Source organism: Arthrobacter gandavensis (assembly GCF_039528575.1).
GTDB classification, from domain to species: Bacteria; Actinomycetota; Actinomycetes; order Actinomycetales; family Micrococcaceae; genus Arthrobacter_B; species Arthrobacter_B citreus_B.
Window position 1 is genome coordinate 13,400 of the sequence record NZ_BAAALV010000003.1, and the last position, 91,706, is coordinate 105,105.

At 65.8% G+C, this 91,706-nt stretch carries 79 protein-coding genes and 1 tRNA gene; 57 read left to right on the forward strand and 23 right to left on the reverse strand.

Going from position 1 to position 91,706, the window contains the following annotated elements:
• The 4 genes from ABFX29_RS10360 to ABFX29_RS10375 form a co-directional block, all read right to left on the reverse strand.
• Nucleotides 1-321 (reverse strand): citrate/2-methylcitrate synthase (locus tag ABFX29_RS10360; protein WP_346038489.1); only part of this gene is annotated, 321 nt, incomplete at its 3' end.
• A gap of 85 nt (nt 322-406) precedes the next feature.
• On the reverse strand, nt 407-1,321 hold the full coding sequence (gene prpB / locus ABFX29_RS10365; RefSeq protein WP_152229219.1) for a methylisocitrate lyase: 915 nt from the start codon (nt 1,319-1,321) through the stop codon (nt 407-409).
• Nucleotides 1,322-2,839 carry an MmgE/PrpD family protein gene (locus tag ABFX29_RS10370; protein WP_152229218.1) on the reverse strand — a complete coding sequence of 506 codons (1,518 nt, stop codon included), beginning with the start codon at nt 2,837-2,839 and terminating at the stop codon, nt 1,322-1,324.
• 26 nt (nt 2,840-2,865) lie between these two features.
• On the reverse strand, nt 2,866-3,513 hold the full coding sequence (locus ABFX29_RS10375) for a GntR family transcriptional regulator (protein ID WP_152229251.1): 648 nt from the start codon (nt 3,511-3,513) through the stop codon (nt 2,866-2,868).
• A 208-nt stretch (nt 3,514-3,721) separates the two neighbouring features.
• Here ABFX29_RS10375 and ABFX29_RS10380 point away from each other — a divergent pair, with 208 nt between their 5' ends.
• Nucleotides 3,722-5,638 (forward strand): AMP-binding protein, encoded by a 1,917-nt coding sequence (locus tag ABFX29_RS10380; protein ID WP_152229217.1) that lies wholly within the window; start codon nt 3,722-3,724, stop codon nt 5,636-5,638.
• Between the two features lie 81 nt (nt 5,639-5,719).
• Here the strand turns inward: ABFX29_RS10380 and ABFX29_RS10385 are convergent, their stop codons facing one another.
• A complete protein-coding gene (locus ABFX29_RS10385; protein WP_246167697.1) occupies nt 5,720-6,415 on the reverse strand; it encodes a response regulator in 696 nt (231 codons plus the stop codon).
• Nucleotides 6,412-8,067, reverse strand: a complete 1,656-nt coding sequence (locus ABFX29_RS10390) for a sensor histidine kinase (protein WP_152229216.1) — start codon at nt 8,065-8,067, stop codon at nt 6,412-6,414. The genes ABFX29_RS10385 and ABFX29_RS10390 overlap by 4 nt, the downstream gene beginning before the upstream one ends.
• Before the next feature lie 197 nt (nt 8,068-8,264).
• On the opposite strand from ABFX29_RS10390, the gene ABFX29_RS10395 reads away from it, so the two are divergent.
• Nucleotides 8,265-9,665 carry a cation:dicarboxylate symporter family transporter gene (locus ABFX29_RS10395; protein ID WP_152229215.1) on the forward strand — a complete coding sequence of 467 codons (1,401 nt, stop codon included), beginning with the start codon at nt 8,265-8,267 and terminating at the stop codon, nt 9,663-9,665.
• Nucleotides 9,666-9,738: 73 nt separating this feature from the next.
• Here the strand turns inward: ABFX29_RS10395 and ABFX29_RS10400 are convergent, their stop codons facing one another.
• Nucleotides 9,739-11,226, reverse strand: coding sequence for a sodium:solute symporter family protein (locus ABFX29_RS10400; RefSeq protein ID WP_152229249.1), 1,488 nt, complete (start codon nt 11,224-11,226; stop codon nt 9,739-9,741).
• A gap of 348 nt (nt 11,227-11,574) precedes the next feature.
• Here ABFX29_RS10400 and ABFX29_RS10405 point away from each other — a divergent pair, with 348 nt between their 5' ends.
• The 9 genes from ABFX29_RS10405 (at nt 11,575) to ABFX29_RS10445 (ending at nt 19,880) form a co-directional block, all read left to right on the forward strand.
• Nucleotides 11,575-12,474: a ParA family protein gene (locus ABFX29_RS10405; RefSeq protein ID WP_387013755.1), complete on the forward strand. Its 900-nt coding sequence runs from the start codon at nt 11,575-11,577 to the stop codon at nt 12,472-12,474.
• Nucleotides 12,452-13,342 carry a segregation and condensation protein A gene (locus ABFX29_RS10410; protein ID WP_152229214.1) on the forward strand — a complete coding sequence of 297 codons (891 nt, stop codon included), beginning with the start codon at nt 12,452-12,454 and terminating at the stop codon, nt 13,340-13,342. The genes ABFX29_RS10405 and ABFX29_RS10410 overlap by 23 nt, the downstream gene beginning before the upstream one ends.
• Entirely contained in the window at nt 13,311-13,967 is a 657-nt protein-coding gene (gene scpB, locus ABFX29_RS10415) for an SMC-Scp complex subunit ScpB (RefSeq protein ID WP_152229213.1), read from the forward strand. Before ABFX29_RS10410 ends, scpB begins: the two co-directional genes overlap by 32 nt.
• A gap of 24 nt (nt 13,968-13,991) precedes the next feature.
• Complete coding sequence (locus ABFX29_RS10420; RefSeq protein ID WP_152229212.1) at nt 13,992-15,098, forward strand: pseudouridine synthase; 1,107 nt, start codon at nt 13,992-13,994, stop codon at nt 15,096-15,098.
• A 10-nt stretch (nt 15,099-15,108) separates the two neighbouring features.
• Nucleotides 15,109-16,212: a prephenate dehydrogenase gene (locus tag ABFX29_RS10425; RefSeq protein WP_420831152.1), complete on the forward strand. Its 1,104-nt coding sequence runs from the start codon at nt 15,109-15,111 to the stop codon at nt 16,210-16,212.
• Nucleotides 16,212-16,910, forward strand: a complete 699-nt coding sequence (gene cmk / locus ABFX29_RS10430; RefSeq protein WP_152229210.1) for a (d)CMP kinase — start codon at nt 16,212-16,214, stop codon at nt 16,908-16,910. Before ABFX29_RS10425 ends, cmk begins: the two co-directional genes overlap by 1 nt.
• A 184-nt stretch (nt 16,911-17,094) precedes the next feature.
• Nucleotides 17,095-18,639, forward strand: coding sequence for a ribosome biogenesis GTPase Der (der, locus tag ABFX29_RS10435; RefSeq protein ID WP_152229209.1), 1,545 nt, complete (start codon nt 17,095-17,097; stop codon nt 18,637-18,639).
• Nucleotides 18,640-18,765: 126 nt separating this feature from the next.
• Nucleotides 18,766-18,839 (forward strand) — tRNA-Pro (locus ABFX29_RS10440).
• A 291-nt stretch (nt 18,840-19,130) separates the two neighbouring features.
• Complete coding sequence (locus ABFX29_RS10445; RefSeq protein ID WP_152229208.1) at nt 19,131-19,880, forward strand: SDR family oxidoreductase; 750 nt, start codon at nt 19,131-19,133, stop codon at nt 19,878-19,880.
• 8 nt (nt 19,881-19,888) lie between these two features.
• On the opposite strand, the gene ABFX29_RS10450 is transcribed toward ABFX29_RS10445, so the two are convergent.
• Nucleotides 19,889-21,037 carry an NAD(P)-binding domain-containing protein gene (locus ABFX29_RS10450; protein WP_152229207.1) on the reverse strand — a complete coding sequence of 383 codons (1,149 nt, stop codon included), beginning with the start codon at nt 21,035-21,037 and terminating at the stop codon, nt 19,889-19,891.
• 118 nt (nt 21,038-21,155) lie between these two features.
• Between ABFX29_RS10450 and ABFX29_RS10455 the strand changes: the two genes are divergently transcribed.
• Complete coding sequence (locus tag ABFX29_RS10455; protein ID WP_152229206.1) at nt 21,156-21,923, forward strand: MerR family transcriptional regulator; 768 nt, start codon at nt 21,156-21,158, stop codon at nt 21,921-21,923.
• A gap of 29 nt (nt 21,924-21,952) precedes the next feature.
• On the opposite strand, the gene ABFX29_RS10460 is transcribed toward ABFX29_RS10455, so the two are convergent.
• Nucleotides 21,953-22,582 (reverse strand): hypothetical protein, encoded by a 630-nt coding sequence (locus tag ABFX29_RS10460; protein WP_152229205.1) that lies wholly within the window; start codon nt 22,580-22,582, stop codon nt 21,953-21,955.
• A 126-nt stretch (nt 22,583-22,708) separates the two neighbouring features.
• The gene (gene bsh / locus ABFX29_RS10465) at nt 22,709-23,656 is read right to left on the reverse strand and encodes a choloylglycine hydrolase (protein ID WP_152229204.1); all 948 of its coding nucleotides are present in this window, start codon (nt 23,654-23,656) and stop codon (nt 22,709-22,711) included.
• A gap of 251 nt (nt 23,657-23,907) precedes the next feature.
• On the opposite strand from bsh, the gene ABFX29_RS10470 reads away from it, so the two are divergent.
• Entirely contained in the window at nt 23,908-24,468 is a 561-nt protein-coding gene (locus ABFX29_RS10470; protein ID WP_152229203.1) for a small multidrug efflux protein, read from the forward strand.
• On the opposite strand, the gene ABFX29_RS10475 is transcribed toward ABFX29_RS10470, so the two are convergent.
• Nucleotides 24,465-24,986: an alpha/beta fold hydrolase gene (locus ABFX29_RS10475; protein ID WP_152229202.1), complete on the reverse strand. Its 522-nt coding sequence runs from the start codon at nt 24,984-24,986 to the stop codon at nt 24,465-24,467. The two genes, ABFX29_RS10470 and ABFX29_RS10475, sit on opposite strands and share 4 nt — an antisense overlap.
• 203 nt (nt 24,987-25,189) lie before the next feature.
• On the opposite strand from ABFX29_RS10475, the gene ABFX29_RS10480 reads away from it, so the two are divergent.
• The 8 genes from ABFX29_RS10480 to ABFX29_RS10515 all read left to right on the forward strand — a co-directional run bounded on the left by ABFX29_RS10480 (nt 25,190) and on the right by ABFX29_RS10515 (nt 32,911).
• Nucleotides 25,190-25,954, forward strand: a complete 765-nt coding sequence (locus tag ABFX29_RS10480; protein ID WP_152229201.1) for an SDR family NAD(P)-dependent oxidoreductase — start codon at nt 25,190-25,192, stop codon at nt 25,952-25,954.
• 80 nt (nt 25,955-26,034) lie between these two features.
• A complete protein-coding gene (locus ABFX29_RS10485; RefSeq protein WP_152229200.1) occupies nt 26,035-27,369 on the forward strand; it encodes a ferredoxin reductase domain-containing protein in 1,335 nt (444 codons plus the stop codon).
• A 71-nt stretch (nt 27,370-27,440) separates the two neighbouring features.
• A complete protein-coding gene (locus ABFX29_RS10490) occupies nt 27,441-28,520 on the forward strand; it encodes a PQQ-dependent sugar dehydrogenase (RefSeq protein ID WP_152229199.1) in 1,080 nt (359 codons plus the stop codon).
• A gap of 80 nt (nt 28,521-28,600) precedes the next feature.
• The gene (locus ABFX29_RS10495; protein ID WP_152229198.1) at nt 28,601-30,088 is read left to right on the forward strand and encodes an FAD-dependent monooxygenase; all 1,488 of its coding nucleotides are present in this window, start codon (nt 28,601-28,603) and stop codon (nt 30,086-30,088) included.
• Between the two features lie 258 nt (nt 30,089-30,346).
• Nucleotides 30,347-30,817, forward strand: a complete 471-nt coding sequence (locus ABFX29_RS10500; protein ID WP_152229197.1) for an FHA domain-containing protein — start codon at nt 30,347-30,349, stop codon at nt 30,815-30,817.
• 12 nt (nt 30,818-30,829) lie between these two features.
• Nucleotides 30,830-31,585: a transcriptional regulator FtsR gene (gene ftsR, locus ABFX29_RS10505; protein ID WP_152229196.1), complete on the forward strand. Its 756-nt coding sequence runs from the start codon at nt 30,830-30,832 to the stop codon at nt 31,583-31,585.
• Between the two features lie 5 nt (nt 31,586-31,590).
• On the forward strand, nt 31,591-32,088 hold the full coding sequence (locus ABFX29_RS10510; RefSeq protein WP_152229195.1) for a bifunctional nuclease family protein: 498 nt from the start codon (nt 31,591-31,593) through the stop codon (nt 32,086-32,088).
• A gap of 232 nt (nt 32,089-32,320) precedes the next feature.
• Entirely contained in the window at nt 32,321-32,911 is a 591-nt protein-coding gene (locus ABFX29_RS10515) for a MerR family transcriptional regulator (RefSeq protein WP_055241833.1), read from the forward strand.
• A 78-nt stretch (nt 32,912-32,989) separates the two neighbouring features.
• Here ABFX29_RS10515 and ABFX29_RS10520 read toward each other — a convergent pair whose 3' ends face one another.
• Nucleotides 32,990-33,832: a ParA family protein gene (locus ABFX29_RS10520; protein WP_152229194.1), complete on the reverse strand. Its 843-nt coding sequence runs from the start codon at nt 33,830-33,832 to the stop codon at nt 32,990-32,992.
• A gap of 243 nt (nt 33,833-34,075) precedes the next feature.
• Here ABFX29_RS10520 and ABFX29_RS10525 point away from each other — a divergent pair, with 243 nt between their 5' ends.
• Both ABFX29_RS10525 and ABFX29_RS10530 read left to right on the forward strand, forming a co-directional pair.
• Complete coding sequence (locus ABFX29_RS10525) at nt 34,076-37,474, forward strand: pyruvate carboxylase (protein ID WP_152229193.1); 3,399 nt, start codon at nt 34,076-34,078, stop codon at nt 37,472-37,474.
• A 52-nt stretch (nt 37,475-37,526) separates the two neighbouring features.
• Nucleotides 37,527-38,954: a mycothione reductase gene (locus ABFX29_RS10530; protein WP_152229192.1), complete on the forward strand. Its 1,428-nt coding sequence runs from the start codon at nt 37,527-37,529 to the stop codon at nt 38,952-38,954.
• 85 nt (nt 38,955-39,039) lie between these two features.
• Here ABFX29_RS10530 and ABFX29_RS10535 read toward each other — a convergent pair whose 3' ends face one another.
• The gene (locus ABFX29_RS10535) at nt 39,040-40,848 is read right to left on the reverse strand and encodes an AMP-dependent synthetase/ligase (RefSeq protein ID WP_152229191.1); all 1,809 of its coding nucleotides are present in this window, start codon (nt 40,846-40,848) and stop codon (nt 39,040-39,042) included.
• Nucleotides 40,849-41,096: 248 nt separating this feature from the next.
• Between ABFX29_RS10535 and ABFX29_RS10540 the strand changes: the two genes are divergently transcribed.
• Nucleotides 41,097-42,059: an ROK family glucokinase gene (locus tag ABFX29_RS10540; RefSeq protein WP_246167696.1), complete on the forward strand. Its 963-nt coding sequence runs from the start codon at nt 41,097-41,099 to the stop codon at nt 42,057-42,059.
• A gap of 13 nt (nt 42,060-42,072) precedes the next feature.
• Here ABFX29_RS10540 and ABFX29_RS10545 read toward each other — a convergent pair whose 3' ends face one another.
• Together ABFX29_RS10545 and ABFX29_RS10550 are read right to left on the reverse strand one after the other, a co-directional pair.
• Nucleotides 42,073-42,597, reverse strand: coding sequence for a hypothetical protein (locus tag ABFX29_RS10545; RefSeq protein ID WP_152229189.1), 525 nt, complete (start codon nt 42,595-42,597; stop codon nt 42,073-42,075).
• A complete protein-coding gene (locus ABFX29_RS10550; protein ID WP_152229188.1) occupies nt 42,594-43,358 on the reverse strand; it encodes an alpha/beta hydrolase in 765 nt (254 codons plus the stop codon). The genes ABFX29_RS10545 and ABFX29_RS10550 overlap by 4 nt, the downstream gene beginning before the upstream one ends.
• Nucleotides 43,359-43,537: 179 nt before the next feature.
• On the opposite strand from ABFX29_RS10550, the gene ABFX29_RS10555 reads away from it, so the two are divergent.
• Nucleotides 43,538-44,476 (forward strand): lysophospholipid acyltransferase family protein, encoded by a 939-nt coding sequence (locus ABFX29_RS10555; RefSeq protein ID WP_152229187.1) that lies wholly within the window; start codon nt 43,538-43,540, stop codon nt 44,474-44,476.
• Between the two features lie 80 nt (nt 44,477-44,556).
• Nucleotides 44,557-45,945, forward strand: a complete 1,389-nt coding sequence (locus tag ABFX29_RS10560) for a class II 3-deoxy-7-phosphoheptulonate synthase (RefSeq protein ID WP_152229186.1) — start codon at nt 44,557-44,559, stop codon at nt 45,943-45,945.
• A 54-nt stretch (nt 45,946-45,999) separates the two neighbouring features.
• Here the strand turns inward: ABFX29_RS10560 and pknB are convergent, their stop codons facing one another.
• Together pknB and ABFX29_RS10570 are read right to left on the reverse strand one after the other, a co-directional pair.
• Nucleotides 46,000-48,060, reverse strand: a complete 2,061-nt coding sequence (pknB, locus tag ABFX29_RS10565; RefSeq protein WP_246167695.1) for a Stk1 family PASTA domain-containing Ser/Thr kinase — start codon at nt 48,058-48,060, stop codon at nt 46,000-46,002.
• Between the two features lie 93 nt (nt 48,061-48,153).
• Complete coding sequence (locus ABFX29_RS10570) at nt 48,154-49,509, reverse strand: lytic transglycosylase domain-containing protein (RefSeq protein ID WP_152229184.1); 1,356 nt, start codon at nt 49,507-49,509, stop codon at nt 48,154-48,156.
• 227 nt (nt 49,510-49,736) lie between these two features.
• Here ABFX29_RS10570 and ABFX29_RS10575 point away from each other — a divergent pair, with 227 nt between their 5' ends.
• Nucleotides 49,737-50,090, forward strand: coding sequence for an Rv2175c family DNA-binding protein (locus tag ABFX29_RS10575; protein ID WP_152229183.1), 354 nt, complete (start codon nt 49,737-49,739; stop codon nt 50,088-50,090).
• A gap of 8 nt (nt 50,091-50,098) precedes the next feature.
• Here ABFX29_RS10575 and ABFX29_RS10580 read toward each other — a convergent pair whose 3' ends face one another.
• Together ABFX29_RS10580 and ABFX29_RS10585 are read right to left on the reverse strand one after the other, a co-directional pair.
• The gene (locus ABFX29_RS10580; protein WP_152229248.1) at nt 50,099-51,202 is read right to left on the reverse strand and encodes a polyprenyl synthetase family protein; all 1,104 of its coding nucleotides are present in this window, start codon (nt 51,200-51,202) and stop codon (nt 50,099-50,101) included.
• Between the two features lie 41 nt (nt 51,203-51,243).
• Entirely contained in the window at nt 51,244-51,759 is a 516-nt protein-coding gene (locus ABFX29_RS10585) for a hypothetical protein (protein WP_152229182.1), read from the reverse strand.
• Between the two features lie 85 nt (nt 51,760-51,844).
• Here ABFX29_RS10585 and dinB point away from each other — a divergent pair, with 85 nt between their 5' ends.
• The 25 genes from dinB to nrdR all read left to right on the forward strand — a co-directional run bounded on the left by dinB (nt 51,845) and on the right by nrdR (nt 80,570).
• On the forward strand, nt 51,845-53,068 hold the full coding sequence (gene dinB / locus ABFX29_RS10590) for a DNA polymerase IV (protein ID WP_275124672.1): 1,224 nt from the start codon (nt 51,845-51,847) through the stop codon (nt 53,066-53,068).
• Nucleotides 53,069-53,238: 170 nt separating this feature from the next.
• Complete coding sequence (locus ABFX29_RS10595) at nt 53,239-53,619, forward strand: DUF3040 domain-containing protein (RefSeq protein ID WP_152229181.1); 381 nt, start codon at nt 53,239-53,241, stop codon at nt 53,617-53,619.
• Nucleotides 53,620-53,911: 292 nt separating this feature from the next.
• Complete coding sequence (mraZ, locus tag ABFX29_RS10600) at nt 53,912-54,343, forward strand: division/cell wall cluster transcriptional repressor MraZ (RefSeq protein WP_152229180.1); 432 nt, start codon at nt 53,912-53,914, stop codon at nt 54,341-54,343.
• 194 nt (nt 54,344-54,537) lie between these two features.
• Complete coding sequence (rsmH, locus tag ABFX29_RS10605; protein WP_152229179.1) at nt 54,538-55,536, forward strand: 16S rRNA (cytosine(1402)-N(4))-methyltransferase RsmH; 999 nt, start codon at nt 54,538-54,540, stop codon at nt 55,534-55,536.
• A complete protein-coding gene (gene ftsL, locus ABFX29_RS10610) occupies nt 55,533-56,216 on the forward strand; it encodes a cell division protein FtsL (RefSeq protein ID WP_152229178.1) in 684 nt (227 codons plus the stop codon). Before rsmH ends, ftsL begins: the two co-directional genes overlap by 4 nt.
• A 28-nt stretch (nt 56,217-56,244) precedes the next feature.
• The gene (locus tag ABFX29_RS10615) at nt 56,245-58,038 is read left to right on the forward strand and encodes a peptidoglycan D,D-transpeptidase FtsI family protein (RefSeq protein WP_246167694.1); all 1,794 of its coding nucleotides are present in this window, start codon (nt 56,245-56,247) and stop codon (nt 58,036-58,038) included.
• A 51-nt stretch (nt 58,039-58,089) separates the two neighbouring features.
• Nucleotides 58,090-59,679 carry a UDP-N-acetylmuramoyl-L-alanyl-D-glutamate--2,6-diaminopimelate ligase gene (locus ABFX29_RS10620; protein WP_152229245.1) on the forward strand — a complete coding sequence of 530 codons (1,590 nt, stop codon included), beginning with the start codon at nt 58,090-58,092 and terminating at the stop codon, nt 59,677-59,679.
• Nucleotides 59,680-59,685: 6 nt separating this feature from the next.
• A complete protein-coding gene (locus ABFX29_RS10625; protein WP_152229177.1) occupies nt 59,686-61,170 on the forward strand; it encodes a UDP-N-acetylmuramoyl-tripeptide--D-alanyl-D-alanine ligase in 1,485 nt (494 codons plus the stop codon).
• A complete protein-coding gene (mraY, locus tag ABFX29_RS10630) occupies nt 61,167-62,273 on the forward strand; it encodes a phospho-N-acetylmuramoyl-pentapeptide-transferase (RefSeq protein WP_152229176.1) in 1,107 nt (368 codons plus the stop codon). The genes ABFX29_RS10625 and mraY overlap by 4 nt, the downstream gene beginning before the upstream one ends.
• Nucleotides 62,270-63,820, forward strand: a complete 1,551-nt coding sequence (gene murD, locus ABFX29_RS10635) for a UDP-N-acetylmuramoyl-L-alanine--D-glutamate ligase (protein ID WP_246167692.1) — start codon at nt 62,270-62,272, stop codon at nt 63,818-63,820. The genes mraY and murD overlap by 4 nt, the downstream gene beginning before the upstream one ends.
• Entirely contained in the window at nt 63,821-65,146 is a 1,326-nt protein-coding gene (locus tag ABFX29_RS10640) for an FtsW/RodA/SpoVE family cell cycle protein (protein ID WP_246167689.1), read from the forward strand.
• Nucleotides 65,143-66,252, forward strand: coding sequence for an undecaprenyldiphospho-muramoylpentapeptide beta-N-acetylglucosaminyltransferase (murG, locus tag ABFX29_RS10645; protein WP_152229174.1), 1,110 nt, complete (start codon nt 65,143-65,145; stop codon nt 66,250-66,252). Before ABFX29_RS10640 ends, murG begins: the two co-directional genes overlap by 4 nt.
• Complete coding sequence (gene murC, locus ABFX29_RS10650; RefSeq protein WP_152229173.1) at nt 66,249-67,667, forward strand: UDP-N-acetylmuramate--L-alanine ligase; 1,419 nt, start codon at nt 66,249-66,251, stop codon at nt 67,665-67,667. The genes murG and murC overlap by 4 nt, the downstream gene beginning before the upstream one ends.
• Nucleotides 67,657-68,682, forward strand: coding sequence for a cell division protein FtsQ/DivIB (locus ABFX29_RS10655; RefSeq protein WP_152229172.1), 1,026 nt, complete (start codon nt 67,657-67,659; stop codon nt 68,680-68,682). The genes murC and ABFX29_RS10655 overlap by 11 nt, the downstream gene beginning before the upstream one ends.
• A gap of 216 nt (nt 68,683-68,898) precedes the next feature.
• A complete protein-coding gene (gene ftsZ / locus ABFX29_RS10660) occupies nt 68,899-70,065 on the forward strand; it encodes a cell division protein FtsZ (protein WP_152229171.1) in 1,167 nt (388 codons plus the stop codon).
• A 31-nt stretch (nt 70,066-70,096) separates the two neighbouring features.
• Nucleotides 70,097-70,798: a purine nucleoside phosphorylase YfiH/LACC1 family protein gene (locus ABFX29_RS10665; protein ID WP_152229170.1), complete on the forward strand. Its 702-nt coding sequence runs from the start codon at nt 70,097-70,099 to the stop codon at nt 70,796-70,798.
• Nucleotides 70,799-70,840: 42 nt separating this feature from the next.
• The gene (locus tag ABFX29_RS10670) at nt 70,841-71,584 is read left to right on the forward strand and encodes a YggS family pyridoxal phosphate-dependent enzyme (RefSeq protein ID WP_152229243.1); all 744 of its coding nucleotides are present in this window, start codon (nt 70,841-70,843) and stop codon (nt 71,582-71,584) included.
• An 83-nt stretch (nt 71,585-71,667) separates the two neighbouring features.
• On the forward strand, nt 71,668-72,201 hold the full coding sequence (locus ABFX29_RS10675) for a cell division protein SepF (RefSeq protein ID WP_152229169.1): 534 nt from the start codon (nt 71,668-71,670) through the stop codon (nt 72,199-72,201).
• 60 nt (nt 72,202-72,261) lie between these two features.
• Complete coding sequence (locus ABFX29_RS10680; RefSeq protein WP_152229168.1) at nt 72,262-72,555, forward strand: YggT family protein; 294 nt, start codon at nt 72,262-72,264, stop codon at nt 72,553-72,555.
• A 148-nt stretch (nt 72,556-72,703) separates the two neighbouring features.
• Nucleotides 72,704-73,363 carry a DivIVA domain-containing protein gene (locus ABFX29_RS10685; protein ID WP_152229167.1) on the forward strand — a complete coding sequence of 220 codons (660 nt, stop codon included), beginning with the start codon at nt 72,704-72,706 and terminating at the stop codon, nt 73,361-73,363.
• Nucleotides 73,364-73,539: 176 nt separating this feature from the next.
• A complete protein-coding gene (gene lspA, locus ABFX29_RS10690; protein WP_152229166.1) occupies nt 73,540-74,109 on the forward strand; it encodes a signal peptidase II in 570 nt (189 codons plus the stop codon).
• Nucleotides 74,102-75,037, forward strand: a complete 936-nt coding sequence (locus ABFX29_RS10695) for an RluA family pseudouridine synthase (RefSeq protein WP_152229165.1) — start codon at nt 74,102-74,104, stop codon at nt 75,035-75,037. Before lspA ends, ABFX29_RS10695 begins: the two co-directional genes overlap by 8 nt.
• A gap of 29 nt (nt 75,038-75,066) precedes the next feature.
• Complete coding sequence (gene dnaE, locus ABFX29_RS10700; RefSeq protein ID WP_152229164.1) at nt 75,067-78,606, forward strand: DNA polymerase III subunit alpha; 3,540 nt, start codon at nt 75,067-75,069, stop codon at nt 78,604-78,606.
• 13 nt (nt 78,607-78,619) lie between these two features.
• Nucleotides 78,620-79,981 carry a histidinol dehydrogenase gene (gene hisD / locus ABFX29_RS10705; RefSeq protein WP_246167685.1) on the forward strand — a complete coding sequence of 454 codons (1,362 nt, stop codon included), beginning with the start codon at nt 78,620-78,622 and terminating at the stop codon, nt 79,979-79,981.
• 91 nt (nt 79,982-80,072) lie between these two features.
• On the forward strand, nt 80,073-80,570 hold the full coding sequence (gene nrdR / locus ABFX29_RS10710) for a transcriptional regulator NrdR (RefSeq protein WP_091605618.1): 498 nt from the start codon (nt 80,073-80,075) through the stop codon (nt 80,568-80,570).
• Between the two features lie 83 nt (nt 80,571-80,653).
• On the opposite strand, the gene ppgK is transcribed toward nrdR, so the two are convergent.
• Both ppgK and map read right to left on the reverse strand, forming a co-directional pair.
• Complete coding sequence (gene ppgK / locus ABFX29_RS10715; protein ID WP_152229163.1) at nt 80,654-81,451, reverse strand: polyphosphate--glucose phosphotransferase; 798 nt, start codon at nt 81,449-81,451, stop codon at nt 80,654-80,656.
• A 24-nt stretch (nt 81,452-81,475) separates the two neighbouring features.
• On the reverse strand, nt 81,476-82,354 hold the full coding sequence (map, locus tag ABFX29_RS10720; protein ID WP_152229162.1) for a type I methionyl aminopeptidase: 879 nt from the start codon (nt 82,352-82,354) through the stop codon (nt 81,476-81,478).
• 100 nt (nt 82,355-82,454) lie between these two features.
• Between map and ABFX29_RS10725 the strand changes: the two genes are divergently transcribed.
• The gene (locus ABFX29_RS10725) at nt 82,455-82,619 is read left to right on the forward strand and encodes an SPOR domain-containing protein (RefSeq protein ID WP_141653674.1); all 165 of its coding nucleotides are present in this window, start codon (nt 82,455-82,457) and stop codon (nt 82,617-82,619) included.
• Nucleotides 82,620-82,665: 46 nt separating this feature from the next.
• Here ABFX29_RS10725 and panB read toward each other — a convergent pair whose 3' ends face one another.
• Nucleotides 82,666-83,520: a 3-methyl-2-oxobutanoate hydroxymethyltransferase gene (gene panB / locus ABFX29_RS10730; RefSeq protein ID WP_152229161.1), complete on the reverse strand. Its 855-nt coding sequence runs from the start codon at nt 83,518-83,520 to the stop codon at nt 82,666-82,668.
• Between the two features lie 238 nt (nt 83,521-83,758).
• Here panB and ABFX29_RS10735 point away from each other — a divergent pair, with 238 nt between their 5' ends.
• The 4 genes from ABFX29_RS10735 (at nt 83,759) to ABFX29_RS10750 (ending at nt 90,444) form a co-directional block, all read left to right on the forward strand.
• Complete coding sequence (locus ABFX29_RS10735) at nt 83,759-85,099, forward strand: glutamine synthetase family protein (protein WP_152229160.1); 1,341 nt, start codon at nt 83,759-83,761, stop codon at nt 85,097-85,099.
• 16 nt (nt 85,100-85,115) lie between these two features.
• On the forward strand, nt 85,116-88,136 hold the full coding sequence (locus ABFX29_RS10740) for a bifunctional [glutamine synthetase] adenylyltransferase/[glutamine synthetase]-adenylyl-L-tyrosine phosphorylase (protein ID WP_152229159.1): 3,021 nt from the start codon (nt 85,116-85,118) through the stop codon (nt 88,134-88,136).
• Nucleotides 88,137-88,261: 125 nt separating this feature from the next.
• Nucleotides 88,262-89,719 (forward strand): amino acid ABC transporter substrate-binding protein/permease, encoded by a 1,458-nt coding sequence (locus ABFX29_RS10745; RefSeq protein WP_420831153.1) that lies wholly within the window; start codon nt 88,262-88,264, stop codon nt 89,717-89,719.
• Nucleotides 89,716-90,444 (forward strand): amino acid ABC transporter ATP-binding protein, encoded by a 729-nt coding sequence (locus tag ABFX29_RS10750; RefSeq protein WP_152229157.1) that lies wholly within the window; start codon nt 89,716-89,718, stop codon nt 90,442-90,444. The genes ABFX29_RS10745 and ABFX29_RS10750 overlap by 4 nt, the downstream gene beginning before the upstream one ends.
• Before the next feature lie 68 nt (nt 90,445-90,512).
• Here the strand turns inward: ABFX29_RS10750 and ABFX29_RS10755 are convergent.
• The coding region (locus tag ABFX29_RS10755; protein ID WP_346038490.1) for a serine hydrolase domain-containing protein at nt 90,513-91,706 on the reverse strand (1,194 nt) is incomplete at its 5' end.

Here is a 91,706-nt window from a genome sequence, read left to right on the forward strand (position 1 = left end):
GGCGCCCAGCACGGAGGCCGCCGTACGGCAGACGTCCATCGGATGGCAGGTGACCGGCAGCGCGTCAATCACTGCCTTCAGCTCCGGGGTGAGGGCCCGCTGGGATCGCTCGGCGTCCATAAACGCTGCGAGTTCATCCGCGGAGGGCAGCTCTCCGTTCCAGAGCAGGTAGGCAACTTCCTCGAACGAGCACTTGGCGGCCAGCTCCTGGACAGGGTAGCCGCGGTAGAGCAGTGAGTTGGTTTCCGGGTTGACCTTGGAGATGCGGGTGGTGTCCACCAGCACTCCGGCCAGGCCCTTGTGAATCGTGGTGTCGGTCATGTCTGGGACTCCTTCGTCGTGGTGCGCAGATCAGTGGTGGGGCGGTGCCTTCTTTTGTACGTGTGCCGGAATGGAGCGGACCAGGTCAGGCCGACGCCGGGGTGCCGGGGACCTGGAAATTAAATACCGAGGTATCGAAGCGGTTGTACGCCTCATAATCCACCAGATCGTACAGGCGTGCACGTGTGAGCATGCTGGGAACGCTGGCGGCCTGGGTGCCGTCGGCCTTGATGGTCTCCAGCGTGCGCTCGGCAGCACCCATGGCGCTGCGCAGCAGCGTTACCGGGTAGATGACCATGTTCACGCCCGCCGAGGCGAGCTGGTCGTAGGTGAAGAGTTCGCTTTTGCCGAACTCGGTCATGTTGGCCAGGATCGGCACGTCGACGGCGGCGCGGATGGCCGCGAATTCCTCCACCGTCTTCATGGCCTCGGGGAAGATCGCGTCAGCGCCGGCCTCGACCAGGGCGCGTGCCCGGTCCTGAGCTGCTTCCAGGCCCTCCACGGCGCGGATATCCGTCCGCGCCATGATGAGGAAGTTCGGGTCCCGGCGGGCATCGGCGGCAGCGCGGATCCGCTTGGTGGCGGTGTCCAGGTCAACCACGTTCTTGCCGTCCAGATGGCCGCAGCGTTTGGGGTTGAACTGGTCCTCGATGTGGCAGCCGGCCAGCCCGGCGTTCTCCAGCTCCTGGATGGTCCGGGCCACGTTCATCGGCTCGCCGAACCCGGTGTCGGCGTCAACGATGGCCGGCAAATCGGTCATTCGGGCGATCTGGCCGGCCCGGGCGGCCACCTCGGTGAGGGTGGTCAGGCCGATGTCCGGCAGGCCAAGGTCGTTGGCCAGGACCGCGCCGGAGATGTAGACGCCGGAGAAGCCCTTTTCCTCGATCAGGCGGGCGGAGAGCGGATTGAAAGCCCCCGGGTACTGCTGCAGGGTGCTCGATGCCAGGCCCTCCCGCATCGCGATGCGCTTCTGCTCGGGGGTGGTGGAGGAGTACAGCATTTAGAACAGTCCCTTCGGTGCGGCGGCCGGGTCGATGACGCCGGCTGCAGCGGTGATGTTGAGCTGGCCGAGTTCCCCGGCCGCGAGTTCGGGCAGCCGCTCGGCAGCGGAGATGAAACGGTCCATTTCCTCTTCCGTGACCAGTCCGGCTGCAAGCGTGCGGAACTTGTTGATGTAGTCGGCGCGGACGAACGGCCGGGCACCAAGCGGGTGGGCGTCGGCCACGGCGATCGCGTCCGTGATTACGGTGCCGTCGGCCAGGGTGATGTCCACCCGCCCGCCGAACGCCTTCTCCGCAATGTCCACCGAGTGGTAGCGGCGGGTCCATTCCGGATCCTCCACCGTGGTCACCTTGTGCCAGAGCGCCACCGTGTCCGGGCGGCCGGCCCGCTCGGGGGAGTACGAATCCACGTGGTGCCAGGCGCCGTCCTGCAGGGCGACCGTGAAGATGTACGGGATCGAGTGGTCCAGCGTCTCGCGCGAAGCGGTGGGATCGTACTTCTGCGGATCGTTCGCTCCGGAGCCAATGACGTAGTGCGTGTGGTGCGAGGTGGAGATCAGCACGGAGGCGACGTTGGCCGGGTCGGCTGTTTCGGGGTGCTCGCGGTGGATCTTCCGGGCCAGGTCGATCCAGGCCTGGGCCTGGTACTCGGCGGAGTGCTCCTTGGTGTAGGTGTCCAGGATGGCGCGCTTCGCCTCACCGGGAGCGGGCAGCGGCACTTCGTAGGCGGCGTCGGGTCCGTCCAGCAGCCAGGCGATCACGCCGTCTTCGCCTTCGTAGATGGGAGTGGGTGAGGTCTGCCCGCGCATGGCACGGTCCACCGCCTCCACCGCCATCTTCCCGGCGAACGCGGGTGCGTGAGCCTTCCACGTGGAGATTTCGCCCTTGCGTGACTGCCGGGTGGCGGTGGTGGTGTGCAGCGCCTGGCCCACGGCCTGGAAGATGGTCTCGATATCCAGGCCCAGGAGGGTTCCGATGCCGGCCGCTGCGGAGGGGCCGAGGTGGGCGACGTGGTCGATCTTGTGCTTGTGCAGGCAGATGGCCTTGGCCAGATCAACCTGGATTTCGTATCCGGTGGCGATGCCGCGCAGCAGGTCCGCCCCGGACGCTCCGGTGTGCTGGGCAGCGGCAAGGATCGGGGGAATGTTGTCGCCGGGGTGGGAATACTCGGCGGCGAGGAACGTGTCGTGGTAGTCCAGTTCACGCACGGCCACGCCGTTGGCCCAGGCTGCCCACTCGGGGGAGGTCTTCTCCTGGACGCCGAATACGGAGGCGCCGGTCCCGCCGGAGGACGGGGCGAAGGAGAGTGCCTGTGCCCGGGCGGCAACGATGGGGCCGCGGTTCAGGGAAGCCACGGCCACGGAAGCGTTGTCGATGATGCGGTTGATGACCATGTCCGCGACGTCGGCAGTGACGTCCACGGGGTCCGCGGCAACAGCGGCGATCTTCCAGGCCAGCTGCTCCTCGCGGGGAAGGGTTTCCTCACTGCGGTAAACACGTACGTTATGCGTTTTCAAGGCGCGGTCCTCTCGGGTGGTTCAGCTCAGGGATGGTGGACGGTGGTGAAGTGTTCAAGGCTTTTGTACAGGTGGACTTTGGTGGCGGCCGCTGCCAGGGCGGGATCCCCGGCCGCAATGGCTGCAGCGATCGTGGCGTGTTCGGCCGCTGTTTCGCGCAGTCTTGCCGGGTTGTCCTTCGCCAGCCGGCGTACCCGCGCGAGGTGCAGCCGCACGTTGACCAGGGCCTGTGCCAGATAGGGGTTGGCCGCGGCTTCGTCGATCCCGGCATCGAGGCGTGCAACAAGGGCGTAGTAGCCCCGCCGTGCCGGGTCCTCGCCGGGATCGGCTTCCAGCTGCCCCGCCGCGTCCTCAAAGTCGCTCCGGAGCGCCTGGAAGACTTCGGGCCGGCCCCTTGCTGCTGCCAGGGAGGCCGCCTGGCACTCCAGCGCCTGCCGCAGCTCGAAGAGCGCGCCGACAGTTTCGGGGGAGATGGGGGTGACGACGACGCCGCGTCCGTTGTGCGGCGCGGTAAGCCCGTCGGCGGTGAGCCGGGCGAGGGCCTCGCGCAGCGGCGTGCGGGAAACCCCCAGCCGCCGGGACTGTTCGACTTCGCCAAGCACGGTTCCCGGGGGCAGGCGCCACTCGACGATGTCCTCCCGCAGCATGGCGTAGGCCTTGTCGCTGGCCCGCATGGTAGCCCTCTCCACGATGTCTCTAACTGGCCTCAGTGTATACACAGAACACCTAATCGTGAAGCAGCTCTCCTATTTCTCCAGGGATTCAGTAGGTTCTGTATACAGCACTGGGGTTCTCAGCGGCCCTTCAGTCGCCTACGATGGCCGGTACGCATGGTTGCGTGCCCTGCGTCCACCCCAAGGGGCCGCGAATCAAGGAGGATTCATGGGAACTGCCGGTTACGCCGAAACCTATGCCGCAAGCGTCAACGACCCGGAAGCGTTTTGGCTGAAGGCAGCGGACCTCGTGGACTGGGATGTCCGTCCACGGAAGGCGCTGGATGATTCCGGGGCGCCACTGTTCCGCTGGTTTCCGGACGGGGCGCTGAACACCAGTTACAACGCCCTGGACCGGCATGTACTTGCCGGGCGCGGGAGCGAGACGGCGCTGGTGTACGACTCCGCGATGCTCGGCAGCCAGCGCACCTACACCTTTGCCGAGCTGCTGTCGGAGGTGGAGAACTTCGCCGGAGTCCTGCACGGGCAGGGCATCGGTGCCGGGGACCGGGTGGTGATCTACCTGCCGATGATCCCCGAAGCGGTGATCGCCATGCTGGCCTGCGCACGGCTGGGAGCCGTGCACTCAGTGGTGTTTGGAGGCTTCGCCGCCACGGAACTTGCGGCACGGATCGACGACGCACGTCCCGACGTCGTAGTGACCGCCAGCGGGGGACTGGAACCCAAGCGCCGGGTCGAGTACCTGCCCACCGTCAGCCAGGCATTGGAGGCAGCCTCCCATCCGGTGCGCGCCGTTGTTGTGGCGGCCAGGGAGGGGTTTGGCCACACAGCTGCCCAGTTTGACGGTGCGGGCGGAGCTGCGTGGCTGGACTGGGCAAAGCTTGCCGCTGCTGCCCAGCCGCAGGGCCCGGTGAGCGTTGCCGCCACGGACCCGCTCTACATTCTCTACACCTCCGGAACCACGGGTTCGCCCAAGGGCGTGGTGCGGGACAACGGCGGCCACGCAGTTGCCCTGGCCTGGTCCATGGCCAACATCTACGACGTCGTTCCCGGCCAGACCATGTGGACGGCGTCCGACGTCGGCTGGGTTGTTGGCCATTCCTACATCGTTTACGGGCCGCTGATCGCCGGCGCCGCCACAGTCCTGTACGAAGGCAAACCCGTGGGGACTCCCGACGCCGGCGCCTTCTGGCGCGTGGCTGCCGAACACGGCGTTGATGTGCTCTTCACCGCTCCTACTGCGCTGCGGGCTATTCGCCGGGCCGATCCCGACGCCGCGCTTACCGCAGGATACGACCTCACCAGGCTCCGGACCCTTTTTGCGGCGGGGGAGCGGCTGGACCCCGAGACCTACCGGTGGGCCACGGAGTCGCTGGGTATCCCGGTGGTTGATCACTGGTGGCAGACCGAAACCGGATGGGCCATCTGCGCCAACCCCATGGGACTGGACGCGCAGCCGCTGAAGGCCGGCTCGCCGACGTTCCCCGTCCCGGGTTTCCGGGTTCGGATCGTGGACGGCGCCGGAGCCGAGGTTCCGCCCGGGGCAGAAGGGAACATCGTTCTGGACCTGCCTCTCCCGCCGGGAACCCTCGCGACGCTGTGGGGCAGTGACGACCGCTACCGCGCCTCCTACCTTGAAGCGTTCGAGGGCAGCTATGCCACGGGTGACTCGGGGTATGTGGATGAAGACGGCTACGTGTTCGTCATGGGGAGGACGGATGACGTTATCAACGTGGCGGGCCACCGGCTCTCCACCGGAGCGATCGAACAGGTCGTAGCTTCACATCCCGCGGTTGCCGAATGCGCCGTGATCGGGGTGAAGGACAGCCTCAAGGGACAGCGGCCCTGCGGGTACGTGGTGCTCAAGGCGGGGTCGGAAGCTGCCGAGGAAGAGATTCAGGCTGCGCTCGCGGACCTGGTGCGCACCCGGATTGGCCCGGTGGCCGACTTCCGCGAAGTCCGGGTGGTGGAGGCACTGCCGAAGACACGTTCCGGAAAGATCCTGCGCAAGACCATGCGTCAAATTGCGGACGGGGATGACTTCACCGTGCCCTCCACGATCGAAGACCGTTCAGTGCTCGATGACCTGATCCCGCTGCTGCGTCCCGATCCCGCCGCATCCTGACCCCATCGCCGAGAGGCCACTTACGGCTGCTTAGAGCGCTCAAAAGAGCCGTAACTGCCCTCTCGCCGGACGGAACGCGAATCAGCGGCGCCAGGCGTACTCGAGCTCGGGCCGTCCGGGAGAACCGTACCGCGGGGTCCGCAGGACCACTCGCTGGGCCGCGAGGTGCTCGAGGTACCGGCGCACGGTAATCCGTGACATTGACAGGGCGGCAGAGACTTCCGAGGCGGACATCGGCACCCCGGCCTGCCTGAGGGCCCCGGATACGGCGTCGAGTGTTTCCGGGGAAAGTCCCTTGGGCAGGACTGCCGGAACGGCCGGACGGAGGGCGGCCAGCGCTCGGTCCACCTCGGACTGGGTCGCTGAGGAACCCTGTGCAGCCAGGTTCGCGTGGAACTCGCGGTAAGCCCCGAGCTTGGTGCTGAACGCCGCGAAGGTGAACGGTTTGATCAGGTACTGGGCGATCCCCGCAGACATTGCCTGGCGAACAACCGGCAATTCACGCACGGCGGTAACGGCGATGACGTCCGCCGGGATCCCTGCTCCGCGGATGCGGCGAAGGAGGTCCAGACCGTGGAGGTCCGGCAGGTTCATGTCCAGCAGCACCAGATCCACGTCTGCGTCCGGTGCCTGCAGGAACCTCAGTGCCTCAGCTGCGGTGTGGGCAATGCCCGCCGGCGTGTACCCGTCGGTGCGGCGCACATATTCTGCGTGGACTTGCGCTACGACCGGTTCGTCCTCCACTACCAGGACCCGGATCAGGCTTGCCGGGGTCACTGGCGTGCTCCTTCGGGCAGCGGCAGCAGCACGGTGAACCGGGCTCCGCCAGTCGCTGTTTTGGAGTCCAGATGAAGTGTCCCGCCGAGCCGGAGCACGGCCTGGTTCACGAGCGCGAGCCCAAATCCACGCCCGGTTCCGGGCAGGGAGGCCTTTGTGCTGAAGCCCTGTTCGAAAATCTGTTCCTGCGACCCTGCCGGTATGCCCGGCCCGCTGTCCTGGACACAGAGCCGGAAACCCGGCTGCCCGCCGTCGTCCACCACGGCCAGATGCACGGTCACCATCGGATTCGGCAGGCCCTGGACGGCGTCCAGGGCGTTGTCCACCAGGTTCCCGACGATGGTCACCAGCTCGCCGGAATCGAGCAGGGCCGGTCCGGTCCCGTCGTCGGGCACCGGCTGGAGCGCCAGCTCCACTTCGATTCCACGTTCACGGGCCTGGGCCTTCTTGCCCGCCAGCAGGGCGGCCAGCGCAGGCTCCCCAACGGCGCTGACGACGTCGTCCGCCAGCTGCTGGGACTGCACCAGGTCCCGGGTGGCGAACTCCAGCGCCTCTGCGGGACGGTCCAGTTCGATCAGTGACACGACGGTGTGCAGGCGGTTGGCATGTTCATGCGCCTGGGCCTGCAGGGCATCGGTGAGGGTGCGCATGGACTGCAGCTGACCGGTCAGGGCTTCAACCTCCGTATGGTCGCGCAGCGTGGTTACTGTTCCCAGCCGCTTTGGTTCACTGGATTTCCTGCCGCGGGCGGCGCCGGCCGTGCCGGCGGACATGGCGGGGGACTGGTTGACGACCAGGATGCGCTGTTTGGTGAAGTGGAATTCGTCGACGGCGGTGTGCCCGGTGCGCAGCAGCTCGGCAAGGGGGCCGGGAAGGCCGAGTCCGCGGACATCGGCGGGGCTGGACATCCCGGCCGGAAGTCCCAGCAGCTCCGCAGCCTGGTCGTTGTAGAGCACCAGCTCGCCGTCGTTGTTGATCAGCAACAGGCCCTCCCGCAGCGAATGCAGTGCTGCATCGTGGAAGGCGAAGACGCTGGCCAGTTCATCCGGACGCCGGTCCTGAGTGGTCCGCCGCAGATAACGGCTGAGCAGGAAGGACGCCAGGGTTCCCCAGGCCAGGGCCGCGGTCGCGATGATGAACAGTCCCGGGAGCTCCGCATCGCGGGCGATCGCTACCCGGTCCACCGTCAGTCCAGCCGCCACCAGTGCTTGTACCTCCCCGCCGTTGTCCAGTACGGGAACGATGGCCCGGACCGAGGGGCCCAGGGTTCCCGTGTACACCTCGGTGAAGGAGGTCCCGGCCAGCGCCTGGTCCACGGAACCGATGTACTGCTGGCCGATCTCGGACTCAGTGCGGTGCGTGTAGCGGGTCCGGTCCGGAGCCATGATGGTGAGGAAATCCACGTGGGCGGAGCCCATGACTTCGGCTGCATAGGGCTGGAGGGAGCCGCTGGGGTCGGCGCCGGTGACTGATTCAAGCACGAACGGGTCCGCTGCGATCGTCTCCGCCACGGAGAGCATCCGGTCGGCGGTTTCGTCGTAGCTGTGCTGCTCCGCCTGGACATAAAGCGCCCAGGACAGCCCGGCGGACAGGCAGAGGATAAACGCCAGCTGGCCAACGAGCAGCCGGCTGGCCAGGCTCCACTTGCGCAAGTAACTCCTTCGGCGCGCCCGGCGCGCATTCTCATTTCCCCGGCAACCGGCGGCCGGATCCCGGGGAGGTCCGTGAACAGTATGAACACAATAGTGACCGGCATCACATGGGGCGGAGAGGATGTAGCCGGATTACTTCCGGTTCCTGCCGCGCTTCGCCGCCGGGGCCCTGCTATCAACGAAGCTAGGAGCATGCGATGGCCTCTGCCACCATACCCGGCGGCGATCAGCCGCCGGTCAAAGCCAAAAAGAAGGACCGGACCCACGTCCTCTACATCGCCGTGATCGCTGCCGTGGTCCTCGGCGCCGTCATTGGCCTGGTGGCGCCGGAGCTGGGCAAGTCCATGAAGCCACTGGGAACGGCCTTTATCGGGCTGATCAAGATGATGATCGCACCCGTCATTTTCTGCACCATCGTGCTGGGCATCGGCTCGATCGCGAAGGCCGCAACGGTCGGCAAGGTGGGCGGTCTCGCGCTGGGCTACTTCATCATCATGTCCACCTTTGCCCTGGCCATTGGCCTGGTAGTGGGCAACTTCATCCACCCAGGCGAGGGGCTGGATCTGCAGTCATCGGGCGCCGCGGCACCGGCCGCACCGGAAGAGGACGGCGGAACCGTCGGGTTCCTGCTGGGGATCATTCCCACCACGCTGCTGGCCTCGCTGACCGGCGAGTCGATCCTGCAGACCCTCTTTGTGGCGCTGCTCGTTGGTTTTGCGCTGCAGAAGATGGGCAAGGGCGGCGCCCCGATCCTCAAGGGCATCGGCTACATCCAGGTGCTGGTCTTCCGGATCCTGATGATGATCATGTGGCTGGCCCCGATCGGTGCCTTCGGTGCCATTGCCGCCGTCGTAGGCGAGACCGGCGTGCAGGCCATCGTCAGCATGGCTACCCTGATGATCGCGTTCTACCTGACCTGCGTGCTGTTCATCGCCGTTATCCTGGGCGGCCTCATGAAGATCGTGACGGGCTTCAACATCTTCAAGCTGATGCGGTACCTCGGCCGGGAATACCTGCTGATCTTCTCCACCTCATCCTCCGAGGTCGCACTGCCGCGGCTTATCGCCAAGATGGAGCACCTGGGCGTGTCCAAGCCGGTGGTCGGCGTCACCGTGCCCACGGGCTACTCCTTCAACCTTGACGGCACCGCCATCTACCTGACCATGGCCGCGCTGTTCGTCGCCTCCGCAATGGGCAAGCCGCTGGAACTCGGTGAGCAGATCTCCCTGCTGGTGTTCATGATCATCGCTTCCAAGGGCGCTGCCGGCGTTACCGGTGCCGGCCTCGCGACGCTGGCCGGCGGCCTGCAGTCCCACCGCCCGGACCTGATCGAGGGTGTTGGCCTGATCGTGGGCATCGACCGCTTTATGTCCGAAGCCCGCGCCCTGACCAACTTCACCGGCAACGCCGTTGCCACCGTGCTGATCGGCACCTGGACCAGGGAAATCGACAAGGAGCAGGTCCGCCGGGTCCTGGACAAGGAACTGCCCTTCGACGAAGCCAGCATGAACGTCGACGCCGGGTCCGGGGAGCCGGAGCCGACGGAGGAGTCCCGGGAAGTGGAAAGCGCCGTTCCTGCTGCCGGTGGCCGGGCCTAATAGGGGCCCGCTTCCACAGGCAAAAGGAACGCTCCCGCGAACTTCGCGGGAGCGTTCCTTTTTGTATTCGGGACTAGGCCCGGGAAGCGTCTGCTGACATCTCAGTATCCGCCGCGTCCTGCTGTGCCCGGCCCGCTACGCGGTCTTCCCAGGCGGACATCACCGCAGGGTCGGTCCGCGGGGTCAGCAGCGAAACCACCAGGTACACCGCGGCGGAGGCGATGAGGCCAAAGTAGATGGGCTCGTTGGCGTACACACCGTCATAGGGCGCGTCTCCGGTGATTTCCAGGTAGATCATGGTGGAGAGCGTGGCCACCGTTCCGGCGACCATTGAGGCCGCGGCGCCGAAGCCTGTGCCGCGCTTCCAGAACAGTCCGCCCAGGATCGCGACCAGCAGTCCGCCCACCAGGATGTCGTAGGCAATGGTCAGCGCCGCCACAACGTCCTGGACCACGATGGCCAGCAGGATGGTCACGACGCCCAGGCCCAGGACCCAGGCCTGGCTGCGGGCGACGTCGTGCTCCGGATTGCCGCCGGAAGCAGCGGGGGAGTCCGGAGTCTTCGATGAGCCGAACCAGCTGCGGACGTAGGGTACGACGTCGGTGCGTGCCACCGTGGCAGCGGCAATGAGGGAACCGGAGGCGGTGGACATCATGGCCGCCACTGCGGCAGCCAGGACCAGCCCGCCCAGTCCGACCGGCAGGATGTTCATGGCGACGTCTGCGTAGACATCGTCCTTGGATTCGATATTCGGCAGGACCACGGAGGCTGCCATGCCAATCAGGGCTCCGGCCACGCCGTACAGGATGCAGTAGATGCCTGCCGCGGTGCCGCCCCAGCGTGCAATCAGCGGGGTGCGGGCAGTGAAGACACGCTGCCAGATGTCCTGCCCGATCAGCAGGCCAAGCGTGTAGACCACAAAGTAGGTGATGATGCTCTGCGCGCCGATGCCCGTGATGCTGAAGAACTCAGCGTCAACCCGTTCGCGGATTCCGTCGATGCCCCCGGCATTGGCGAAGGTGAAGGGGAGCATCAGGGCGAAGACGCCAATGGTCTTGATGATGAACTGCGCCATGTCGGCAAGGGTGATGGACCACATGCCGCCGATGGTCGAGTAGATGAGCACGACGGCGCCGCCCACGGCGATTGCCAGCCAGCGGTCCCAGCCGAAGAGCACCACGAAGATGGTGGCGTACGCGCCCGTGGAAGTGGCGCACAGCATCAGGGTGTACGCCAGCATGACCACGGAGGACATCCTGGTTGAACCCGGGCCGTACCGCAGCGAGAGCATCTGGGAGACCGTGTAGATCTTCAGTTTCTGCAGCTTCGAGGCGAACAGCAGGCTCAGCAGCAGGACACCGGCGCCGATCGCCACCACGAGCCACATTCCGGAGACGCCGTACTGGTAGCCCAGCCCCACGCCGCCCACGGTTGACGCGCCGCCCAGGACAACGGCAGCCATGGTCCCCGTGTAGAAGAGCGGACCGAGCCGCCTGCCGGCAACCAGGTAGTCGCTTTCGTTCTTGGTGCGGGACTTTCCCCACCAGCCAAAAGCGAGCATCCCCACGAGGTAAGCCACAACGATCGCGGCATTTAGGTATTCCACATTCGGTCCTGTCGGTTCGGCGGACTGAGGATTGACGTGGACCTATGCCCAGTATTGCCTCACAGTCAACATCTGTTTACCTAGACGCTAACCGCCGGTCCGAAAATGCGTCAATGGTTTTGGTCAAATTCTTCGCAGCATTCAGTGCCGCCTCACGGCCCGGCGCAGGAAGGTTCGAGTTCAGGTTGAGCGTCAAGGCTCGCAGGCGTTACGCGCCGGGATTCGCAGTATCCGTGTTGCACAGTTGTAACCTTGGAAAGGACAGCCAGCAGCACAGCTAGAGACGGAAGCGTGGATTTATACGTGAGCAGCGAACAGAGTTCCACAACTCTGCAGGACGGGGCGCCGGGCGCGGCCGATGAAGCCATGGGCCCCACCGGCCGGCCGCTGACTGAGTTTCCCGAGCCTCCGGTCCTGACTTCCCATGGTCCGGCCCGCATCATCGCGATGGTGAACCAGAAGGGCGGTGTCGGCAAGACGACGTCCACTATCAACCTCGGAGCCGCGCTGGCTGAGGCTGGCCGCAAGGTGCTCCTGGTGGACTTCGACCCGCAGGGTGCACTCTCCGCCGGCCTGGGTACCAACCCCCATGAGCTGGACGTCACCGTCTACAACGTGCTGATGGACCGCAAGGTGGACATCCGCGACGCCATCCAGGAAACGCACGTAGAGAACATCGACCTGCTGCCGGCAAACATCGACCTCTCCGCCGCCGAAGTCCAGCTGGTTAACGAAGTTGCCCGCGAACAGGTCCTGGAACGTGCACTGCGCCGCGTCTCGGACGACTACGACGTGATCCTCATTGACTGCCAGCCCTCCCTGGGCCTGCTGACGGTCAACGCACTCACCGCTGCGCACGGCGTGATCATTCCGCTGATCTGCGAGTTCTTCGCCCTTCGTGCCGTCGCGCTGCTGGTGGAGACCATCGAGAAGGTGCAGGACCGGCTGAATCCCGGACTGCAGGTGGACGGCGTGCTTGCCACGATGTACGACGCCCGGACCCTGCACAGCCGCGAAGTCATCGGCCGCCTGGTGGAGGCCTTTGGGGACAAGGTCTTCGAAACCGTCATCAAGCGCACCATCAAGTTCGCCGACGCCACCGTCGCTGCCGAGCCGATCACCTCCTACGCCGGAAACCATGCCGGTGCTGAGTCCTACCGCCGCCTAGCCAAGGAACTGATTGCCCGCGGCGGCGCGCCCTAGCGTCGCTGGGGAGACGTTCGAAACCGGCGGTGCCGGGTTCCAGGTCCGGCTGGAGAACTTCCGCGGGCCCTTTGACGTGCTGCTTGGCCTCATCACCAAGCATGAGCTGGACATCACGGAAATCGCCCTGGCCACGGTCACCGACGAGTTCATTGGGTACATCCGCGCCCTGACTGCCTCCGGCCAGGGCTGGGCACTGGATGAGGCGAGCGAATTCCTGGTGATCGCCGCCACGCTCCTGGATCTGAAAGCCGCCCGGCTGCTTCCTGCCGGGGACGTCGAGGACGACGACGACATCGCCCTCCTGGAGGCACGGGACCTGCTCTTTGCCCGGCTGCTGCAGTACCGGGCCTTCAAACAGGTGGCCTCCCTCATGGACAGCCGCCTGGCGGAGGAAGGCCTGCGGTTCCCCCGGGATACCGCACTCGAGCCGCACCTGGCGGCCATGCTGCCCGAACTGATCTGGAAAACCAGTGCCGAGGAGTTTGGCCGGCTGGCAAAAAAGGCGCTCGAACCCAAACCGGGGCCCCCAACGGAAGTTGGCCTTGCCCACCTGCACACACCGCGGGTCAGCGTACGGGAGCAGGCCCAGATCATCGGAGACCGGCTCCGGCAGGCCAGTCCGCTCACGTTCCTTGAACTGGCGCAGGGTGCTACGCCGCTGGAAATCGTTGGCCGGTTCCTGGCACTGCTGGAAATGTTCCGGGACGGCGTCCTGGCCTTCGACCAGCCTGAGCCGCTGGGTGAGCTGAAAATTACCTGGACCGGAACCGGGGACCAGGGCTGGTCCGCCCTAGCCCTCACCGAAGAATATGACGACGCCGACGAGGAGACCGATGCAGCCGCAGCTCTCGAACCAGGACACTGAGAACGCCTCCCTCCAGAACGGTGCCCCAGCGTCCGGCCGGCCGGGCGGACTCCGTGCTGCCGCGGAGGCCGTGCTGATGGTGGCCAGCGAGCCGGTCAGCGCTGCGAGCCTCGCCGGAGCGCTGGGCATTGGCACCTCAGCTGCCGAAGAACTCCTTGACGATCTGCGCAAAGAGTATGACGGCTATACTGGGGATGGACCTGACGGGCTGCGCGCCGTTGAACCGCGCGGTTTCGAGCTCCGGGAAGTTGCCGGCGGCTGGCGAATCTACTCCCGCCCCGCCTTCGCCGACGTCGTTGGACAGTTCGTTCTCGAAGGGCAGAGTGCACGGCTTTCCCAGGCCGCGCTGGAAACCCTGGCAGTGGTTGCTTACCGGCAGCCGGTCACCCGCGGGCGAATCTCGGCGATCCGTGGAGTCAACGTTGATTCCGTGGTCCGCACGCTGATCCAGCGGGGTCTGGTAACGGAATCCGGGACCGAACCCGAAACCGGTTCACTGCTCTACGTGACGACTCCGCTTTTCCTGGAAAAGCTGGGTCTGGGCAGCGTGGAAGAACTGCCGCAGATTGCACCGCACTTGCCCGGGCTGGAAAACCTCCCGGAATTTGAAGAAACTACTTACTAACCGCTACACCCGAAGGACTTCTCAATGACACAGGCACCCCGTTCCGGCTCAGGCCGCAGTAATCCGCGCAGCGGCGGGGGAGCAGGCTCCAGCCGCGGCTTCGGCAAGGGCTCCAAGCCTGCCACCGGACGCACCGGCGGTCCGAAGTCTTCCGGCGCAGCAGGCGCCCCCAAGTCGGGCGGCTTTAAGCCCGGCGCACCCAAGGAAGGCGGCTTCAAGTCCGGGGCTCCCAAGTCCGGCGGCTTCAAGCCCGGAGGTCCCCGCACCGGCGCACCCAAGGGTAAGGGCGGCTCCGAGCGCGCTTTCCGCAACGAGCGCTTCGGGAAGAACCTCGGCCCGGTGACCAAGCGGCCGCACACCCGCCGCCCGGGCAAGCCCGTCATCTCCGAACACCACGATCCCGAGGGCATCCGCCTGCAGAAGGTGATGGCCAGCGCCGGTGTGGCCTCGCGCCGCGTCTGCGAGGAAATGATCACCGAGGGCCGTGTTGAGGTGGACGGCGAGGTCGTCACCGAGCTCGGCGTGCGCGTGGACCCCAAGACCGTGGCCATCCACGTTGACGGCATGCGCCTGCAGCTTGACGAAACCCAGAAGTACTACGTTTTCAACAAGCCGCGCGGCGTCGTGTCCACCATGGAGGATCCTGAGGGCCGTCCGTGCATCAGCGACTACCTCAAGAGCACCAACAAGCATGAGCGCCTGTTCCATGTTGGCCGCCTGGACACCAACACCGAAGGCCTGCTGCTGCTGACCAACGACGGCGAGCTGGCCAACCGCCTGACCCACCCGTCCTACGAAGTTCCCAAGACCTACCTGGTGCAGGTGCGCGGTCCCATGGCGCACGGCATCGGCGCCCAGATGCGTGAAGGCATTGAACTGGAGGACGGCTTCGCCAAGGTTGACTCCTTCCGCCTGGTGGATTCCACCCCCGGACACATCCTGGTTGAGGTTGTGCTGCACTCGGGCCGGAACCGGATTGTGCGCCGTATGTTCGACGCCGTCGGCCACCCTGTGGAGCGGCTGGTCCGTACCCAGATGGGCCCGATCCGCCTGAATGACCAGCGCCAGGGCAGTATCCGTGTCCTGGGCCGCCACGAAGTCGGCCACCTGATGGCCGTCGTGGGCCTCTAGTCCCGTGACCGTGCTGGCCAACGGGGGCACCCATCTGTCCGGACCGGTGCTGGTCATCGGCACCGGCCTGCTTGGTGCGAGCATCGGCCTGGGCCTGCGTGCCCGCGGCATCGACGTCGTGCTCTCCGATATTTCCCCCTCCACCGCTGCGGTGGCAAAGGATATTGGGGCCGGACGCCTGCTCCAGGACGCGGAGCCCGGCTTCGCGCCGCAGCTGGTTGTTGTTGCCGCGCCGCCGGACGTGACTGCCTCGCTCGCGGCGCAGGCCCTGAAGGACTGGCCCACTGCCGTGGTCGTCGATATTGCCAGCGTTAAGTCAGCCGTGCTGGCGGACCTGCGCGCCACCGGGGCGGATCTCTCCCGGTACGTGGGTACGCACCCGATGGCCGGACGGGAAAAGTCCGGGCCGGTGGCGGCGCTGGGCAATTTGTTCACCTCCATGCCCTGGGTTATCTGCGCCGCAGAGGAAAGTTCGCCGGAGGCCGTGAAGACCGCCGAAGCGCTGGCGATCGACCTCGGAGCCGTGGTCTCGCGCATGAATGCCGAAGACCATGACGGTTCCGTGGCACTGATCAGCCACCTGCCGCAGGTGATGTCCTCGCTGGTGGCCAGCCGGCTGCAGGACACCCCGTCCGCTGCCTTGGCGCTTGCCGGCAACGGCCTGCGGGACGTCACCCGGATCGCGGCCAGCGACCCGAAGCTGTGGGTGCAGATCCTCAGCGGCAACGCGCCCCGGCTGGCAGACATCCTGCACGGGGTGCGCGAAGACCTGAACCGGCTGATCAACACGCTGGAAAACCCAACTGCTGATGGTGCGCGCCTGGACATGGCCCAGCTGATCGCTGAAGGGAACACCGGCCAGGCACGGATTCCCGGCAAGCACGGCGCTCCGCCCCAGTCCTTCGTCAGTTTCACCGTGCTGGTGGATGACACCCCGGGACAGATCGCCCGGCTGCTCACGGAAATCGGTGAAATTGGCGTCAACCTGGAAGACCTGCGGCTGGAGCACGCCTCCGGACGTCAGGTTGGGCGGGTGGAAATCTCGGTGCTGCCGAGCAAAGTGCATGGGCTGGTCAGCGAACTGACCGCGCGCGGCTGGAAGGTAGTTCAGTGATGACAGAGCAGGATCCGGCACAGTTCAGGCTGGGCAAACCCCTGGTGGTGGCAATCGACGGACCGTCAGGTTCCGGCAAATCCAGCATCAGCCGGGAAGTGGCCCGCCGGCTGCGGGCTAATTACCTGGACACCGGTGCAATGTACCGCGCTGTCACCATCGCGTGCATGCGTGCCGGCATTGACCTGACGGATGCAGTGGCCGTTGAAGCCGCCACCCGGAGCGCGGACATTGAACTGAGCACTTCCCCGGACGCCGAATGGGTCCTGGTGGGGGGAGAGGACGTCACGCAGGCGATCCGCGAACCCGAGGTTTCCTCCAACGTTTCCGCGGTGGCCACCACCCTGGGCGCCCGCGCCGAGCTGGTGCGCCGCCAGCAGCAGCTCATTAAGGATTCCGGCCTGCGGATTGTGGCCGAAGGCAGGGACATCACCACGGTGGTGGCGCCCACGGCCGAGGTGCGGATCCTGCTGACTGCCTCTGAGGAAGCGCGGCTGCGCCGCCGCGGTGTCCAGCTTGGCGGTTCCCAAACCGCCGCTGCCCTGCGCGAGCAGGTTCTTACGCGGGATGTGAAGGACTCCACGGTCGTCAACTTCCAGCAGGCAGCCGACGGCGTGATCACGGTCGATTCCTCCGACCTGGACTTCGAAGAAACGGTCCAGGCAGTGCTGGATGTGGTTTTCTCCAGCACGCACTAAGCACGAACGGCAGGCACGCAGCCGGGGCTCCAATGGGGTCCCGGCGCCTTGCCGTGTTTCAATGGACTGGTGGCCGCATTGGATTTTCCCGTGCCGGACCCCCAAACACTTACCCGGGCTGAACGTCCGGAGACGGCCGTGCGCAGCTGCGCCGACGGCCTCAACGGAAAGAAAGCAATAGTTTATGAACGCCAACCCGACCTTTGACGGCGACTCCGAAGAGTACATTCCGGCAGGCGAGGACCAGATTGACGAGCGGCTTGCCGCCCTCGACGACGACGAAGCCAACCTGCGCGCCGAAACCCTGCGCGCCGGGCTCTCCGACTACGAACTCGACGACGAAGACGCCGCCCTGCTGGCCGGCGGCTATGACGAGTACGACGCGGATGCGCCGCTGCGCCTAGACCCGGTGGTTGCCATCGTGGGCCGGCCGAACGTGGGCAAGTCCACCCTGGTGAACCGTATCCTCGGGCGCCGTGAGGCCGTTGTTGAAGATACCCCGGGCGTTACCCGCGACCGCGTGTCCTACCCGGCCACCTGGAACGGCGTGAACTTTACGCTTGTGGACACCGGCGGCTGGGAGCACGACGCACGCGGCATCCACGCCCGCGTAGCCGACCAGGCCGAAATCGCCGTCGACGTGGCTGACGCCGTCATGCTGGTGGTCGACGCGACTGTCGGCATCACCGCCACCGACGAAGCCGTGGTGCGCATGCTGCGCAGCAAAGGCAAGCCGGTCATCGTCGTCGCCAACAAGGTGGATGACATCCAGAATGAAGCCGACGCGTCGGTGCTCTGGGGCCTGGGCTTCGGCGAACCGTACCCGGTATCGGCACTGCATGGCCGCGGCACCGCTGACATGCTGGACGCCGTCCTGGACGTCCTGCCGGAGTACTCGGCCTACGGCGGCCTCGAATCCAGCGGCGGTCCGCGCCGCATCGCACTGATCGGGCGCCCGAACGTCGGCAAGTCTTCCCTGCTGAACAAGTTGGCCGGCACCGACCGCGTGGTTGTCGACGACCTCGCCGGGACCACGCGTGACCCGGTAGACGAACTGATCGAACTGGGTGGACGCACCTGGCGCTTCGTGGATACCGCAGGCATCCGCCGCCGCCAGCACATGGCACAGGGTGCCGATTTCTACGCCTCGCTGCGTACGCAGGCCGCGCTGGAAAAGGCGGAGGTCGCCGTCGTGCTCCTGGCAGTCGACGAAGTCCTCTCCGAGCAGGATGTGCGCATCCTCCAGCTCGCCATCGATTCCGGCCGCGCGCTGGTCCTGGCGTTCAACAAGTGGGACCTGCTCGACGACGAACGCCGCCGCTACCTGCAGATCGAGATCGAGCGCGACCTGGCCCACGTCGAGTGGGCACCCAGCGTCAACATCTCCGCCAAGACCGGCTGGCACAAGGACAAGCTTGTCCCCGCCCTGGATCTGGCCCTGGAGAACTGGGACAAGCGCATCCCCACGGGCAAGCTGAACGCGTTCCTGGGCGAACTCGTCGCGGCGCACCCGCACCCGGTGCGCGGCGGCAAGCAGCCCCGCATCCTCTTCGGCACGCAGGCCTCCTCGCGGCCCCCGAAGTTCGTGCTGTTCACCACCGGGTTCCTGGATCCCGGTTACCGCCGCTTTATCACCCGCCGTCTGCGGGAGACCTTCGGTTTCGAAGGTACCCCGATCGAGGTTTCGATGCGCGTGCGCGAGAAGCGCGGCAAGACCAGCAAGCGCTAGCATGGCCCGGCCCCGGAGCCAAGATGACCTCCGGGGCCGCGCCGATGCGGGGAAATCGCAAACCATGATGTAGAGTATTTGAGTTGGTTCGGCCGGAAATAAACCGGAAGATACGGACCAGCGGAACGGGTTGTGGCGCAGCTTGGTAGCGCACTTGACTGGGGGTCAAGGGGTCGCAGGTTCAAATCCTGTCAACCCGACAGAAAACGGAAAACGCCTCGGCGGACAGTATGTCCGGCCGGGGCTTTTTTGTGCTCCAGGACGGCTGGCCTGCCCGCGGACCGTCGCCGGTGTGGCACGTGTGGCCACGCAAGATGACGGGAATCACAAGGCCTGGGAAACGCGGTCCAGCCCGCCCGGAATATACCCCCGGCGTGGCAGGCCCTGAGGCCAGAACGCCGTTCACCGCGCAGATCTTCAGGAAATCGGTGGCCCCGGCGTCCATTTAGTGGCTGTATGTAGCTATGGCCCCTCCTCGATCGGAGCACACAATGTCTGAGTCCAGCACCTCCCGTGTACCCCGCGTTGCCGTTGTCACCGGCGGATCAGGAGGAATGGGGCGGGCGATCGCAAAGCGTCTCTCAAATGACGGTTTCGCCCTGGCAGTGCATTATGCGGGGAACATCAACAAGGCCACGGAGGTCGTCAAGGAACTGAACGCCGCGGGCGGCCGGGCCATGGCCGTGGGCGGGGATGTGGCCGACGAGGTTGCCATGACCCGGCTCTTTGATGAGGTTGAGGCCGCGTTCGGCGGAATCGACGTCGTGATCAACACCGCCGGAGTCATGGTCCTTTCCACGGTGGTGGACCTGGACCTCGATGAGCTGGACCGGATGCACCGGACAAACATCCGGGGCAGCTTTGTGGTCTCCCAGCTCGCTGCGCAGCGGCTTCGGAGAGGCGGAGCGCTGGTGAACGTCTCGTCCAGCCAGACCCGCCTGCAGGATCCGACCTACGCGCCGTATGCTGCCAGCAAGGCTGCCGTGGAGGCCCTGACTCCGGTCCTGGCGCGGGAACTGCGGGGAAGGGACATCACGGTCAATGCGATTGCGCCCGGTCCCACGGCCACCCCGCTGTTCCTGGACGGCAAGGACCAGGAGGCCATCGACCGCATGGCGCAGCTTGCCCCGATGGAACGCCTGGGCACCCCCGAAGACATTGCCGAGGTGGCTGCCTTCCTGGCCGGACCTTCGCGCTGGATCAACGGACAGGTCATTTATCCCAACGGCGGACTCGCCTAGCAGCCACCTCAGGCCCGGGCTGGCGCAGCGTCAAACTGCTCCAGCAGGGTCCGGACAGCATCCCGCCCGGCACGGTTTGCGCCGACTGTCGACTGGGAGGGTCCGAATCCGATCAGGTGCACCCGCGGATCCGCAGCGGCCACGGTGCCGTGCACCTCGATCCCGCCGCGCTCGTTGCGCAGCCGGAGGGCGTCAAGATGGCCCAGCGAAGCCCTGAACCCGGTGGCCCACAGGATGGCATCCACACGGGTCAGCGACCCGTCAGCCTCCCGCACCCCATCGGGCTCGATGCCGGTGAACATCGGACGCCGCTGCAGCGCACCGCGTTCCTTCGCCGCCAGCGCATAGGGCGTCCACAGCAGGTCCGTATACGAGACCACGCTTCCGGTGGGATTTCCGGCCTCCACGTCGGCAGCCACCCGGGACACTACATCCTTCCCGGCCTCTGCACTGAACGGCCCGTTGCGGAAAACCGGTTCCCGCCGCGTGTACCAGAACACCTCCGCGACCCGGGAGATCTCTTCAAGCTGCTGGATGGCGGAAATTCCGCCGCCCACCACCGCTACCCGCTGGCCGGCGAACTCGTCCAGCGACGCGTAGTCCCGGGTGTGGAGCTGGCGCCCGGCGAAGCCCTCCCGTCCCGGATAGGCCGGCAGAGTCGGGTTGTCCCAGGTTCCGGTGGCGTTGATGAGCGCACGCGCGGCCCAGGTTCCGGCGTCGGTTTCGACAACGAGTTCGCCGTCGGGGTCGCCGTCCGCGGGATGCACCGAGGTGACCTTGACCGGGCGGAGGATCGGAAGCTGCATGCGGTCCTCGAATGCCGCGAAGTATTCAGGCACTGCTATCCGGGCAGGAGTCCCGGGCGCAGGAGGGTTCTGGCGGAAACCCGGGAGGTCGAAGATGCCGTTGACGGTCGCCATGGTCAGCGATTCCCAGCGGTGCAGCCAGGAGCCTCCGGGCGCCGTCCCGGCGTCGAGCACCACGAAGCTCCGCTCGGTGTACCCTCCGGCCAGGGCGCTTGTGAAACCGCGCCTGCTCAGGTGGTATCCGGCGGAAAGCCCGGCCTGGCCGGCACCGATGACGACGACGCCGGCCCGGCGGATGCGGCCGGGTCCGGCTTCGGACTGTCCCCGCGCAGGGAAGGGAACGGTGGGCATACGGGGTACTCCTTGGGTGCTGGGCTCACTGGGTAAATGCCTGACGGCAGGCAAACATTCCCCTGCAGGGCGGAGGGAGTGCTGTACACCGCGTTCCCGGGCGGGAAGGATTAGGCACATGTCCTGGAGTACACGTGAACTGGCCGACCTGGCGGGCACAACGGTGAACACCGTCCGCCACTATCACCGGCTGGGTATTCTCGAGGAGCCGGACCGCCGCTACAACGGCTACAAGCAGTACGAGGTGCGGCACCTGGTGAGCCTGTTGCGCATCCGCAGGCTCGCAGTCCTTGGCATTCCGCTGTCCCAGCTGCGCAGCGCCACGGACACGGCTCGGGGAACTCCCGAGGTGCTGCGGGAGGTAGACGCGGAGCTCCAGCAGCGTATTGAGGCCCTGAATCAGGCCCGGGCCCACATCGCAGCGATCATCGAACACCAGGCGCCGGCGGATGTGCCTGCGGGCTTTGAATCGGTTGCCTCCCGTCTGTCGGAGAGCGACCGTTCAATCGTCCACATCATGACCCGGTTCTACGATGATGAAGCTCTGGAAGACATCCGGGAGATGTCTGCGGATGAGAGCGACGACACGGGGCCGGACATCGAGAACCTGCCTGCCGACGCCGATGATCAGACCCGGCAGGCACTGGCCGAGAGGGTTGCCGAAATTATCGTGAAGCACCTCGTCAACTACCCCTGGCTAAGGAATCCTGCCGAGCACATGCCCAGGGGAAGCCAGATCGGCGTTGAGACTTTCGGGAATGCACTCACGGAGCTGTACAACGACGCACAGCTGGACGTGCTGTTCCGGGCCAACACGATCGCGGAGGAGACGATGAGCGCCATGGCGCTGGAGGGCAAGGAACGGATCACCCGCAGCCCTGATTGAACTCCCGGCGCCTGGGGCCCCGGACGCTGTCAGTCTCCGCCGCTGAACAGGCCGCCGTCGAGCAGCCAGTTATAGCGCAGCCGCAGCGCCCGCTCCGTGCTGGCGGCCGCACCCGCCAGCAAAAGCGATGTGTTCGCCCACGCGGGGAGGATGAACGGGCTGACGAAGGTGCCGAAATTCTCGGCGACCGGCGGGATTTCCGTGAGCGACTGCAGAAGCTGCGGCATACCGAGTGCAAGGCTTCCAAGGAGGACCAGTGCGGAGGCCACGCCGATGAGCCGGCTAAGCCCCGGCCGGGTCCGGTCCAGATGTGCACGCAGTCCTTCGGCGGAGGAAGCGTCGGGCACCAGCTGCTGCACGGCGCCGTCGTGGGTCACATAGTCAGCCTGCCGCAGCCCGTAGGTGCTCACTGCAATACGGATGGTCCCTTCCGAAAGGGGAAATGCGGCGGGAGGCTTCAGCCGTGCCAGGTGCTGGCCGTCACGGTAGAGATGCGCATACACCTCTCCGTCGGCGTCGCCGCCGTGCCGGACGTCCACTGACCATGTCTGGGGTACGCCGTCCGGGCCGTGAAGGCGCAGATGGAGGAGGGAGCGGGAAAACGCCTGCCACCACCGGAACGGCTGCAGTGCGGGGGTGCTGGCTGGTTTCAGTTCCATGTCCGGCCCTTTCAAACCGTGTCCGCCCCGGATGGGCGGCCCTGGTTCGAATCATGGAACACTGTGTTCCCGGAACAGGGTCAACCCCCTGTTCGGCCTGCGCTGCGGCTGCGTTCGCGCCGGATGCTAGACGACTACCAGGTCCTGTCCCGAGGGTTTGTGGTCGGCGAGCGCCGCACTCTGGACTGCCGGATCCTCGTAGGTGTTCCAGTAGTAGGTCATGGTCTTGGAAGAGAACAGCCCGGTGTAGATGGTCTTTTCAAAGTCTCCGTCGCCCATGGCCGCGCTGCCCTCCACCATGGCCACCTGCTGCAGCGTGTGGAATGCGCGGCTGACGTTGTCCGCTTCGTTCGTCTTCTGCGGATAGTGGGCATGCACGTAGGCTGCCCGCACAAAACGCGACGGCGAGTAGTAGTCCCCGGGAATCCCTCGCATCAGTGAGCCTGAGCCGAACGGCGTCAGATGTGCCTGGTTCAGCACTACTTCCTGAGGGAAGTCGGAAGACAGGTTGAGGTAGTTGCGCAGGTTCTCATGGTGCCAGGTGAATCCGGGCTGGTTGGCCAGGACATCTACGTCGTCGTGGAAGACCTGCATACCGTCACTTGTGTACTCGACGACGATGGACCGGCTGGCGTCTCCGATGATCCAGTGCAGCAGCGAACTTGGGTACTTGTCATTGATGGGCCGGTCCACGATGGCGACGTTGCCCAGTGCTGCCTCGACCTCGTCCACAGTGGCGAACTGGGCCGCCACCCAGAGCGGGAACTCAAACGCGGCCACATTGACCGCACCGGTCACCTGGTCCGGAGCATAGTTCGCGTATCCGGGGAAGTTCAGTCCGGCAACTGCCAGGCCGGCGTCGTTGCCGCAGTCGAAGTAGAGCGGGGTGTCCTCCTCCACAATCCCCATGCCGATAACGGCGTGCTTGATTTCCTGCACTGCGCCAAACGGTGACTTTGGCGTGTACCCGGTGGGGGTGACCACCACCCGTTCGCCGTAGCCAAATGTCCAATCCAGGTTTCGCGCGAGATATACGTTGCCGCTGCCGTCCGTGTACCTGATGCCTGTGCACATGCTGAAGCTCCCTGTTCCTGGTCAGTCCTGAGCTGCCCCGCGGTCTTCAGGTTAGGCCTGGTATGCCGGTCCGCGGCAGGGCCCACGGCCAAACGGTAAGCCGCATCCAGGGATCAGCTGGCGCCGCTGTGGGCGGACGGCCGGCCGCAGGCCGATTTCAGGGGGGGGTTGACCCTGTTCCGGGAACACAGTTTCTACTGCTTCCACTACCGAGGGACAGGCCCTCGTTGAGGAGACTAGGAATCAGTTCGATGAACCCCACCCAGGAACTCGTCCACAACTTTCAGGAACTTCTAGGCCAGGTGCCTGAGTTCCTCCAGCCGTTCATCCTGATGCTCGCCGCCGCTGTTCCTTTTCTGGAAGGCGAAGCCGGTGCACTGATCGGCGTCGTCGGCGGATTAAACCCTGTCCTTGCGGCTGTTGCGGCCGCCCTCGGCAACTTCGCCAGCGTGGCACTGGTAGTTCTCATTACCTCCCGTGCCCGGACCGCCGTCACCACCCGGGTGGATGCCCGGGCGGAGGCCGCAGCGGCCGCAGCGGGCGGCACCGCGATGCTGGTCGCTGCCCGTGCTGCCAAGCCGGAGTCAAAGGGGCGCCTCCGCTTCAAGCGCTGGCTGCTCCGCTTCGGTGTTCCGGGGGCAAGCATCCTCGGCCCGCTGGCCATCCCCACCCAGTTCACGGCGTCGATCCTCGTGGCTGGCGGTACCTCCCGCCGGTGGGTGCTCCTGTGGCAGGGCGTGGCGATCATTATCTGGACCACAATCTCGACGGTTCTCATCTGGAGCGCCCTCACGTTCGTCGTTGGGGTCTAGGAGCCCAGGGCGGCCACATCCCCGGCCACTGCGTCCATTCGGTCCGCGAACTGGTGTCCGCCGGTGTCATGGCGGCGGATCACCGCGCCGGGAAGCAGCGCCTCGAAGCGGTCAAGGTGTTCAAAGGGCACCGTGCCGTCGTCGCGGCAGTGGTGCAGGAAAACCGGCAGGTCCGGAGGGAGGGCGAAGCCCGGCGGCAGGGCATACTCGCCCTGCCAGCCCTCCGAGCCCCAGAACGGCGTGGCCAGCAGCACCATCCCCCGGGGCAGCGGTTCCGGGGGAGAGGCTGCGAGGCGCAGCAGGGCCATGGAAGCTCCGAAGGAGTGCCCCACGATGACAGTCTCCGTCCCCAGCGGCTCCAGGGCAGTATCAATGCCGCCAAGCCAGGCCGCCGCAGTCATCTCATCGTTCGAAAAGCGGGGCATCGCCACCGGTACCCTCAGCCGGGAACGCAGTTCCCCGGCGATCGGCTGATCATCGGTCCATCCGCCCGCTCCGTGCAGAAACAGAACCTCCACGGCATTCCACCTGCTTCCTGTTGGTCTCCTTCCACTGTCCCGCAGCCGCCGGCCCGCCAACAGGTGCCAGCCAAAGTGCCCGTGTTTGGCTGCGTGCCGTCGAACCCGTGCGGCTCCTGCTGACGGGAGGAACCGGCGCTGCTAGCGTTCAGTAACCGGCCGGAGAACTCCGGCGATTCGCCCTGCACGGACAGGAGTCCGGAATGCCGGCAGACCAGCTGAACGTCATTATCCACGGGGCCGGGGGAGCGATCGGCGGTGCCGTGGCAGAGGAGTTCGCCCGCCTCGGAGCGCGGCTGTTCCTCGCCGGCCATGGTGAGGCCTCCGTAAACGCCACGGCGGAGAAGGTCCGGGCACTGGGCGGCGGAGCGCATTCCAGCCGGGTGGACGCGTACAGCCGGGCCGAAGTGGACGCCCACACCAACGCGGTGGCAGACCTCTCGGGACGGATCGACGTTATGTTCAACGCGGTGGAGGTTCCCCGGGTGCAGGGCGTTCCACTGCTGGAGATGGACGCGGACGACGTCGTTGCCCCCGCCGCCGCGTGGCTGCGCACCCAGTTCCTCACCGCGCGGGCTGCCGCCGGCTATATGGTGCCGCAGGGCAGCGGGACCATCCTGATGCTCTCGGCCTCGCCGGCCCGGCTGGCCCTTGCCGGCGTCGGCGGTTTTGCCGCAGCCTGCGCCGCAGTCGAAGCACTGACCCGCACCTTCGCTGCGGAGACCGGAGCAGCAGGCGTCCGGACGGTATGCCTGCGCCCGCACCGGATCCGGGAGACAATCGGCATCACCCCGGACCTGCCGATGGAGCTGGGGGAGTTCACCCGTTTCCTGGAATCCCTGACTACCAGCGGCACCCTGCCCACACTCGGAGAAGTTGCCCGGGCAGCTGTCTTCGCGGCTACCGGCGGGGCTGCCAGCATGAACGGGACGGTGCTGAACCTTACCGGTGGCATGAGTCCGGACTAACGGCACCACCAGAACTGCCGGCTGTGCCGAGACCGGCGTCACAATTCTCCAATGTGGACGGTATCCAGCATTGTGGAGAGGTGACGAATACAAACCTGATTTCCGCGGGCGGCACGGATGCCGTGGAACCCGCTCCCCGGCGCCGTGCGCGCGTCCGAACCTACGTGGCGCTTTTCGCCGGCGTGCTCATTGCCAATGCGGCGCTCTTCGGCTGGGGACTCGCGGAGGGGTGGTGGCATCCACACGCCTCCAGCCTGCAGGTCATCGCCGCTATCTCGCAGATCAACATCCTGTTCTCCATCCTGCCGCGCCAGCACTGGATGGTGAACCTGCTGTCCTTCCTGGCCACTAGGGCGCCCACCTCCTGGCCGCTCCGGCTGCGCTGGCGGCTGGCCCAGTACTACCACGTGGGTGGCCTGCACGTGGGCGGTGCGATTGCGGGAACGCTCTGGTATGTGGTCTACGCCGCCGAGCTGGCGCCCGCCTGGGCGGACGGGGAAGCAGGGTACGACGACGCTTCCCTGGCCATCGCGATAACGGTCGCCCTGGTTCTCCTCACCATCTGTGCGCTCGCCGCGCCCGGGTTCCGCACCCGCCACCACGATGTTTTTGAAGCGTCCCACCGGTTCGGTACTTGGACGGTTTTGATCCTGGGCTGGGCAAACACGCTGATCCTGGCCCAGCTGCAGACCCCCGAACGCAGCTTTGGGGAGGCGCTGCTCGTGTCCCCGATTTTCTGGATGCTGGTGGTTTCCACGGGACTGGCGGTCTGGCCCTGGCTGCTGCTGCGAAAGGTCCCGATCACCACGGAACGCCCGTCGAACCACACCATCATCGTCCGGCTGAACCACGGGTATGTTCCGCCCGTAGGCACCACCCGGGCGATCAGCCGCCATCCCCTGCTGGGCTGGCATCCCTTCGCCTGCATCCCTGCCGCGCCGGGGGAAGGCGGATACCGGATGGTCATTTCACGGGCCGGCGGCTGGACCAGCGAGTTCATTGAGAATCCGCCGGCCCACGTCTGGGTCCGCGGCATACCGACAGTCGGCGTCGCAAACGCCAAACGGCTCTTCAACCGGGTGCTTTACATCGCCACCGGAAGCGGCATTGGTCCGGCCCTTGGCCACCTGCTTACCGATACCCAGGGCGCCCGGCTGGTCTGGGTCACCAAGACTCCGCGTGCCACGTACGGTGACAGCCTGGTCAGCGAGGTCGAGACAGCACAGCCGGAAGCAGTCATCTGGAACACCAGCGAACAGGGCAAGCCGGACGTCTTTGAACTCTCCTACGAAACCTTCGTAGCCTCAGGGGCCGACGCCGTCATCATCGTTTCAAACAAAGCCGTCACGGGGCGGGTGGTCAGCGAATTCGAACGCCGCGGCATTCCTGCCTTTGGACCCATCTGGGATTCCTGACCCAAACAGGCGTGGAGGCCCCCGGAACGAGCTGGTAGTTTCGGCTCACACAATCCGAGGAGCGCAGAATCATGGGCACAGCGCAGCACACGTTCCGAAGCAGAGCTCTTTCGGCCGCCGCGGCGGCGCTGGCCCTCACCGCCTGCAGTACCGGAAACGTCCAGGAACCGCAGGTGCCCGGCCCGGGTGTGTCCACAGCCCAGCTCTCCGAACCGGAGACCATCAGCACCGGCCTCCAGGCCCCTTGGTCCATCGCGTTCCTGGGCAGCACCCCGCTGGTCAGTGAGCGGGACTCGGGCCGGATCCTGGAATTGGACCGTGCCGGGAACCAGCGGGTGGTGGGCGTGGTCAACGCGCAGGGACGCGGCGAAGGCGGACTGCTGGGGATAGCCGTGCAGGACGGCTATCTCTACAGCTACTCCACCGCGGGGGACGAGAACCGGATCGAACGCCGCGAACTGCGCGGATTGCCCGGGGACCTTGCCATGGGTGAGGCGCAGCCGGTGCTCTCCGGCATTCCGGCCGGCCCGGTGCACAACGGCGGCCGCCTCGCTTTCGGACCAGACGGGATGCTGTACGCCACAGCCGGCGACGCCGGTAACCGGGACAGCGCCCAGGACACCGGATCGCTCGCCGGCAAGATCCTGCGGCTGATGCCCGACGGCGGTGTTCCCCCGGACAATCCGTTTCCCGGGTCCGCGGTGTACAGCTACGGCCACCGCAACCCGCAGGGCATTGCGTGGAACGGAGCGGGAACGCTGTATGCCACCGAATTCGGCCAGGACACCTGGGACGAGCTCAACGTGATCGAACCGGGCGGCAACTACGGGTGGCCCGACGCCGAAGGCACCGCCGGCCGGGAGGGCTTCATCGATCCCGTGCAGCAGTGGGAACCGGGTGAGGCAAGCCCCAGCGGTATTGCGGTGCTGGGCAACTCCCTGTTCATCGCCAACCTGCGCGGGGAACGCGTGCGGGAGGTTCCGCTGGACGAGCCGGGCAGCGCCGTCGAACACTCAGCAGGCCAGGGCCGGCTCCGGGACGCGTTCGCGGCCCCGGACGGCAGCCTCTGGGTCCTGACAAGCAATACGGACGGGAGGGGTACCCCGGGAGCGTATGACGACCGCATCCTGCGCCTGCAGCTGCTGCCCTGAACTGATGCCCTCAACATTTCCCCGGCGCCGACGTACGCTTCCTTGAGAACACACCCGCAGAGCATTCGAGGGGGATATCCGTGCCCGAAGTAATCGTTGCCGGCGCCGGACCTACGGGAATTTTCCTGGCCAGTGAACTGCGCCTGCACGGCGTGGACGTGGTGGTTCTGGACAAGGAACCCGAGCCAAACACCGTCATCCGCGCACTGGGCCTGCACTCCCGCAGCATCGAGATCATGGACCAGCGCGGACTCGGGGAGCATTTCGCTGCTGCCGGCACCCGGTATCCCCTGGACGGGTTCTTCGCGGGAATCCTCCGGCCCGCACCGGAACTGGACACAACCCATCCCTACGTACTTGGGATTCCGCAGACGGAGACCGAGACGCTGCTGACCCGGCGCGCACTCGAACTTGGCGTGGATATCCGCCGCGGCAGCGAGCTCACCGGCCTGGTTCAGGACGGCGCCGGTGTTTCGGCAGTGCTCGCGGACGGCAGCGAACTCCGGGCCCGCTACCTGGTAGGTTGCGACGGCGGCCGCAGCACAGTCCGGTCCCTGGCCGGCATTGGGTTTCCGGGCGAGCCGAGCCGGCGGGAATTCCTGCTGGGCGAAGTTGAGCTGTCCGCCGCCCCGGAAGAAGTGGCTGCAGTGTCAGCCCGCGTCCGCGAAACCCACCGAGACTTCGGGGTGGGGCCGGTGGGCGGGGGAGCATACCGGGTGGTGGTTCCGGCGCACGGGGTCGCCGAGGACCGTGCCGTTCCCCCGGACTTGCAGGATCTGAAGCAGCAGCTGCGCGCCTATGCCGGCACGGACTTCGGAGCCCGCTCACCACGCTGGATTTCCCGTTTTGGAGACGCCACCCGGCTGGCCGAAGCGTACCGGGCCGGCAGGGTGTTCCTGGCCGGGGACGCGGCACACGTACATCCGCCCTTCGGAGGCCAGGGACTCAACCTTGGCCTGCAGGATGCCCTGAACCTGGGTTGGAAGCTTGCCGCGGCGGTGAACGGATGGGCACCGGATGCACTGCTGGACACCTACTTCACGGAACGGCATCCCGTGGCAGCCGACGTCCTCAACATCACCCGCGCCCAGTCCGAGCTGGTTTCAACCGAGCCCGGGCCGCAGGCGGTGCGAAAGCTGCTTACTGAACTCATGGAGTTCGACGACGTGAACCGGCACGTGATTGGCAAGATCACGGCCCTTGACGTCCGGTACGACTTTGGGCCTGCTCCGGACCTGGTCGGCCGCCGGCAGCGGGATATCAGGCTGGGCAGGGGCACGCTGTATGAACGAATGCGCACCGGGCGCGGAGTGCTGCTGGACCGGACGGGGGAGCTGTTCCTCGAAGGCTGGGAAGACCGGGTAGACGCGATCGTTGAACCTGAATCCGATCCGCAGACACCCTCGCTGCTGCTGCGGCCGGACGGTCACATCGTATGGCTGGAGGGCGAACCGGACGACGACGGCGGAATCTCCGCGGCAAGCCAGGCGGACCTGGTCGATGCGCTGGAAACCTGGTTTGGCCCTGCAAGCCTGCCGAGCATGGTGCAGCTGGCCGGTTTGGGTTGAATGGCCGGACGCACTGGGCTTCCCACGTTCAAGCCTCGCAGGGAGTGCCCGCTGCGGGGAATCGAAAGTCTGCCCATGTCAGTGCAGTAATATCGGCCCCGCAGACGCTCAGTACCGCTTCGGGAGAATGCCCTGTGCCGCAGATGCGCCATAACAGGTAGGCTAAGACAGCCGGTAAGGCACGAACGGTAAGTGAGTGTAAATATGGCCAGTCGCCGCATTGGCGGGTTGGCCGGTTCTTTTTGGGGAGGAAACACCATGGCGGGCGAGGAATACAACGCCGCACGAGCGGATGATCAGCGTGGCTTCAGTGCGGAGGACACGACGTCGATCAGCCTTCCGCCTATCTCCGACGCCGCGTCGATCGAACCGAAGCTCAGCGCGGACGAGCGCGCTGCGGTAGCGGCGCTGCCGGCCGGCTCCGCACTGCTCATTGCACACTCAGGACCCAATGCCGGTGCACGGTTCCTGCTGGACCAGGACGTCACGACGGCAGGGCGCCACCCCAACGCGGACGTGTTCCTGGACGACGTGACGGTTTCCCGCAAGCATGTTGAGTTCCGCCGGACCCCGGAGGGCTTCCGGGTAGTGGACTCGATGAGCCTGAACGGCACGTACGTCAACAACGACCGCGTTGACAACCTGCTGCTGCGCACCGGAAATGAAGTGCAGATTGGCAAGTTCCGGCTCACCTTCTACGCTGCCCGCCCGGCTGCCGGCACGGCCTAAAGGCGGACGCGGATGCCAGGACCGGAGGCGGCGCGGCGGGCTATCGGCTCTGCCGCGGAGCGCGCGCGCCCGCGTGTACTCAACATCGGCCAGGTCCTCGCGGACCTGAGCGCCGAGTTCCCCGGCATCAGCGCCTCGAAAATCCGGTTCCTGGAAGAAAAAGGGCTGGTCGCACCGCAGCGCACAGCGGCCGGCTACCGGAAGTACAGCTCCCAGGACGTAGAGCGGCTCCGCTTTGTCCTCGCTTTGCAGCGGGACCAGTACCTGCCGCTGAAGGTCATCAAGGACTACCTTGACGCCGTGGACAGGGGCGAACGCCCCGAATCCCTTCCCGGGGGCATCACCCTGGCTCCGCGTGCCGTCTCGGACCAGCTGGCCGGCGAGCTGGCAGCCCGCACCCGGGCGCGGCTGCTCTCCTTCAACGAACTGGTAGCGGAGTCCGGCGCCTCCGCCGAACTGGTCCGCAGCCTCATCAGCTTCGGTCTTATCAGCGGAGAAGCCCAGCAGTATGATGAACACGCCCTGAAGGTCGCCAAGGCGTGCCGCCAGCTCGAAGCCCACGGCATTGAACCACGGCACCTGCGGCCGTTCCGGGCGGCAGCGGACCGCGAAGTCGGATTGGTGGAACGGGCCATTGCACCCGTTGCCTCACGGCGGGATGTTGCCTCGCAGGCGCGGGCCGCCGAGACGGCCCGGGAAATCAGCGACCTCTGCCTGAGCCTGCACAGTGCCCTGGTCCACGGACAAATAGCCCGGATGGAGAGCTGAAGCTGATGCAGGAAGTCGAAGTGGTGGGCGTTCGGATCGAACTCCCGTCCAACCAGCCCCTGGTCCTGCTCAAGGAAACGGAGGGGGAGCGGCACCTGCCCATTTGGATCGGTGCCCCCGAGGCCAGCGCCATCGCCTTCGTGCAGCAGGGGATTGTTCCTCCGCGTCCCATGACCCATGACCTGCTGGCTGCCGTGATCAAGGCGCTGGGCCGCCGTGTCACCGAAGTCCGCCTGGTCTCCGTGGAGGACACGGTGTTCCACGCTGAGCTGGTGTTCGATGACGGCACCCGGGTGGGGTCCCGCGCCTCCGACGCGATCGCCGTCGCACTGCGCGTTCCGTGCCCCATCATGTGTGCCGAAACCGTCCTTGAAGAGGCGGGCGTGCGCATTACCGAGTCCGATGCAGAGGACGACGAGGATGAAGCAGAGAACGCCGAGCAGGAGCTGCGGCAGTTCCGCGAGTTCCTCGCCGACGTCGAACCCGAGGACTTTGAGCGCTGACGGATTCGACACGCTCCAAAAAATACCCGCCGCATCTTTGACCTTGCCCGCGCACGGATCTAACGTCGAAGCATAGAGTTCCCATTGCGCCAATGGGTTACCGGAGACACACTAGTGAGACCGTCGGCATCAGTGCCGGCAGGAACCAGGTCCAGCAGGACACTCACGGACCGTCTCCGCTTCAGTAACCGAGCGGCTACAGACTTTGCGGGGACCATTACTAGGAGGAACAGTGAGTCCGAAAGGCGATGCCGGCGAACACCGCGCCGTAGCACCCGGAAAGGTTCTGCCGGCAAGTGCCCAGGGACTGCTGTTCACCGAAGACCTGCCGGTTCTCGATGAAGACGCCGGCTACCGCGGTCCCACCGCCTGCAAGGCAGCGGGAATCACCTACCGCCAGCTCGACTACTGGGCACGCACCGGACTGGTGGAGCCCGCAGTGCGCGGAGCCTCCGGATCCGGGACACAGCGCCTCTACAGCTTCCGCGACATCCTCGTCCTGAAGGTCGTCAAGCGGCTGCTCGACACCGGGGTGTCCCTGCAGCAGATCCGTACCGCCGTCGAACATCTGCGCGAACGCGGCGTTGAGGATCTCGCCCAGATCACGTTGATGAGTGACGGCGCCAGCGTCTATGAGTGCACTTCCGCCGACGAGGTCATTGACCTGGTTCAGGGCGGACAGGGCGTCTTCGGCATCGCAGTCGGGCGGGTTTGGCGCGAAGTCGAAGGCAGCCTGGCGCAGCTTCCCAGTGAACATGCCGACGATCATTCCTACCCGGAAGACGAACTCAGCCGCCGCCGGGCAGCACGCAAAATCAGCTAGTTACCAGTCTTTACGCGAAAGGCCGCTACCCAGAGGGGGAGCGGCCTTTCGCGCTGTCCTGCGCTGTCCGGGAAGGGACTAGCCTGCAGGGCGGCGCATTACGCGGTTGCGCATGCTCCCGGTCTGCACCAGGTTCTTGAGCAGCGCGTCGAAGGAAGCTGCAGCCTGCTTGGCGGAATCGCCGGGCCAGTGGTGGACCGAGTGGGCGGCGCCCTGGATCTGCTGCCAGTTGGCGTGCTCGGCGATGTTCGGTTCCATCAGCAGGTCACCGAACATCTGCTTCATCTCCGCGAGCCGGAACGTGTGTTCGTTGGACGTGGGGCGCACGCGGTTGGCCACGATCCCCGCGGGGGCGAGGTTCGGCGCGAATTCCTGGCGGAACAGGTCCAGGGCACGCATGGTCCGCTCGGTGCCGGCGACGGAGAAGAGTCCGGGCTCGGCGACCAGCAGGACGCGGTTGCTGGCGCTCCACGCCATGCGGGTCAGGCCGTTCAGGGACGGCGGGCAGTCGATCAACACCAAGCCGTAGCCGCTGACCTTGCCCAGGAGGGTAGAGAGCCGGCGCAGGTCCCGTTTGCCGAGATCCGGCCGGTCGTAGATACCGGAGTAGGCCGAGCCCATGGCCACGTCGAGCACGGGGCGGCGTTTGGGATCGCTGCCGGGCTGTTTGCGTGCGGTCTCCACCCAGCCGCTGGGCACCACGTTGGCGGCGAGGTCCGCGCGGCGGGCGCTTCGGAGCATGTCCCCGATGCCCAGGTTGTCCCCGGGGGATACCGCCAGACCCGTGGTGGCGTCGGCATGCGGGTCAAGGTCCACTACGAGGGTAGGGATGCCGGCGGCCAGGGCTGCTGAGGCCAAACCCAGCGTTACGGAAGTCTTGCCGACGCCGCCCTTCAGGCTGCTGATGCTCACTACTTGCACTTGTTGAACCAAAACCTAACGTGTCGAGGGATCACGGGCGCCGGGTCCGTGCCAGGGAACCGTAATCATTCTATGTGACGCAACCCGACAGGCCGGGCAGGCGCGGGTTTGCACATCTGAGCCGTGCACTGAACTATGTTCGGTGTGATGTGAATTACCCGCTTGCCGTATGTTCGGGCCGTGCAGAGACTGAAGACGTAGCCAAACGGTCCGTTCCACCCGACGCAACGACGCAGGAGTGCAATGTTCTCGAAGATCCTGGTAGCCAACCGCGGCGAAATTGCCATCCGTGCGTTCCGTGCGGCCTATGAACTTGGGGCCAAGACCGTCGCCGTTTTTCCGCATGAGGACCGCAATTCAATCCACCGCCAGAAGGCTGACGAGGCCTATCTGATCGGCAGCGAGGGGCATCCCGTCCGGGCCTACCTCGACGTGGACGAGATCATCAGGGTCGCCAGGGAATCGGGCTGCGACGCGATTTACCCGGGCTACGGCTTCCTGTCCGAAAACCCGCAGCTGGCTCGTGCCGCCAAGGCCGCCGGCATCACCTTCATCGGCCCGGATGCGGACGTCCTGGAACTGGCCGGACACAAAGTCCACGCCATCAACGCTGCCCGCGAGGCCGGAATTCCGGTGCTGCGCTCAACCGCTCCCAGCGCTGACGCCGAAGAGCTCCTGGCAGAGGCGGAAGAGATCGGGTTCCCCATCTTCGTCAAGGCCGTTGCCGGCGGCGGCGGGCGCGGCATGCGGCGGGTGGACACCGCCCATGACCTGCCCGAAGCGCTGAAAGCCGCCATGCGGGAAGCTGACACGGCATTCGGAGACCCCACGGTCTTCCTGGAGCAGGCCGTGCTGCGTCCCCGCCACATCGAAGTACAGATCCTGGCGGACAACGACGGCAACGTGATCCACCTCTTCGAGCGTGACTGTTCCCTCCAGCGCCGTCACCAGAAGGTCATCGAGATTGCACCCGCGCCGAACCTGGACGAAGAGATCCGCCAGGCGCTGTACCGGGACGCCGTCGCCTTCGCGAAATCCCTGAAGTACGTCAACGCCGGAACCGTTGAATTCCTGGTGGACACCATTGGCGAGCGGGCAGGACAGCACGTCTTCATCGAGATGAACCCGCGCATCCAGGTGGAGCACACGGTGACCGAAGAAATCACCGACGTTGACCTGGTGCAGTCCCAGATGCGCATTGCTGCCGGCGAGAACCTCGCTGACCTGGGACTGGTGCAGGAGGACCTGCAGATCCGCGGAGCGGCACTGCAATGCCGAATCACCACCGAGGACCCGGCCAACGGCTTCCGCCCGGACGTAGGCAAGATCAGTGCCTACCGGTCCGCCGGCGGAGCAGGCGTTCGGCTGGACGGCGGCACGGTGTATGCCGGCGCGGACATCAGTCCGCACTTCGACTCAATGCTGGTGAAGCTCACCTGCCGCGGACGCAACTACCCTGCGGCCGTCAACCGGGCCCGGCGCGCGCTGGCAGAATTCCGTATCCGCGGTGTCTCCAGCAACATCTCATTCCTGCAGGCGGTGCTGGAGGATCCGGATTTCGTGGCCGGCGATGTTGCCACCTCCTTCATCGAAGAACGGCCGGAACTGCTCAATGCGCGCGGTCCCGCTGACCGTGGCACCAAGCTGCTGAGCTGGCTCGCCGACGTCACCGTCCACAAACCCAACGGCGAACTGCCCGCACAGATCGATCCGCGCGAAAAACTGCCCACGGACCTTCCCGAACCCAAACCGGGATCCCGCCAGCGGCTGCTGGAACTTGGCCCGGAGAAGTTTGCCGCGGCGCTGCGCGCCCAGCAGGCGCTGGCTGTCACCGACACCACCTTCCGCGACGCACACCAGTCCCTGCTTGCCACACGGGTCCGCACCCGCGACCTGGCAGGTGCTGCCCCCGCGGTGGCAGCACTGACACCCGAGCTGCTGTCCGTCGAGGCCTGGGGCGGTGCCACCTACGACGTCTCCCTCCGCTTCCTGGGCGAGGACCCGTGGGAGCGCCTGGACACGCTCCGCCAGGCCCTGCCCAACATCTGCATTCAGATGCTGCTGCGCGGCCGGAACACTGTTGGATACACGCCGTACCCCACCGAGGTCACCGATGCCTTCGTGGAAGAGGCCGCAGCCGCCGGCGTCGACATCTTCCGAATCTTCGACGCCCTGAACGACGTCTCCCAGATGGCGCCGGCCATCGAAGCCGTCCGCCGGACCGGAACTGCCGTCGCCGAGGTGGCGCTCTGCTACACCGCGGACATGCTTGATCCCCAGGAAAAGCTCTACACCCTGGACTACTACCTGGATCTGGCCCAGCAGATGGTCGACGCCGGTGCCCACATCCTGGCTATCAAGGACATGGCAGGCCTGCTGCGTCCCGCGGCTGCCGCGAAGCTGGTCGCGGCCCTGCGGGAACGGTTCGACCTGCCGGTGCACCTGCACACCCATGACACAGCCGGCGGCCAGCTCGCCACACTGCTGGCCGCAGCCGAAGCCGGAGTCGACGCCGTGGACGTTGCCAGTGCGTCACTGGCCGGCACCACCAGTCAGCCCTCAGCATCCTCGCTGGTGGCTGCCCTGGCGCACACCGAGCGGGATACGGGCCTGGACCTGGCCGCCGTGAGCTCGCTGGAACCCTACTGGGAAGCCGTGCGCCGGGTCTATGCGCCGTTCGAATCCGGCCTGGCCGGTCCCACCGGGCGCGTCTACCGCCACGAGATTCCGGGAGGGCAGCTCTCCAACCTCCGCCAGCAGGCCATTGCCCTGGGCCTGGGGGAGCGCTTCGAGGCAATCGAGGACATGTACACGGCGGCTGACCGTATCCTGGGGCGGCTGGTCAAGGTCACTCCGTCCTCCAAGGTGGTCGGTGACCTCGCCCTGCAGCTGGTGGGAAGCAACGTCTCCCCGGAGGACTTCGAAGAGAACCCGCAGAATTACGACATCCCGGATTCCGTGATCGGCTTCCTCAGCGGTGAGCTTGGAGATCCGCCCGGAGGCTGGCCGGAGCCCTTCCGCACCAAGGCACTGCAGGGCCGTAAGCCCAAGCCCCGGCACGTGGACCTGACCGAGGTGGACCAGCAGGGACTGAACGGGAACTCCGCCACTCGGCGCGAGACGCTTAACCGGCTGCTCTTTGCCGGTCCGGCACGCGAGTTCGCCACCGTCCGGGAAACCTACGGCGACGTCTCCGTCCTGGACACCCGCGACTACCTGTTCGGGCTGCGTCCCGGAGTTGAGCACGTGGTGGAGCTTGAGAAAGGCGTGCGCCTCATCGCCACCCTGGAAGCGGTGTCCGAACCCGACGAAAAGGGCATGCGCACCGTCATGACCACCCTGAACGGCCAGATGCGCCCGGTAATGGTCCGCGACCGCAGCGTCACCACGGACGCGAAGGCAGCCGAGCGGGCCGACCCCGCCCAGCCAGGCCACGTAGCCGCACCGTTTGCCGGGGCAGTGACCGTGACAGTGGAGGAGGGCGCACAGGTTGGTGCCGGCGAGACGGTTGCAACGATCGAGGCCATGAAGATGGAGGCATCCATCACGGCGCCCGTGGCCGGTACAGTCAAGCGCCTCGCCGTCAGTGGTGTGCAGCAGGTGGACGGCGGCGACCTGCTGGTGGTCATAGAGCAGGGTTAAGGCAGCAGAGAACACGCCGGGAAGCCGGAGCCGGCGCCGATAGACTGGAAAGGTGACCCATTACGATCTCGCCATCATCGGCTCCGGCTCCGGCAATTCCCTCATCACCCCCGACTGGGACAACCGCAAGGTAGCCGTTATTGACGGCGGCACCTTCGGGGGGACCTGCCTGAACGTTGGCTGCATTCCCACGAAAATGTTCGTCTACCCCGCGCAGCTCGCCGCTTCGGCAGCAGAAGCCGCCAGGCTTGGAGTGGACCAGCGGGTGGAAAAAGTCCGCTGGCGGGAAATCCGGGACCGCATCTTTGGCCGGATCGATGCCATCTCCGAGGGCGGCCGCCGCTACCGGGCGGAAGAGCTGGAAAACGTCACGCTCTACAACGAGTACGTACGCTTCACCGCCCCGCACCGGCTGGAGACCGCTTCCGGGCAGGAAATCACCGCAGACCAGATCGTTGTGGCAGCCGGTTCCCGCCCCATCCTGCCGGACATTCCAGGCATCGGGCTGCCCCAGGTGCACACCTCGGACACCGTGATGCGCGTCGATGACCTGCCGGGCCGCGTACTGATCGTGGGAGGCGGTTACATTGCCGCCGAGTTTGGCTTTGTCTTCTCCGCCTTCGGATCCGAGGTGACCATGGCCGTGCGGTCGGGTGCCCTGCTCCGCGCACAGGACGAGACTGTTTCCGAGCGCTTTACCGCGGCAGCTTCAGAACAGTGGGACGTCCGGCTGAACACGCAGCTTGCATCCCTGGCAGAAAACACGGACGGGTCGGTGCGCGCCGTCCTGGACGGTCCGTCCGGGACCGCGGAGCTCGACGTCGATCTTGTCCTGGTGGCCACCGGCCGGGTCCCGAACACGGACCGGCTGGATCCCGCGGCCGCCGGCCTGGACGTGGAAGCCGACGGCCGCCTGGCGGTGGACGAGTACCAGCGGGTGCTCAGCGGCGGCAAGCCGGTTCCCGGGCTCTGGGCACTGGGCGACGTGAGCGGCGCGGACCAGCTCAAGCACGTCGCGAATCTTGAAGCACGCACGGTGGCCCACAACCTGGTCCACCCCGGCGACCTGCAGGCATCCTCGCACCGCTTTGTTCCCGCCGCAGTGTTCAGCCACCCCCAGATCGCATCCGTAGGGCTGACCGAAGCAGAGGCACGGGACTACGCGCTGGCCAACGGCATGGACCTGGTGATGGCGGTGCAGGAATACGGTTCGACGGCGTACGGCTGGGCCATGGAGGACACCACCGGCTTCGTGAAGCTGCTCGCGGACCGGACCACCGGCCAGCTGCTGGGTGCGCACATCATGGGCCATGAGGCGTCCATGCTGATCCAGCCGCTCATCCAGGCCATGGCTTTCGGGCTCGACGCGGCCACCATGGCACGCGGCCAGTACTGGATCCATCCGGCACTCACCGAGGTAGTGGAGAACGCACTGCTCTCCCTGGGCACCAGCCCCCAGGACACCGAGCTTCGGCCCTGAGCCCTGAGCTGAAAATGAGGCAGGAGCCGGCGGATAGTCCGCCGGCTCCTGCCTCTTCTGGTGCGCCGGTTGCCTGCGGGGCCGGCTAGACCTTCTGGCCGGAATAGATTTCCTCGACCACGTCGGAGAAGTCCTTGAGCACCTGGGCGCGCTTGATCTTCAGGGACGGCGTGAGGTGGCCGCTGGATTCGGTGAAGTCAGTGGTGACTACGCGGAACACCTTGATGGCCTCAGCCTGGGAAACAGCCTTGTTGGCGCGGTCCACCAGGGCCTGCAGCTCATCCTGGAGCTGCTTGGACTGCGCTGCTTCGGACACGGTGGTGGATGCCGGCATGCCGTGGCGTTCCAGCCAGCCCGGCAGTGCCTCTTCATCGACGGTGATCAGCGCGGAGATGAACGGCCGCTGATCGCCGACAACGACGCACTGGGAGACGATCGCATCCGCGCGGATCGAGTCTTCCAGCATGGCGGGGATGACGTTCTTGCCGCTGGCGGTGACGATGATTTCCTTCTTGCGGCCGGTGATCTTCAGGAAGCCGTCGGAATCGAGCTGGCCGATATCCCCGGTGCGGAACCAGCCGTCCGCGAAGTTTTCCTCGGTGAGGTCCGGGCGCTTGAAGTAGCCCTTCATAACGCTGATGCCCTTGGTGAGGATCTCGCCGTCGTCGGCAATCTTGACTGCGTTGCCCGGCAGGGGAGCGCCAACCGTGCCGATCTTGATCAGCTGGGGCGTGTTCACGCTGATCGGGGCAGTAGTCTCGGTGAGGCCGTAGCCCTCCAGGACCATGACGCCGATGCCGTGGAAGAAGTGGCCGAGCCGGTCTCCCAGCGGCGCGCCGCCGGAGATGGCGTACTGCACCCGCCCGCCCATGGCGGTACGGATCTTGGAGTACAGGAGCTTGTCGAACAGCGCGTGGCGGAGCTTCAGGCCCAGGGGCACCTTGCCCGCCTCATTGGCCTTGGACCATTCGATGGCGGTCTTGGCGCCGGCGTGGAAGATCTTGCCCTTGCCCCCGTCCTCGGCCTTTAGCATTGAGGAGTTGTAGACCTTCTCAAAGACGCGGGGGACCACCAGCAGGAAGGTTGGCTTGTAGCTCTGCAGGTCCGGAAGCAGGTTCTTCACATCCGGGGTGTGGGCCACGGTGGAACCGGCCGCGACTGCGAGGACGGAAATGAACCGTGCGAAAACGTGTGCCAGGGGCAGGAACATGATGGTCTGGGCGCCCTCCTTGGCAACTTCGGGCAGCGCCGCCGTTGAGTTGCGGGAGAGGTTTACGAAGTTGCCGTGGGTCAGCTCGCAGCCCTTGGGCTTTCCGGTGGTGCCCGAGGTGTAAATGATCGTTGCGGTGTCTGCCAGGCTGGCCGCGGACCGGCGGGATTCAAGTTCCTCGTCGGTGACGTCCGCTCCGGCCTCACGGAGCGCGTCCAGTCCGCCGCCGTCGATCTGCCAGACGTTCTTCACTGCGGAGAGATCCGCATCCGCACCGGCCTGACGGACAACGTTCTCGTGGCGGGCCGCCTCGACCACCACGCCAACCGCTTCCGAGTCGCCGAGGATCCATGCGACCTGGGCGGGGGAGGACGTCTCATAGACCGGAACTGAAACTGCGCCGGCAAACCAGATCGCAAAGTCGACCAGCGTCCATTCGTACCGGGTGCGTGCCATGATGCCCACGCGGTCGCCCTGGCCAATGCCGCTGGCAATGAGCCCCTTGGCAATACGGGAGACATCAGCCAGGAACTCTGTGGCGGTGATGTTCTGCCAGTCATCACCGGTTGAACGCACGGCGAAGAGGGCCGGATTGGAAGGCTTGGCTGCCTGTTCCAGAAGCAGGTCCGTAGTGTTCGTCTCCGGTGCGGATTCCACCAGGACTGGAACGCTGTATTCGCGCACGATAGCTCCTTTGATATCTGTTTGGACGGCGGGTTGCCCCTTAGCCTATAACCTAGATCACATTTTATACTCGCGGGTAACTTTCGAATGCATAACGCTTGCGTGTCCGGGGGTTGCCGTTTGCCTACAATGGGTCTTTGATGCATTCCTCAAACCCAGCTCCGGTTCCCCTTACTCCTGCCGCGCGGTGGTCCCGCCGACCCTCAGACCCCCTGCGTCCGCGGCGGAGCACGAGGCTTTCGTCCCCCATGCGCCGGCGCGGCCTGGCCATTGGGATCGACATTGGCGGAACCAAGGTGGCCGCCGGACTGGTGGATGCCAGCGGCAGGGTGCTGGAGGTCCTCCGCCGGTCCACGCCGGGGCAGGACCCGCGCGAAGTCGAAAACGTCATCGTGGAGCTGGTCCGCGAACTCTCCGCGCACAAGCACGTGTGGTCGGTTGGAATCGGCGCTGCCGGATGGATGGACCTGGCCGGCAGCACAGTTCTTTTCAGCCCGCACCTGGCCTGGCGCAATGAGCCCCTGCAGGAGAACCTGGAGCGGCTGCTGCGCCGCCGGGTCTACCTCGCCAACGACGCCGACGGTGCCGCCTGGGCAGAGTGGCGCTTCGGTGCAGGCAGGGGAGAGAGCAGGCTTGTCTGCATCACCCTCGGCACCGGAATCGGCGGTGCAATGATCATGGATGGACGCCTGGAACGCGGACGCTTTGGGGTTGCCGGGGAATTCGGCCACCAGATCATCATGCCGCAGGGCCAGCGCTGTGAGTGCGGCAACCGCGGCTGCTGGGAACAGTATGCGTCGGGCAATGCACTGGGACGCGAAGCCCGTGAGCTCGCTGCCGCCAATTCCCCGGTCGCCCAGGAAATACTGCGCAGTGTCGAGGGCCGGATCCCGGACATCACCGGGGCGGTTGTCACCAAGCTGGCGCTCGAGGGGGACCGCACCGCGATCGAGCTGGTTGGCGAGGTTGGCGAGTGGCTCGGGCTGGGCCTGTCGAACCTCGCTGCGGCGCTGGATCCGGGCATGTTCGTGATTGGCGGCGGACTGAGTGACGCCGGGGAGCTGCTGCTGGAACCGGCCCGGAGGGCCTATGCCCGGAACCTCACCGGGCGCGGTTTCCGCCCGGAAGCCCGCATTGAAAAGGCGGCGCTCGGCCCTGAAGCAGGGCTGATCGGTGCAGCGGACCTTTCCCGGGTCGCTGCCCGGCGGTGAAGGGACGCTGCGGCTAGACCGCCGCGCCGTCGTCGCCCTCATCCCGGGACTGGGGGAGGCGGAACAGCAGGTAGCCGGCACAGGTGACGAAAATGGCGACGATGCCCAGGACTACGGCCATCGGCGCACCGCGCCAGAACATGGCGAACAGCAGCAGCAGCAGCGGCCCTCCCGCAGCACCCAGCCAGGCCAGGATCACCAGCGGCTCGCCGCTGCCCAGCGGCGGCGGTTCCTCCGGGACGAACGAGCCGTCTGATTCATCTTCTTCCGGGCTGTAATCCCGGGGGCCGCCGGGAGGCTGCGGTGAGCGGTGCAGCGGCTGGTTCTCGAAAATGGCGCGGGTGCGGTCCGCTGCGGAACGCGGCCCTGCAGCCGGCGGCACGCCGGGACCGGGGGCCGGGGATGATTCCTCCGGCGTCTGCCGCTCCGGGGCCTGCTGCCGGGGGTCCGTCTCCGGTGTTTCCTGCAGGCGGGCAACCAGGTCCAGCCAGGTGGCCTCGTCCGTGGACTCGTTACGGTCCGGTTCGCGTTCGTTCATGCTGCGGCACCTGCACTCACCCGTTGGATGAACTCGTGGGAACGGTCAAAGATCAGCTGTGCGTCATGGTCCATGGTGGCCACATGGTAGCTGTTCGTGAGAGGGACTACCTCCAGCTCGGCGCTGCCGAGCAGCCTGCGTATGAGGTCCATGCTGGATTCCGGCACCACAGGGTCCACCGTTGACCGGAACGCGATCACGGGCACCTTGACGTCGGGCAGGTGCCCGGCGGTGTCCTTGAAGAGCCGAAGCAGCTGGGCCACGGCTCCTACCGGAGTGCGCGGATAGGCTCCCTCGTCCTGCCCCGGCATGCGGATACTGTTACCGATCGCGGGAACGGAGGGCATCACGTACTTGAGCAGGTGGGCGTAGCGCGCGCGGGCATCCGCGACGGTAAGGCCGGGATTGACGACGGCGACCCCGGCTACCGGCTGCCGCGCGGCCAGTCGCAGCGCCAGGGCTCCGCCCATCGACAGGCCGGCGGCGAACACCCGGTCGGTCCTTCCAGCCAATTCCGTGTACGCATCCTCGTAGGCCTGGTACCAGTGCTGCCACGGTGTGCGTGCCAGTTCCTGCCACGTGGTTCCATGCCCGGGCAGCAGGGGGAGGCTGACGGCGTACCCTGCGTCCGCGAGGTAACGGGCCCAGCCCAGCATGCTCACGGTGGAACCGGTGAACCCGTGGCTGAGCAGCACGCCGGTGGATGCGTTCGGGCCCTCGCCGGCACTTGAAAACGGTGCCGGGCCCACAGGGGAAGTCATGTCTCTATGGTTGCATTAGGCGGGCGATTTTCCACCCCGCGGGAAACAAAGTCGACCGTGTCAGAAGAGGCAGAAATTCTACGCTGCCGCCGCGGCGCTTACAGTAGTACTAAGGGGAGCCAATCGGGTTCCTTGATTGTGTTCCTTAATTGTGTTGTCCGGACGGGAGAGCTGGCCGCGTGTTCTATTGGGTGATGAAGACGATTTTCATCGGACCGGTGGTGAATCTCCTGTTCAGGCCTTGGGTCAAGGGCATGGACAATGTTCCCGCCACAGGGCCGGCGATCCTCGTCAGCAACCATCTCTCCTTCTCGGACTCCATCTTCCTGCCGCTGGCCGTGCCGCGTCCGGTCAGTTTCCTGGCCAAGTCGGAGTACTTCACGGGGCGGGGCATCAAGGGCAAGCTCACGGCGGCGTTCTTCCGCCTTACCAACCAGCTGCCCATCGACCGTTCCGGCGGTGCTGCCTCCGAGGCCGCGCTGCGTGCCGGAGTGAAGGTGCTTGAGGGGGGTAACCTCCTGGGCATCTATCCGGAAGGAACCCGCAGCCCCGACGGCCGCCTCTACCGCGGCAAGACGGGTGTGGCGAAGATGGCACTGCAGACCGGCGTGCCCGTGATCCCCGTGGCCATGATCGGAACCGACAAGGTCCAGCCGATCGGACGCCGCATCCCGAATATCCGCAGGATCGGCATTGTTGTTGGCGAGCCGCTGGATTTCTCCCGCTATGCCGGAATGGAAAACGACCGCTTCGTCCAGCGTTCCGTCACTGACGAGATTATGTACGAACTCATGCGCCTTTCCGGCCAGGAGTACGTGGATGTGTACGCCAGCACCGTCAAGGACAAGATGGCGGCGGCACGCAAGGCGTCCAAGACAGCCGAGTCCCGCAGCGCCGCCGTCCGCCTGCCGCATGCCGAAACCCCGGAGCCCGGGGTGGGCCCCGGGACCGGGCGCCGGAACGGCCACAAGGAACCCGGCGAGGTTACCGTCATCGGTGCGGCGGACGCGTCGGTGCAGCCGCAAGCGTCCGTGCAGCCGGAAGCGTCCGTGCAGGAGCCCCGCGAAACCGGGGACAAGGGCCCCGGAGGGGCGCAGGAGACCCCTCGCGGCGCCTAGGGAACCCGCCCGCCGCCCCGTACTGCGTAACAGGACACATTGGATCGCTGAGGGCGGACGCCGCGACGTAGGCTTAAGGGGTGACCCATAAACCTGCTGAACTTGATCCCAGTTTCCCGCCGTCCTCCGGTGCCGCCGTGTATCCCGGACTCGATGATTGGCGGTCGCTGCCTATCTCCCAGCAGCCCACCTGGCACGAAGACCCCGGGTATGACGCCGCGGTAGCGGAACTCTCCATGGTTCCGCCGCTGGTCTTCGCCGGTGAAGTGGACATTCTGCGTGAACGCCTTGCCCAGGCTGCACAGGGAAAGGCCTTCCTCCTGCAGGGAGGCGACTGCGCGGAGACGTTCGAGGCGGCGACGGCAGACAAGATCAGTGCCCGCGTCCGCACCATCCTGCAGATGTCGGTGGTGCTGACCTACGGAGCCTCCCTGCCCGTCATCAAGATGGGGCGCATGGCCGGCCAGTTCGCCAAGCCGCGTTCCTCGAACGACGAGACGCGGGGCGGCGTGACCCTGCCGGCCTACCGTGGAGACATGGTCAACGGCTTTGAATTCACCCCCGAATCCCGCCGCCATGACCCGGCCCGCATGGTGCGGGCTTACCACACCTCGGCTTCCACGCTGAACCTGATCCGTGCCTTCACGCAGGGCGGCTTTGCCGACCTCCGGCTGGTCCATCACTGGAACCGCGGCTTCACGGCCAACCCGGCACACTCCCGCTACGAGTCCCTCGCCCGCGACATCGACCGTGCCGTGCGCTTCATGGACGTCTGCGGCGCCGACTTCGAGGCACTGAAACGCGTGGAGTTCTTCGCCAGCCACGAGGCCCTGCTGCTGGACTATGAGAGGGCACTGACCCGGATCGATTCACGGACCGGCCAGCCTTATGACACCTCCGCCCATTTCCTGTGGATCGGTGAGCGTACCCGTGACCTGGATTCGGCCCACGTGGACTTCCTCTCCCGTGTCCGTAACCCCATCGGCGTGAAGCTTGGCCCCAACAGCACGGCCGAGGACGCGCTGGCGCTGATCGACAGGCTGGACCCGGAACGCGAACCGGGCCGCCTGACCTTCATCACGCGCATGGGTGCCAAGAACATCCGCGAGAAGCTCCCTGCCCTCGTGGAGAAGGTCACTGCAACAGGTGCGCAGGTGCTCTGGGTGACGGATCCAATGCACGGGAACACGGTTACCTCCCCGAACGGATACAAGACCCGGAACTTTGACGACGTCATGGACGAGGTCCGGGGCTTCTTCGAAGTCCACAACGAACTGGGAACCTTCCCCGGCGGACTCCACGTGGAAATGACCGGCGACGACGTTTCGGAGTGCCTGGGCGGTGCTGACCCGGTGGACCAGGAGGCCTTCGTGGAAGGCTACGAATCGGTCTGCGACCCCCGCCTGAACCACATGCAGTCCCTGGAGATGGCTTTCCTGGTGGCAGGTGCCCTGGCGGAAAAGAGCTGATCGTACTGCGGCGGGGGCTGCACACGCAGTCCCCGCCGCAGTATCTTCGGGGCCCTAAACCACGGTCAGGGTGATGACCGAACCTTCCGCCGCGGTGCCTCCGGCGGGATCCTGGGCCCGGACTGTTCCGAAGAAGCCGCCGAGGATTTCGTTCACCTCGACGCGGAACCCCAGCCGCTCAAGTTCCTGGCGGGCGGTGTCTGCCTGCTTGCCCACATAGCTGGGCACCTGGACCATGCGGGGTCCGTCGGAGATGGTCAGGGTGACGGTTCCGCCCCGCTCAAGGAGCCCGGACGAGGGGTTCTGCACTGCCACTGATCCCTTGGGAACATCGGTGCTGTTGATGCGTTCGGGCGAAACGGAGGCCGCCAATCCTGCTTCCTGGATCAGCCGTACGGCTTCCTGTTCGGTCTTACCGGCCACCACAGGTACCTCGACCGGTGCCGGACCCTTGGAAACAGTAAGGTCCACGGGGGTGCCGCGGCGCAGGTCAGCGTCGGCTGCCGGTACCTGGGCAAGGACCTGCCCCGCCGGAACATCTTCGCTGAACTCTTCGGTGACGGTACCGGTGGCCAGTCCTGCCTCGGAGATTTTCTCCTCGGCATCCGCCAGGGAACGCTGGATGACGTTGGGAACGCTGAACAGTTCCGGCCCCCGGGAAACCAGCAGCGTCACCGGCTGGAACCGCCGGACCTGCTGTGCCGCAGCCGGGTCGGTTCCCACGGCCATTCCAGCAGCGATCACTTCGTCGTACACCTCGCTGGTGGTGTAGCGGAGCCCTTCCTCGCCAAGCCTGCTTTCGGCTGCCTCAACCGAGGTGTTCGCGACCTCCGGGATGGAAACCAGTGCTCCGGGGCCGGCGCCGAAGAACCAGCCGGCGAAGGCCGCCGCAGCTACGAGCAGGGTGAGCAGGAGCGCCACCACTACGCCCCGCCTGCGCGGACGGCCAGAGCGCAGGGACACTTCAGGGCGCTGTGCGGCCCTGCTGGCCTCCTTCTGGCTGGCCTTGAAGTCCTTCCGTGCCTGTCGCCGTCCTGCGCGTGCGGACAGCTCCGGGTAGTCGTCGTCGGATTCTCCCGGCAGGTCATCCTGGATGCCCTCGTCGGTTACGGAGTGGCCCAGGACGGTTGTGGGGTTGTCTGCGCGCTGGAGGACTTCGGTGGCGCCCGGCTGCGCCCGGCTGATTACTTCCGTGGCGCCGGAAGGCGGCTGCGTGATCACAGTGGTCCGGTCGGCGGGACGCTGTGCCGGCGGACTGCCGGGCGCGTGGAAGTCCAGCTGTTCGTCGGTCAGCGACGTGCGGATGTGGCGCAGTTCCCCCAGCAGGGCCCGGCCGTCCACGGGCCGGTCTTCGGGGTCCTGCGAAGTGCACCACAGAACCAGCTCATCCAGGTCCTCAGCCAGGCCCGGGCAGGCAGCGGAAGGCGCGGGGACCGAGGAATGCACATGGGCGAATGCCACCTGGATCGGCACTTCGCCGGTAAAGGGCTGGGAGCCGGTGAGCATTTCGTAGAGCATGATGCCGGCTGAATAGATGTCGCTGCGTGCGTCTGCGCCGGCGCCGGTGACCAGTTCGGGGGCAAGGTAGGCAACGGTTCCGACGAGCGTGCCTGTGTTGGTGCTGGTGGTTACGGCACGTGCCAGGCCAAAGTCGGCAATCTTGATGGCGCCGCTGCTGGCCAGCAGGACGTTCTCCGGTTTTACGTCGCGGTGCACCAGCCCGGCTTCGTGTGCGGCGGCGAGTCCATCCACCACGGCGTCCATCATGGCCAATGCCAGGCGGGGAGAGAGCCTGTGCCGCTCGTTGAGGACGTCGCGCAGCGTGCGGCCGGGAACATATTCCATGACCAGGTAGGACAGCGATTCGGTTACGCCCTGGTCAAGGACGCCGACGACGTGCGGATGGGACAGCCGGGCTGCGGACTTCGCTTCACGTTCGAAACGGTCGAGGAATCCGCGGTCGGCAGCCAGATGGGGGTAAAGCACTTTCAGTGCGACGTCGCGGTCCAGCCGGGTGTCGGTGGCCAGGTAGACGGTGGACATTCCGCCGCGCGCGATGCGCGAACGCACCAGGTAGCGGTTGTCTACCAGGGTTTCCAGAAGTGGGTCACTCACGGGCTCATGCACCCTTTGATCCTATAAGCGGAAAGAGCCGGGAGGCGGATCGACACCCGATCCGCCTCCCGGCTTCAGTTCCCTGCGTGCGTGCTAGAAGCCGGACCGGTGCGCCAGGACCGAGGCCACGTATGCCTGGGTGTCCGGGTACATGCCCTGCGTGGTCACCGAGTACTGGCCCTGGTAGTAGGACGCGATGGCGACTTCCAGGCTGGGGCTGGTGCGGATGAGCGAACGGATGATTGCCACGCCCGCGGTGACGTTGTCCTGCGGGTCAAGCAGGTTCAGCTGGCGGCCCACCAGATCTGAGGCCCATTCACCGGAAGAGGGAATAACCTGCATGGTGCCGATGGCGTTTGCCGGGGAAACGGCACGCTGGTCAAAGCCTGACTCCTGCAGGGCGAAGGCCTGTGCCAGCGCCGGATCAACACCCATGGAGACGGCGGTGTCAGCGACCATCTGCTGCATCTGTGCGCGCGAAGGCACAGCCACGGAGTTCAGGGCCTGCTTGTTCAGGTTGGCGTTGGCAACAACGTGCTGCGGGTAGGTGTAATGCAGGAAGGTGCTCGGCACCAGGTCCGTGGGCGCGGCTGCGGGAGCGGCCGGGGCGGAGGAAGCCGTGGTGACGGTTGAAGCGCCGGAGAGGGAAATCGTCTGGCCCGGGCGGATCACGGAGTTCATGCTGAGGTTATTGGCATCCAGCACGGACTTCAGGCTGACTCCGTGGCGCGCTGCGATGGCGCCCAGGGTGTCGCCCGGGACCACGGTGTAGGTGCCGGCAGCCGGTGCAGCGGGCGCGGGTGCCGCCGGGGCAGGAGTGCTGGAGGCTGTCGTAACGGAGGTGGGAGCGCCTGCGCCAATGGTGATCTTGTCCCCGGGGTAGATCACGCTGGTCATGCTCAGGTTGTTCGCCTGGAGGATGGAGGCCAGGCTCACGCCGTGCTTGGCAGCAATGGCGCTCAGGGTATCCCCGGCGGCCACGGTGTACGTTCCGGCAGCAGGGGCCTGGGCCGAGGGAGCAGCCGCCGCCGGAGCGGAGCCGGTGAGCTTGAGTTCCTTGCCTGCATAAATGATCGAGGACGGCTGCAGGTTGTTGATCCGCAGCAGTTCGTTCATGTCCAGGCCGTACCGGGCGGCGATGGAACTTACCGTGTCACCCGGGACGATCCGGTGCGTCGCGGGAACCGAGGATTCAGCGGCGACCGTGGCCGGGACCTGCGCGGCCAGCTGAGCGGCAGGAATGACGGCGGACGGAAGGATCTTCTTGGCCTGCAGCGGAAGCTGCGGGAACAGTGCCTTGGCCGGGGACTGCGGAACCGCGGCCTGGGCGGGTTCGGCAAGAGCCAACGAGGACATCATGACAGCCGGAATCGCTGCCGTGGTTACAGCAACGCTCAGTTTGCGGGGCAAGGCAGCGGTACGCGGCCTGGCATTGGGCTGCACGGTCATAACGGGTCGTTTCCTCATCTGTTGGCGGGACGGCTTCTACCGCAATCCGCGGGACAAAAAATAAGTAGTGATACGGGTGTTACTGATGTGATTACTGTGACTAATGCGAATTTACACGAGAATTGCCGGATTGCGATACCCGCCGGGAAAAGTTATCGGCCTGTGCCGGAAGGGTGAAAGGTGCCCCGACTGGCCTGCATTGCCGCTGTCATGGCAATCTTGGGAACGTGAATGAACTCGAGGAACTGGTTTCCGACTGGCTAACCCTGCCCGATGTGGCCGAACAACTAGACGTAACAATCAGCAAGGTGCACAGCCTGCTGGAAGAACGGGCACTGCTGGCGGTGCGGCTCGGAGAACGCAAAATCCGCAGCGTGCCTGCCGCTTTTATTAATGACGGCGCGGTTTTGGACAGCCTGAAGGGGACTATTTCGGTCCTCACGGACGCGGGCTTCTCCGACGAAGAGATGCTTCGCTGGCTCTTCACCGCGGACGACACCCTTCCCGGGCGCCCTGTGGACGCCCTGAAGGAAGGCCGCAAGACGGAAATCCGCCGGCGGGCACAGGCCCTGGCCTGGTAAGACTGCCCCTAGGCAGTGCGGGTCACGGCCGCATGTGCCAGTGACTCAAGCGCCGAGCGGGTCTGCTCATCCACTGCCAGTGCGGCGAGGGTGGTGAAGGCCTGCTCGGTGTGCTCGGCGATAAGCGACTCAGTCGTTGCCAGTGCGCCGCTCTCCTCGATGGCAGCCCTCAGGGAGGCGACGGCGTCGTCATCCAGGTCCGGACGGCCCAGCTTGGCCGTGATTTCCTTCCGGACTGATTCAGAGCCAGTGCTGAGGGCATAGGCGATCAGCACGGTCCTCTTCCCCTCGCGCAGGTCGTCACCGGCAGGCTTGCCCGTTAGCTCCGGATCGCCGAAGACTCCCAGCACGTCGTCCCGGAGCTGGAAGGCTTCGCCCAGCGGCAGTGAGAACTCGGAGTACGCGGACAGCAGCTCGTCGCCGGCACCTGCCAGCGCCCCTCCGATGGCCAGCGGATGCTCGATGCTGTATTTGGCGGACTTGTAGCGCAGGATGTTCCGTGCCCGGACAACCGCGTGTTCGGGTTCGTGCCCCGGCCCAACCACTTCTTCAAGGATGTCCAGGTACTGTCCGGCCATCACTTCAGTGCGCATGCGGTTGAACAGCGCCCGCGCCCGGGTGTTATAGGCAGCTCGTTCGCCCACCGAGGTGAACGCCTCTTCACTCAGTGCCAGGCAGAGGTCGCCGGCAAGGATTGCGGCGGAGGAACCGAAGTGCTGTCCGTCCAGGAACCATTCGGCCTCGGCATGCCGGTTGCTGAAATGCCGGTGTACGCTGGGCGCCCCGCGGCGGGTGTCGGAACGGTCAATGATGTCGTCGTGGATCAGGGCGGCGCTCTGGAACAGCTCCAGGGCAACCCCAGCCCGGATGGCCGGAGCCCCCAGCACGTCCCCGCCGGCGCCGCGCCAGCCCCAGTAGTTCAGCAGGGCACGCAGCCGCTTGCCGCCCCGGGCCAGTGAATGGACGGCGCCAAGCAGCGGAACTGACTCAGCGGAAACGTCTTCCAGGACCTCGCGCTGGACGCCGAGGAAATGCTCCAGATCGGCGGAAAGGGACTGGCGGTATGCAGCCTGTTCCTGCACCACGTCCCCGGGCGCCTGTCCGGGTTCCATGTTTGCTTCCGATGCGGCGGGTGCCTGGCTCACGAAGCGTCCTATCCTGCGGTCTCGGCGGTAGCGGGAAGCACGTTCGCACCCACTGTGTAGATGGAGGTTCCGTCACGGGTGACGACCGAAACATTCACCGTTTCCGTATCCGGGCCCGTTGTGCGGGCGAAGTCCTTGGCTGGGGTGGAGTCCACTGCGTCGCCTTCGAGGGCCATGAACCCAAGACCCTCGAAGTGGGCCGTGTAGAAAGCGAGGATCTCCTCGGGCGTGGCGGGGGAGGAGGCGGTCATGGATGCCGTAACCAGTCCGCCGTCGGACTCGTAGCTGGAGGCGGTGGGTTCGGATCCCGCGAAGACGGGGATGAGTGCTTCCGGGAACCCTGCGGCAATTGCCGACGAAGGCGAGGGAGACGGCGTCGGTCTGGCCTGGGTTGCAGAGGGCGAAGCGGATGCCGCAGAGGTGGCGGGGGAAGCGGTGGCGTCGGGGGAGCTGGTTTCGGAACTGCAGCCGGCAACTGCGGCCAGGATGGCCGCGCTGCAGGCAATGGCGAGGATTTTCTTCATGGGGATCCGCATCGACGAAGGGTCAGGGCCTGCAACCCAGTCTAGGCGAGCGTGCGAGGGTCTGCTGGCTGCTTAGTATGAGGACGTGGGAACAGAAACGCGGGCACCGGCCGAAAACCGGGACTGCACCATCATGCACGTGGACATGGATGCCTTCTTCGTCGCCGTCGAGCTGCTCCGCCGCCCGGAGCTGGTGGGCGCCCCGGTCATCGTGGGGGGCCTGGGCGGCAGGTCGGTTGTCCTCTCGGCATCCTACGAGGCCCGCCGTTTCGGGGTGCGCTCTGCCATGCCCATGGCCGCCGCCCGCAGGCTCTGTCCGCAGGCGGAGATCCTGGAACCGCACCAGGGTGTGTACCGGGAGGTTTCTGCCCGGCTCATGGCAATCTTCGAGTCGATAACGCCGCTGGTGGAACCCCTGAGCGTAGACGAAGCCTTCCTGGACATTGCCGGTTCCATGCGTCGTCTCGGCCCGCCCCGGAAGATCGGGGAACTGGTGCGCAGCCGGGTGTCGCAGGAACTCGGGATCACGGCAAGCGTGGGCATCGCGTCCACCAAGTTCGTCGCGAAAATTGCCTCGACCCGGTCCAAGCCCAACGGGCTGCTGCTGGTCCCAAAGGACGAAACCATCCCTTTCCTGCATGCGCTGGACGTTTCCGCTCTCTGGGGCGTGGGCGCAAAAACCCGCGAAGCGCTTGCCCGGGTTGGCATCAACACAGTCTTCGATGTGGCTCATACGCCCCCCACCGTCCTCCAGCGCCTCCTCGGCGCCACGGGCAGGCACGTCTACGATCTCTCCTGGGGGCGCGATCCGCGCGCTGTCACGCCGGTGCGCGTCGAGAAAAGCATCGGTGCGGAAGAGACGTTCGCGCGGGACGTGGATGAGGACGAGGTCCTTGAAACGGAGCTGCTCAGGCTGGCACACCGGACGGCCGCACGGCTGCGGGCGGCAGGCCTGCAAAGCCGTTCCGTGTCACTGAAGCTCCGGTACGCCGATTTTTCAACGCTGACCCGCTCCCGCACGCTCACTGAGCCGGTTGACAGCGCACAGCTGCTGTATGAAGCGGTGCGCGGCCTGCTGGCCGGCTTGGGAAGGCGGCCCATGAGTGTGCGCCTGATCGGGCTGCGGGCCGAGAAGCTGGAAACAGCTGACGGTGCCGCCCAGCAGCTGACCCTGGACGGCAGGGACGACAACTGGCGCTCGGCGGAGGACGCGCTGGACCGGATTAACCGCAGGTTCGGGGAGTCGGGCATCATGCCGGCCCGCCTGCTTGGACGGGACCGGAACAAGCCCCAGAGCGGGCAAGGCTGAGGTTTACCTGAGAGGATCATGCAGCGTCCGGCGGCGGCTTTCCCCGGACCCGTTTGCAAACTATCCTTGTGACTAAGTGCAGATCAGCGTCGACACCTCCGCGGGAACAACCACCACGCCGGGTTCGTTGCTTGATTTACAGGGCACATTTGGACCGCGAGGAGACAGTAATGGCACTCTCAGAACACGAGCAGCGCTTGCTTGATCAGCTGGAGCAGCAATTACACGCTGAGGATCCGAAGTTCGCCAATTCAATGGCGACGTCGGCGGGCCGAGGCATGTCCACGCGGAGGATCGTGCTGGGCGCGCTCGTGGCAGTTGCCGGTATAGCTGTCCTCATCTTGGGGATAACCCTGGACAGTCCGCTGAACATCCTGGTGGGAATCCTTGGCTTTATGGTCATGGGTGCCGGGATGTACTACGCGACCACCAAGGGCAAGCAGGCTGAGGCGCGGATCCCCGCCGGACGCAAGGAGCGTGCAGCTGCACCGCGCGGATTTATGTCCAACCTCGAGAGCAAGTGGGACGAGCGCAAGCGGGACCAGCCCTAGCGCCGCCCGCCTCCACTTCCCTCCCCGGCACCGCCGCGGGAGGCCGGAAAGACCCGCTACGGCGGGTCTTCTCCTTTTTAACCGCCAAACACCCCCTTGGGGGGCCGGTTTTCCCTCCACTGCACACCACCGGCCTCCTTGCCGCGTCCTTACTGGGAAGCAGGGGTGCGACGCGCCGAAAAACGTTATCGAATTGCGTTGACTGTGGAGGGAAGTGGAGTAAAGTGGGGGGCGTAAGAGGGTAGGGCAGCGTAGGAGGGGTGTAACTCCCGTATCTGACAGGTGGTGGGCGATGTTCCTCGGAACGCACTCACCGCGCCTTGATGAGAAGGGCAGGCTCATTCTTCCCGCAAAGTTCCGTGACGAACTGGCCGACGGGCTGGTGCTGACACGGGGCCAGGAACGCTGCATCTACGTCTTCAGCCAGAAGGAATTCGAAAAGGTCCACGAGCAGATGAGGCAGGCACCCCTGTCTTCACGCCAGGCCCGTGACTACATTCGTGTGTTTCTGTCCGGAGCCTCTGACGAAGTCCCCGATAAGCAGGGCCGCGTCACCATTCCGCCGGCACTGCGCTCGTATGCCGGGCTCGGACGTGAACTCGCCGTTATCGGCGCGGGCACCCGGGCCGAGATCTGGGATGCCACGGCATGGCAGGAATACCTGGAAGAAAAGGAAAACGCGTTTTCGGAAACCGACGAAGACACGATTCCCGGCGTCTTCTAGCCGTTGCAAAGCACGCAGTACAGCAGCATCCAGAGAATTCGAAGCCGGCAACGGCGGGATCTTGAACGAGATCTCCAGCCGCCCCGCGGAATTCACCTGGCTCACCTTCCCCGGAGCCAGGCGGACCGTGAGGCGCGGATGGGGATCTGGTCCAAGAACCCGCTGTGCCGGATAAGCAGCGGAGGGAGAGACCGATGAACGAAGACCGTCCAACTGAGGACCGGCACGTACCCGTACTGCGGGACCGCTGCATCAACCTGCTCGCGCCCGCCATTGAGGCAGCAGAGGCAGCCGGACGGACCGCCGTCGTCGTAGACGCCACGCTTGGCATGGGCGGGCACACCGAGGCCATGCTTGAGCGTTTTCCGAAGCTGCACGTCATAGGAATCGACCGTGACACGCAGGCCCTCGCACTGGCGGGGGAGCGGCTCGCAGCCTTCGAGAACCGCACCGACCTGGTGCACGCCGTGTACGACGAAATCGCAGACGTGGTTCAAGACCTCGGTTTCGATTCCATCGACGGTGCGCTGTTCGACCTGGGTGTGTCCTCCATGCAGCTCGATGAGCGGGACCGCGGTTTTGCCTACTCCTACGACGCGCCGCTGGACATGCGCATGGACACCAGCCGGGGCCGCACCGCGGCGGAAATCGTCAACAGCTACGACGAGGCCGAGCTGGTTTCCATCATCCGCCGCTGGGGCGAAGAGAAGTTCGCCGGCCGGATCGCATCTTCAATCGTCTCCACCCGCGCACGCAAGCCCTTCACCACTACCGGTGAACTGGTCGAAGCCATCCGTGCGGTGGTGCCGGCCGCAGCGGCCCGCACCGGCGGACACCCGGCAAAGCGCACCTTCCAGGCACTGCGCATCGAGGTCAACGAGGAACTCGATGTGCTTGAGCGGGCCATTCCGTCCGCACTGTCCGTGCTTGGCGTGGGCGGCCGGATCGTCGTCATGTCCTACCACAGCCTGGAGGACCGGATCGTGAAGGACATCTTCGCTGCCGGTTCCAGGTCCTCGGCACCCAAGGGCTTCCCGGTTGAGCTGGAAGAGCACAAGGCGCAGCTCAAGCGCCTGACTAAGGGCACGGAAGTTCCCACCGAGCAGGAAATAGCAGAAAACCCGCGTGCGGCATCTGCCAAACTGCGGGCAGTCGAACGGATTCGCGCAACCATGGATGGGGCACGTCGATGACTGAACGATCACCACGGCGCCGGCCGCAGGTGCCGGTGCGGGCGGCGCAGTCCGTCCAGGGCAACCTGGCACGCGCCCTGCCGCACGAGGCTCCGGAGCAGCCCGCTCCGCGCCGCCGCACACCGCTTGCCCTGGTTCCGGCAGCAGCGAGAAAGCGCCGCGTCCCCGCCGCGGCGCTGTGCTTCGCCGTGCTTGCCGCCGGCCTGACCGCAGTCCTGGGACTGAACATCTCCGTTTCCAGCGGCCAGTACCAGCTGGTCCAGCTGCAGAACCAGCGCACTGCGCTGATCCAGCAGAACGAGGCACTCACCCAGCAGGTGGAGCACAACCAGGCTCCCCAGGTCCTTGCCGGCGCGGCGGCTGAACTGGGCATGGTTGTTTCGCCCACCTTCGGTACCATCGATCTGCAGACCCTGGCCGTCACGGGCAATCCTGAGCCAGCCAAGGAAGGTGCAGGTCCCGGAACTCTTATTGAACTGCCCCAGGTCCTGACACGGCCGGTAACCCCGGCACAGCCTGCTGCCCCGGAACCGGCCGAAAACGCACGGGCCGCGGAACAGCAGGACAGTGCCTCTGCCGCTGCGGAACCGGAACCGGCTCCCGTGCCTGCTCCCGTTCCGGCGGAAGCAGATTTGAACGGCGGCACGATTCCGGCTCCCAGCCAGAGAAGCGGCCAGTAAAACCAACCAGCACCGGCGAGGACACGTTGTGGCAAAAGCAGGACAGGCTCCGGCACAGGAGAACCACAGGGTAACCCTCGTGACCGGCAGGCTACGGGCCGGGCTGCTTATTGTCCTGGTGCTCCTCACCCTCCTGGGCGTCCGGCTGTTCCAGGTGCAGGCCGTTGATCCGGAGGGGATGGCGGACGCTGCCGTGGCAAACAGGCTGGTGACCGTCAATGTTCCGGCCCTTCGCGGCGGCATCCTGGACAACGAGGGCAATTACCTGGCGCGCAGCGTGGAACGCTTCGACATCGTCGTTGACCAGCGGCTTTCGGCGGCCTATGACGAAGAGGAATACCAGCGGCGCAATGCCGAGGGCGACCTTGAAACCGTGACGTTCGACGCCGCGCTGCAGGAGCTTTCCGCGGTGCTGGGCCAGGACACACAGACGCTGCGGAGGTCGGTCCTGGGCGAAAAGGGATTCAACTTCGTGGCAAAGACCGTTACGCCGGAAATCCGGGACAAGGTCCTCGCGGTCAAGTTTCCCGGCGTCTATGCGGACCGCACCACGCTCCGCACCTACCCCTCCGGTCCCGTTGCCGGATCAATTGTCGGCTTCCTCGGAACGGAAGGCGCCCAGGAAGGGCTGGAACTGACCCAGGATTCGATCCTGGCCGGTGAGGCCGGGAGTAAGACGTATGAGATTGGCGGAGACGGCATCCGTATTCCGTATGCCACCAACGAAGATGTTCCCGTCCAGGACGGGGACTCAATCCGGCTGACCATCGACCAGGACCTGCAGTGGTTTGCCCAGCAGACCATTGCGGACCAGGTGAAGGAATACAACGCGGACTGGGGCAACGTCGTAGTCGTCGAGGTGGAGACGGGCAACGTCCTTGCCATGGCGGAATCCACCACGGTGGACCCGAACAACCCGGGGGCCACTGAGGCGGATTCGCGCAAGGCCCGCTCGGTGACGGACTCCTTCGAACCGGGGTCCACGACCAAGGTCATCACCATGGCGGCGGCCATCGAAGAGGGGATCATCACTCCCACCTCCCAGTTCCAGATCGAGAACACCTATTCGATTGACGGACAGACCTTCAAGGACGCCTTCGACCACGGCACGGTCCGTATGACGGCGTCCGGCGTGCTGGCCAAATCAATGAACACGGGAACCGTCATGGTGGGCCAGCAGCTGAGCCCGCAGCAGCGCTACGACTGGCTGCGGAAATTCGGCATCGGGACCGAGCTGGGAACCGGCCTCAACGGCGAGACGTCCGGCCTGCTGGCCCCGCCGGAAAGCTGGGATACCCGCCAGCAGTACACCGTGCTCTTTGGCCAGGGCCTGACCCAGACAGCGCTTCACACCGCCATGGTTTACCAGACAATCGCCAACGACGGCGTGCGCCTGCCGCCGAGGCTGGTGGACGCCCGGATCGATGCCGACGGCACGGAGCACGCGACAGAGCAGAAACCGGGCACCCGGGTTGTTTCCGAGAAGACTGCCCTGGAGGTGCAGCACATGCTGGAGACCACCACGGTTGAGGGATCCGGCGCCTCGGGAGCACTCGAAAAATATCGGGTTGGATCCAAGACGGGCACCGCGGAGGCGCCCAGCCCGAACGGCGGGTACGACGGGTACACCGTCTCCTATGCTGGTATTGCGCCCATGGACGATCCCAAGTACGTCGCTGTGGTGACCCTGCAGCGGCCCAAGGGAGACCTCTACTACATAGAACCCGGAAAGACCTTCCAGAAGGTCATGGAACAGGTCCTGACCACCAACAACGTAGCCCCCTCCGAAGGGGAGCCGGTTACGTACCCCATCGAGTACTAAAGCTGGAGCAGTGCAGTGCCACATAGCAACCATCAGCGTGCCCAAAGCAGCATGCGCCCCGAGCGGGTGCAGCCGGTCAGCCTGGCCGATGCCGCGGCAGCGCTTCCCAAGGGTTCCCCGGACATCACGGCGGCACCCGGAACCGGTGCAGGCGCCTGGGCTGTTGAGGTTACCGGGGTCAGCATCAACTCCGGGCAGGTCCTGCCCGGAGACCTCTACCTGGCATTGCCCGGAGCACGGCACCACGGGGCCGGGTTTGCGGCCGACGCCGCGGCCGCCGGAGCAGCAGCCGTCCTGACCGATGCAGCGGGTTTGGCACAGCTCCCGGCCACCGGCCTGCCGGTCTTCCTGGCCGAGGACATCCGCCGGCTGGTGGGGCCGCTCTCTGCCGCCGTGTTCAACAGCCAGCCGCAGGACGGTACCGCCCCGCTGCTCTTCGGCGTGACGGGAACCAACGGGAAAACCACCACCACCTACTTCATCACCTCGCTGCTGCGTGCCCTGGGCCGCACGACGGGACTGATCGGAACGATCGAGATCCTCGCCGGAGCGGAAGCGATTCCCAGCGTCCTCACCACTCCGGAGTCCCCCCAGGTGCACGGCCTGCTGGCGCTGATGCGCGAGCGTGCCCTGGACGCAGCCGCCATGGAGGTCTCCTCCCACGCCATTTCCTACCGGCGGGTGGACGGGGTTGTCTTCGACGTCGCCGGCTTCACCAACCTCACACAGGACCACCTGGACCTGCACGGATCCATGCAGGAGTACTTCGCCGCCAAGGCAGACCTGTTCCGCCCGGACCGCAGCCGGCGTGCCGTTGTGAGCGTGGATGATGAGTGGGGGCACCGGATGGCTGAAGTGGCCGGTTCCCGCGGTGTCACGCTGTCTACCTCAGGCGAAGCTTCCGAGGCCGACTGGCAGGTCCGCTCTGTCCGCAGGGAAGGGCTCGGCCACAGCTTCGAACTCCACCCGCCGCAGGGCCCGCCCCTTCGGGTGCGGACCGGGCTGCCGGGTGCCTTCAACGTCTCGAACGCAGCCCTGGCACTTGCCATGGTCCTGGAATCTGGTGTTGACCCTGCGCTGGTACAGGACGCACTGGATGACCACGACCCGTTTACCGTTGAGGTTCCCGGGCGGATGCAGCTGGTCTGCGAGGCCCCGGCCGCAATCGTGGACTTTGCCCACAACCCGGATGCCCTGCAGCGCACGCTCGAGTCGGTTCGCCGGCCCGAGGGACGGGTAATCGTAGTCTTCGGCGCCACGGGGGAGCGTGATGCGACGAAGCGGCCCCTGATGGGGGAGATCGCGGCGCGCCTGGCCGACGTCGTGATTGTCACTGACGACGATCCGCACGACGAGGACGACGCCGCCATCCGGGCTGACGTGCTCCGCGGTGCCCGCAGCGTCGCAGCCGAGGGTGCGGACGGTCCGCTGGTCCTTGAAGTGGCGCCCCGCGCAGCCGCGATCTACCGCGCAGTGGAACTGGCCGAGCCCGGGGACACGGTCCTGGTGGCCGGGCGCGGACACGAGGTCTGGCAGGAGGTCAAGGGAGTCAACCATGCCCTCGATGACCGGGTTGAACTTCGCGCTGCGCTGGCCAAGGCCGGATTCACAGTGCTTACTTACGACGGGGTAGAGTCCTAGATCGTCATGATTGAACTTAATGCAGCCGAAATTGCGGCAATTACGGGCGGCGAGCTGGTAGGGGCAGCAGCAGCAGACCCGTCCATTCCAGTGACGTCAGCCACCACCGACTCCCGCGAAGCGGGTCCGTCGGCTCTGTTTATTGCCAAGCCGGGCGAGTTTTCCGACGGCCACCTGTTCGTGGCCCGGGCCTTTGAGGCCGGCGCGGCGCTGGCCCTGACGGAGCGCCCGGTAACCGGTGCGGACGGAACAGTGTTCCCCGGCATCGTTGTTCCGGACGCCGTGGCTGCCATGGGGCAGATCGCCGCCGAGATTGTCCGGAGGCTGCGCGCCGAAGGCCCGCTGACCGTTATCGGCATCACCGGCTCGGCCGGCAAGACCACCACCAAGGACCTGCTCGCAGGCCTGCTCGGCGCACACGGGAACACCGTGGCTCCGGTCGGTTCGTACAACGGGGAGGTCGGAGTTCCGCTGACCATCTTCAATGCCGGGCACGGCACGCGCTACCTCGTTGTCGAGATGGGAGCCACCGGCGTCGGGCACATCACCTACCTGGCGGATATGGTGCGCCCGGACATCGGCGTCGTCCTCTGCGTCGGCACCGCCCACTCCGGAGAGTTCGGCGGCGTGGAGAACATCGCCCGCGCCAAGGGCGAAATGGTTGAGGCGCTGTCCCCGGAAGGTACGGCCGTCCTGAACGGTGACGACATCCGCGTCGCCGCCATGGACAAGCGCACCACAGCCGGCGTCCTGTCCTTCACGTCCTCTTCCGACGAACTGCCGGGCAACCACGCCACGCTGCGTGCCGTTGATGCAGCCACCGATGAGCAGGGACGGCCGGTCTTCACCCTCGAGTTCCCGAACGGCGAACGCCACCGGGTTGAATCGGGCCTGATCGGCGCGCACCACACGGCGAACCTGCTGGCCGCCGCCGGCGCCGCCCTGGCCGCCGGTATTGCGCCGGCAGAGATCGCTGCGGGACTCTCCGGTCAAAAGGCAGCCAGCCGCTGGAGGATGGAGCGGACCGACCGCGCGGACGGCATCACAGTCATCAATGACGCCTACAACGCCAACCCGGAATCCATGCGTGCTGCGCTGCGGACCCTCGCGGAACTTGGCAGGGGACGGCGCACCTGGGCCGTGCTGGGCGAAATGCTTGAGCTGGGTGATGAATCAGTAACCGAGCACGACGCCATTGGCCGCTATGTGGTCCGCCTGAACATCTCCAAGCTCATCGTGGTGGGAACCGGGGCCCGCGCCCTGCACACCGGGGCCGTCATGGAGGGTTCATGGGGAGACGAGTCGACGTTCGTCCAGACTCCCGAAGAAGCCGAGGCCATTCTTGAATCCTCACTTGAACCCGGCGATATTGTCCTGTTCAAATCTTCCAACGGGGCCGGACTGCGGTTCCTTGGTGATCGGATCGCCTTGAATACCCTTTCCGCAGCAGGCAGCACCCAGGACGACTCCAACCGGGGTGAGGCACTGTGATTTCCCTTCTGATCGGCTGTTCCCTCGGCCTGGTCCTGGCCCTCGCGTTCACGCCGCTGTTCATCCGGTTCCTGGTGAAAAAGGGCTACGGACAGTTTGTCCGGGACGACGGCCCGACGTCGCACCACACCAAGCGCGGAACGCCCACCATGGGCGGCGCCGTCATCGTGGCGTCCGTGGTTGCCTCCTACTTCATTACCCACCTGATCTCCTACGCGATCAATCCCACCACCTTCGGGCCCTCCGCGTCCGGGCTGCTGGTGCTGTTCCTGATGGTCGGCATGGGTCTTGTGGGCTTCATTGACGACTACACCAAGATCTCCCGGCAGCGCTCCCTGGGCCTGAATGCCAAGGCGAAGATCACCCTGCAGGCGATCGTGGGCATAGTCTTTGCCGTCCTTGCCCTGCAGTTCCCGAACAACGCCGGCCTGACCCCGGCGTCGACCAACGTCTCCTTTGTACGCGACACCGCCATTGACCTTGCGTTCGCCGGAACCATCATCGGCGCGATCCTGTTCATCCTCTGGTCCAGCGTGATCATTACCGCCGCGACCAACGGCGTGAACCTGGCCGACGGGCTTGACGGCCTGGCCGCCGGCGCCTCGATCCTGGTGTTCGGTGCGTATTTCCTGATCGGCATCTGGCAGTCCAACCAGTCCTGCCTGGGCAACCCGGGGGAAACCGGGGTCTGCTACGAAGTCCGTGACCCCATGGACCTGGCACTGCTTGCCGGTGCCATGGCCGGAGCCCTGGTTGGGTTCCTCTGGTGGAACACCTCCCCGGCAAAGATCTTCATGGGAGACACCGGGTCGCTGGCCATTGGCGGTGCCATCGCAGCCTTCGCGATCCTCTCCCGCACCGAACTGCTGCTGGTTATCCTGGCCGGACTGTTCGTGATCATCTCCGCATCGGTAATCATCCAGGTGGGCTACTTCAAGCTCAGCGGCGGCAAACGCGTGTTCAAGATGGCGCCGCTGCAGCATCACTTCGAACTCAAGGGCTGGGCAGAAGTCACGGTGGTGGTCCGTTTCTGGATCATCGGCGGGCTTTGCGTCGCCCTTGCCCTGGGACTCTTCTACGCTGATTGGGTGGCCGGACAGTGAGCATCCCCCCTGTATCAAACGCATCAAATCCCCGCCTGGACGACCTGACGACGTGGGACTCCGACTGGAAGGGCCTGCGGGTCCTGGTAGCGGGAATCGGTCTATCGGGCTTCTCGGCGGCGGATACCCTGATCGAGCTGGGCGCCCGCGTCGTCGTAGTGGACGGCGTTGACTCCGAGGAAAACCGCGGCAAGGCAGACACCTTGAAGATCGTCGGCGCAGCAGACGTCCGGCTGGGGGCCGAAGCGATGTCCGGGCTTTCGACGGTGGACGGGGAACCGGCTGAGCTGGTGGTCACCTCACCGGGCTTCCGGCCCTCGCATCCTGTCCTCGCAGCCGCAGCGGATGCCGGCATTCCCATCTGGGGCGACGTTGAGCTGGCCTGGCGGGTGCGCATCCGCGAGGGACGGCCCACGGCGCCCTGGCTGGCCATTACCGGAACCAACGGCAAGACCACTACGGTGGGCATGACCGAGTCCATGCTGCGGGCGGCCGGACTCCGGGCCATCGCCGCGGGCAACGTCGGCACGCCGATCCTGGACGCCATCCGCGACCCGCAGGGCTGGGACGCAATCGCCGTCGAGCTCTCCAGCTTCCAGCTGCACTGGACCTATTCGATGTCGCCGCTGGCCAGCGTCTGCCTGAACATCGCCGAAGACCACGTGGACTGGCACGGCAGCTACGACGCCTACCGGGCGGACAAGGCCAGGGTGTACGAAAACACCCAGGTTGCCTGCATCTACAACGCCGAGCAGGCCGAGACCGAACACATGGTCGTAGAAGCCGACGTGGTGGAAGGCTGCCGCGCGGTTGGCTTCACCACGGGCACCCCTGCGGTCAGCATGGTGGGAATCGTGGAAGGGCTCCTGGTGGACCGGGCGTTCATCGAGGAACGCCGGAACTCTGCCGCGGAACTGGCTTCCCTGGATGACCTGGGGGACAGCGCTCCCCGCCACCTGGCCGCTGACGCCCTTGCCGCCGCTGCGCTGGTTCGGGCATTCGGAGTGGAGCCGGTTGCCGTGCGCGACGGCCTGCGCAACTACGCCCCGGGCGGGCACCGGATCGAGCCGGTGGCGAAGCTGAACGACATCCTCTGGGTCAACGATTCAAAGGCCACCAACCCGCACGCCGCAGCTGCCTCGCTGGCCGCCTTTGGGCGCGTCGTCTGGATTGCCGGCGGGCTGTCCAAGGGTGTCACCTACGACGAGCTGGTGGCCTCCCACGCCCACCGCCTGCGTGCCGTGGTGCTCATCGGCACCGATTCATCGCAGCTGCGCTCCGCATTGGCCCGACACGCTTCCGATGTGCCGGTAATTGAAGCCTCGCAGGCGGACACTGGAGGGGAAGGAACGCCCACCGGTGAAGCCGTCATGGTCCAGGCCGTGGCTGCAGCGGCCGGTGTGGCACAGGGAGGGGACACAGTCCTCATGGCGCCGGCCTCGGCGTCCATGGACCAGTTCCGCTCCTACGCCCACCGGGGCGAGGCCTTCATTGAAGCTGTCCGCGGATACGTGGAAGGGCAGGAGCAGACCACCAAGGAGCCGTAGATGGTGACCACGTCCACGGGCAAGGGCCGCAAGCCGACGGCGCGCAGGCGCCCGGCAGGCACGCGGCCGGGCCCGGCAGCAGCAAAGCCCGTCACCACCGCTTCCCCCGGTCCCGCAGCGGCGCCGACGCCGAAAAAGGGCGGCCTGCGCCTGAAAGAACGGTTTACCTCGTTCATGGTGCTGCTCGAAGGCAGCGACGCGAAGGCCACCGGGTCCAGCTATTACATGATCCTTGGCACCACATTGGCGCTGACGGCTATCGGTCTGATGATGGTTCTCTCGGCTTCCTCAGTTGAGGCGATCGCAGCGGCCGCCGGATCGGCGGCAGGGGCGGCGACCACCTTCGACCTGTTCGTCAAGCAGATGATGTTTGCTGCCATCGGCGTCGTGCTCATGCTTGGGCTCTCCCGGTTCGGTCCGCGCTTCTACCGGGTTATCGCTTGGCCGGCCCTTGGGGCTGCAATCGTGCTGCTGGTCCTGGTGCTGTTCATCGGCGTGGAGGTCAACGGCAACAAGAACTGGCTCGCGTTCGGGCCGGTGACCGGCCAGCCCTCGGAGGCGGCAAAGCTTGCCATGGCCGTCTGGTTCGCCGCCGTGCTCTCGCGGAAGGGCCCGCTGATCACGCAGTGGAAGCACGCTGTTGTACCGGTCGTCCCCGGCGGCGGGATCCTCATTGGCCTGGTGCTCCTGGGCCATGACCTCGGCACCGTCATCATCATGGGCCTGATCATGCTCGCAGCGCTGTTCTTCGCCGGCGCAAGGCTGAAGCTGCTGGGCCTCATGAGCCTCGCCGCTGCTGCAGCTGCCGCCGTCTTCTCCATCGGCAGCGGAAACCGGACCAGCCGGATCAGTGCCTGGCTCCAGCTGGACTGCTCGGCAGGGCTGTGCGACCAGGCCAATGCCGGCATGTACGCGCTGGCCTCGGGCGGCTGGTTCGGCGTGGGCATCGGCCAGAGCCGGCAGAAATGGAATTGGATCCCCGAAGCCCATAACGACTTCATCTTCGCCATCATCGGTGAGGAGTTCGGACTGCTGGGCACGCTGGTGGTGCTGGTTCTCTTCGGTATCCTTGCAGTGGCCACGGTACGGGTAACGATGCGCCACACCCAGCCGTTCATCCGGATTGTCTGCGGCTGCATCCTGGTCTGGATCACTGGCCAGGCCGCGGTGAACATTGCCATGGTTACCGGGCTGCTGCCCGTGATCGGCGTCCCGCTCCCGTTCATTTCCTACGGCGGCTCGTCGCTGACGTTCACGCTGGCCGCAGTCGGCGTCCTACTGTCCTTTGCACGCACTATCCCTGAAAGGGAACCCGCAGCTCCATGACGCAGTCCCCACTTTCCGTAGTACTCGCCGGCGGCGGCACAGCTGGGCACATCAGCCCGCTGCTGGCCATAGCAAACGCCGTAAGGCGGATGCGGCCGGATGCCCGCATCAAAGTAGTGGGCACTTCAGCCGGCATGGAAACCCGCCTGGTGCCGGCGGCAGGCTACGAGCTTGCCGTGATCGACCGCGTACCGATGCCGCGGAAGCCCAGCGGCGATCTGGCCCGGCTCCCGGCACGCCTGGCGCGTGCCGTGCGGCAGGCGGGGGACGTGCTCGATGCAGCCGCTGCCGACGTCGTTGTGGGAGTTGGCGGCTATGTCTCCACCCCCGTGTACCTGGCTGCCCGCAAGCGACGGATCCCCGTTGTTGTGCACGAGGCCAATGCCCGTCCCGGGCTTGCCAACCGGGTGGGCGCCAAGAGCGCGGCCGTGGTGGGCGTAGCGTTCGAGGAGACCAAGCTGCCCGGCGCACGCTGGGTTGGGATGCCCATGCGCACGGAAATCTCCGGGCTGGACCGAGAGGCCGCCCGGTACGATGCCCGAGCCGCCCTGGGCCTGGAACAGGACCTGCCCACCCTGGTGGTGACCGGAGGCTCCTCCGGTGCCGCGAGCATCAACGCCGCGGTCACGGCCGCCCTGCCCGCACTGGCCTCTGCAGGCATCCAGACCCTGCACGTCACCGGCCGCGGGAAAGCGGCTGCGGATGCCGAGGGCAAAGCCCTCACCGCCCCGCTGTACAGGCAGGTTGAATATGTTGACGGCATGGAACTGGCCTACGCGGCAGCGGACCTGCTGCTGGCCCGTTCGGGGGCCGGGACGGTCAGTGAGATCTCCGCCGTCGGGCTTCCCGCAGTGCTGGTTCCGCTGCCCCACGGCAACGGCGAACAGGCGCTGAACGCGGCCGGTCTGGTCGACGCCGGCGGCGCCCTGCTGGTGCGGGACTCGCAGTTCACTGCTGACTGGATCAGCGCGAACATTATTCCGCTCCTGAAGGATCCACAGGCCCTAAAGACCATGGCGGAAGCCTCCGCCGCACGCGGCATCCGCGACGCGGACGCCCGAATGGCTGAGCTCATCGTTGAGGCAGCGGAACGGAAAGACGCATGAGCGCCCTGTTGCTGGAAGACCTGGGCCGGGTCCACTTCATTGGCCTCGGGGGTGCCGGCATGTCCGCCGTCGCCCGCGTCATGCTCGGCCGCGGCATTGAGGTGTCCGGATCCGATGCCCGCGACTCGGCCGGCCTGCGCGCCCTCGAAGCGCTCGGAGCCCAGGTGTACGTGGGTCACGACGCAGCCAATATCGGCGGTGCACGCACAGTGGTCATTTCAACCGCTATCCGTGCCGACAACCCCGAGCTCGCCGCGGCCCAGGCAGCCGGCCTGCGCGTGATCCACCGTTCCGAGGCGTTGGCTGCGGCCATGGAAGGCCGGGAAGTCGTTGCCGTTGCCGGGACCCACGGCAAGACCACAACGACGGCGATGATCACCGTCCTGCTCCGCGAAGCCGGGAGGGATCCCTCCTTCGCCATCGGCGGTGACGTCGCCGCGCTGGGCGTTAACGCGGCCGCCGGTACGGGGCAGGTGTTTGTTGCCGAAGCCGACGAATCGGACGGCTCATTCCTGAACTACTCGCCCCGGATCTCCGTCATCACGAACGTCGAGGCCGACCACCTGGACCACTACGGCACGGCTGAAGCCGTATTCGCGTCCTTTGACCGTTTTGTTGAACTGCTGCCTGGGAACGGTGTCCTGGTTGCCTGCGCCGATGATCCCGGCGTGCGTGACCTGCTGGCGCGGACCGGCGGGTTCCTGGTTCGCACCTACGGGTATTCGGAGGATGCGGATGTCCGCATCTCCGGGACTGAAACCGACGGGCGCCAGAGCACCAGCACGCTGCACTTCCGGCACGACTACCGGGACCGTCAGCAGCGCCTGGCACTGCAGGTACCCGGCCGGCACAACGTGCTCAACGCCGCAGCCGCCTTCACCGTCGCCCTTGCACTGGGAGTCGACCCGGAGGCAGCCGCACTCGGCCTGGGGACCTTCTCCGGGGCCGCCCGCCGCTTCGAGCCCAAGGGCGAAGCCCGCGGCGTGCGTGTCTTCGACGACTATGCCCACCATCCCACCGAGGTGGCCGCGGCAATGCAGGCCGCGCGTGCCGTCGCCGGCAGGCATGCCGTCCATGTGCTCTTCCAGCCGCATCTTTTCAGCCGCACCCGCAACTTCGCGGCCGAGTTCGCCCAGGCCCTGGACCTGGCGGATTCGGTGACCGTACTTCCCATCTATCCCGCCCGTGAGGACCCTATCCCCGGTGTCACTTCGGAGCTGATTACCACTCGCCTGAGGACACCCTCGGCCGTGGCTGCAGATGCCGGCACCGCTGTCCGGGAGATTGCCGCGCGGGCATCTTCGGGGGACATCGTGCTGACTGTCGGTGCAGGAGATGTCACCCAGTACGGTTCCGCACTGGTAGCGGCACTCGGTGGTCCTGCGCCGGGCGGGAGCAGTGCGGATGCCGGGTAGGAAGCCCCGCCGCCCGCCGGCGGCAGCCACTGGTCCCCGGCTCTCCGGCCCGGGCATGCACGGGGAACGGGCGCAGCCTGTACGGAGCGCAGCCAACTCAGCCAAGGTTGAAGTGCTTGGTGCCCAGGAAGCCCAGGAAGCCCAGGAAGCCCAGATCCATGAAATCCGCCCGGGTGCCTCGGCGCATCCGGACAACGTCATTTCGGCGACGCGGGATGCCTTCGAGGGGGCCGGTCCCGAGGTTCCGGGACAGAACCCCGGCGCGGAATCCGCCGGTGGCAGCGAAAATCCGGATGCCAGTGTCCTGGCCTTTCCGGAACCGCCGGTCCGCCGGCGCAGGCGCTATGCCGTGGCGGGCGCGGCAGCCGCTGCCGTACTGCTGGCGGTCTTGTTCTTTGTCGTGTTTTTCTCCCCGGCACTGGCACTGAAGAACCTGAGGGTCGAAGGCAACACCCTTCTGACTACACAGGAAGCCGAAGCCGCACTGGCGCCGCTGCTGGGCACACCCCTGGCCCTCATTGCGGACTCGGATGCCGGCGCACTGCTGGAAGACCGCCCGGAGGTGCAGTCGGTGGAGGTCACGGCAGTGCCGCCGTCGGACCTGGTGGTTACGGTCACCGAGCGTGTGCCGGTGGCAGTGCTGCAGAACGGCAGCGAGTTCCTGCTCATTGACGAGGAGGGCCGCCAGCTCAAAGCAGTGGGGGAGAGAGGCCAGGCGGCGCTGCCGCTGATAGACGGCGGCACGGATGCCGTCAACAGCTCGGTCTTCCCGACGGTTACCGCTGTGCTGGCAGCCCTGCCGCCCAACGTGCTGGGGATGCTTGACCATGCATCGGCGCAGACGGTGGACTCAGTGGAGCTCCAGCTCACCGGCGGGCAGACGGTATTCTGGGGGAGCGCGGAAGCGAACGCGGCGAAAGCGCGGGCACTTGAGGCCCTGCTTCTGATGCCTCCGGCAGATCCGCCGGTTTCGGTTTTCGACGTGAGCACGCCGAACCGGCCGGTGACCCGGTGAGCATCCAGCCGCGAAAGACCCGCGAAGTTTCTCACCGACACGCGCGGAGCGGTAATTGCGGAAGCATCCGGCGCCCCATAGCGTCGGGAGTAGAGCATTACTTGACATAACTATAACCCTCAAGTCGAGGGTTAAGGTTGTTCGGTTGAAGGTTTCGGCCGGGGCAGACCCGGCCACATTGATCAGTTGCACAGATTCGAACAAGGGACACAGGACGTGGCAGCACCGCAGAATTACTTGGCCGTCATCAAGGTCGTCGGCATCGGCGGCGGCGGCGTGAATGCCGTAAACCGAATGATCGACGTCGGACTCCGCGGAGTCGAGTTCATTGCGATCAATACAGATGCCCAGGCGCTGCTGATGAGTGACGCCGACGTGAAGCTCGACGTCGGACGTGAACTGACCCGCGGACTGGGTGCCGGAGCCGATCCCGAGGTTGGCCGCAAGGCCGCAGAGGACCACGCCGAGGAAATCGAAGAGGTGCTGCGCGGAGCAGACATGGTCTTCGTGACCGCCGGCGAAGGCGGCGGCACCGGCACCGGCGGCGCGCCCGTCGTGGCCCGGATCGCCCGTTCCCTCGGCGCCCTGACCATCGGCGTGGTAACGCGTCCCTTCACGTTCGAAGGTCGGCGCCGGTCCAACCAGGCCGAGTCCGGCATCGATACGCTGCGGGACGAAGTCGACACCCTGATCGTCATCCCGAACGACCGCCTGCTCTCCATCAGCGACCGCAACGTCTCAATGCTGGACGCCTTCCGTTCAGCTGACCAGGTGCTGCTCTCCGGCGTCCAGGGCATCACCGACCTGATCACCACTCCGGGTCTGATCAACCTCGACTTCGCTGACGTGAAGTCCGTAATGCAGGGTGCAGGTTCGGCGCTGATGGGCATCGGTTCCGCCCGCGGCGAGGACCGCGCGGTGAAGGCAGCCGAACTCGCCATTGCCTCCCCGCTGCTGGAAGCTTCCATCGACGGCGCACACGGCGTCCTGCTCTCCATCCAGGGCGGCTCGGACCTCGGCCTGTTCGAGATCAACGAAGCGGCACGCCTGGTGCAGGAAGTCGCCCACCCGGAGGCCAACATCATCTTCGGTGCCGTCATTGACGACGCCCTGGGGGATGAAGCCCGCGTTACCGTGATCGCGGCCGGCTTCGACCAGGTGGACGTCACCTCGCAGCCTGCCTCGGCCAAGCCCGCGGAAGCTCCGCAGTCCTCACCGGCCGCAGCTGCTGCTGCCGCCGGCGCGGGAAATTCGGCCTGGGCCCAGCGTCCGCAGACCGTCCCGGCTGATGCCGGGTTCGACGTCGACCTGCCCGCCGTGGTTGAGCCTGACCTCAGCGCGGGACGCCAGGACGACCTCGACGTTCCCGATTTCCTCAAGTAAGACCAGCACCGGCGCGGGGTTGTTCGATCGTATGTTTTGGTGGGAAGGGCAGGGTCCTGCGGGGCTCCGCGTAGCTTTCACTGACACATCGGCGGGCAACCTCGCGCTGCATGTTGGGGATGATCCCGCTGAAGTCCGCCTGCGACGGTCCGTCCTTGAGGAGCGGATGGGCGTGCAGGCGGGCTCCCTGCGGTTTATGGAACAGGTCCATTCCGCGGACGTTGCCCTGGTTCACGGCCTGCCGGAGGCAGGGGAAGTGCCCGTGGCAGATGCCCTGGTAAGCGCGGACGGTTCCGCCCCGCTGGCCGTCATGGTCGCCGACTGCCTGCCGGTGATCCTTGCCGGGACGAGTGCGGACGGCGCCGTAACCGCAGCCGCACACGCCGGCCGGCGCGGCCTGCTGGATGGAATCCTGGCCAACACGGCAGCGGCCCTCCGCGATGCCGGCGCCGCTGAAATCCACGCATGGATAGGCCCGGCGGTGTGCGGGAAATGCTATGAAGTCCCCGAAGAAATGCTCGCGCAGGCGGACCATCTCCCCGGCGCTACCTCAAAGACCAGCTGGGGCACGCCGGCGCTGGACCTGCCCGGGGCAGCCCGCCGCCAGCTGCTTTCACTTGGCGTGTCCGTGGAAATGGTCCCCGGGTGCACCATGGAAGAACCGCAGCTCTTCTCCCACCGCCGGGACGCCCCTACCGGCAGGTTCGCCGGACTCATCTGGCAGTCCCGCTAACCTGGTCCCGCGCGAATGAAACACAGCACCACCGAGGAAGTCATGAGCACCAGCACTGACCGTGCAGCAGACCTAAAGCACCGCCTGGACCGGGTTCGGCACCGCATCTCAGCGGCCGCATCAGCCAGTGGCCGCAGCGAGCCGGCACTCATCGTCGTCACCAAGTATTTTCCTGCTTCCGACGTCGCCGCGCTGGCAGCGCTTGGAGTCCGGGACGTGGGCGAGAACAAGGCACAGGAAGCCGAAGCCAAGGCAGCCGAACTGGCCGGGAACGGCTTGCGCTGGCACTTCATTGGACAACTGCAGACCAACAAGGCCAAGTCCGTGGTCCGGTATGCCTCCGCTGTGCACTCAGTGGACCGGCCCGGCCTGGTGGCGGCACTGGGCAAGGCAATGGCCGCCGAGAACCGGCGCCGGACTGAAGCCGGCCAGCCCTCGAGGGCGCCGCTGGACTGCTACCTCCAGCTCGATCTCCGCAGCGGAGAGGACCTTGATCCCGGACGCGGCGGGGCCCGCCCAGCGGACATGCTTGAACTGGCCGCTGCGGTGGCGGCCGATCCCTCTCTGTCTCTTGCCGGGCTCATGGCGGTCGCGCCGCTTGGTGAGGATCCGGCTGCGGCGTTTGCCCGCCTGCAGGAACTCTCCGCTGAACTCACCTCCCGCTATCCGGGGGCTGCCGGCATCTCGGCAGGCATGAGCCAGGACCTGGAAGCTGCAGTAGCGCACGGCGCGACACACCTGCGGATTGGCTCGGATGTTCTCGGTCCCCGCCCTGCTGTGGGGTAGCGTCAAAGACGGCAGGGGTAACACTGCAAAAACACTGGGTACCACTGGATAACGCGGGACGCTGAAGGACTGAAGGAGCAACCATGGCTGGCGCAATGCGCAGGACGATGATCTACCTTGGGCTCGCCGATGGCGATGAGCTGTACGAGGACGAGCAGAAGCCTGTCCGCGAGGCTCCCGCCAGGGATGAGGAACGGGCACCGGAAAGCGAGCGGAACGACCGCGAGCTGGCCGTGACCTCCCAGCCCGAGCGCAAGACTGCGGTGGAGGAATACCGTGCTCCGGTAACTCCGATCAAGCGTGCCCCCTCATCGGCAAAGGAAGACGTGGCAGGCTTGCGGCAAATCACCACCGTCCATCCCCGTTCCTACAACGACGCCAAGATCATTGGCGAGAGTTTCCGCGACGGGATTCCGGTCATCATGAACGTCACCGACATGGGAGAATCGGACGCCAAGCGCCTCGTGGACTTCTCCGCGGGACTTGTGTTCGGATTGCGCGGTACCATCGAACGGGTGACCAACAAGGTCTTCCTGCTCTCGCCGTCTTACGTCGAGGTGCTGGGAGACGACAAGAAGGTCAGCGAGTCCCAGTCCACTTTCTTCAACCAGAGCTAGCCGCCGCCCCTCGTGGGCGGAGCGGGCAGCCGTTCTCCTACGGCGGAAACGACAACACGCGTGAGTATTATTTTTGCCCTGCTGTACCTGGTGCTGATGCTCTTTCAGCTCGCCCTGATCCTGCGCATCGTTTATGACGCCGTGCAGATGTTTGCCCGTCAGTGGCGGCCCAAGGGTCCTGCCCTGGTCCTGGCTACCGCAGTTTACGGGGCCACGGACCCGCCCATCCGGGCGCTGCGGCGGATCATCCCGCCGCTGCGGCTGGGAGGGATCTCCCTGGACCTGGCGTTCCTGGTGCTGTTCATCGTGGTGAGCATCGCCATGCAGATCGTGTGGGCCGCAGCCGTTCGCTAGGCAGAGACGGGGTTGGTTCGATATCGGTTCGCAAAAGATATAATGTGAAAATTATATTGAAATGATCCCTGATTTTATGTTCGAGATTCTGTAACTAGGCTCACTGCCCCAGGGCAGGCCGGCCTGATAACCAGTATGAGGTGACCAGATGGCCCTGACGCCAGAAGATGTAGTCAATAAGCGGTTCCAGCCGACCAAGTTCCGTGAAGGCTACGACCAGGACGAGGTGGATGACTTCCTCGACGAAATCGTCGTGGAACTCCGCCGGCTGAATGCCGAGAACGAGGACCTGCGCCGGCAGCTCGCCGAGGCAGTGGCTGATGCTCCTGCTGGCAACCAGGTTCCCGCCCCGGTTTCTGCGGCTGCAAAGACCGAGCAGGTATCCCAGCCTGTCAAGGAAGAGAAGAAGCCCGAAACGGCTCCGGCACCGAAGGTGGAAGAGCCCAAGGCTGAAGCGCCCCGCGCTGCTGAGCCCGCTGCCTCCGCCAACACGGCCGAGTCCGCAGCAGGCATCCTGGCAATGGCCCAGAAGATGCACGACGATTACGTGAGCGCCGGCGTTGAGCAGCGCGACAAGATCATTGCAGAGGCTCAGATCGAAGCCAGCGGACTCGTCACCGAAGCACAGGAGAAGAGCCGCAAGATCCTCAGCTCCCTCGAGCAGCAGAAGGCGCTGCTGGAGCGGAAGGTGGAGCAGCTGCGCGGCTTCGAGCGCGATTACCGCTCACGCCTCAAGGCATACATCGAAGGCCAGCTGCGCGACCTCGACTCCCGCGGCTCGGTAGCCTCGGAGACCGCAGACGCGTAACGCGTGTGCAGCTAGTCGTTTCTCCGCCTGGACGGATATGAATCAGGATTAGACTGGTGACAGAGACATGGGCCGGCGGCCGGGATCTCCCGGCTGCCGGCCCATGCTGTTGCACCACCTGTGCCTGACCTGCCTCCGGCACCTGTACTTCCCGCTGTCCGACTCCCGAAAGCACCATGACTGACTCAACTCCGGCTCCAGCCCCGCCGCCACAGCCGCCGGCGCGCCCCAAAGCCGCCATGACCCGCTATGCACTGGTCATGGCTGTCGTCGCACTCGCCGCCTGGGTTTTCGACCAGCTCACCAAAATCTGGGTCGTAGCAACGATGACCGAGGGGCAGGTGACGGACGTCCTGCCGCCGCTGCTGCGCTGGCACTTCATCCGGAACCCCGGAGCCGCGTTCTCGATCGGCACCGACTACACCTGGATCTTCACGATCATCATGGTTGTGGTCTCCGGGTTCCTGATCTACCTGATGTTCCGGCTGCGTTCCGCCGCCTGGTCCGTGGCACTGGGCCTCGTCCTCGGCGGCGCCGTGGGCAACCTCACCGACCGGCTTTTTCGGGAACCCTCCTTCGGCCAGGGCCACGTGGTGGATTTCATCGCCTTTCCCAATTTCGCCATCTTCAACATTGCCGACTCCTGTGTTGTCTCAGGCGTGATCCTGGTCTGCCTGCTGACGCTTCGCGGAATCAACATGGACGGCACCCGCGCAACGGCAGGCAAGGACAGCACCGATGCCTGAAATCCACGCCCGCTTCACCATCGGCGAGGAGCACCAGGGAGTCCGGGCCGACGCCGCGCTGGCCGAACTGCTTGATGTCTCCCGTTCCACCGCCGCCGGCTGGTGTGGCGAAGGCTGGCTCACCCGGAGCGGGCGCCCGCTCGCCAAGTCAGACCGGCTGCATGCCGGTGACAGTGTTGCCGCTGACGTGCCGGAGCAGCCGGACCCGCTGGCCGTCGTCGTCGAGCCCGTGGAGGACCTCAAAATCCTTGGCGACGACGAACACTTCGTTGTGATCGACAAGCCGGTTGGCGTGGCGGCCCATCCCTCTCCGGGATGGGTTGGCCCCACCGTGGTAGGCGCCCTGGCGGCCGCCGGCTACCGGATCTCGACGTCCGGCGCGGGGGAGCGGCAGGGCATTGTCCACCGCCTCGACGTCGGCACTTCCGGCGTTATGGTGGTCGCCAAGACCGAACACGCCTACACGCTCCTGAAGCAGGCGTTCCGCGACCGTACCGTGGAGAAGGAATACCACGCACTTGTCCAGGGCCTGCCGGATCCGCTGGAGGGCACCATCGATGCCCCGATCGGTCGGCACCCGGGGCACGACTGGCGCTTCGCCGTCGTCGATGAAGGCCGCGACTCCGTGACGCACTACAAGGTCCTGGAAGCTTTCGGCCGCGCGTCGCTGGTGGAAGTCCACCTGGAGACCGGCCGGACCCACCAGATCCGCGTGCACTTCTCTGCCCTGCGCCACCCGTGCGCCGGAGACCTGACCTACGGGGCCGACCCGCGCCTGGCTGCGGAACTGGGATTGACCCGCCAGTGGCTGCATGCACGGAAGCTTGGTTTCACCCATCCCGCAACGGGGGAATGGGTGGAGTTCACCTCCAGCTATCCGCAGGACCTGCAGTATGCCCTCGACGCGCTGGGCCGCGGCGACGTCTGAGCCCTCCCGGCGGCGCCTAGAATGGTTAGGTGGCTTCAGCAACTGGTACGTCTAAATCGTTTGTCCACCTTCACAATCACACTGAATATTCGATGCTGGACGGGGCAGCACGCCTGACCGACCTGTTCAGCCACGCCGATGAGCTGGGGATGAACGCCCTGGCCACCACGGACCACGGGTTCGTCTTCGGTGCCTTCGATTTTTGGAACAAGGCGCGGAACTCCGGCATCAAGCCAATCATCGGCGTGGAGGCCTACCTGACCCCGGGCACCGCCCGGCAGGACAAAACCCGTGTGAAGTGGGGCGGCGGCGGGCGCGACGACGTCTCCGGTGCCGGTGCCTACACCCACATGACCATGTGGGCGGAAAACACCGAAGGTATGCACAACCTGTTCCGCATGTCCTCCCTGGCTTCGCTGGAAGGCTACCTCTACAAGCCGCGCATGGACCGGGACCTGCTGCAGACCTACGGCAAGGGCCTGATCGCCACCACGGGCTGCCCCTCCGGCGAAGTCCAGACCAAGCTGCGCCTGGGCCTCTACAACGAGGCCAAGCAGGCGGCGTCGGACTTCCGGGACATCTTCGGGGCGGACAACTTCTTCTGCGAACTGATGGACCACGGGCTGGACATCGAACGCAGCGTCCAGGCAGACCTCATCAAGCTGGCACGCGAACTGGACCTGCCGCTGGTCGCCACCAACGACCTCCACTACACCCACGCCGAGGACGCCAAGGCGCATGCCGCCCTGCTGTGCGTGCAGTCCGGCTCAACCCTTGCCGATCCCAAGCGCTTCAAGTTCGACGCCGACGAGTTCTACCTCAAGTCCCCGGCCGAAATGCGGGCCATGTTCCGCGACTACCCGGACGCCTGCGACAACACGCTGCTCATCGCCGAGCGCTGCGATGTCGAGTTCAACACCAAGGCCAGCTACATGCCGCGCTTCCCCTGCCCGCCGGGGGAGAACGAGGAGTCCTGGTTCGTCAAGGAAGTGGAGACCGGCCTGCAGTACCGGTTCCCGAACGGCATCCCCGACGACGTCCGCAAGCAGGCCGAGTACGAGATTGGCATCATCACCCAGATGGGCTTCCCCGGCTACTTCCTGGTGGTTGCCGACTTCATCAACTGGGCCAAGAACAACGGCATCCGCGTTGGCCCCGGCCGCGGATCCGGCGCCGGTTCCATGGTGGCCTACGCCATGCGCATCACCGACCTGAACCCGCTGGCACACGGACTGATCTTTGAACGGTTCCTTAACCCGGACCGAGTGTCCATGCCTGACTTCGACGTCGACTTCGATGATCGGCGCCGCTCCGAGGTGATCCACTACGTCACCGAGAAGTACGGCGCGGACCGTGTTTCAATGATCGTCACCTACGGCACCATCAAGGCCAAACAGGCGCTGAAGGACTCGTCCCGCGTGATGGGCTACCCCTTCTCCGTGGGTGAGCGCCTCACCAAGGCGATGCCGCCGGACGTCATGGGCAAGGGCATTTCCCTGACGGACGTCCACAACAAGGACGCCAAGCGCTACGGCGAGGCCGAAGAGCTGCGCGAACTGCTGGCCACGGATCCGGATTCCCAGCGCGTCTTCGAGACCGCGATCGGGCTGGAAGGGCTGAAGCGCCAGTGGGGCGTGCACGCCGCCGGCGTCATCATGTCCTCGCACCCGCTGATCGACATCATTCCGATCATGAAGCGGGAGCAGGACGGCCAGATCATCACGCAGTTCGACTACCCGACCTGCGAAGGCCTCGGCCTGATCAAGATGGACTTCCTCGGCCTGAGGAACCTGACCATCATTTCGGACGCGATCGAGAACATAAAGCTCAACAAGGACGTAGACCTCGACCTTGAGACGCTGGAACTCGATGACAAGGAGTCCTACGAACTCCTGGCCCGCGGAGACACCCTGGGCGTGTTCCAGCTCGACGGCGGCCCCATGCGGTCCCTGCTGAAGCTGATGCGCCCGGATAACTTCGAAGACATCTCCGCTGTCATCGCGCTCTACCGGCCGGGCCCCATGGGTGCTAATTCGCACACCAACTACGCCCTGCGCAAGACCGGTGTCCAGGAGATCACCCCGATCCACCCCGAGCTGGAAGAGCCGCTCAAGGAGATCCTCGACACCACCTACGGCCTGATCGTCTACCAGGAACAGGTTATGGCGATCGCCCAGAAGGTGGCCGGCTTCTCGCTTGGCCAGGCAGATATCCTGCGCCGTGCCATGGGCAAGAAGAAGAAATCCGAACTGGACAAGCAGTACGCGGGCTTCCATGGCGGCATGGTGGAGCGCGGATACTCCGAGGCTGCCATCAAGGCGCTGTGGGACATCCTGCTGCCGTTCTCCGACTACGCCTTCAACAAGGCGCACTCCGCCGCGTACGGCCTGGTCTCCTACTGGACCGCGTTCCTCAAGGCGCACTATCCCACCGAATATATGGCAGCCCTGCTCACCTCCGTTGGTGATGACAAGGACAAGCTGGCCCTGTACCTGAACGAATGCCGCAAGATGGGCATCACCGTGCTGCCGCCGGACGTCAACGAATCCTCCGTGAACTTCACCCCGGTGGGCAAGGACATCCGCTTCGGCATGGGCGCCATCCGCAACGTGGGAGCCAACGTTGTCCAGGCGATGGTCAGTGCCCGCGAGGAGAAGGGGGCCTACACCAACTTCAAGGACTTCCTCATGAAGGTCCCCGCGGTGGTGTGCAACAAACGCACCATCGAGTCGCTGATCAAGGCCGGCGCCTTCGATTCAATGGGCCATGCCCGGCGTCCGCTTGCCATGATCCATGAAGAAGCCATCGACTCCGTGGTGGTGCTCAAGCGCAACGAGGCAGTCGGTCAGTTCGACCTGTTCGCGGGCATGGGAGAGTCCGAACCGGAAGATTCGATTTCCATCGACATTCCGGACCTGCCCGAGTGGGAGAAGAAGGACAAACTCTCCTTCGAGCGGGACATGCTCGGCCTCTACGTCTCCGACCACCCGCTTCAAGGCCTGGAAGGCATCCTCAGTCAGCACGCTGATTCCTCCATCACCTCGATTGTCAGCGAGGAGGGCCCGCCCGACGGCGCGATCGTAACCATCGCCGGCATGATCACCTCGCTGCAGCGCCGGATTGCGAAGAACAGCGGCAACGCCTATGCCCGCTGTGAGATCGAGGACCTTGCCGGTTCCATGGAAGTCATGTTCTTCGGGCAGGTCTACGGTCCCATTGCCGCAGTGCTTGCAGAGGACCTGATCGTCGTTGTCCGCGGGCGCCTGCAGCGGCGGGACGACGGCGCGGTGACGCTGAACGCACAGGAACTTACTGTTCCCGACCTCAGCGAGGGCCACTCCGGGCCGGTGGTGATTTCGATGGCCACCTACAAGGCCACCGAAACCGTGGTGACCCAGCTCGGTGACGTGCTGCGGACCCACCCGGGAACCTCTGAAGTGCAGATCCGGCTCAACGGGAACCGTACCGTGGAAGTCATGAAACTCGGTGTGGACCTCCGGGTGAACCCCACGCCGTCCCTCTTCGGCGACCTCAAGGTACTGCTGGGACCTGCGTGCCTTGATGCCTAGGTAGAATGGGGCTGTGACTTTCTCCGCAGCTGAACAAACCGGCCAGCCCTTTGGCTCCCTGCGTACCATTGACCTCCGCGGCAGGACCCATACCCCTGCCCAGCTGAAGGCAGTAATGCCCCGGGCGGAGACCACTACCGATGTGGCTTCCGACGCGGTCGCTGCCATCATTGCGGACGTCCGCTCCCGCGGGTTCGCGGCGCTGTCCGAGCTGGCAGAAAAGTTCGACGGCGTCCGGCAGGATCATCCGCTGGTTCCGCGCCGGGCACTCGTCGACGCCCTGGAGAACCTGGATCCGGCCGTCCGCGCCGGACTCGAGGAGTCGATCCGGCGGGCCCGGATGTTCGCTGCCGCGCAGCGTCCGGCCGACATCGAGGTAGACATTGCGGACGGGGCAAAGGTTACCCACCGCTGGGTCCCGGTCAACCGGGTGGGACTTTACGTGCCGGGCGGGCTGGCCGTGTACCCGTCCTCCGTGGTCATGAACGTGGTGCCCGCGCAGGCAGCAGGGGTAGCTTCCCTGGCCCTGGCCTCTCCTCCGCAGAAGGAATTCGGCGGCCTGCCCCACCCAACGATCCTCGCTGCTGCCCAGCTGCTGGGAATCGAAGAGGTCTACGCCATGGGCGGCGCCCAGGCGATCGCCGCCTTCGCCTACGGCGTTGCCGAAAGTGAAGCCGGTCCCGCGCTGGAACCGGTGGACGTCGTAACCGGACCCGGCAACGTGTTCGTGGCAACGGCCAAGCGCCTGGTGAAGGGCGTCGTCGGCATCGATGCGGAAGCCGGCCCCACCGAGATCGCCGTGCTTGCCGACGCCACAGCGGAACCGAAGTTTGTTGCCGCCGATCTGATCAGCCAGGCCGAGCACGACCCCAATGCCGCCTCCGTGCTGGTGACGGACTCCCCGGAGCTCGCCGAAGCGGTGCGGGCTGAACTGGACGTGCAGGTTCCCGCCACCAAGCACACCGAGCGTGTGCACACCGCACTGGCCGGTGCGCAGTCCGCCGTCGTCCTTGTGGACTCACTGGAAGATGGAATCGCGGTCTGCAACGCCTACGGCGCCGAGCACCTTGAAATCCACACCGCAGACGCTGCGGCAGTGGCCAACCGCATCACCAGCGCCGGTGCGGTTTTCGTGGGCAGCTACAGCCCGGTGAGCCTGGGCGACTACTGCTCCGGGTCCAACCACGTGCTTCCCACCGCCGGAACCGCAGCATTTTCCTCCGGACTGAACGTCACCACCTTTATGCGCGCCATCCAGGTGATCGACTACGGCAGGAACGCCCTGGAAGAAGTCAGCGGGCACGTCGTGGCACTATCCCGTGCCGAAGACCTGCCGGCCCACGGTGATGCCGTGAGCATCCGCTTCGCCGAATAGCAGCGCCCGGCCCCGCCTGGCTGCATGCCGGCGGAGCAGAGACCTAGAATGAGGGCGCCAAGCCCCCGCCCGCGTGTGAAAGGACCGAGGAATGTACTGTCCGTATTGCCGCAACGCCGACTCGCGGGTCGTGGACAGCCGCCTGGCTGACGACGGGTCGGCAATTCGCCGCCGTCGCCAGTGTCCCGAATGCGGACGCCGTTTCAGCACCGTGGAGACAACCAGCCTGAGCGTTATCAAGCGCTCGGGCGTGGCCGAACCTTTCAGCCGCAGCAAGGTCATCAACGGCGCGCGGAAAGCGTGCCAGGGCCGTCCGGTCAGCGAGGACGACCTGGCGCTGCTTGCGCAGGAGGTGGAAGAGACCATCCGGGCCTCCGGGGTCGCCGAGATCCAGGCCCACGAGGTGGGGCTGGCTATCCTGCAGCCGCTGCAGAAGCTGGACCAGGTGGCGTACCTGCGCTTCGCCAGTGTCTACCAGTCCTTCGATTCGCTGGAGGACTTTGAAACGGCGATAGCCGCGCTGCGCGCTGAGTCCGCCCGCGCCGGGGGAGTCCCGGCCGGAGCCCAGCGTCCCCTGACGGCCCAGTAGGATTCCACACTTCATCGAGATCGCAGAAAGTGCCCGTTAGAGCGTTCTAACGGGCACTTTCTGCGATCTCGATGAGGTTGAGGCTACTTGATGTAGTTGAAGTGCAGGGCTGCCTGCAGCGCCGCGCCGACGATTCCCGCGTTGTTCTTCAAGTTGGCCGTGACCATGGGGGTGCGCAGGTCCAGCATGGGGAGGAAGTCCTCGCTGCGCTTGGAGATGCCGCCGCCAATGACGAACAGGTCGGGGGAGAAGAGGAACTCGACGTGGGAGAAGTAGCGCTGCAGGCGCTTGGCGTATTCTTCCCAGCTGATGTCGTCGCGTTCGCGGGCTGAGGCCGAAGCCTTGCTTTCAGCGTCCACGCCGTCGATCTCCAGGTGGCCAAGTTCAGCGTTGGGTACCAGTGAACCGTTGTAGATCAGCGCCGATCCGATTCCGGTGCCCAGGGTGATGACCAGCACCGTGCCGTCCACGCCGCGTCCCGCGCCGTAGCGGGCTTCGGCCAGGCCTGCGGCATCGGCGTCGTTCATGACCTGCACTTCGCGGTTCAGGGCCTTGGTAAGCAGGGCATCGACGTCGGTGTCCACCCAGCTCTTGTCCACGTTGGCCGCGGAGCGGGCAACGCCGTGCTGGATGATGGCCGGGAAGGTCACGCCAACGGGAACCTCGGTGCCGGGTCCGTCCGGACGGGAGGAGAGCTCCGCGACAATCTGCCCGACGACGCCGGCGACTGCCTCCGGGGTGGCCGGCTGCGGCGTCGGGATGCGGAAGCGGTCACCGATGAGCTTGCCCTTGGCGAGGTCGACGATGCCGCCCTTGATCCCCGTGCCGCCGATGTCGATTCCAATGACGGCGTCGTGCTTGTTCTTATGCTTCTTGGCCATGGTTCTCCAGTGCTAGGCGTTGCCCTAGGGCAGGGTCAGGATTTCGGCGCCGTCATCGGTGACGAGCAGGGTGTGTTCAAACTGGGCGGTGCGTTTGCGGTCCTTGGTGACCACGGTCCAGTTGTCTTCCCACATGTCCCACTCAATGGTCCCCAGAGTGAGCATAGGCTCAATGGTAAACACCATTCCGGTTTCGATGAGGCGGCTGTACGCCGGTGCGGCGTCGTAATGCGGGATTATCAGTCCGGTGTGGAATGCCTCGCCCACGCCGTGCCCGGTGAAGTCACGGACCACACCGTAGCCGAAGCGCTTGGCATATGACTCGATGGCGCGGCCGATAACGTTGATTTCGCGTCCGGGCATCACTGCCTTGATGGCGCGCCGCAGCGATTCGGCGGTGCGTTCAACCAGCAGCCGGGATTCTTCGTCAACGTTGCCGGCCAGGAAGGTGTAGTTGGTATCGCCGTGCACGCCGTTGATGTAGGCGGTGATGTCCACGTTGACGATGTCGCCGTCCTGGATGACGGTTGTGTCCGGGATGCCGTGGCAGATGACCTCATTGATGGAGGTGCAGATCGATTTGGGGAAGTGCCGGTAGCCCAGGGTGGAGGGGTAGGCCTGGTGGTCCAGCAGGAACTCATGGGCCACGCGGTCCAGCTCATCAGTGGTGACGCCGGGTTCGATCCGGCTCCCCACCTCGACGATTGCCTGCGCTGCGATCCGGCTGGCGATGCGGATCTTCTCGATCGTTTCCGCTGACTTAACCTCTGAGCCGGTGAATTTCGCAGGCGCATCCCTGTCCACGTATTCAGGACGGGCAATCGACGACGGCACGTGCCGGCGGGGAGAGACCGTTCCCGGCTGCAGGCGGCCAAGGGGTGCGGTGGCAATATTCTGGGGCATAGTATCGATCTTATCGCCAGCGTCCCGTGCTGCCGCATGGGACGGCGGCTGAGTATCCCCGGTGGCCCAACGGTCTCCGGGGCGAGACTGAGGAGGGCCAATGGCCGAGTACTGGTTCAACGTACAGACCCATGAAGTCGAGGTGGGCCCGCAGTCGGACTGGACGAAGCTGCTGGGGCCGTACCAGACCCGCGAGGAGGCCGCCGCCGCGCTGCAGAAGGTACAGGCGCGCAACGAGGCCTGGGACAAGCAGGACGACGACTAGTGACTTCCTGGACGGGCTGCTGCGGCCGCCCGTCCAGGAGAAGCGCCTAGAAGCTGTGCTCCGGGCCCGGGAACGTGCCGCTGCGAACCTCGGCAGCGTATTCGCGGGCAGCATTTGAGAGTACTGACCGGACATCGGCGAAGGCCTTGACGAACTTCGGGGCCTTGCCGCCGCGCATGCCCGCCATGTCCTGCCACACCAGCACCTGGCCGGTGGTGGCGTTTCCTGCCCCGATTCCGATGGTCGGGACGCGGACGGCGGCGTCGACTGCTGCTGCGACGTCGGCGGGAACCATTTCCATCAGCACACAGAACGCGCCCGCTTCGGCAAGGGCCGCTGCGTCGTCGATGACTGCCTGCGCTGCGTCGCCTCGTCCCTGGACCTTGTAGCCGCCCAGGGCGTGTTCGCTCTGCGGAGTGAAGCCAACGTGTGCCATGACGGGAATGCCGGCTGCCGTCATCGCCCGCACATGGCCGGCGTAGGGCGCGCCGCCCTCCATCTTCACTGCCTGCACCCCGGCCTCCTTCATCAGCCGCACCGAGGATTCGATGGCCTGGGCGGGGGAGACTTCGTAGGAACCGAAGGGGAGGTCGCAGACGATCAGCGCGCGCTTTGCCCCGGCGGAAACCGACTTGGCAAAAACAATCATTTCGTCCAGCGTGATGGGCAGCGTTGTCTCGTGTCCCATGACGTTGTTGGCGGCAGAGTCGCCGATCAGCAGGGTCTCGATGCCCGCCTCGTCAAAGATCTGCGCGGTGTACTGGTCGTAGGCAGTCAGCATGGCGAATTTGCCGCCGGTGTCCTTGAGCTGCTGGAGGTAGGAGGTACGTACCCGCCGCGGCGGCACCGGTGCCGCGCTCTTCTCGGTGCCGTACGGTTTGGGCTGTTCAGCGCTGGTCATTCTTCGAGACTACTAAACGTTGGGCCCGCGGGCGCCTGGCGGGTTTATGTCCTGCGCGTAATGTGCGGGGCCACGCCCGCTCGTGAGCCGAAAAAGCGCCCTTGGCTGGGTAGAGTAATTGCAGGCTGCGCGCACCGCCGAGCGAGCCTGCCCCGCAGCACGGCCGCAGTGGCCGGATGCTGCAGTCGGGAGCCCGGATACGGAACCGCCAAGCGAAGTACAGCGAAAGAGGTTAAGCATGAACCGCCAGCAGGAATTCGTTCTGCGAACGATCGAAGAACGCGACGTGCGGTTCGTGCGGCTGTGGTTTACGGATGTTGTGGGTTCCATGAAGTCGGTGGCCCTGGCACCGGCGGAAGTCGAAGGCGCCTTTGATGAAGGTCTCGGCTTTGACGGTTCTTCGATCGAGGGACTGGCCCGGATCTTCGAGTCGGACATGCTGGCGCAGCCGGATCCCTCCACGTTCCAGATTCTGCCGTGGCGCGGTGACGAGGAGCAGACTTCCCGGATGTTCTGCGACATCCTTACCCCGGACGGCCAGCCCTCAGCCGCCGATCCCCGCTACGTGCTCAAGCGGCAGCTGGCCAAGGCGGCAGACATGGGCTTCACCTGCTACACCCACCCGGAGATCGAGTTCTACCTGCTGAAGTCGGACCAGCCCGGTCCCGACGGCGAACCGGTGCCGGTGGACCGTGCCGGCTACTTCGACCACGTCCCCGGCGGTGTGGCCCAGGACTTCCGCCGCACTGCGGTCTCAATGCTGGAAGCCGTTGGCATCTCCGTTGAGTTCAGCCACCATGAGGCCGGTCCCGGCCAGAACGAAATCGACCTGCGCTACGCGGACGCCCTGCAGACTGCGGACAACATCATGACGTTCCGCACGGTGGTCAAGGAAGTCGCGCTGATGACCGACTGCTACGCGACCTTCATGCCGAAGCCCTTCTCCGACCACCCCGGTTCGGGCATGCACACGCACTTCTCCCTGTTCGAAGGCGACACCAACGCGTTCTTTGAGGCCGGAGCGGAATTCCAGCTCTCCACCACTGCCCGCCAGTTCATGGCCGGGATCCTGCGCCACGCGCCGGAATTCACCGCTGTGACCAACCAGTTCGTGAATTCCTACAAGCGGCTCTGGGGTGGAGGGGAAGCCCCCAGCTACCTGTCCTGGGGCCACAACAACCGCTCTGCCCTGCTGCGCGTACCGCTGTACAAGCCGGGCAAGGGCCAGTCCGCGCGCATCGAATACCGCGGCATTGACTCAGCGGCGAACCCCTACCTGTCCTACGCCGTCCTCCTGGGTGCCGGGCTGAAGGGCATCGAGGAAGGCTACGAGCTCCCGCCGGGAGCGGAGGACGACATCGAGTCGCTGAGCGCCGCCGAGCGCCGTGCCATGGGGCATGCACCGCTTCCCTCGAGCCTGCATGACGCCATCCGCGTCATGGAGGACTCCGAGCTGGTCGCGGAGATCCTGGGCGAACAGGTCTTCGAGAACTTCCTGCGCAACAAGCAGGCCGACTGGAACGAATACCGCCAGCAGGTCACGGCCTTCGAGCTGAAGAAGAACCTGAGCATCCTCTAGCGGAAGCCGATTGCCGATGAGCCTGACCAGACGCCTGATCGCCGCCGGATTTACGGACCTGGAGAAAAGCGAACGGTTCCTGGCCGCTCCGGAACTCGCCGGACTCGACCAGGAACGGCTCTTCTCCGGGTTCGTCCGGTCTGCGAATCCTGACATGGCGCTGCAGTCCCTGGTCAGGCTGCTCTCCCGCATTCCCCCGCTCGCCGAACTGGTGGGCGGGGAGGAGGAAGAAGGCGAAGCGTTGTTCCGGGTGCTCGGGGCCTCCGAAGCGCTGGCGGAGTTCGTCATGCGGCATCCGGAGAACGCGGACCTCTTCCATACCGGACTGCGGGCCGAGCCGGGCCAGGTTCCGGCCCGCACCCTGCGTGCCTCGCTCCTGGAGTCCGTGCAGGCCGGCTCCGGTCCGAATCCCGTGGCACGCCTGACTGGTCCGGAAGCGTACGTGCAGCTGCGCACAAGGTACCGGCGCCATCTCCTGGACCTGGCCATCCGGGACCTGGGAGCCGCTTCCCCGGAAGACACCATGCCCGCCGTCGGACGCGAACTCGCAGACCTGGCCGGGGCAGCACTGGAGGCAGCGCTGGCGGTGTCCCGCGCGGAGCTGGCGGAGGGTGCGTTCGACGCAGCCGACGTCGCTGCGGTGCGCCTGGCTGTGATCGGCATGGGCAAGTGCGGTGCCAGCGAGCTTAACTACATTTCCGACGTCGACGTCATCTATGTGATGGACGCCCCGGATCTGGACGAGACACTCGCCGGACGGATCGGCACAGCCATGGCGGCGGGGATATCCCGGGTCATCAACGCCTCCGCCCCGGAACCGGGCTTGTGGGAGGTGGACGCCAACCTGCGGCCCGAGGGCAAGGACGGTCCGCTGGTCCGCACACTTGACTCACACCTGTCCTACTATCAGCGCTGGGCGCAGACCTGGGAGTTCCAGGCGCTGCTCAAGGCCCGTGCCGTGGCTGGGGATCCGGAGCTGGGCAGGCGCTACGAGGATGCCGTGGCCCCGCTGATCTGGTCCAGTTCGGAGCGAGACGGATTTGTGGAGTCCGTGCAGGCAATGCGGCGGCGGGTCACCGACCACATCCCCTCCCATGAGGAAACCCGGCAGATCAAGCTGGGCAAGGGCGGGTTGCGGGACGTGGAGTTCACGGTGCAGCTGCTGCAGCTGGTGCACGGCAGGATCGACGAGACGCTCCGGGTCCGCACCACCACTGCCGCCATCGCCGCGCTGAGCGAGGGCGGCTACATTGGCCGCGGCGACGCGGCGGACCTCGACGCAGCGTACCGCTACCTGCGGGTTCTGGAGCACCGGATCCAGATGGTGCATATGCGGCGGACCCACCTGATGCCCGAATCCGAGCCTGCCCTGCGTGCGCTTTCAAAGTCTTCTGCGGGAGCGCTGGCGCTGGTGCGTCCAAGCGCCGAGCGGCTGCTGGAGACCTGGCAGCGGACCAAGCGGCTGGTGCGGCGGCTGCACGAGGCCATCTTCTACCGTCCGCTGCTGGCCACCGCAGCGAACCTATCCGAGGCCGAGGTGCGGCTCAGCCCGGAGGCCGCCCAGGCCCGCCTCGCAGCCCTCGGCTACGCCGACCCGCGCGGCGCGATGAAGCACATCGAAGCCCTCACCAACGGCATCAGCCGCCGGGCGGCCCTGCAGCGCCAGCTGCTTCCGGTGCTGCTGGGCTGGCTGGGGGACGGCGTGGATCCCGACGCCGGGCTGCTGGGCTTCCGGCGGCTCAGCGAATCGCTGGGTGACAGCCACTGGTTCCTCGGCATGATCCGAGACTCTTCCGCGGCAGGGGAGCGGCTCTGCCAGATCCTCTCCTCCTCACGGTTCATCAGCGAACTGCTGGAGGTTTCGCCCGAATCCACCGCCTGGCTGGGAACGGACAAGGACCTGCAGCCCTCCAGCTTCGATTCGCTCTGGCAGGAAATGCGGGCCAAAATGTCACGCCATCCGCGGCCGGCCGAAGCCGTCCGGCTGATCCGGCTGATCCGCCGCCGGGAGATGCTGCGCATTGCGCTGGCAGACAGCGCCGGACTGCTTTCCCAGGAGGAAGTGGGCCGGGCACTGTCCGACAACGACCGTGCTGCGGTCCTTGGTGCCCTGCACGTGGCCGAGAACGAGGTCTACGCGGGGGAGGAGCAGCTCACTGATGTCCTGGTGGTCGCCATGGGACGCCAGGGCGGCCGTGAAATCGGCTACGGGTCCGACGCCGACGTGCTGTACGTGCACCGTCCGCTGCCAGGCGTCGACGCCCAGGCCGCGCAGGGGCAGGCCGAGAAGATCGTGCAGCTGGTCTCTTCGCTGCTGCAGCAGCCCTCCCGTCCTGCAGTCCAGGCTGAACGGGTCTTGGAGCTCGACGCCGCGCTGCGTCCGGAAGGCCGCCAGGGACCGCTGGTGCGCAGCCTGGACTCCTATGCCGGCTACTACGAACGCTGGTCCCTTGCCTGGGAAGCACAGGCACTGCTGCGTGCCCGTCCCATGGCCGGAGATGACCGGCTGGGTGAGGACTTCATCTCCCTGATCGATCCACTCCGGTATCCGGAGCGGCTTGCGGAGTCCGACGTGCGGGAGATCCGCCGAATCAAGGCCCGGGTGGAAGCCGAAAGGCTGCCGCGCGGCGCCGATCCGTCCAGGCAGCTCAAGCTGGGGCGGGGCGGGCTCAGCGATGTTGAATGGCTTGTCCAGCTGCTCCAGCTCCAGCATGCGCGTGAATACCCCGCGCTGCGCACCACAGCCACCCTTCCGGCCCTGGACGCGCTGTCCGACGCCGGGTTCCTCCCGGAGCAGGACACGGCCGTCCTGCGGGAGAGCTGGCTGCTGGCCAGCCGGATCCGTTGTGCAAATGTGATTCGGGGCGGGAGGAACCCGGATGTGCTGCCCTCCTCCCGCCGGGAACTGGAAGCGGTGGCCCGCTGGTGCGGTTACGCCGCAGGTCAGGGCGCAGTTTTGGAGGAAGACTACCTGCGGGTCACCCGGCGGGCGCGGGGAGTTTTTGAACGCTGGTTCTACGGCTACGGGGTCGGCTGAGGGCCTCCCGGACCCCCAACGGTAATTTCAGTGCCCGCATTCCTAGTAGGCTTTTTGATGGCGTTTGCTGCGCATCGCCGCGAACCATTAGCTAGGAGATGTTTACTTTGCACAGTGGCAAACGGGTGCCTAAGGGCCCCGCCTCACTCGCGGTTCCCCTCACCTCCCTGCTGGCAGCGCTAGCGCTGCTGCTGGGTATTCCCGCATCCGGGGCCTTCGCGGCCACCACTCCGGACGACGGTGGGGCGGCCGGCAAGACTTACACCATCGGTACGGACACCACCTTCGCGCCTTTCGAGTTCCGTGAGAACGGCGAACTGGTCGGTATCGATATCGACCTGATGAACGCAATTGCCGAAGACCAGGGCTTCTCGGTGGAAATCCGTTCCCTCGGCTTCGACGCTGCCCTTCAGGCACTGCAGTCCAACCAGGTGGACGGCGTGATCGCCGGTATGTCCATCACCGAAGAACGTCAGAAGGTCTTCGACTTCTCCGATCCGTACTTCGAGTCCGGCATCCAGATGGCCGTGGCAGAGAACAACAACGATGTCTCCGGGTACGAGGACCTCGAGGGCAAGCGGGTCGCCGTCAAGACCGGCACCGAAGGCCAGGCCTTCGCCGAGTCCATCAAGGATCAGTACGGCTTCGACGTCATCGCCTTCGCCCAGTCGGCGCAGATGTACGACGACGTCAAGGCCGGCTCCTCCGTTGCCGTCTTCGACGACTACCCCGTCCTGGCATACGGCATCAAGTCGGGCAACGGCCTGAAGACCGTCACCGACAAGGAGGTTGGTTCCTCCTACGGCTTCGCCGTCAACGCAGACACCAACCCCGAACTGCTTGAGGCGTTCAACGCCGGACTGGCAAACCTGCAGGAATCTGGCGAATACGACGAGATCCTGGACCGCTACCTTGACGCAGGCGCAGCCGATTCAAGCTTCTGGTCCCTGGTCACCGACAACGCGCCCGCCTTCGCCAAGGGCCTTGGCCTGACGCTTCTGGCCACTGCGCTGTCCCTGTTCTTCGCACTGATTCTGGGTGTGATCTTCGGTTTCTTCAAGGTCAGCTCAAAGGTGGTCCTGCGAGGAATCGCCACCACGTATGTCTCCATCTTCCGCGGCACCCCGGTGCTGGTGCAGGCCTTCTTCTTCTACTTCGGCCTTCCCCAGATCATTGGCCAGCCGGTGGACGTGCTGACCGCAGGCGTGCTGACGCTGAGCCTCAACGCCGGTGCCTACATGACCGAAATCGTGCGCGGAGGTATTCAGTCCGTGGACCCTGGCCAGATGGAAGCTGCGCGCAGCCTGGGCCTCGGCTACGGCAAGACTATGCAGAAGATCATCATTCCGCAGGCCGTGAAGATCATGACGCCGTCCTTCATCAACCAGTTCGTCATTACGCTGAAGGACACTTCACTGCTGGCCGTTATCGGCTTCGCGGAACTGACGTACCAGGCGCAGCAGGTCTACGCGGTGAACTTCCGGACCGCCGAGGTCCTCATCATCGTCGCCGCCCTGTACTTCATCGTCATCACGCTGCTGACCAAGCTGGCGGACGTCCTGGATAAGAGGTTCAACAAGTGAGCAAGATCCAAACCATCGGCCTGCGCAAGTCCTACGGTCCGGTCGAGGTCCTGAAGGGGCTCGACGTTGCCGTAGCCGAGGGCGAAGTGGTCTGCGTGATTGGACCGTCGGGTTCCGGCAAGTCGACTTTCCTGCGGTGCCTGAACAAGCTCGAAGACATCACCGCGGGCAAGGTCGTCATCGACGGCTTCGACCTCACCGACCCCAAGGTTGACCTGAACAAGGTCCGCCAGCACATTGGCATGGTCTTCCAGCACTTCAACCTCTTCCCGCACATGTCCGTGCTGGAAAACATTATGCTGGCGCCGGTTGAGCTGAAGAAGGGTTCCAAGGCCGAGGTACGCAAGAACGCTTTGGCGCTGCTGGACCGGGTGGGCCTGGCAGACAAGGCCGACGCACGCCCCGCACAGCTCTCCGGCGGCCAGAAGCAGCGTGTGGCCATTGCCCGTGCGCTGGCCATGAAGCCCGACGTCATGCTCTTCGACGAGGCTACTTCCGCCCTTGACCCGGAAATGGTCGGCGAGGTGCTCCAGGTAATCCGTGACCTGGCCAAGGAAGGCATGACCATGGTCGTGGTCACCCACGAGATGGGCTTCGCCCGCGAAGTGGCCGACCGGGTCGTCTTTATGGCGGACGGACACATTGTGGAGGAAAACGTGCCCGAGGAACTCTTCGGCAATCCGCAGTCCCCGCGGCTGCAGGACTTCCTGGCGAAGGTGCTCTAACGCCCTCACCGGTAACGACGGCGGTGCGGTGCCCGGCTGGGTGCCCCGCCGCCGTCGTGCGTTAACTCCTAGTCCCTGGAATGGAGTTCGGCGCGCACCCGGCCGAAGGGTTCCCAGAACCAATCGAAACTATCCTGCGGACCGGACATAAAGCGCTGGGTGAAAACCACCCCGATGTCCCCGTTCGGATATACCGCCGCGCTGGTCCCGGACCCACCTGCCCAGCCCCACATGCCGGGCTCGGACCACGGGTCACCGGGCTCAGTCTGCACCGCCGTCATATAGCCCCAGCTCTGGACCGGACCGGCCATCTCGGCAAACCCCGCGCGCTGGCTGCCCACCAGCTGGTCGGAAGCCAGCTCCGCGGCAACCCCGGCGGGAAGCAGGACGTCGTCCGCCAGTGCCGCGAGGAAAGCCAGGTAATCCGGAACGGTGGAGACCATGCCTCCGGCGAGGGATTCGAACCGCGGCGGCGCGCTGAAAGCGTCCCGGTAGTCCTCCGCCTCGACCAGCTCGCCGTCCTCCGCCTGGTACACGGCGGGGAACGCTTCCGAGCCGGTGGGGAAGCCGGTCCCGGCCAGGCCAAACGGTCCGGTGATGCGCTCAGCGACAAGCTCTGAAACCGGCTTGCCGGCAACTTTCCAGAGCAGGACCGAGAGCAGGTCTGCGGCCGAGTGATACATCCAGCGCTGGCCCGGCTGGGCAGCCAGGGGGAGCTCCGTGAGACGGGCGAGGTAGGTGTCCGGGTCCATGTCCGGGGGATTGGGGCCCCAGAGCAGCCCGCGAGTGGCAGCGGAGTACGGGGTCTCACCGAAGTCGATGCCGAAGCCCGCAGTGAAGGTCAGCAGATGCCGCAGCGTCACGGGCCCGCGGACGGGAACAGTGACAGAAAGCGGTGCGTCAGGGGAGGCCAGCACACGCAGTCCGCCCAGGCCGGGGAGCCAGCGGGAGACGTCGTCGTCCAGCCTCAATCTGCCCTCGGCTACCAGATCCAGTGCCAGGGCGCCGCCGAAGAGCTTGCTCAAAGAGGAGATCCGGAACGGTGTGCTGGGCAAGACCGGTGCCGTTCGTGCCGTGTCCAGGGCGCCAAAGGCACGGACTTCGGTTTCTCCGGCGATCCGAACGCCCGCAACAAGTCCGGGGCACCACCCCGAAGAAACCTGGGCGGAGAGGGCGTCCCACAGCGGCTGCGTTGATCCGGGCATGCGTCCACCGTCCACCGGATTTCGCTGGAGGTCAATGCCCGCGTGCCGGCGAAAAAT

Excerpts from the sequence above, each read along its gene's own strand:
- lspA (WP_152229166.1), top strand. The coding sequence starts at position 73,540 with ATGACTGACTCAACTCCGGCTCCAGCCCCGCCGCCACAGCCGCCGGCG.
- ABFX29_RS10740 (WP_152229159.1), top strand. The coding sequence starts at position 85,116 with ATGAGCCTGACCAGACGCCTGATCGCCGCCGGATTTACGGACCTGGAG.
- murC (WP_152229173.1), top strand. The coding sequence starts at position 66,249 with ATGAGCGCCCTGTTGCTGGAAGACCTGGGCCGGGTCCACTTCATTGGC.
- der (WP_152229209.1), top strand. The coding sequence starts at position 17,095 with ATGAACGCCAACCCGACCTTTGACGGCGACTCCGAAGAGTACATTCCG.
- ABFX29_RS10450 (WP_152229207.1), bottom strand. The coding sequence starts at position 21,037 with ATGCCCACCGTTCCCTTCCCTGCGCGGGGACAGTCCGAAGCCGGACCC.
- ABFX29_RS10510 (WP_152229195.1), top strand. The coding sequence starts at position 31,591 with ATGCAGGAAGTCGAAGTGGTGGGCGTTCGGATCGAACTCCCGTCCAAC.
- ftsL (WP_152229178.1), top strand. The coding sequence starts at position 55,533 with ATGACTGAACGATCACCACGGCGCCGGCCGCAGGTGCCGGTGCGGGCG.
- ABFX29_RS10395 (WP_152229215.1), top strand. The coding sequence starts at position 8,265 with ATGGCCTCTGCCACCATACCCGGCGGCGATCAGCCGCCGGTCAAAGCC.
- ABFX29_RS10490 (WP_152229199.1), top strand. The coding sequence starts at position 27,441 with ATGGGCACAGCGCAGCACACGTTCCGAAGCAGAGCTCTTTCGGCCGCC.
- ABFX29_RS10500 (WP_152229197.1), top strand. The coding sequence starts at position 30,347 with ATGGCGGGCGAGGAATACAACGCCGCACGAGCGGATGATCAGCGTGGC.
- ABFX29_RS10460 (WP_152229205.1), bottom strand. The coding sequence starts at position 22,582 with ATGGAACTGAAACCAGCCAGCACCCCCGCACTGCAGCCGTTCCGGTGG.
- ABFX29_RS10570 (WP_152229184.1), bottom strand. The coding sequence starts at position 49,509 with ATGACCGTGCAGCCCAATGCCAGGCCGCGTACCGCTGCCTTGCCCCGC.
- ppgK (WP_152229163.1), bottom strand. The coding sequence starts at position 81,451 with ATGGCCAAGAAGCATAAGAACAAGCACGACGCCGTCATTGGAATCGAC.
- mraZ (WP_152229180.1), top strand. The coding sequence starts at position 53,912 with ATGTTCCTCGGAACGCACTCACCGCGCCTTGATGAGAAGGGCAGGCTC.
- ABFX29_RS10640 (WP_246167689.1), top strand. The coding sequence starts at position 63,821 with ATGGTGACCACGTCCACGGGCAAGGGCCGCAAGCCGACGGCGCGCAGG.
- ABFX29_RS10675 (WP_152229169.1), top strand. The coding sequence starts at position 71,668 with ATGGCTGGCGCAATGCGCAGGACGATGATCTACCTTGGGCTCGCCGAT.
- ABFX29_RS10665 (WP_152229170.1), top strand. The coding sequence starts at position 70,097 with ATGTTTTGGTGGGAAGGGCAGGGTCCTGCGGGGCTCCGCGTAGCTTTC.
- rsmH (WP_152229179.1), top strand. The coding sequence starts at position 54,538 with ATGAACGAAGACCGTCCAACTGAGGACCGGCACGTACCCGTACTGCGG.
- ABFX29_RS10585 (WP_152229182.1), bottom strand. The coding sequence starts at position 51,759 with ATGAAGAAAATCCTCGCCATTGCCTGCAGCGCGGCCATCCTGGCCGCA.
- ABFX29_RS10725 (WP_141653674.1), top strand. The coding sequence starts at position 82,455 with ATGGCCGAGTACTGGTTCAACGTACAGACCCATGAAGTCGAGGTGGGC.
- murG (WP_152229174.1), top strand. The coding sequence starts at position 65,143 with ATGACGCAGTCCCCACTTTCCGTAGTACTCGCCGGCGGCGGCACAGCT.
- map (WP_152229162.1), bottom strand. The coding sequence starts at position 82,354 with ATGCCCCAGAATATTGCCACCGCACCCCTTGGCCGCCTGCAGCCGGGA.
- ABFX29_RS10735 (WP_152229160.1), top strand. The coding sequence starts at position 83,759 with ATGAACCGCCAGCAGGAATTCGTTCTGCGAACGATCGAAGAACGCGAC.
- ABFX29_RS10480 (WP_152229201.1), top strand. The coding sequence starts at position 25,190 with ATGCCGGCAGACCAGCTGAACGTCATTATCCACGGGGCCGGGGGAGCG.
- ABFX29_RS10445 (WP_152229208.1), top strand. The coding sequence starts at position 19,131 with ATGTCTGAGTCCAGCACCTCCCGTGTACCCCGCGTTGCCGTTGTCACC.
- ABFX29_RS10380 (WP_152229217.1), top strand. The coding sequence starts at position 3,722 with ATGGGAACTGCCGGTTACGCCGAAACCTATGCCGCAAGCGTCAACGAC.
- ABFX29_RS10540 (WP_246167696.1), top strand. The coding sequence starts at position 41,097 with ATGCGCCGGCGCGGCCTGGCCATTGGGATCGACATTGGCGGAACCAAG.
- ABFX29_RS10625 (WP_152229177.1), top strand. The coding sequence starts at position 59,686 with ATGATTGAACTTAATGCAGCCGAAATTGCGGCAATTACGGGCGGCGAG.
- nrdR (WP_091605618.1), top strand. The coding sequence starts at position 80,073 with ATGTACTGTCCGTATTGCCGCAACGCCGACTCGCGGGTCGTGGACAGC.
- bsh (WP_152229204.1), bottom strand. The coding sequence starts at position 23,656 with ATGTGCACAGGCATCAGGTACACGGACGGCAGCGGCAACGTATATCTC.
- ABFX29_RS10470 (WP_152229203.1), top strand. The coding sequence starts at position 23,908 with ATGAACCCCACCCAGGAACTCGTCCACAACTTTCAGGAACTTCTAGGC.
- ABFX29_RS10670 (WP_152229243.1), top strand. The coding sequence starts at position 70,841 with ATGAGCACCAGCACTGACCGTGCAGCAGACCTAAAGCACCGCCTGGAC.
- ABFX29_RS10685 (WP_152229167.1), top strand. The coding sequence starts at position 72,704 with ATGGCCCTGACGCCAGAAGATGTAGTCAATAAGCGGTTCCAGCCGACC.
- scpB (WP_152229213.1), top strand. The coding sequence starts at position 13,311 with ATGCAGCCGCAGCTCTCGAACCAGGACACTGAGAACGCCTCCCTCCAG.
- ABFX29_RS10695 (WP_152229165.1), top strand. The coding sequence starts at position 74,102 with ATGCCTGAAATCCACGCCCGCTTCACCATCGGCGAGGAGCACCAGGGA.
- panB (WP_152229161.1), bottom strand. The coding sequence starts at position 83,520 with ATGACCAGCGCTGAACAGCCCAAACCGTACGGCACCGAGAAGAGCGCG.
- ABFX29_RS10400 (WP_152229249.1), bottom strand. The coding sequence starts at position 11,226 with ATGCTCGCTTTTGGCTGGTGGGGAAAGTCCCGCACCAAGAACGAAAGC.
- ABFX29_RS10525 (WP_152229193.1), top strand. The coding sequence starts at position 34,076 with ATGTTCTCGAAGATCCTGGTAGCCAACCGCGGCGAAATTGCCATCCGT.
- ABFX29_RS10620 (WP_152229245.1), top strand. The coding sequence starts at position 58,090 with ATGCGCCCCGAGCGGGTGCAGCCGGTCAGCCTGGCCGATGCCGCGGCA.
- ABFX29_RS10595 (WP_152229181.1), top strand. The coding sequence starts at position 53,239 with ATGGCACTCTCAGAACACGAGCAGCGCTTGCTTGATCAGCTGGAGCAG.
- ABFX29_RS10375 (WP_152229251.1), bottom strand. The coding sequence starts at position 3,513 with ATGCGGGCCAGCGACAAGGCCTACGCCATGCTGCGGGAGGACATCGTC.
- ABFX29_RS10550 (WP_152229188.1), bottom strand. The coding sequence starts at position 43,358 with ATGACTTCCCCTGTGGGCCCGGCACCGTTTTCAAGTGCCGGCGAGGGC.
- prpB (WP_152229219.1), bottom strand. The coding sequence starts at position 1,321 with ATGCTGTACTCCTCCACCACCCCCGAGCAGAAGCGCATCGCGATGCGG.
- ABFX29_RS10420 (WP_152229212.1), top strand. The coding sequence starts at position 13,992 with ATGACACAGGCACCCCGTTCCGGCTCAGGCCGCAGTAATCCGCGCAGC.
- ABFX29_RS10580 (WP_152229248.1), bottom strand. The coding sequence starts at position 51,202 with ATGGAACCCGGACAGGCGCCCGGGGACGTGGTGCAGGAACAGGCTGCA.
- ABFX29_RS10545 (WP_152229189.1), bottom strand. The coding sequence starts at position 42,597 with ATGAACGAACGCGAACCGGACCGTAACGAGTCCACGGACGAGGCCACC.
- ABFX29_RS10655 (WP_152229172.1), top strand. The coding sequence starts at position 67,657 with ATGCCGGGTAGGAAGCCCCGCCGCCCGCCGGCGGCAGCCACTGGTCCC.
- ftsR (WP_152229196.1), top strand. The coding sequence starts at position 30,830 with ATGCCAGGACCGGAGGCGGCGCGGCGGGCTATCGGCTCTGCCGCGGAG.
- cmk (WP_152229210.1), top strand. The coding sequence starts at position 16,212 with ATGACAGAGCAGGATCCGGCACAGTTCAGGCTGGGCAAACCCCTGGTG.
- ABFX29_RS10455 (WP_152229206.1), top strand. The coding sequence starts at position 21,156 with ATGTCCTGGAGTACACGTGAACTGGCCGACCTGGCGGGCACAACGGTG.